Below are 115,343 nucleotides of genomic sequence, written 5' to 3'. Positions count from 1 at the left end.
GCGTAAGAGCATTGATGATATCGAGCGTAGCCTGACGAACGATCGGCTGTCGCAGCAGGCTGAAGCGCTTGAGAACCAGGGGAAATGGGCACAGGCCGCCGAAATCCAACGCCAGCGGCTGGCGCTGGATCCGGGCAGCGTCTGGGTCACCTATCGTCTGGCGAAAGATTTATCCAGCGCGGGCAAACGCAGCGAAGCTGACGCGTTGATGCGTAATCTGGCGCAGCAGAAGCCAAACGATCCGGATCAGGTTTATGCCTGGGCGCTGTACTTCTCTGGTAACGATCAGGATCAGGCCGCGTTGGCCCACCTTAATGCGCTACCGAAAAATCAGTGGAACGACAATATTCGCGAGCTTTCCGAGCGCCTGCAGACCAACCAGGTCATGGAAACGGCGAACCGTCTGCGTGATAGTGGCCAGGAGGCGCAGGCCATTGCGCTACTGAAGCAACAGCCGCCGTCCACGCGCATTGATTCAACCCTGGCAGACTGGGCGCAGCAGCGCGGTGATACGCAAACCGCAATCGATCAGTACAACGCGGTGCTGGCTAAAGAGCCGGACAACGCCGACGCGCGTCTGGGGCTGGCTGAGGTGTATATCGCCGCCGGTGATAAAGCCAGCGCCCGTGAACAGCTGGCTAAACTGCCGCCGATCAAAAGTGATACCTCGCTGAATACGCAGCGCCGCATGGCACTGGCGCAGTCAGCGCTCGGGGATACCGCCAGCGCCGAACAGATTTTCAGTAACATTATCCCGAAAGCGAAATCCCAGCCGCCGTCGATGGACAGCGCGCTGGTGCTGCGTGACGCCGCACGCGTTCAGGCCGCTAACGGCAACCCGCAGCAGGCGCTGGAAAGCTACAAAGACGCGATGGTGTCTTCGGGCATTACCACCACGCGGCCGCAGGATAACGACACCTTTACGCGTCTGACCCGCAACGATGTTAACGACGACTGGCTGAAGCGTGGACTGCGCAGCGATGCCGGGGATCTCTACCGTCAGCAGGATGTGAACGTGACGCTGGAGCACGATTACTGGGGCTCCAGCGGTACCGGCGGGTATTCGGATTTGAAAGCGCACACCACCATGCTGCAGGCAGATGCGCCGCTGGCGGATGGGCGTATGTTCTTCCGCTCCGATTTCGTCAACATGAATGCCGGGAACTTCTCCACCAACGGCGATGGCACCTACGATCCGAACTGGGGGACCTGTACCCTCGGTAAGGACGGTTGTAGCGGTAGCCGCTCGCAGTCGAGCAACGGCGCAAGCGTGGCGGTAGGCTGGCGTAACGCAACCTGGGATATGGACATCGGGACCACGCCTATCGGTTTCGACGTTGTCGATGTGGTGGGTGGCCTTAGCTATAGCAACGATCTCGGGCCGTTCGGTTATACCCTCAACGTCCACCGTCGTCCTATCACCAGCTCGCTGCTGGCGTTCGGCGGGCAGAAAGACAACGACAGCAACGGCCATACCGGCACCACCTGGGGCGGCGTGCGCGCTACCGGTGGGCTGGTCAGCATGAGCTACGACAAAGGCGATGCGAACGGGGTCTGGGCGAACCTGGGCGCCGATACGCTGACCGGTAAGAACGTTGAGGATAACTGGCGTGTGCGCTGGATGGCGGGCTACTACTACAAGGTCATCAACGAAAATAACCGCCGCGTGACCATCGGCCTTAACAACATGCTCTGGCACTACGACAAAGACCTGAGTGGTTATACCCTTGGCCAGGGCGGCTACTACAGCCCGCAGGAGTATGTCTCTTTTGCGGTGCCCGTTCTGTGGCGCGAGCGTACAGAGAACTGGTCCTGGGAACTGGGGGCTTCCGGCTCGTGGTCGCACTCACGGACCAAAACGATGCCGCGCTACCCGCTGCTTAACCTGATACCCAGCGACTGGCAGGCCGATGCGGCAAGCCAGACCAATGACGGCAGCTCAAGTAATGGCTTTGGTTATACCGCCCGTGCGCTGATTGAACGTCGTGTCACCTCTAACTGGTTTATCGGTGCGGCGGTGGATATTCAGCAGGCGAAGGATTATACCCCAAGCCATGCGCTGCTTTACGTGCGTTATTCTGCAGCCGGCTGGCAGGGGGATATGGACATGCCGCCGCGGCCGCTGGTTCCGTACGCGGACTGGTAATCCGGAATAGTCCGTATTTCTGGGGTTTTTCCCATCGGTATCTCTGCTCAATCGAGTATAATCAGCCGACGTTCTGGTAACATTCAGTTACCGGAACGTCGCTATCTTCTGATTTCTTTCCGGCATCTTGTTTCTACGTTCGTCCCAGTGGAGAGTTCTTTTGCGCGTTAGTCGTTCTCTGACAATCAAGCAGATGGCAATGGTATCCGCCGTTGTTATGGTTTTTACGTTTATTTTTTGCTCCATTCTGCTTTTCCACTTCGTGCAACAGAACCGTTACTACACGGCGACGCATCTGGAAACCGTCGCACGCTCGGTGCGTGAACCGCTTTCGGCCGCCATTCTTAAAGGTGATATTCCCGAAGCAGAGAGCATCCTTAAACGTATTCAGCCTGCCGGGATAGTGAGCCGCGCCGACGTGGTGTTGCCCAATCAGTTCCAGGCGCTGCGGATGGGCTTTATCCCCGAGCGTCCGGTGCCAATGATGGTCGCTCGCGTATTTGAGCTGCCGGTACAGATTTCGCTCCCGCTTTACGCCCTTGGACGTCCGGCCAACCCGCAGCCGCTGGCATATCTGGTCCTTCAGGCAGACTCGTGGCAGATGTATCGCTTTGTGATGAGCGCCATCTCTACGTTAGTGACCGCTTACTTACTTTTGTCGCTCATGCTGAGCGTGGCAATCACCTGGTGTATCAATCGGCTGGTGGTGCGCCCGCTGCGCAGCATCGCCCGTGAGCTGGACGATGTGCCGGCTGATGCCCGCCTTGGGCACCAGCTGGCGCTGCCGAACCTGCACCATGATGATGAGATTGGCATGCTGGTGCGCAGCTATAACCGTAACCAGCAGGGGCTGGTGCGTCAGCATGAAGAGATGAACAACCTCTCCACGCGTTTCCCGGTCTCCGAGCTGCCGAATAAGGCCTTCCTGCTGGCGCTGCTTGAGCAGACCGTCGCCAGAAACCAGACCACGGCGCTGATGATTGTGGCCTGTGAAACCCTGCAGGATACCGCTGGCGTGCTCAAAGAGGCGCAGCGCGAAATCTTGTTACTGACGCTGGTGGAAAAACTGAAGTCGGTTATTCCGCCGCGCATGGTGTTAAGCCAGGTCAGCGGCTACGACTTCGCCATTCTCGCTCACGGTGTGAAAGAGCCGTGGCACGCGGTGACATTAGGTCAGCAAGTACTCACTATCATTAATGAGCGATTGCCGCTGCAGGGCATTCAGCTACGTCCAACTGCCAGTATCGGCATTGCCATGTTCCATGGCGAAGTCACGGCGGAACAGCTCTATCGCCGGGCTATCTCCGCGGCCTTCACCGCCCGTCGCAAAGGCAAAAACAAGATAGAGTTCTTCGAACCGGAGCAGATGATTGCCGCTCAGCGCCGCCTGAGCGAAGAAAGTGACCTCATCTCCGCGCTTGAAAACCACAATTTCGCTATCTGGCTGCAGCCGCAGGTGGATACCGCCACGGATAAAGTGTGCAGCGCCGAAGTGCTGCTGCGTCAGAAGCAGCAGGACGGTGAGTGGGAGCTGCCGGCCGATCTCATCGAGCGTATCGAGTCCTGCGGGCTGATGGTAACGGTGGGCTACTGGGTGCTGGAAGAGTCCTGCCGTCTGCTATCGGCGTGGCAAAGCCGGGGTGTGATGATGCCGCTTTCGGTTAATCTGTCGGCGCTACAGCTGCTGCACCATAACATGGTCCCGGACCTGCTGATGCTGCTTGAGCGCTATCGTATTGCGCCGGGTACGCTGGTGCTTGAAGTGACGGAAAGCCGACGCATCGACGATCCGAAAGCCGCGGTGGAGATCCTGCGCCCGCTGCGCGACGCCGGAGTACAGGTGGCGCTCGATGATTTTGGGATGGGTTATGCCGGGCTGCTACAGCTGCAACATATGAAATCGCTGCCGGTCGATATCCTCAAAATCGACAAGCTGTTTATCGACACGCTGCCGGAAGACAGCAGCATGGTCTCGGCTATCATTCATCTGGCGCAAACGCTGGAGCTTGAGATTGTCGCTGAAGGCGTTGAGAACGAAGCGCAGTATCGCTGGCTGAAGAAAGCCGGGGTAGGTGCGGTGCAGGGATTCCTCTTCGCCCGCGCTGTGCCGCCAGATGTTTTTGAACAGGATTATCTTTCTGCGGATACGAAGAATGTAAAATGATACGCGCTGGACACTGCTGTCGCGGTTCAGCTCAAATATTTTAACATTTCTGTTGCAGATGTTACTGGATATATTTCTGTTATGTTTCTTGGGTGTTATTTTAAAGCCGCAGGCGCAACAAAACCTTACATAGCCTGTGGTTTTATTCAAAGGACACCCTATGAAAGCCTCTCTGTTTAAAAGCCTGTACTTCCAGGTCCTGACAGCCATTGCAATCGGTATCTTGCTTGGTCACTACTACCCTGAGTTAGGCGCACAAATGAAACCGCTTGGCGATGCCTTCGTTAAGCTCATCAAAATGGTTATCGCCCCGGTTATCTTCTGTACGGTGGTGACCGGTATCGCTGGCATGGAAAGCATGAAAGCGGTCGGTCGTACCGGTGCGGTGGCGCTGCTCTATTTCGAGGTGGTCAGTACGATTGCACTGATCATCGGTCTGATTATCGTCAACGTGGTACAACCGGGCGCCGGAATGAACGTTGACCCGGCAACCCTCGATGCCAAAGCCGTCGCTATCTACGCTGAACAGGCGAAAGATCAGGGGATTGTTGGCTTCCTGATGGATATTATCCCAGGCAGCGTGATTGGCGCCTTTGCCAGCGGCAACATTCTGCAGGTGCTGCTGTTTGCGGTGATGTTTGGCTTCGCGCTGCACCGTCTTGGCAACAAAGGTCAGCTGATTTTCAACGTCATTGAAAGCTTCTCGCAGGTCATCTTCGGCATCATCAATATGATCATGCGTCTGGCGCCTATTGGCGCTTTCGGGGCCATGGCATTTACCATCGGTAAATATGGCGTCGGCACCCTGGTGCAGCTTGGTCAGCTCATCATCTGCTTCTATATCACCTGTATTCTGTTTGTGGTGGTGGTGCTGGGCTCTATCGCGCGCGCAACCGGCTTTAGCATCTTCAAGTTTATCCGCTACATCAGAGAAGAACTGCTGATCGTGCTCGGGACCTCGTCGTCGGAGTCTGCGCTGCCGCGTATGCTCGATAAGATGGAGAAACTAGGCTGTCGTAAATCGGTGGTTGGGCTGGTTATTCCCACCGGCTACTCGTTTAACCTCGACGGAACCTCGATTTACCTGACGATGGCGGCGGTGTTTATCGCCCAGGCCACTAACAGCCATATGGATATCTTCCATCAAATAACGCTGCTGGTGGTGTTGTTGCTCTCTTCCAAAGGGGCGGCAGGGGTTACCGGTAGCGGCTTCATCGTGCTGGCGGCAACCATTTCTGCGGTAGGTCATCTGCCGGTGGCTGGCCTCGCGCTTATCCTCGGGATCGACCGCTTCATGTCCGAAGCGCGTGCGCTGACCAACCTGGTCGGTAACGGCGTGGCCACCGTGGTCGTCGCCAAGTGGGTGAAAGAGCTGGACCACAAAAAGCTGGATGACACGCTTAACAGACGTGTCTCAGACAGCGATTCACAACAAATTTCTTCTTAATCCCGCCACTTATGCCCGTAGTCTCCTTTGAGGGACTGCGGGCTTACTCGCTTGCCGCCTTCCTGCAACTCGAATTATTTAGGGTATAATGGATGAATTATTTACGCTGACGTGTGACGTTTCGTCTTTTTTACGGTCTAACCGACGTATTTAACTCATTTTTTAGGCTGTCCGCCGCGGCGGATGGCCTTTGTATTCAGGATAGTTCATCAGGGGTTCACATGCAGGGCACGAAAATTCGACTCTTAGCTGGCGGTTTGCTTATCATGGCGTCGGCCGGTTATGTGCAGGCGGAAGCGCTCCAGCCGGATCCAGCCTGGCAACAGGGAACACTGGCGAATGGGTTACGCTGGCAGATGCTGGCAACCCCGCAGCGCCCGAGCGACCGCGTAGAAGTTCGTTTGAATATTAACGTCGGATCGCTGGCCGAGAGCGCACAACAGAGCGGCTACAGCCACTTCATTCCCCGTCTGGCGCTGACGCAAAGCGGCAGCTTAGAAACCATGCAGGCGCGCTCGCTGTGGCAGCAGGGCATTGACCCGTCGCGTCCGATGCCGCCAGCCATCGTCTCTTATGATTACTCTCTTTTTAGCCTCAGCCTGCCAAACAGCCGCAACGATCTACTGAAAGAATCGCTGACCTGGCTTGCCGATGCGAGCGGTAAGCTGAACATCACCCAGGAATCGGTCAATAAAGCGCTGCACGCCGAAGACATGGTGGCGACCTGGCCGGTGAATGCTAAAGAGGGCTGGTGGCGTTATCGCCTGAAGGGCTCCACGATGCTCGGACACGATCCGGCAGAGGCGATGAAAGAGCCTGTAGATATTCAGCAACTGAAGGCGTTCTACGATAAATGGTACACCCCGGACGCAATGACCCTGATTATCGTCGGGAACGTGGAAAGCCGTTCGGTGATTGAACAAATCAACAAGATCTTTGGCGAGCTGAAAGGCAAACGTGAAACGCCGATGCCGGTGCCAACGCTGTCACCGCTGCCGGCGAAGCCGGTCAGCATCATGACCGACGCGGTGCGCCAGGACAGACTCTCTATCATGTGGGACAGCCCGTGGCAGCCCATCCGCGACTCTGCAGCCATGCAGCGCTACTGGCGTGCCGACCTCGCGCGTGAAGCGCTGTACTGGCATGTTCAGCAGTACCTCAACAAAAACAACACCAAAGATATCGGCCTTGGCTTCGACTGCCGGGTGCTGTACCAGCGTGCCCAGTGCTCCATTAACGTTGATTCGCCGAACGACAAGCTCAACGCCAGCCTGACTACTATCGCCCGTGAACTGGCGAAGGTGCGTGACAATGGTCTGCCGGAAGAAGAGTTTAACGCGCTGATTGGACAAAAGAGCCTTGAGCTGCAGAAGCTGTTCGCGACCTACGCGCGTACCGATACCGATATCCTGATGGGCCAGCGGATGCGTGCGCTGCAAAATCAGGTTGTGGATATCGCGCCAGAACAGTATCAGAAACTGCGTCAGGAGTTCTTAAGCACGCTGACGGTGGATATGCTGAATCAGGATCTGCGCCAGCAGCTGTCGCAGGATATGGGACTGGTACTGCTGCAGCCAAAAGGCGAGCCGGAGTACAACATGAAAGACCTGCAGGCGACCTGGGAGCAGCTGATGACACCGACCGCGGCCACAGCTGCACCAGCGGTTACTGAGGATCCTCACGAGGCGACGGATATTCCATCCACCGCCCAGTAAGTTCCAGATAGTGCAAACCCTCTCCCCGTCGGGGAGAGGCGTTATTCCGGCATCGCCTCGCGAGGGATGATGGCCCCGCGATACTGAATCACCGTGCTGGCGGTCAGGTGCCCGCGTTCTGCGGCGGCGGCGGCATCGCCACCGGTCAGGCGAACGGCGAGATAACCGGCGCTGAAGGAATCCCCGGCGGCAGTGGTATCAACAACGCTCTCTTTCGGCAGCTTCACGGCCGCAACGTCGATAATATCTTCACCGGCAATCGCCACCAGGCAGGAGTCTGCCCCGCGTTTTACCACAACTTCGCCAACGCCTGCGGCATGAGTTCGGGCAATGACTTCTGCTACTGGTTTTTCACCCCACAGGGCGTCTTCGTCATCCAGCGTCAGGAAGGCGATGTCGGTACATTCAAGCATTTGCTGATAAACCTGACGGGTCTCCTCGCGGCTTGCCCACAGGCGAGGGCGGTAGTTGTTATCGAAGATAACTTTACCGCCGTTAGCGCGGCACTCGCACAGCAGCGACAGCAGCTTTTCACGACTCGCAGGGCTTAAAATGGCAAGGCTGATGCCGCTTAAGTACAGATAATCAAACGTCGCCAGCTCTTCGCAGATGGCCGCAGACTGGGCGCTCTCCAGCCAGAATTTTGCCGCGGCTTCATTACGCCAGTAGGAGAAGGTACGCTCGCCGGTATCGTCCGTTTCGATGTAGTACAGACCCGGCAGGCGGTTATCCATTCGCTGCACCAGTGCGGTACCGACGTGCTCTTCACGCCAGGCGTCGAGCATCTGCTGACTGAAGCTGTCAGTACCCAGCGCCGTAACGTAATCCACGGTCAGCGCGGCAGCGTCGACCTGACGGGCGATATAGACGGCGGTGTTCAGCGTGTCGCCGCCGAAACCACGGCTGACGTCTGCACCTTTCTCAGACAGCTCAATCATACATTCGCCGATCACGGCAATTTTTTTAGACATAGTCGCGAACCTGAATCTGGATAATGAGCGCTAGTTTGCGCTGTGGGTTTTGCATGGTCAACTATATTAAAACATCGTTCCAATATTTTTTTGAGCTGGCGCGTGTTCCTGTGGGATTGTTCGTCCACAGAATATGAAATCTCCAGGCGTTGAACATAAAGTTCTCACTTCTCCCGCCGATAACCCTGTGACAAGTTCCGACAGTTTCTCACCTTGCAACAGGACAGCTGAGATGAAGTTAAAGCAGGTTATCCAGCAGCTAAGCATTCCGGATGCGGGCATTGCAAGCCTGCAGGAGCGCCGCTATTGGCTGGAGTGTGAGCGTGCTTATACTTACCAGCCCATTTACAGAACCGATGGCCGTCTGATGGCTATCGAGCTACTGACCGTCGTCACCCATCCCGCACATCCCACGCAGCGGGTCGCTCCCGACCGTTATTTTGCGGAAGTCGCCGTCAGGCAGCGCATTGACGTAGTGAAAGAGCAACTGCAGATCCTGGCAGAGAAAAAAGCATTTTTTGCCGCGAATCAGGTTCTGGCGTCGGTAAATGTTGATGGCCCAACCCTGCTGGCGATGCGCCAGGACAAAGCGCTGCTGCAGATGATTGAATCGCTACCGTGGCTGCGCTTTGAGCTGGTCGAGCATATTCGTCTGCCGAAGGATTCCAGTTTTGCCTCGCTGTGCGAGTTTGGCCCGCTGTGGCTTGATGATTTCGGCACCGGGATGGCCAATTTCTCGGCGCTGAGCGAAGTGCGCTACGACTACATCAAAGTGGCTCGTGACCTGTTCATCATGCTGCGCAAAACACCGGAAGGGCGCAATCTTTTCACCCTGCTGTTGCAGCTGATGAATCGCTATTGCCAGGGCGTGATCGTTGAAGGCGTAGAGACGCTGGAAGAGTGGCGCGACGTGCAGAACTCCCCGGCATTTGCCGCACAGGGCTATTTCCTTTCACGCCCGGTGCCAATGGCTTCGCTTGAGAACGTTATGCTTAATTTAGACTGATTTGCCGCAGGTTCTGCTCGCCTCAACTATAGTCAGACAAGGTGAGGCCAGAAAGGAGTGGATCCTGCATGACGAGAACGCGTAAAGCCATTGCCCTGATTTCCGGTGCGATTTTGCTACTCATCGTACTGTTCTGCATCGCCCTTGCGACCTTTGACTGGAACCGGCTGAAGCCCACCATCAATCAGAAAGTGTCTGCCGAATTAAACCGTCCCTTCGCCATTCGCGGCGATTTGGGTGTGGTCTGGGAACGTCAGACGGGGGAAATCGGGTGGCGCAGTTGGGTTCCCTGGCCACATGTGCACGCCGACGACATTATGCTCGGCAACCCGCCGGACCTCCCGCCACTCACAATGGTGCACCTGCCGCGCGTTGAGGCGACCCTCGCGCCATTATCGCTGCTAAGCAAAACGCTGTATCTGCCGTGGATCAAACTGGTTCAGCCCGATGTGCGACTGATTCGACTCTCTGAGAAGCGTAATAACTGGACCTTCCAGCTGGCCCCTGCAGACAACCACGACACCAATGCGCAACCCTCTGCATGGTCATTTCGGCTTGATGAAGTGTTGTTCGATCGTGGCAAGATAACCGTCGACGACAAAGTGACCCGCGCCGACGTGGAGATCCTGGTCGATCCCCTTGGCAAACCGCTACCTTTCAGCGAAGTGACGGGCAGTAAAGAGAAGGGCGATGGCGCGAAAGCCGGCGACTACGTGTTTGGCCTGAAAGCAAAAGGGCGCTACAAGGGCCAGCCGCTCAGCGGTAGCGGTAAAATTGGCGGTATGCTGGCGCTGCGTAGCGACGGTACGCCGTTCCCGTTGCAGATAGATTTCCGCTCCGGTAATACTCAGGTCGCGCTGACCGGCACCGTCAATGACCCGCTGAACCTCGGCGCGATCAATCTGCGGCTCAAGTTTTCTGGCGATTCGCTGGGACAGCTGTATGACCTGACCGGCGTGCTGCTCCCGGAAACCCCACCGTTCGCCACCGATGGCCATCTGGTGGCGAAGCTTGATCCTGAAAAGGGGTCGACCTTCCACTATCGCGACTTTAATGGCCGTATCGGCGACAGCGATATTCACGGCTCGCTGACTTATACCACCGGTAAGCCACGGCCAAAACTGGAAGGCGATCTCGAGTCGCGCCAGCTGCGGCTTGCGGACTTAGGCCCACTCATCGGGGTGAACTCCGGCAAAGGCACGAAGGCGTCTGCGGTGAACAAGGAGCCACAGCCAGCCGGAAGAGTACTGCCGCATGAGCGGTTTGAAACTGATAAGTGGAACGTGATGGATGCTGATGTGCGCTTCAAAGGGCGGCGCATCGAGCACGGCAGCACGCTGCCCATCAGCGATCTCTCAACCCATCTTATTCTCAGCAACGGCGACCTGCGCCTGCAGCCGCTGAAGTTTGGCCTCGCGGGTGGGACGATTTCGTCAAATATTCATCTTGAAGGCGACAAAAAACCGATGCAGGGGCGCGCGGAGATTCAGGCGCGGCGGCTGAAGCTCAAAGAACTGATGCCAGACGTGGAGCTGATGCAAAAAACGCTGGGTGAAATGAACGGTGACGCCACCTTGCGCGGCAACGGCAACTCGGTCGCCGCACTGCTTGGTTCCAGCAACGGTAACCTGAAACTGCTGATGAACGATGGGCTGGTGAGCCGCAACCTGATGGAGATTCTGGGGCTTAACGTCGGTAACTTTATCATCGGGCAGATCTTTGGCGATGACGAAATACGGGTGAACTGCGCGGCGGCAAATCTCGATATCGCCAACGGCATCGCACGACCGCAGATTTTCGCCTTCGACACCGAAAATGCCATCATCAACGTTACCGGCACCGCCAGCTTCGCCAGCGAGCAGCTGGATCTGACTATCGATCCGGAGAGCAAAGGGATCCGCGTGATCACCCTGCGATCGCCGCTGTACGTGCGGGGAAGTTTCAAATATCCACAGGCTGGTGTGAAGGTGGGGCCGCTGATTGCCCGCGGTGCGGTTGCCGCTGCGCTGGCCACGTTGGTTACGCCTGCGGCGGCGCTGCTGGCGCTGATCTCGCCTTCAGAGAGCGACACCAATCAGTGCCAGAGCATTTTGTCGCAGATGAAGAAGTGATTGGGGGGGCACGCAGGCCGGATAAGGTGTATACACCGTATCCGGCACTCGTGATTACAGCGACTGGTGGCGCGTCTCGTGGGTCATCAGCAGCGCAATCAGCGTCAGCACCGCCATCGCCGCCAGATACACGCCAACGTAGAGCAGACCATAAGTCCCCTGCAGCCAGGCGGCGATGTAGGGTGCCACGGAGGCCCCGAGGATAGACGCCACGTTGTAGGAGAACGACGCGCCGGTATAGCGCACTTCGGTCGGGAAAAGCTCCGGCAACAGCGCGCCCATCGGCCCGAAGGTGAGACCCATCAGGCTAAGACCCACCAGCAGGAAGACGAAAATCAGCGCCGGATTGCCCGAGCCCAGCAGCGGCTGGAACAGGAACAGGGCAAACAGGATAATAAGCGTGGTGATGGTGATCATGCTGGCCCGGCGGCCAAATTTATCAGCAAGGACGCCTGCAATCGGCACCATCACGCCAAAACCAATCACCGCCATCATCAGCATCCACAGCACTTCATTACGCGGGAGGCCCAGCCCGTGCGGTACTGCCGCAGTGCTGTAGGTCATTGAATAAACGGTCATGATATAGAACAGCGTATAGGTCGCAAGCATGATGAAGGTGCCGAGAATGGTCACCCGCAGATGTTTGCTGAGCAGCGTACCCAGCGGGACTTTCACCTGTTTTTTCGCTGCTGCCACTTTGGCAAATACCGGGGTCTCATGCAGCGACACGCGCACGTAAAGCCCGATGATGACCAGCACGGCGGAGAAGATAAACGGCACGCGCCAGCCCCAGGTCATGAACTGCTCGTCGGTAAGCAGCCACGAGAGCAGCAGGAAAGTTCCGTTGGCAAAGAAGAAGCCGATCGGCGCGCCCAGCTGCGGGAATGAGCCATACAATGCACGTTTGCGCGGCGGCGCGTTTTCGGTAGCCAGCAGCGCCGCACCACCCCACTCACCACCGAGTCCCAGGCCCTGCCCGAAGCGCGCCAGCGCCAGCAGCATCGGTGCCAGCAGACCAATCGTCTCATAGCTCGGCAGCAGACCGATGACCACCGTTGAAATCCCCATCGTCAGGAGTGAGGCGACCAGGGTTACTTTGCGCCCCACGCGGTCACCGAAGTGGCCGAACAGCGCGGAGCCGATAGGGCGCGCGACGAAGGCGATGGCGAAGGTGGCAAGCGACTGCAGCGTGGCTGCCGCCGGATCACCCTGCGGGAAGAAGATGTGAGGAAACACGATAACCGCGGCGGTGGCGTAAATATAGAAATCGAAGAACTCAATGGCGGTGCCAATGAGTGAAGCAACGACGACTTTATTGCGCGAGTTAACCGGGGCGATGTCGTGTTCGTTATCGAGCGTTGTGGCGGTAGCTTGCATAAATTTTTCTTATTTTTTAGCGAACGAACGGCCATATTACGCACAGCAAAAGCGACATTTCAATCTGTAACAAGGTGGCGATCTGGTCATAAAAACAGCAAAAAGCGGATAATTTTTACGCCTGCGATTTCACTTCTATGAAATGCTTCACATAAATTCAAATCTGGATGATAAAACCAGTTATCGGTTAAATAAAAGTTACAGGCTGGATTTATATGCTGAAATGATGAGTCGGGCTGAAGTTTTCCGTTTCCCCAGCCCGAATGATGCAGTTAGTCGTGGGTTTTCCCCGGCATGCGGCGATCGTCTTTATATTCGGCAGTCGCTATCCACGCCGCACAGAACAGGGTCAGGCGGGCGAAGAAGTAGAAGAAGGCCATCAGACCCAGCACCGAGCCAAAGGCCGCGCCGGAAGGCGATTTCACCAACGCAGGCAGCGTCCAGGTCATGATGATTTTAATCACCTCAAAACCAATTGCCGCAATGAAGGTGCCGCGAATAAGCGCCTTACGGCGCGGGCGGTGGCGTGGCAGGCGCCAGAAAATCCAGAAGAACAGCAAGTAGTTAGCGAAAATAGAGATGGCAAGCCCCACCAGTCGCCACGCGGGTTTCAGCCACTCAATCCCGTCGAGATACAGCGCTGAAATAATCATATGCTGGGCGGCCCCCGATACCGAAGTGATAGAGAGGGTAACAATCAGCGCCACCAGCAACCCGATGAGCGAGATAAAATCGCGGAAGTACTTAACCCAGAGTTTTTCCTGGTCCTGCGGCGTACGCTCCCAGACGTCGCGCGACTGAGCACGGATCGCCTCACGCAGATTTCCCATCCAGTTAATGCCGGAATAGAGCGCAATCAGCAGCCCGACGAGGCCGACGGTGGTGCGCTGCTGTACGGCGGTGTTAATGGTGTTCTTCAGCGTGGAGGCAAGGGTTGGGTCGCTGACGTTCTGCAGAATCTTGTCGAAGATGTCCTGCAAAAGCGTCGGATGCGAGGCGAGAATAAAACCACCGGCGGCAAACGAGACCATCAGAATGGGGATCATCGACAGGAACGAGAAGTAGGTAATTGCCGCACCAAACTGATTACCAAGGCGGTCGTTAAAGCGTTCGGCGGCACGCAACAGGTGAGCTATCACCGGCTGGCGCTGAACTTTTCCGGCAATTCCGGTGACTTTTTTCAGCGTCATCATATTGTTATTCCTTACTTTGTACATCAGACACAGAGTATAGCCTGTTAGCTTTACCCTTTGTCGACATACTCCTTCATCACCTCGGTCAGCCACTCCATAAACAGATGTACCCGGCGGGAGAGGTTGCGGCGGTGAGGATAAATAATAGAAACTGGCAGCGGCGCGGCGCGGTACTGCGGCAGGATCTCGACCAGCGTGCCGTTACGCAGCGCATCGCGTACCCCGATGCGCGGCACCTGAATAATCCCCACTCCGGCGAGGCAGGCGGCCTGATAGGTTTCGGTGCTGTTCACCGTCAGTACGCCGCCGGTGTTGATCCACTGCGTCGCGCCGTTGATGAGCACTTCAAATCCCGGCGGGCGAACGCCGATATTCACCGCGTAATGCACTAAGGCGTGGCCGGTGAGATCGTCGAGGGTTTCCGGATAACCAAATCGTTCCAGATACTGCGGGCTGGCGCAGTTAATCACCGAAAGTTTCCCCAGCGGGCGGGCGATAAGGCCGGAGTCTTTCAGGGTGCCGACGCGCACTACGCAGTCGAAGCCTTCGCGAATGACGTCGACCAGCCGATCGCTGCTGCTGAGTTCAAGCTCAATCCCGGGATATTGCTGCAGGAAGGCTGGCAGGCGGGGGATCACCAGATTCTTTGCTACCCCAACCGGCATATCCACGCGCAGCCTGCCGCTGATGCTGGTTGGATCGTGCTGGAACATGCCGTCCAGCTCCTCAAGGTTACTGAGCAGGTCCTTTGCCCGTTCGTAATACACCATGCCGTCCTGCGTCAGCTGCACCCGGCGGGTGGTGCGGTGCAGCAGTCGTACTCCAAGCTGGTTTTCCAGCGCCTGGATCTGGCGCGATACGCTACCTTTAGGAAGGCCCAGGGTATCGGCGGCGCGGGAAAAGCTCTCAAGTTCTGCCACGCGCAGAAACAATTGCATTGCGTGAATTTTATCCATCGCCAGCCCTGATTATTGATGTATTTGAAACAGTGATACGTAAATTACTACATTTATTGTTTTATTCGCACCTAATAAGCTCTTTCTCATTGTACTTTATTGCAGAGACGAGGTTTCTTATGACTGAACGTATTGCATTAGTGACGGGTGGCAGCCGGGGACTAGGGAAAAACGCGGTGCTGAAGCTGGCAGCGAAAGGAATTCATATTATTTTCACCTGGCACAGCAACGCCCAGGCCGCCCAGGAAGTGGTACGCGATATTGAGCGTAATGGCGTGAAAGCGGTGGCATTAGCGCTGAATGTCGCGGATACCGCCAGCTTCGACGGCTTCGCTCAGGAAGTGAAACAGCAGTTGAAGCATACCTGGGGACGTGACACCTTTGATTATTTAGTGAACAACGCCGGGATCGGCATTAATGCACCCTTCGCCGAAACCACCGAAGCGCAGTTTGATGAGCTGCTGGGTATTCAGTTCAAGGGGCCGTTCTTCCTGACCCAGCGTCTGCTGCCCTTGCTGAACGACGGGGGGCGTATCCTCAATGTTTCGTCCGGACTTGCCCGCTTTGCGCTGCCGGGTTACGCCGCCTATGCGGCGATGAAAGGTGCGATGGAGGTGCTGACGCGCTACCAGGCAAAAGAGCTGGGCGCGCGTAAGATTTCGGTCAATATCATTGCCCCCGGGGCGATTGAAACCGACTTTGGCGGCGGGCAGGTACGTGATAACGAACAGGTGAATCATTTTATTGCCTCCCAGACCGCGCTTGGTCGCGTTGGGCTGCCGGACGACATTGGCGACGCGATTGCGGCACTGCTCAGCGACGAGCTCGGCTGGATGAACGCCCAGCGCATTGAGGTCTCCGGTGGTATGTTCCTCTAAATCTCGCGAACTGGCCTTCATATGAAGGCCAGTCTCACCGTTTTTTCCTCGTTTTTCCTTCCTGCTTCATATCGCGATCACGGTTAGCCGGCATAATCTGGTATAACCTGTAAGTATCCAGAATTTAAAAGAAAACTTAACTAAAACTGGCTCCTTTTTTGTCGTACGGTAAGGGAATGGATGATGCAAACAGCCTCGCATCAAATGGTCGAACAATTTGAACACAGCCTGACGATTACCCGCCTTGCGTCGGCTGACATCCTCCAGTTGCTGAAGATCCACGTGGCGGAGGGCAAAGATCCGCGCTGGTTCCTGCAACAGCTTGAACAGGCCAGGCTGAACCTTGGCGGTTGGGCCCAGGTAGCGAAACGCCTGAACCTCAACGACGGCGAATTGAGTGAGTTCACGTTGCGCCTTCGTCATCTGCAGCAGCGGGTGCCGGAGTATGAGCGCGGGCAGAATGTGAATGAAAACCAGCATATTGCTGCGCTACGTTTTCTGGCAACTCTGGAAATGCTGCGCGAGAAACAGCCGCTGCTGACGTATGACACCCGCCTTAATGAAGACAGCGATGAGCAACAGCAGCAGGCGCAGCGGCAGCTCAGGGCACTGGAGTGCACCATGAAAGCGCTGGTGGCGCAGGCATGGCCTGATGCGCTGGGGCTGAACAACCATCTCAAGCTCCAGTTTGGTGCTGACAAAGTGCGACGCTGGCTGGCCGAAAGCCAGTCCGGCGATATTCTGAGCGGTATGCCGTTCAGCGAGCTTGCACTGCTGCTTATTGATAAAAAAGAGTTCTCCCGCCATTACGCCACCCTGTTTAATGCAGGCTCCTCGCTCACCTATATGGTGGATCCGCGTATCACCCTGCAGACGTTCCTGGAGCACTGTCGCCAGCTACATAACACGCTCGCCAATGGCGGACGGCTAACGCCCGCGGGCATGGCGCTGCTCTCGGCCTACGGTCAGCAAATCAGTGCTCCGGTACAGCGGGCCTTTGAGCAGGGACGCGCGCGGGTGAACCCGGCCAGTTTCCTGACGGTGGACAACGACGAGCTGGCGCAATACTGGCAGCAGGCAACGGAAGATCCGTCGCCGCTGCGTGACAATATCGAGCAGCCGCGCCGCCAGCCGAAACGCACCCCTGAGCAGCGAGATCAGCTGATCTCAAGCCTGCTGTGGGGCGTGGTTGGCGCGGTAGTACTGGTGATGATGGGCGTGGCGGTATGGCTATTCAGCACGCTGCCCGATGCGCCGCCGCCGGAGCGGGTGCAGGTCGCCGAGGCGCCTGCCGCGCCGGAACGCGATGCACCGTCGCCGCGTGAGAAGCTCAGCCAGATGGGCGTGACCTGGGATCCGCTGAGTCTGCGAGCCGCCATCGACCGCAACGACGGCAAAGTCACCCAGCTTTTTTTACAAGGGGGCATGAACTGGCAGCTGGCGTGGACCGAACAGGCGCTGGCGGCCAACAGCGAAACGGTGCTGGGCCTGCTGCTTAACTACAGCCTGCAAATGGATGAACCCAAACCCTGCCGCCGTTTTATCACCACCATGAGCCATGCGCTTTCCAGCGGTGAAGCCATGACCTCGCTGCGTAAAAGCTATCTGCAGCGTTTCTGTACTTCGCCGGTAGTGGTGGAGCATCAGCAACACTCCCTGGAGCAGGCTCAGCAGCGCTATCAGGCGGAACCGAATGCGCAGAATAAGAAATGGCTGCGCATTCAGCAGGATATCGGGGCGGCGCTGCGTTAATCCGCTGACTTCGGCTCGCCGTATAAACCAATCAGCCGCCTGACGACGCCGTTGGTCCAGCCGAAGCCATCCTGCAGAGGATACTCACCACCGCCGCCCTCGCGCGGCGTGTTGGTGGCAATGTGGTATTTTTCGACTATTTTGTGCTGCGTCTGGTAGACCTGATTCACGGTTTGCAGCCAGCTCACGGCAATCTCGTCGGCGAGGGCGTCGTGACCGTACATTTTGAAACCCTGCACCGCCATCCACTGCAGCGGCGCCCAGCCGTTTGGCGCATCCCACTGCTCTCCGCTTTCGTATTCGGTCGCCAGGATCCCCCCCGGCGTCAGCAGCCGGGCACGTACCGCATCGGCGAGGCTGTCTGCCTGCTCATGTGAAGCCATACCGACGTACAATGCGGCAATACTGGCGGCTGAGAAGAGCGCCATCTCCTCGCGGCGCCAGTCGTAATCGCGAAAACAGCCTGCCTCATCGTCCCACAAATAGCGCGTCACCGCCGCCCGGCGCTGGCTGGCCTTCTGGCGGAACAGGGTTTCGCTCTGCCGGTCACCGTTGAGGGCGGAGATATTGGCAATCGTGTTTTCCAGTTTGAACAGAAAGGCATTCAAATCGATGGGAATAAACTGGGTAGTGCGGATGCTGGCAAGCCGGGTGATATCCCGTAGCCAGCGGGAGGAGTAATCCCAGCCCGAGGCCGCTCCGGCGCGCAGATCGCGATACACCTCGTTAGGTGGCCGCCCGGAATGGCGGGCAGTCTCCACATCCTCGCGCCAGGACTCATCGCGTGGGGTATCGCGATCGTCCCAGTAGCGGTTAAGCAGGGAACCGTCGGGCAGGCGTACCACGTGGCGGTATGCCTGGTTGGGGATAAGTGATTCGGCGCCGTCCATCCAGAAGCTGTATTCAAGCTTCAGATGCTCAAGATAGCGCCGCGCACCGCGTACGCCATCCTCTTCAAAAAGCTCCACCATCAGGGCAAACACCGGTGGCTGCGAGCGGCTCAGGTAGTAGGTGCGGTTGCCATTAGGAATATGACCGTAGCGCTCAATCATCCACGCGAAGTTATCCGCCATGCATTTCAGCAGGTCCTCGCGTCCGCTTTCTGCCAGCCCCAGCATGGTGAAATAGGAATCCCAGTAGTAGGCTTCGCCAAAGCGCCCGCCCGGAACGATATAGGATTGTGGCAGTGCCAGCAGCGACGACCATGCAATGTGGTCCTGCGGTTCGCGGGTCAGCACCGGCCACAGGTTATCGATATGTTCTTTCAGCGAATTATTCGGGTCGGTCAGATACTCGTTGGCATGGGTTTCCGGTAGCCAGAAGTGGTTTTCCACGAACTGCTGCAGGTTAAAGTTGGGGTGCCGTTTGATTTTGCGATAGCGGATGAGAATATCAAGCGGATCCATTTTTGGCGCGCAGTCAGGGAAGGTTTTGCTGTCGGGGAACAGCTGTGACGACTGTACGTGCTCGAACAGCTCAAGGTAGCGATCGGCGGGTGTCAGGGCGTCCGAAGCGGGAAGCCCTTCAATAGTTTCCGGCTCCGGCTCGGCCTCGATCATCTCTTCCAGTTTTAGTTCATAAGGGTCGGCCTCGTAGCGGACCTCCACCTCAATGGAAATGGGCTCGACGTCTTCGCTGCGTATATTCTGTCGGGACATCACGATTCAGACCTCCGCGCTATCGTTGTCACAAAAATGAGCATCCTTTAAGCGTAGACACTCGCTTCGGTGTTGCGCAGAACAGACTAATGATTCGCGGAAATTCAGAACATTCGGCGGTAAAACACCTGGCGGCTCCGCAGAGGCTGGTTTATTTCGCGGTGCGATATTCTCAGTTCTCATTACCTCAACTACGATCATTTCAATATCGCCGTTCCGCTTTATCCTCGCTTTTTTCTGTTAATACAATTGGTAAACAGGAAAGACTATGCCCGTGAGAATGCGCTGGTCCCAGAGATGTTGTAAACGGTGCGGCATGGTACTGCTGCTGTGTGGCGTCATCGGTCTGCTGGTGTTTGTTGTGGGCTGCCACACCATGGTGGGAGGGTTGGCGCAGAAGGTCTATCCGGATCTGGCCCAGCCTGAAGAGACCGAGGCTCCGGTGACGTTCACCACCTATCCCTCCTCTTCTGCGACGGAGGCCATTCTGGGCGGTCAGGCGGCGGGGTCGAATTGCTCCATTCCTTCTCTTGCGGACAAACTTGCCTTCAAGCACAGCGCAGGAAGTTCTGATATTTCGCTGCGCTTTCGCCAGGCCTGCGTGATGCATGACCTCTGCTATCGCCATGGTTATGCCACCTACGGTTATACCCAGGCGGACTGCGATACCCAGTTGCAGCAGTCGGCGTTTCGCCTGTGCCGCCAGTTGAATAACCAGAAAGGGGGTCCGCTGACGGATGTGCGGACGATGTATCAGGGCTGCGAAAAAGAGGCGAAAGCGGTGCTGCTGGGCGTTTCGCTGGGAGGCGCTGGCTCGTACCATGACCGCAGCCGCTCAATCTATTTTGAATACGACCCCATGCCGGTCAGGGCGAACGACTACGTGGTTGGGCGGGCGATACCGGAGGGGATCGTTGCTTCTCCGAATGATGACTACGGGGTACGTGCTTTTCATTTCAATCGCAATCTTGTGAGGATGCGGCAGCTGGCGACAAACAGACGACCCTCGTCAGAATATGTCCCGATCCCAGACGCCAGACTTGCGACTCCGCCGGTGCTAACCGGTATGGCCGATGATGACAGTAAACTCCCGACTTCTCCAGGTTCGCTGGTGGCGCTCGCTCGCGACGGGTTTGGTGACACCAGCGTCGAACTGGTGCGTTTTGGCTGGAGATCCGGTACCGATCGCTCAGCGTTTACCCTGACGCCCTGTTCCGGAGATTGTGGCTCTGGTACTGACGCCTCGGTGAATAAACTGGCCATCGTGGAAGGAAAACCGGTGATGGTATCGTTGACGCATCGTGGAACGACGGGGGAAAAGAAAGACATCGTAGCGACCAAAATCGTTCAGAAGGCGTTGTTGAATCCTAAGATGACGATGACCGACTACCCGCTCAACGGCCCGGCGGTAAGTATTCGTAATTCCTACCGTTTCCTGTCCCATGACATGCTACTGGAGAAAGATGCCACGGGGCAGGCGACCTGGGCGTGGGTATTTGCTCGCGGAGTACCGCTAAACAAAAATGGAACCTTTGGCGATGATGACAGCGGCGATAACTATCAAAACTACGTTACCGTCGCTCGTCAGCGGTTGGGGAATAATCATAGCGAGGACATACAGCGATTTGCGTTAAATGTAAAAGAGACCGATGAACCGCTTTCGCTGGTGCGCACCGACAACGCGGGGCACAGCGTGCTGATGGCAATGGCGTGGTCTGAGGCAGACCTTAAGCGGGTGGAGAGCGATAAACCGGCGAAGCAGCCGCCAATACTGAAGCTCTGGCGCCGAAACGCGGCAGCACCGCAGCCAGAAACGCGAGCGCTACCCGTACAGATGACGGCAGACACGACGATGCTGACCCCGCTGATTGTTCGCCTGAGCAGCCAGTCGTCGCCGCTGATTGTCATTCCTCAGGTGCAAAATAACCGCTGGCAGCATGTTGAAACCCAGGAGCAGGCTAACGATGATGTGCTGAAAATAGACTTCACCGTCGCGACGATCAGAACAGGTGCATCGCTTAATTTCTCCCCGCCTGTTCTGCTGCATTGTGCGCTGAGCCTGAATTCGCAGCTGCAGTCTGATAGCGCTTCTGTCTTACGCGATCGTACCTACCGTATCCTCTATGGCTACAAGAAAGAGGATATACCCGCAGAGACCATCAGCGCCCTTAAATCCGATCTGGCACAGCGCTGGCGAATGAGTCAGGTGATTGCTTCTGAAAGGGTGGTGGTGACAGATAAACAAAAAGGGACCACCGCACCTGTGCTGGCGTTAACGGTGGTTTTTCACGGCTTTCCAGGGATGTCATTCCAGGTGCTGCTGACCCCCGAGGGTGACACGCTGAAGTATGATAAAACCAGCAACACCCCCGAGTTCCTCAGCTACTGCTATCAGGATAAAACGTAATGCATTACTGCTTTGCCGCCTGTTTCATATGATTCGCCATCTGCGACTCGTGGGCAAACGCCTGGCCGTTTTTGCTGAATGAATGGGCGACGGCTGCCTGTTCGTGCTCGTTCATCTGTGAGAAGGGTTCAGCGATCGTTTTCTGCGTGGCTTGATCGTGGCTGGCAGCGTTAGCGGTGCCGGCGATGAAAGCGGAAGCGAGCGTAAAAGCGAGAATGGTTTTTTTCATAAGGTGATGCTCCAGTGGTTAATAACGACTTACTGGAGCCAATGATAAAAGCCCGGCAGGGTCTGCAGCGTGACGCCATCATGACGATGATGTCATTATTCCCCACGCCCCGGCAGCGCCAGGGTGAAACGGGTGGAGAGGCTGTCAGAGGCGACGTTCACGCTGCCGTGGTGGGCGGTCATAATGGATTTCACAATCGCCAGACCAATACCACTGCCCTCGCTTTTACGCTGGCGGGAAGGGTCTACGCGGTAGAAACGATCGAACAGGCGCGGCAGATGTTCTTTAGCGATAGGCGTACCCGGGTTCTCGACCACGATTTTCACCTGCGTACCGACCTCTTTTACGTATACGCACACCGTTTGCCCACGCGGCGTGTAGCGAATGGCGTTGGATACCAGATTGCTCACCGCCCGCCGCAGCATACCGGCGTCACCATTCACGTAGCACTCGCGGCCTTCCAGGTGCAACGCCACCTCGTTCTCTTCCGCCCAGGCTTCAAAGTAATCAAAGACTTTGCGGACTTCTTCGTTGAGGTTCAGCTCCCGCTTCTCGGGCACCAGCAGATTGTTGTCGGCCTGAGCCAGGAACAGCATATCGCTGACCATTTTCGACAGCCGGGAAAACTCTTCGAGATTGGAATAGAGCACATCTTCGAGCTCTTTCTGGCTGCGCGGCGCGCTGAGGGCAATCTCGGTTTGCGTCACCAGGTTGGTGATAGGGGTGCGAATTTCATGGGCAATATCGGAGGAGAAGTTGGACTGGCGGGTAAAGACATCCTCCATCCGGCTAATCATCTGATTAAACGACATCACCAGCCGCTCGAGCTCAATCGGCACATCGTGCGGGTTCAGGCGCACGTCGAGATTTTTAAAGGTGATGTTCTGGATGCGTCGGCTGACGCTACGAATCGGTTTATGTCCCTGGAACACCGCCAGCAGAACGATGAGAATGATGATGATGCTGATGGCTGAAGCGGTGAGTAACAGGTTCTTTTTCAGATCATTGAGATAGTGCAGGTGAAAATCGATAGAAAGCGCCATCAGCAGGCAGTACGCAGGCCCGCCGTCGGCGGCTTTACCCACCGGCAGCATGATCACCCGCCAGGAGTTGCTGCTGACTTCCCCGTTGTGATGCATAATTTTCTGCGGCGCGGGATCTTTCCACACCATCACCCCACCTTTGCGCATAGCGTCGGCATCCGGGGCGGTTGCCAGAATATGACTCAGGTCCGGCCCGCCGGGGGTGTGAAACACCTCTTTATGCTCGCCATCTTCAAGATAAATAAAGACGTTGTCGTAGCCCGCCATGATCTTCTTGATGGTATCGAGGCGACTGGACTCCGGCTCATCGGTGTTTTTCAGAACGTTATCGAGCGCGGCGCTAAGCTGCTTTAAATCGATAATATCGCGTTCGGCGAAGTGGGTTTTCACCGACTCTATCATCACCGAAGCGAAGACGAAGAAGGCGGCAATGGTGGCAAGACTGATGAAAAAGGTCAGGCGCGTCGCCAACGAAAAGGGGCGGCGGGGCTGATTAGTCTCCATCCGGCACCTCAAGCACGTAGCCGACGCCACGTACGGTTTGCAGCAGCTTCGGCTCAAAATCGTTATCGATCTTGCCGCGCAGACGCTTTACCGCCACGTCGATAACGTTGGTGTCGCTGTCGAAATTCATATCCCACACCTGCGAGGCGATCAGCGAGCGCGGCAGCACTTCTCCCTGGTGGCGGAGGAAAAACTCCAGCAGGGTAAACTCTTTGCTGGTCAGGGTAATGCGGGTGCCGCTGCGGGTGACCCGGCGGCTCACCAGATCGAGGGTGAGATCGGCTACCTGGAACTGGCTCTCGGCAATCACCGGGGTGCCGCGACGCAGCAGGGTGCGCACCCGGGCCAGCAGTTCGGCAAAGGCGAAGGGTTTTACCAGGTAATCGTCAGCGCCAAGCTCCAGCCCCTTTACGCGCTGCTCAATGGTGCCAAGCGCGGTTAGCAGCAGGATCGGCATGCTTTTTTTCGCCGCACGCAGCATTCTGACAATGTCCCAGCCGTTGACGTCGGGCAGCATGATGTCGAGGATGATGAGGTCATATTCGGCGGTCATCGCCTGGTGATAGCCGTTCAGACCATTGTCTGTCAGATCCACCACAAAACCTGCTTCAGTGAGCCCTTTTGCGAGATATTCGCCGGTTTTCACCTCATCTTCGACTACCAGAATTTTCATCTGCGCCTCCTCATTGTCAGGCCTTCAATTCTAATTAAGCCCGCTAACAGCGCAATCGCTTATTGGTTAAATGACAACTTTGTCATTTTCCTGTCACCCGAGAAACAGGCACGGCTGGTTAAGGTACAGGGCATATTAATTCCTTTTTTCCGTCTTAGCGCCTATGCCATTAGGCTATTTTATTTGCCATTTTGGCCCTGGGCAGTGCTCACAATCCTCACGTACTACGTGTACGCTCCGGTTGTTCCGCGCTGTCCGTGTCCAAACTGGCTGCAACAATTACGCCTAATGGCATAGGCTTTTACCGGACGAAAATTATTATGCCGAATCTGAAGCTTGCCCCTCTCAGCGCTGTGTTTTTACTGACCGGATGCCTCTCGCTGGCGCCGGACTATCAGCGCCCGAATTTACCGGTTCCCCAACAGTTTTCTCTGAGCCAGAACAAAATGGTGCCGGCGACGTCGGGCTACCAGGACACCGGCTGGCGGACGTTTTTTGTCGATCCGCAGGTGAAAATGCTCATCGGTAAGGCGCTTTTGACCAACCGTGACCTGCAAATGGCGACGCTCAAGGTGCAGGAGGCGCGGGCGCAGTACAACGTGACCGATGCCGATCGCTATCCGCAGCTGAACGCCGAAACCAGCGGTACCTGGAGCGGCAAGTTAAAAGGGGATACCTCCACCTCGAAGGAGTATGACGCCGGGCTGAACCTGAGCTTTGATCTCGATTTCTTTGGCCGCCTGAAAAACATGAGCGAATCGGACCGGCAGAAATTCTTTGCCAGCGAAGAGGCGCGCCGCGCGGTGCATATCCTGCTGGTTTCTAACGTCTCGCAAAGCTATTTCAACCAGCGCCTCGCCGCCAGTCAGCTCGCCATTGCTCAAGAGACGCTGGCGAACTACCAGCGCTCCTATGCGTTTGTTGAAAAGCAGCTGCTGACCGGCAGCACGACCGTGCTGGCACTGGAGCAGGCTCGCGGGGTGATTGAAAGTACCCGCAGCGATATTGCGAAGCGGGAAGGTGAGCTGGCGCAGGCCAACAATGCGCTGCAGCTGCTGCTTGGCACCTATGAAACGCTGCCAAACGATGCGGTGCGCAGCGATGGCGATATCGCAAGCGTCACGCTACCGCCTGCGCTGCCCTCGCAAATTCTGCTCCAGCGCCCGGACATTATGGAAGCGGAGCACGGCCTGATGGCAGCAAATGCTGATATCGGCGCGGCCCGGGCGGCGTTTTTCCCCTCTATTACCCTGACCAGTTCGCTCTCCAGCAGCAGTACCGATCTTTCGAGTCTGTTCAGCACTGGTAGCGGGATGTGGAATTTTATTCCTAAGGTCGAGCTGCCGATTTTCAACGCCGGACGGAATCAGAGCAATTTAGATTTAGCAGAGATCCGCCAGCAGCAGTCGGTGGTGACCTACGAGCAAAAAATTCAGACCGCGTTTAAAGAAGTGGCCGATGCGCTGGCGCTGCGCAGCAGCATTGCCGACCAGATTAGCGCCCAGCAGCGTTACCTCACGTCGTTACAAATCACCCTGCAGCGTGCGCAGGCGCTCTATCAGCACGGAGCTGTCAGCTATATCGAAGTCCTCGATGCCGAACGTTCGCTGTTTTCTACCCGACAAACCCTGCTCGACCTCAACTACGCCCGCCAGGTGAACGAAATCAAATTGTTCACCGCACTGGGCGGCGGTTGGGTTGAGTAACTCATTGCAATTACAGGAGTCACCATGATGAAAAACATCGCAACAGCCGCCCTTTTTTCCCTGTTATCCCTCGGTGCCTTCAGCGCCCAGGCCAATGAGCAGCAGGGGGAGATGATGCACGACATGCCCGGCATGCAGCAGGAGCAGGTGATTAGCGGCATTGGCGTAGTGAAAGGTATCGACCTTGCCGAAAAGAAAATGACTATCGCCCATGAAGCGATCCCGGCGGTGAACTGGCCGCCGATGACCATGCGCTTCACCATCACTGACCCGAAAACCCAGCCCGGCGACATTAAGGTGGGCGACAAAGTAGCTTTTGATTTTGTTCAGCAGGGAAGCCTCTCTCTGCTGCGGGGTATCCGTATCAGCCAGTAAAGCCTATCCCATTAGGCTATTTTATTTGCCAGTTTGCCCCTGGGCAGTGCTCAGACAAAACTCGTCGAGTTTTTAACGCCCTTCAGGGCGGCCCGAAGGGTGAGCGTAGCGAATAATCCTCACGTACTACGTGTACGTTCCGGTTCTTCCGCGCTGTCCGTGGTCAAACTGCCTGCACCAATTACGCCTACTGGGATAGGCTTAATCATTGGGAAAAAATATGGCGTCTTTCACTCTCAAAAATTCGGCTCTTATCGTTGGCGCAATGCTGGTAGGGGGCGTCGTGGCGGTCGGGGGGTATCGTTATTTCACCCCAGCCGAAGCTTCGACGGATACGGCGAAACCGGCCGGGGAGAACGCGCGTAAAGTGCTGTTCTGGTACGACCCGATGTACCCCAATACCCGCTTTGACAAGCCGGGGAAATCGCCGTTTATGGATATGGACCTGGTGCCGAAGTATGCCGATGACAGCGCCGGTGGAGAGTCTGCTCCCGGCGTGCGCATCGACCCGACGCAAACCCAGAACCTCGGCGTCAAAACCGAGGCGGTAAGCCGCGGCGAACTGAAATGGTCCCAGACTTTCCCGGCAAACGTCAGCTTTAACGAGTACCAGTTTGTGATTGTGCAGGCGCGTGCCGATGGTTTTATCAATAAGGTCTATCCGCTGACGGTGGGCGATAAGGTGAAGAAAGGCACGCCGCTTATCGATCTCACCATTCCGGACTGGGTTGAAGCGCAGAGCGAATATCTGCTGCTGCAGGAAACCGGCGGGACGGCGACGCAGGTTGAGGGGATCCTTGAACGTCTGCGGCTGGCGGGTATGCCGGAAGAGGACATCCAGCGGATGAAATCAACGCGCAAAATCCAGACCCGCTTCACCCTCAAGGCGCCTATCGACGGGGTGATCACCGCGTTCGATCTGCGTACCGGCATGAACGTCGCGAAGGACAACGTGGTTGCCAAAATTCAGGGGATGGATCCGGTATGGATAAGCGCGGCGGTGCCGGAATCTATCGCCTGGCTGATTAAAGATGCCTCGCAGCTCGGCGTTAGCGTTCCGGCCTGGCCGGGGAAAAAACTAGCCCTCGGGAAATGGCAGGTGCTGCCAAGTGCTGATGCGGCAACCCGCACTCTGCAGGTTCGCGTACAGGTGGCGAACCCGGATGAATCCCTGAAGCCCGGGATGAACGCGTGGCTGAGCCTTAACGCCAGCAGCGAACCGATGTTGCTTATCCCGTCGAAGGCGCTGATTGATACCGGCAGCGAGCAGCGAGTCATTACCGTGGATGCGAACGGGCGCTTCGTGCCGAAAGCCGTCTCTGTGTTCCAGGAATCCCAGGGCCTGACGGCAATCAGTCACGGCCTTGCTGAGGGAGAGAAAGTGGTCTCCAGCGGCCTGTTCCTGATTGATTCTGAAGCCAATATCTCCGGCGCGCTGGACAGAATGCGCCAGCAGGAGAAAGCGGCCCCAACGGCGCACGCGCACTGAGGCGACGACGATGATTGAATGGATTATTCGCCGCTCGGTGGCCAACCGTTTTCTGGTGCTGATAGGCGCGCTGTTCTTGAGCGTCTGGGGTACCTGGACCATTGTGAATACCCCGGTTGATGCCCTGCCGGATCTCTCGGATGTGCAGGTGATTATCAAAACCAGCTATCCGGGTCAGGCTCCGCAAATTGTTGAAAACCAGGTCACTTACCCTATCACCACCACCATGCTGTCGGTGCCGGGCGCGAAAACCGTGCGCGGATTTTCCCAGTTTGGTGATTCCTATGTGTACGTGATTTTTGAAGACGGTACCGACCTGTACTGGGCGCGTTCTCGTGTGCTGGAGTACCTCAATCAGGTGCAGAGCAAGCTGCCGGCGGGCGTCAGCGCTGAGATGGGGCCAGACGCCACCGGCGTGGGTTGGATTTTCGAATATGCGCTGGTCGATAAAAGCGGTAAGCACGACCTGGCGGAGCTGCGTTCGTTGCAGGACTGGTTCTTAAAATATGAGCTGAAAACTATCCCGAACGTGGCGGAAGTTGCCTCGGTGGGTGGGGTCGTGAAAGAGTACCAGGTGGTGATAGATCCCAAGCGTCTCACCCAGTACGGCATTACCCTTGCAGAGGTGAAATCTGCGCTTAATGCCTCAAACCAGGAGGCCGGTGGTTCCTCCGTTGAGCTTTCCGAGGCGGAGTATATGGTGCGCGGCAGCGGCTATCTGCAAACCCTCGACGACTTTAACAACATTGTGCTGAAAACCGAAGCCAACGGCGTACCGGTGTATCTGCGCAACGTCGCCCGCGTGCAGCTGGGCCCGGAGATGCGCCGGGGGATCGCGGAGCTCAATGGCGAAGGTGAAGTGGCGGGCGGGGTGGTTATCCTGCGCTCCGGAAAAAACGCGCGCGAAGTCATTTCGGCGGTAAAAGCCAAACTCGACACCCTGAAAGGCAGCCTGCCGCAAGGGGTGGAAGTGGTCACCACCTATGACCGCAGCCAGCTGATTGACCGGGCGATAGATAACCTCAGCTACAAACTGCTGGAAGAATTTATCGTGGTGGCGCTGGTCTGTGCGCTGTTTCTCTGGCACGTGCGCTCGGCGCTGGTGGCGATTATCTCGCTGCCGCTCGGGCTCTGTTTCGCCTTTATCGTGATGCATTTTCAGGGGCTTAACGCCAACATTATGTCCCTTGGCGGTATTGCGATTGCCGTGGGGGCGATGGTCGATGCCGCCATTGTAATGATAGAGAACGCTCACAAGCGGATCGAAGAGTGGGAGCATCAGCACCCGGATGAAAAGCTGGATAACAACACCCGCTGGCAGGTCATTACCCAGGCCTCGGTAGAAGTCGGTCCGGCGTTGTTTATCAGTCTGCTGATTATCACGCTGTCGTTTATTCCGATCTTCACCCTCGAGGGGCAGGAAGGGCGGCTGTTTGGCCCGCTGGCCTTCACCAAAACCTGGTCGATGGCGGGGGCGGCGCTGCTGGCGATCGTGGTGATCCCTATTCTGATGGGCTACTGGATCCGTGGCAAAATTCCGCCGGAAAACCGCAATCCGCTCAACCGCTTCCTGATCCGTATTTATCATCCACTGCTGCTGAAAGTGCTGCACTGGCCGAAAACCACTCTGCTGGTAGCGGCGCTGTCGATTCTGACCATCGCCTGGCCGGTAAGCAAGGTCGGCGGCGAGTTTCTCCCGCAGATTAACGAGGGCGATCTGCTGTATATGCCTTCGACGCTGCCGGGAATTTCCGCGGCGCAGGCGGCGGATATGCTGCAGAAAACCGACAAGCTGATTATGACGGTGCCGGAAGTGGCGCGGGTGTTCGGTAAAACCGGTAAAGCAGAAACGGCGACCGATTCGGCGCCGCTGGAGATGGTGGAAACCACTATCCAGCTCAAGCCGCAGAACCAGTGGCGACCGGGCATGACGATGGACAAAATCATCGCCGAGCTCGACAAAACCGTGCGCCTGCCGGGGCTGGCGAACCTGTGGGTGCCGCCCATCCGTAACCGTATCGACATGCTCTCGACCGGGATCAAAAGCCCCATCGGTATTAAAGTTATCGGCACCAATCTGGCGGATATCGACAACATCGCTGAGCAGATTGAAGGGGTGGCAAGAACCGTACCGGGCGTGGCCTCGGCGCTTGCCGAACGTCTGATCGGTGGACGCTATCTGAATATCGATATCAGCCGCGAGAAGGCGGCGCGCTACGGCATGACGGTGGGCGACGTGCAGCTGTTCATCACCTCCGCCATCGGTGGGGCGATGGTTGGCGAAACGGTAGAAGGCATTGAACGCTACCCTATCAATATTCGCTATCCGCAAAGCTATCGCGACAGTCCACAGGCGCTGCGCCAACTGCCGATCCTGACGCCGATGAAGCAGCAGATAACGCTGGGTGACGTGGCGGAGATTAAGGTGGTGACCGGTCCGTCGATGCTGAAAACCGAAAGTGCGCGCCCGACCAGCTGGATTTACATCGACTCCCGCGATCGCGACATGGTCTCGGTGGTGAACGACCTGAAAACGGCGATTGCTGAGAAGGTACAGATGAAGCCAGGTACCAGCGTCGCGTTCTCCGGTCAGTTTGAACTGCTGGAGCGGGCTAACCAGAAGCTGAAACTGATGGTGCCGATGACGCTGATGATTATCTTCGTCCTGCTGTATCTGGCGTTCCGCCGGGTGGGTGAGGCGCTGCTTATCATCACCAGCGTCCCCTTTGCCCTGGTGGGCGGGATCTGGTTCCTCTACTGGATGGGGTTCCACCTGTCGGTGGCGACCGGTACCGGTTTTATCGCCCTGGCGGGGGTGGCGGCGGAGTTTGGCGTGGTGATGCTGATGTATTTACGTCATGCCATTGAAGCCGAGCCGTCCCTGGAAAACCCGCAGACCTTCAGCGTTGAAAAGCTTGATGAAGCGCTGTACCACGGTGCGGTGCTGCGTGTACGACCAAAGGCGATGACCGTGGCGGTGATTATCGCCGGTCTGCTGCCGATCCTGCTGGGTACCGGCGCGGGTTCAGAAGTGATGAGCCGCATTGCCGCACCGATGATTGGCGGGATGATCACCGCGCCGCTGCTGTCGCTGTTTATCATTCCGGCGGCCTATAAGCTGATGTGGTTGTACCGCCACCGCCAGGCAAAACAGGTCGTTACTGCGCCAGAGCATTAACCCGCCTGCGGTATTCGCCCGGCGAGCAGCCAAACTCCCGGGCGAAGGCCTTATGGAAGGAGGATTCGCTGGCGTAACCCGCCGCTTCGGCGATGCTCGCTACCGCCGCCCGCTCGCGAGCCAGCGACTGGGCGGCCATTTGTAAACGCAACGCTGCCAGCACCGCCAGCGGTGTGGTACCGGAGACTTCCCGGAACAGCCGCGCAAAGCTGGCGCGCGACATGTGCACCTCCTGCGCGAGGCTTTCCACCGTCCAGGGCAACGCCGGTGACGCCAGCATCGTTTGTATCACTTTCCCAAGACGCGGGTGCAGCAGCAGGTTCAGCAGGTGTTGCTGTTGCGTATGCCGCAGCCAGTCCCGCAGCGCCAGCGTCATCATGGTGGCGCACTGCTGGCTGCAAAGTGCGGAAAGACCGGGCAAACCGCTTAGCGCATCATCCTGTAACAGAGCAATGGCGCTCAGCAACCAGTGGAACGGCGGACTATTGTGCTGCGGTGCCAGCATCAGCACTTCCGGTAATGCTGTCAAAAAATAGCGGGCCGACGTTGGAAAACGCAGGCTGCCGCAGACGATGTGGGTATCAATATCTCCCTGCTGGCGCAGGCGGTGTGCTGAGTTGTGCGGCAAAAAAATTACCGTTGCCGGGTGCAGCGCCAGGGCGTCGCCGGAGGGCATATCGAGCCATGCTGCCCCCTGCGTCACGGTGTGCCAGCGAACCACCGAAAGCTCACCCGCCGCATGCGGTAAATGCCAGTCGCCGTTTAGCAGGCAATTCTTATCAATCGACCCCTGCGGGGCATTAAGCATGATCAGGTGGCTGAGTGCATCCATAAAAGATTCCAGAGCAGTATTGTGCGTTCAGTTTACCTCATAGTGTCATTAATAGAGCCAATCTGAAAACTCCCTCTATGTCATGGTGAGACGATAAGACAGAAAATGAAGTGTTGCGGATAACAACGGGTGTACGATTTCGACCCATACTTAAGCCCATGACAGAAGCCGAACACTGACGGGCGGAGAACGAACATGAATCACTATCAGGCAATCATTATTGGTTTTGGTAAAGCGGGTAAAACCCTGGCGGCGACGCTGGCAAAAGCAGGCTGGAAGGTGGCGATGATTGAACAGTCGGACACCATGTATGGCGGTACCTGTATCAACATCGGCTGTATTCCTACCAAAACGCTGGTGCACGACGCTGAAGAACAGCGCGATTTCGCCAGCGCGATGCAGCGCAAATCGGCGGTGGTCGGTTTCCTGCGCGATAAAAACTTCCACAACCTGGCCGATCTCGACAACGTGGATGTGATTAACGGTCGGGCGGAGTTTGTTGATGCGCATACCGTGAGGGTCGTGCAGGCGCACGACGAGCAGGAGCTGTATGGCGAGAAGATTTTTATCAATACCGGCGCCCGGTCGGTGTTCCCGAATATTCCCGGTCTGAAAACCACTCCGGGCGTGTTCGACAGCACCGGCCTGCTGAACCTGACCGGGCTGCCAGCGCGGCTGGGGATCCTTGGCGGCGGTTATATCGGCGTTGAGTTTGCCGCCATGTTTGCCCGCTTTGGTAGCAAAGTGACTATTTTTGAAGCTGCAGGAGAGTTCCTGTCGCGCGAAGACCGCGATATCGCGGGAGCCGTTGCGACCATTCTGAAAGATGAAGGCGTGGAGCTTATCCTTAACGCTCAGGTTTCGGCGGTATCGTCTGCCGATGGCGCCGTCGTGCTGCATACCGCAGAGGGCGAACGCACGGCGGATGCGCTGCTGGTGGCCTCCGGGCGTAAACCGGCGACCGAATCGCTGCAGCTGCAAAAGGCCGGCGTTGAGGTGAACGAGCGTGGCGCCATCGTGGTGAACCGCTACCTGCGCACCTCGGCGGAAAACATCTGGGCAATGGGGGATGTGACCGGCGGGCTGCAGTTCACCTATATGTCGCTCGACGACTATCGCATTGTCCGTGACAACCTGCTGGGCGAAGGTTTACGCCACACCGGGGATCGGCAGAACGTGCCGTACTCGGTCTTCATGACGCCGCCGCTTTCCCGCATCGGGATGAGCGAAGCGCAGGCGCGTGCCAGCGGGGCGGAGATTCAGGTGGTGACGATGCCGGTGGCGGCTATCCCACGCGCCAGGGTTATCAACGATACTCGCGGCGTCCTGAAAGCTATCGTGGACAGCAATACCCGGAAAATTCTTGGCGTGACGCTGCTGTGCGCCGAGTCGCATGAAATGATTAATATCGTGAAAACGGTGATGGACGCGGGGCTCCCGTACACGGTGCTACGTGACCAGATCTTCACTCACCCGACGATGAGTGAATCGCTGAATGACCTGTTTACCCTCATAAAATAACGATAGTTTGCATTTTGTCACTTTTGCCCTGCCCGTGCAGGGCTTTTTTATGCGCTAACGCGGGTCGTTATAACGAATAAGGCGTGCCCGCTGAACCTCAATTTTCCCCGCCTCGCTCAGCGTTTTGACCGCAATATGAATTGCCGATCGGGATATCTGCACCCGCTTGAGAATAAACGAATAAATAGACACCGTTTTTCTGACTTCCGGCGGCATTTCCCAGATATAACGCAGATGCTTATCCACCACCTCGGTGGTATTTGGTGTCGCAATGCGGCTGTCGCGCAAAAACGAGTTATACATATGGCGGGCAATAACGATGAACAGTAATTTCCACAGGTTCTTTTCATCAAATAGCGCCAGCGCATCTTCGGTATTGATTATCCAGAACTCACACGGCGCATTGCAGCGCATATAATGGGTCTGCTCCTCAATTAACATCATCGGGAGTCCCAGAATAGACGGCGCTTCAATATCCACGTTCAGAATATCGTCGCACTCACGATACAGCGACACGCTGCCGGAGACAAAAAAGGCAACGCTGTTCAGCTTTTTGAGCCCCAGGCGATCGTGTTTTTTAAACTGATAAAAGCGGGAATGGGGAGAGGCCATAATGGCATCTCCGATGGTCAGCACGGCCTGTTCAACGGTCATTGAACTCATGGGATTCTCCGGTGCGCCGATATATTCTCAGAAAATAGTTCACAAAAACGAATAAGGCCAGCAGATGTGCTGGCCTTTGGTCACGCGGGAAATAACCCTTAGCGCATGGTCACAAACTCTTCTGCCGCCGTCGGGTGAATCGCCACGGTGTTGTCGAAGTCTTTCTTGGTAGCGCCCATCTTCAGTGCCACCGCAAAGCCCTGCAGGATCTCGTCCATGCCGAAGCCAATGCCGTGGATACCGACGATTTTCTCTTCCGGGCCAACGCAAACCAGCTTCATCCGGCACGGCTGACGGTGAGAGGTGACGGCGGTGTACATGGCGGTGAAGGAGGATTTGTATACCTTCACGGCGTCATCGCCATACTGCTCACGCGCCTGCGGTTCGCTCAGGCCGATGGTGCCAATCGGCGGATGGCTGAAGACCACGGTCGGGATGTTGCTGTAGTCCAGATGCTCTTCCGGCTTGTTGTTAAACAGACGCTCGGAGAGGCGACGACCTGCGGCAACGGCGACCGGCGTCAGTTCAACGGCACCGGTGTTATCGCCCACGGCGTAGATACCCGGTACGCTGGTGTTCTGGAACTTATCAACGACGATATAGCCTTTATCGTTGGTTTTCACTCCGGTAGCGGCCAGGTTGATGTTGTCGTTCGCAGGTTCACGGCCGATCGCCCAGATGAGACTATCAACGGTCTGGCTGCGGCCATCTTCAAGCTCAAGCGTCAGGCTGCCGTCGGCGTTCTTAACCACCGCTTTCGGGATCGCGTGGGTGTGAAGCGTCGGGCCTTCAGCGGCCATGACTTCCACCAGCGTTTCGATAATCATCGGGTCGAACGAGCGCAGCGGCGCGTGTTTACGCACGAACAGGTGCGTTTCAGCGCCCAGGCCGTTAATCACGCCCGCCAGTTCAACGGCGATGTACCCTGCACCCACCACCGCAACGCGTTTCGGCAGCGCCGGCAGCGCGAAGAAACCGTCGGAATCAATACCGTATTCCACGCCCGGAATGTTCGGGTGGCTCGGACGACCGCCGGTGGCAATCAGGATATGGTCAGCGGTCAGGGTTTCACCGTTCACTTCGATGGTTTTAGCATCGATAAAGCGGGCGAAGCCTTTGATGACATCAACCTTGTTCTTACCCAGCACGTTGTCATAAGAGGTGTGGATACGGTCGATATAGGCGCTACGGCTGCTGACCAGTTTGTTCCAGTCAAAGTGATTAATGGTGGTATCGAAGCCGTAATCCGGGCCATACATATGAATAGCTTCGCGGATCTGCGCAGCGTGCCACATCACTTTCTTCGGCACACAGCCGACGTTGACGCAGGTGCCGCCCAGCTCTTTGGCTTCAATCAGCGCGCATTTCTGACCGTACATTGCTGCACGGTTGATTGAGGCAATGCCGCCGCTGCCGCCGCCAATGGCGATGTAATCATAATGCTTAGTCATACCATTTTTCCTTAATCGTTGATTGCCGCGATTGTAGCGCGTGACTTAAAAGGTTCCACCTATGACTGCGATTACTCAGGCACGACCCAGTTGACCAGAGTGTGCCCGGTGCCTGCCGGTACCAGGGTGCGGTGCAGCCACGGCAGGACGTTGTTCATCTGTTGTTCGAGCTTCCACGGTGGGTTGATAACAATCATCCCGGAGGCAGTCATACCGCGCTGGTCGCTGTCCGGACGTACCGCCAGCTCAATCTGCAGAATTTTACGAATACCGGTGGCTTCGAGCTCTTTCAGCATGCGCTTAATCTGCGCGCGCATCACCACCGGATACCACAGGGCGTAGGTGCCGGTCGCAAAGCGCTTGTAGCCTTCGCTGATGCCGGTGACCACGGCCTGATAGTCGGTTTTAATTTCGTACGGTGGATCGATGAGGATAAGCCCACGGCGCGACACCGGCGGCAGCTTAGCTTTCAGCTGCTGATAGCCATCGGCTTTCTGTACGCGCGCCCGTTCGTCTTTCTGGAACTCAGAGCGCAGCAGCGGGAAGTCGCTTGGGTGCAGCTCGGTGAGCTGCAGGCTGTCCTGCTCGCGCAACAGCTGGCGGGCGATAAGCGGAGAGCCCGGGTAGTAGCGCAGCTGGCCGCTACGGTTGAAGTGCTGCACCACGCCGATGTACGGCTCGAGCTCTGTCGGCAGGTCATCCTGCTGCCAGACGCGGGCGATACCTTCAAGGTATTCACCGGTGCGTTCTGCATGCTCGCCGCTCAGCTGATAGCGTCCGGCGCCTGCGTGGGTGTCGAGATAGAGGAACGGTTTCTCTTTCTCTTTCAGCGCTTCGATGATCAGGCTCTGAACGGTATGTTTAAGGACGTCGGCGTGGTTGCCGGCGTGGAAGCTGTGACGATAACTGAGCATGGATTAAGGCGTTCCGGTGAACTGAATAAAAAGTGATGCCACAGTATACCGAAAAGTCGCGCTGGCCGCGAAAAGGCTTTGCCCGACATTGAAATCCTCTACACTTAACCCCATACCAGAACGTATCTGCAAAGCGCGGGATCGCGCGCTTCATTTCTACATTTTACAGGACAGCGCTTATGACCAACCCTTTATTGACGCCTTTCGCTTTGCCGCCGTTTTCCCGCATTCTGCCTGAGTATGTCGTTCCTGCGGTGACCAAAGCGCTGGAAGATTGCCGTGCAGCGGTTGAAGGCGTGGTTGCGCACGGCGCACCGTACACCTGGGATAATCTGTGCCAGCCGCTGGCGGAAACCGACGATCGTCTCAGCCGTATTTTCTCGCCGGTGAGCCACCTTAACTCGGTGAAAAACAGTCCTGAGCTGCGTGAAGCCTATGAACAAACCCTGCCGCTGCTCTCTGAGTACAGCACCTGGGTAGGCCAGCACGAAGGGCTGTACAACGCGTATCGCGACCTGCGCGATGGCGAACACTATGCCGCACTGGATACCGCGAAGAAAAAAGCGGTGGATAACGCACTGCGCGACTTTGAGCTGTCCGGCATCGGTCTGCCGAAAGAGAAGCAGAAGCGCTATGGCGAAATCGCTGCCCGCTTGTCAGAGCTTGGCAACCAGTACAGCAACAACGTGCTTGATGCCACCATGGGCTGGAACAAGCTGATTACCGATGAAAGCGAACTGGCCGGGATGCCGGAAAGCGCGCTGGCGGCCGCTAAGGCGCAGGCGGAAGCCAAAGAGCAGGAAGGTTATCTGCTGACGCTGGATATCCCAAGCTACCTGCCGGTGATGACCTACTGCGACAACCAGGCGCTTCGCGAAGAGATGTATCGCGCCTACAGCACCCGCGCCTCTGACCAGGGGCCGAACGCGGGCAAGTGGGACAACAGCCCGGTGATGGAAGAAATTCTCGCCCTGCGCCATGAGCTGGCTCAGCTGCTGGGCTTTGAAAGCTACGCCTTTAAATCTCTCGCCACCAAGATGGCCGAGAATCCACAGCAGGTGCTCGACTTCCTGACCGATCTGGCGAAACGCGCCCGTCCGCAGGGAGAAAAAGAGCTGGCTCAGCTGCGCGCCTACGCGAAAGCGGAGTTCGGCGTTGATGACCTGCAGCCGTGGGATATCGCTTACTACAGCGAAAAACAGAAACAGCATCTGTACAGCATCAGCGACGAGCAGCTGCGTCCGTACTTCCCGGAAAACAAAGCGGTTAACGGCCTGTTTGAAGTGGTGAAGCGCATTTACGGCATCACCGCCAAAGAGCGTACCGACGTTGACGTATGGCATCCGGAAGTGCGCTTCTTCGAGCTGTATGATGAAAACAACGAGCTGCGCGGTAGTTTCTACCTTGACCTGTACGCGCGTGAACATAAACGCGGCGGGGCGTGGATGGACGACTGCGTGGGCCAGATGCGTAAACTCGACGGCACGCTGCAAAAACCGGTGGCCTACCTGACCTGTAACTTCAACCGCCCGGTGAACGGCAAACCGGCGCTGTTTACTCACGACGAAGTGATCACCCTGTTCCATGAGTTCGGCCACGGTCTGCACCACATGCTGACCCGCATCGATACCGCCGGGGTTTCCGGTATCAGCGGGGTGCCGTGGGATGCGGTCGAACTGCCGAGCCAGTTTATGGAAAACTGGTGCTGGGAGCCGGAAGCGCTGGCGTTTATCTCCGGCCACTTCGAAACCGGCGAGCCGCTGCCGAAAGAGCTGCTGGATAAAATGCTGGCGGCGAAAAACTACCAGGCGGCGCTGTTCATCCTGCGCCAGCTGGAGTTTGGTCTGTTCGACTTCCGTCTGCATGCCGAATTCAACCCGCAGCAGGGGGCGAAAATCCTCGAGACGCTGGCCGAAATCAAGAAACAGGTTGCCGTGGTGCCGGGGCCGTCGTGGGGCCGTTTCCCACATGCTTTCAGTCACATCTTTGCCGGTGGCTACGCCGCGGGCTACTACAGCTATCTGTGGGCCGACGTGCTGGCGGCGGATGCGTTCTCCCGCTTCGAAGAAGAGGGCATCTTCAACCGCGAAACCGGGCTGTCGTTCCTCGACAACATCCTGTCACGCGGCGGCTCTGAAGAGCCGATGACGCTGTTCAAACGCTTCCGTGGCCGCGAACCGCAGCTCGACGCGATGCTTGAGCATTACGGCATCAAAGGTTAAGCGTGACGTGAAGATCTGCTTAATTGATGAAACAGGCGCCGGAGACGGCGCCTTATCTGTTCTTGCGGCCCGTTGGGGTCTGGAACACGATGCCGATAACCTGATGGCGCTGGTGTTAACGTCCGAACATCTCGAACTGCGCAAGCGTGACGAGCCTAAGCTCGGCGGTATTTACGTCGATTTTGTTGGCGGCGCGATGGCGCACCGGCGCAAGTTTGGCGGTGGGCGAGGCGAAGCGGTCGCGAAAGCGGTGGGCGTGAAAGGTGATTACCTGCCGGAGGTGGTGGATGCTACCGCAGGCCTCGGGCGCGATGCGTTCGTGCTGGCGTCCGTCGGGTGCCGCGTGCGGATGCTGGAGCGTAACCCGGTGGTGGCGGCGCTGCTCGACGATGGCCTGGCGCGCGGCTACGCCGACCCGGAGATTGGCGGCTGGCTGCAGGAGCGCCTGCAGCTGATCCACGCCTCCAGCCTGACGGCGCTGACCGATATTACCCCGCGCCCGCAGGTGGTGTATCTCGACCCGATGTTCCCGCATAAGCAGAAAAGCGCGCTGGTGAAAAAAGAGATGCGGGTGTTTCAGTCGCTGGTGGGGCCGGATCTCGACGCCGATGGTCTGCTGGCGCCGGCACGGCAGTTGGCCATCAAACGGGTGGTGGTAAAACGTCCTGACTATGCGCCACCGCTGGCGAACGTAGCAACAACCAATGCGGTGACCACCAAAGGCCACCGGTTTGATATTTATGCGGGGAGCGGCGCGGACTGACCCCGTCGCCCTTCACATTAACTCAACCCTCTCCCCGTCGGGGAGAGGGTACTGACTGCACTTACGCCTGTTCTGACGGCGTATTAATCATCTTGTTCAGCCACGGCACCAGGATGGCCATCACCACGGTCACCGCCAGCGTCACCAGACCAATTTTACTGAACACGTTGGTATAGATTGGCAGCGTCTGCAGCGGATCGGTAATGTTCTCCGGCACGGCGGTAAAGGTCGCAACATAGCCCCCCAGCAGGAAGGCGGCGGCCTGCGTCAGGAACCACATCCCCAGAATAAAGCCCATCAGACGTTGCGGTACCAGGGCGGCAACCATCGCCAGCCCCAGGGCGCTAATCAGCAGCTCACCCAGGCTCTGGAACAGATACACCAGCACGATAAACCACGGTGAGGTTAACCCCTGCGGATCGGCAAACCACAGGCCAGCCGCGGCGGCGGTGAGGAAGCCGAGCGAGCAGAGGAACATGCCGAGGGTGAATTTCATCGGCATGGTCAGGTCTTTGCCACGGCTCCCGAGGCGGGTGTAGATAGCGGCAAGCACCGGGCTCGCGACCACCACCCAGAACGGGTTCAGCGCCTGGAAGCTCACCGGGTTGATGGCAAAACCGAGGATCTCATGGTGTACGTTGTTAATCGCAAAGAAGTTCAGCGACGTTGGCATCTGCGCATACAGGATGTAAAACAGCACCGCTTCAATCATCAGAATGAAGGCGACGATCATCTTGTTGCGGCCGGTTTTGTCGAGGCGGAACGCTTCACGGAAGAAGAAAATCGTCACCACGATGGAGAGGAATATCAGCACCATGTTGGCGACTTTGACGTTGTGCATCAGCCAGGCGCAGACATACACCATCACGACCGTACCGACTAGCACCAGCAGCAGGTTTTTCATTTTCAGCGGCTGGTGGTCCGGTTCGGAGCCAATCTCTTTCACCATCCCACGGCAGGCGAAGTACACCAGCAGTGCGACAATCAGCCCGGCGCCGCACAGGTTGTAGGTCACCGCATAGCCATACTTATCGGCAATCACCGGTGCCAGCGACAGCGACAGCAGCGAGCCGATGTTGATAGACATGTAGAACAGGGTGAAGGCGCCGTCGAGACGGGCGTCCTTCGGCGGATAACATTTGGAGAGCAGGCTCGCCGGGTTGGCCTTGAACAGCCCATTACCGACCGCGATGGTACCGAGGGCGATAAAAATCAGGTCAGGCTTCATCAGCGACATACCGGTCATGAAATAACCGATGGCGAGCACGATAGCCCCAAGCACCAGCGTGCGTTTGGTGCCCAGCAGGTGGTCACCCACGTAGCCACCGATAGAGATGAGGCCATACACCAGTGCGGCGAAGGCGCCGAAGGTGATAAATGCCTGCTCCTGCGAAAAGCCTAATTGCTTAACGAAGAAGACCGCCAGGATCCCTTGTACGCCGTAGTAGCCAAACCGTTCCCATAGCTCGACAAAGAAGATCATAAAGAACGGACGTGGCTGCTGCATTAATCCCATGGAGGGAGCTTTGTTCATGTTCTATCGTCCTTATTAACCAACCCAAAAAAAGTATGTACGTGCGAATAAAAATTCGCGAAGTTTATGCACATTGAAACACAATGCTGTTATATATCGCGAGCGTAGGGTATTCGATTGGCTGAAAAGGAAACAATCGGCGGATCACACTACTAATCTTTTGTTCATCAAAAGATTGTATAAATTATTGTGGGATTCAGAAAAGAAAAACGCCCGCATAAGCGGGCGTCTGGTGTGCTGGAAGGAGTACGAGCGTTACTCGTCTTCTTCGTCACGCAGCGGAACGATCAGCATGTCAACGTGGACGGTGTTGATGAGCTGGCGCGCGGAAGACATCAGCTTGCTCCAGAAGTCCTGATGGTGACCACATACCACCAGATCCATGTCGTATTTCTTAATGGCATCAACCAGCACCTGGCCGAGATCGCCGCTACCGCTCAGGGTTTCCGTAATCGGATAACCGGCGTTGGTAGACAGTTCGCTCAGCGCGTGGTGAGTTTCTTCAGAAATGCGTTTCTGCATGTCGCCAAGATTAACGTCAATCAGGCCAGTGTAGAGATCGGAGTAATTAACATCTACATGAATCAGGGACACTTTCGCATTATAGGGACGAGCCATCGAAACGGCTTTATCAACCAGCACCTTGCTTTCCGGTGACAGGTCTACCGCGATAAGAATATGTTTGTAAGCCATAGTGTTACTCCTTCCTTAAGTTTGTTAATGACCAAGTGTAGTTGTTACCCAACCTTAAAACGACCAACAAGTTACGTCAATGTGACCTGTTCACGATTTCTTCACCCTTAAGTGAAACAAATTTTTCCGTTCTCTGTATTGATAACGATTAACCTTGTGGCAAAAAATTTAACGGATCTCCTACACTATTAAATGAGGCGAACGGCGGAAAAATTGTGATACCGATCGGCTTTTGTCATTTTTTTGCACTGAACTGAGTTGGGTATTGGGTGCGATAGTCCTGGAGCGCGTGCTCCGGGTAGGTCGCCGGGGAGGATGTATGATCAGCACTGTTGCGCTGTTTTGGGCCCTGTGTATTGTGTGTGTAGTGAATATGGCGCGATATTTTTCGTCTTTACGCGCGCTGTTAGTGGTTCTGCGTGGTTGCGACCCTTTGCTCTATCAGTATGTGGATGGTGGGGGCTTTTTTACCTCCCATGGACAGCCCAGCAAGCAGATGCGTCTGGTGTGGTACATCTATGCCCAGCGTTATCGCGATCATCATGATGATGAATTTATTCGCCGCTGCGAGCGTTTACGCCGCCAGTTCATTTTGACCAGCGCGCTGTGTGGCCTGGTGGTGGTGAGTCTGCTGGGGTTAGTGATATGGCACTAAAAAAAAGGCGGGTCAGTTTCCTGGCCCGCCTTTTCTTCATTTCTTCGCTTAGATAATCTTCAGCGCAATCCAGTACAGACCGCCCGACAGAATAATCGAGGCCGGCAGGGTGAACACCCACGCCATCAGAATGTTGGTCACCGTTTTACGCTGCAGACCGCCACCGTCGACGATCATCGTCCCCGCCACGGAGGAGGAGAGGACGTGAGTGGTGGATACCGGCATCCCGGTATAGCTGGCAAGACCGATAGACACCGCAGCCGTCATCTGAGCAGACATGCCCTGAGCGTAGGTCATGCCTTTCTTACCAATCTTCTCACCGATAGTGGTCGCGACGCGGCGCCAGCCGATCATCGTACCAATACCCAGCGCTAATGCCACCGCCATGATAATCCAGACCGGTGCGTACTCGATGGTGTTCAGCATATCGGTTTTCAGCTTCTTCAGCAGACGCTGATCGTCAGAGCTCACTTCCGGCAGCTTCGCCACTTTATCGGTGGTATCGGAGATGCACAGCATGATGCGGCGCAGCTGACCGCGCTGCTCAACGGAGAGCTTGTCGTAGCTTTCGATATTCGCCAGCATACCTTTCGCGCGGTTCAGTGCGTTGATGGTATTCGCCGGGTGGCAGTGGAACTCAGCCGGTTGCGTCGCGCCAGCTTCTGGCGCTGGGAGCAGCTGATCAACACCACCGATAGCTTTTTTCAAAAGCTCCGGGCGCTGTTCGAAGTACTGTTCGACGTTATTGACCGCGTCACGGGTACGGGTGATTTCGTAGCCGGAAGCGTTCATGTTAACCACGAACCCTGCCGGAGCGACACCAATCAATACCAGCATCACCAGGCCAATGCCTTTCTGACCGTCGTTTGCGCCGTGGGAGAATGCCACGCCGATAGCCGACAGGATCAGAGCAATCCGGGTCCAGAATGGCGGCTTTTTCTTTCCGTCTTTCTTCTCACGTTCTGCAGGCGTCAGGTGGATACGAGCACGTTTTTTCGTACCGTTCCAGTAGCGACGCAGCAGGAAGATCAGTCCACCTGCAAACACCAGGCCGACAATCGGAGATAAAATCAGGGAGCCGAAGATATTGATGACTTTTGGAATGTTCAGCGCATCCACCACGGAGGTACCGGTCATCATCGCGTTGGTTAAACCAATACCGATGATAGCGCCGATAAGCGTGTGGGAGCTTGACGCCGGCAGGCCGAAATACCAGGTTCCGAGGTTCCAGATAATCGCCGCCAGCAGCATGGAGAACACCATGGCCAGACCATGAGCAGAGCCCATGTTCAACAGGAGATCGGTCGGCAGCATATGCACAATCGCATAAGCCACGCTTAATCCACCCAGCAGTACACCAAAGAAGTTAAAAATCGCAGCCATCGCAACCGCAACCTGCGATCGCATTGCGCGAGTATAAATCACCGTCGCCACTGCGTTTGCGGTGTCGTGGAAGCCGTTAATGGCTTCGTAGAACAATACAAAACCCAGTGCAAGCAACAGTAAAAGCCCGGTATGAAGATCCAGGCCAGCAAACAAATGTAGCATAGACGTTACGCCATCTTGGGGACATGAACGCGCCGCATTATCAGGGACATTAGCGGCATGGGCAAAGTGAAATATAGACTTTTTTTGATTTCCTTTCAGTTTCGGAAAATGCCCTCCAGGAATTATCCTATAAATTTCAATATACTACTTGTTAATGCGAGTTTTTACGCTGGTGCGACCAGCGCATAATCTTTACAATTCCCGACATTCAAAACGTGAGGATTGTTGTGTGGAAAGGTTTGATGCCATTGTCGTAGGCGCCGGAGCGGCGGGGATGTTTTGCGCAGCACAGGCCGGGCAGGCCGGTCGCCGCGTGCTGTTGCTGGATAATGGTAAGAAGCCAGGCCGCAAGATTTTGATGTCTGGCGGCGGTCGCTGCAACTTCACCAATATGTACGTCGAACCGGCGGCATATCTCAGCCAGAATCCCCATTTTTGTAAATCGGCGCTGGCGCGCTACACCCAGTGGGACTTTATCGACCTGGTGGGCAAATACGGTATCGCATGGCATGAGAAGACCCTCGGCCAGCTGTTTTGCGATGATTCCGCCGAACAGATTGTGGCGATGCTGGTCTCTGAGTGTGAGAAAGGCAACGTGACCACCCGCCTGCGCACCGAGATCCTGAGCGTTGAGCGCGACGACGAGGGTTTTACGCTGCAGCTGAATGGTGAAACGGTGGCGGCAACGTCGCTGGTGATTGCCAGCGGCGGTCTGTCGATGCCGGGGCTTGGTGCATCGCCGTTCGGTTATAAGGTGGCGGAGCAGTTCGGCCTGAAGGTGCTGCCAACGCGCGCGGGCCTCGTACCCTTCACCCTGCATAAACCGCTCCTCGAGCAGCTGCAGGTGCTCTCCGGCGTGTCGGTGCCATCGGTTATTACCGCCGAAGACGGTACGGTGTTCCGCGAAAATCTGCTCTTTACCCACCGTGGGCTGTCCGGCCCGGCGGTGCTGCAGATTTCCAGCTACTGGCAGTCCGGTGAGTTTGTCAGCATCAACCTGCTGCCGGAATGCAGTCTTGATGAGTTCCTCAACGAGCAGCGCGCCGCGCACCCGAATCAAAGCCTGAAAAATACGCTGGCGATGCAGCTGCCGAAACGGCTGGTGGAGTGCCTGCAGCAGCTCGGGCAAATCCCGGACGTGACGCTGAAACAGCTCAATCTGCGCGACCAGCAGCAGCTGGTTGAAACGCTGACCGCCTGGCGCGTGCAGCCTAACGGTACCGAAGGCTATCGCACCGCCGAGGTCACCTTAGGCGGTGTCGACACTCATGAACTCTCTTCCCGGACGATGGAAGCGAAGAAGGTACCGGGCCTGTACTTCATCGGCGAAGTGATGGACGTCACCGGCTGGCTAGGGGGTTATAACTTCCAGTGGGCCTGGGCTTCCGCCTGGGCGTGCGCGCAGGCGCTGTAATAAAAGTTAATGTCATTTTTGCGAGGCGGATTCCGGGAAAGTAGTTTACCGCCTCTTGTTGCTCCTCATGAATCGCCGTATCTTCTTGCCACGCCTGCAAAATCAGGCGTCGGGATTGACCTCCTGGTATAGTTACAGGCGACATGGGGTACTATGTCGTGCGCACGGTCACACCTCTATGGCAGGCCGGGCGGGGGCGTCGTAAGACGCGCCGGTTTCCTGTAACGCCGGTAAGGTCAACCTCGTCTGGTTCTGCCACCCGCGAGATTGACCTCTCCGGTGGCAGAAATTAACACTGCTTACAGGAGGCTGCCATCATGGCGACAACCCCAACCTTTGATCACACCTTATTGACCGCGCCCTTTTCTTACCGCACCGATTTCACCGAGCTGGCAGACTGCTGCGAACGTTTCGCGTCTACGCTGGTGGAGTGCGATGACCCTACTGAAAAACTGGCGCTGTACGGGCGGCTTTCCGCCTGCCTTGCGCTGTTGCAGCCCACGCTTAATGAGCCGGTGCCCCCGCATCTGGTGGCGCAGCTCACGGCAGATGATTTACCTGCCCGTTTACCTGCGTTTGCGCCGGAAAGCGATGAACTTGGCGCGTATTGCCAGTCATTAACCCGGCTGTTGGTGAGCCAGGTATTACCGCCGGAAATGGCGAGAGTGCTGGAAGGATTATTGTGCAGTCTGGTGGTTTTTTATGCCGAGAAGCTCAATGCACCACGCTGGCTGCATACCGCGCAGGGGCGGGTGCTGATTGACGACCTGATTCACTGATGCTGCGGGACCGCAGGCTCCCCCTCACCCCAGCCCTCTCCCTCAAGGGAGAGGGGGTGTGTGCCTTAGTGCGTCGCCTGGCCCACCAGGCCGCCGGTGCCTGCACCGACTGCGGCACCTTTCAGTACGCTGTTGCCGGTCATCGCGGCGGCTCCGGCACCGACGACGGCACCGACTGCACCCGCTTTACGCGCGGCTTTGCCGGTATCACCGCTTTTCATCATGGCGCCTGCGCCACCGCCAACTACCGCGCCACCCACCGTAGATTTCACGCTCTTCCCGGTCATAGCACCTACGGTGGCACCGACAATGGCACCGGTCCCGGATTTATCGATAGCCATCCCGGAGGCGGAGAACATCAGAGCGGTGAGTACCAACGTGGTTTTCATCAATTTCATAACAGATCCTTTGTGGTGAGAACGTTCACGGGGATTTTGCCAGCAGAATTCGGCCCGGTATTAGGCCGTTGATGCCAAAATTTTGCGGTCTCCCCTGGCAGAATCTGCGCTTTTCTTAATGTTGGTCAATGTTTAACTAATTGAATATAAAGAATTACTAATTTTTTATACCCCGGCGCACACTTTTCTTAATCTTGTCCTAACCTTACGCTGATATTTTTCTAAAATTGTTTGATGTAATGTAGCAATTCGTGCGATTACATTGATTTCATTTTTATTTTGTTTAACTCGCCAGGCGCAGGATGGTCTGTTTAGTCAAACCGGAAACGCTCAGATTCTTAACAGGTAAGGAATAATGATGAGTGACTTTTTGCCGTTCTCGCGTCCCTCAATGGGTGACGCGGAATTTGCCGCGCTGAAAGAAGTGCTGCAGTCCGGTTGGATTACCACCGGGCCGAAAAATCAGGCGCTGGAAGAGGCATTTTGCACACTGACGGGTAACCGTCATGCTATCGCGGTGAGTTCCGCAACGGGCGGGATGCATGTCACCCTGATGGCGCTGGATATCGGTCCTGGCGATGAGGTGATCACCCCTTCCCAGACCTGGGTATCAACGCTCAATATGATTGTCCTGCTGGGGGCTACCCCGGTGATGATCGACGTTGACCGCGACAATCTGATGGTCACGCCAGAAGCCATCGAGGCTGCCATCACCCCGCGCACTAAAGCGATTATCCCGGTTCACTACGCGGGCGCTCCGGCGGATATCGACGGTATTCGTGCGGTCGCCGAGCGTCATGGCATTCCGATGATTGAAGACGCGGCTCATGCGGCAGGCACCTACTATAAAGGTCGTCACGTCGGCTGGCAGGGCACGGCGATTTTCTCCTTCCACGCTATCAAGAATATGACCTGCGCCGAAGGTGGCCTTATCGTCACCGACGATGAAAAACTGGCGAACCGCATTCGTAGCCTGAAGTTCCACGGCCTGGGTGTCGACGCCTATGACCGTCAGACTCACGGTCGTGCGCCGCAGGCGGAGGTGATTTCTCCGGGCTTTAAATACAACCTGGCGGATATCAACGCCGCGCTGGCGCTGGTGCAGTTAGACAAACTGAAACAGGCCAATCAGCGCCGGCACGACATTGCTCAGCGTTACCTGACCGAACTGGCCGATACGCCGTTCCAGCCGCTGGCGGTCCCCGAGTGGTCGCATGTCCACGCCTGGCATCTGTTTATTATCCGCGTGGATGAGACCCGCTGTGGCCTGACCCGCGATGCCTTAATGGAGCAACTGAAAGCCCAGGGCATTGGCACCGGTCTGCACTTCCGCGCCGCTCACACGCAAAAGTATTACCGCGAACGTTTCCCGGATCTTTCTTTACCGAATACCGAATGGAATAGCGCCCGTATTTGTTCTTTACCTTTATTCCCGGACATGACTCATGACGACTCAACCCGCGTCATTGCCGCACTCCATCAGCTTGCAGGGCATTGATATGTTTACTTATCCGCCAGTTAAAAAAGTGTCGGTGGTTATCCCCGTCTATAACGAGCAGGAAAGTCTGCCGGAGCTTATCCGTCGTACCGATACCGCCTGTGCCACGCTTGGCCGCGACTATGAGATCCTGCTGGTCGATGACGGCAGCAGCGACGATTCTGCCCAGATGCTGGTAGAAGCCGCGGAAGTGGAAGGTAGCCACGTGGTGGCCGTTCTGTTGAACCGTAACTACGGCCAGCACTCCGCCATTATGGCGGGCTTCAGCCACGTGACCGGTGACCTTATCATCACCCTGGATGCTGACCTGCAGAACCCACCGGAAGAGATCCCGCGCCTGGTGGAAAAAGCCGATGAAGGCTACGACGTGGTTGGCACCGTGCGCCAGAACCGTCAGGACTCGGTGTTCCGTAAGTCCGCGTCGAAGATGATCAACCGCCTTATCCAGCGTACCACCGGTAAAGCGATGGGCGACTACGGCTGTATGCTGCGTGCCTATCGCCGCCACATTATCGATGCGATGCTGAACTGCCACGAGCGCAGTACTTTTATTCCGATTCTGGCGAACACTTTCGCCCGCCGCGCTGTCGAAATCCCGGTACTGCACGCTGAGCGTGAGTTCGGTGACTCCAAGTACAGCTTCATGCGGTTGATTAACCTGATGTATGACCTGGTAACCTGCCTCACCACAACCCCGCTGCGTATGTTAAGCGTGGTGGGAAGCGTGATTGCGGTTGTCGGTTTTGCCTTCTCCATTCTGCTGATTGTACTGCGTCTGGCCCTGGGGCCGGAGTGGTCCGGAGACGGTGTGTTCATGCTGTTTGCGATTTTATTCATGTTTATAGGTGCCCAGTTCGTAGGCATGGGCCTGCTGGGTGAGTACATCGGACGTATTTACAACGATGTACGTGCTCGTCCACGTTATTTTATTCAACGCGTCGTCCGTCAGGGCGAGACGGTATCTCAAGAGGAAGATCGTTCATGAAAGCAGTAGTATTCGCTTATCACGATATGGGTTGTGCTGGCGTTCAGTCGCTGCTGGAAGCCGGGTATGACATTACGGCTATTTTTACTCACCCGGACAACGCTAACGAAAATCATTTTTTCGGTTCCGTAGCACGCCTGGCCGCTGAGCAGGGGATCCCGGTTTATGCGCCAGACGACGTTAACCACCCGCTGTGGATCGAACGTATCCGCGAGATGGCCCCGGATGTTATTTTCTCGTTCTACTACCGCAACCTGCTGTGCAACGACATCATCTCTATCGCGCGCGCCGGTGCCTTTAACCTGCACGGCTCTCTGCTGCCGAAATACCGTGGCCGCGCGCCGCTGAACTGGGTGCTGGTGAACGGTGAGAAAGAAACCGGCGTTACTCTGCACCGCATGGTAGATCGCGCCGACGCGGGCAACATCATCGCTCAGCGTACCGTGGCTATCGACGATGCCGATGCCGCAATGAGCCTGCACTACAAACTGCGTGATACCGCGCAGGCGCTGCTGCGTGATGCGCTGCCGGCCATCAGCAAAGGTGACTTCAAAGAAACCGCACAGGACGAAAGCAAAGCCACCTACGTTGGTCGTCGTACTCCGGAAGACGGTCGTCTCGACTGGGATCGTCCGGCCGCTGAGTTGCACAACCTGGTGCGCGCGGTGTCCGATCCGTGGCCGGGTGCGTTCGGCTACGTGGGCGCGAACAAATTCATCGTCTGGAAATCCCGTCTGCACAACGACAACCAGGGCGCGAAGCCGGGTACCGTGCTGTCCGTGACTCCGCTGACCATCGCCTGCCAGCAGGGTGCGCTGGAAGTGGTTACCGGCCAGAGCGAGCAGGGCGTTTACATGCAGGGTACGCAGCTGGCACAGGCTCTGGGCCTGGTTCCGCGTGCGATCATCAGCAGCAAACCGGTTGTGGCGATTAAGCGCCGTACTCGCGTGCTGATCCTCGGCGTGAACGGCTTCATCGGTAACCACCTGACCGAACGCCTGCTGAAAGACGACAACTTCGAAATCTTCGGCCTGGATATCGGTTCTGATGCCATCAGCCGTTTCCTCGACAACCCACGCTTCCACTTCGTGGAAGGCGACATCAGCATTCACTCTGAGTGGATCGAGTACCACATTAAGAAATGTGACGTGGTGCTGCCGCTGGTCGCTATCGCAACGCCTATCGAGTACACCCGTAACCCGCTGCGCGTGTTCGAGCTGGACTTCGAAGAGAACCTGAAGATCATCCGCGACTGCGTGAAATACGACAAGCGCATCATCTTCCCGTCTACCTCTGAAGTGTACGGTATGTGTACCGACGCGAACTTTGACGAAGACAACTCTAACCTGGTCGTGGGTCCTATCAACAAACAGCGCTGGATCTACTCGGTTTCCAAGCAGCTGCTGGACCGCGTGATTTGGGCTTACGGCGATAAGAACAACCTTAAGTTCACCCTGTTCCGTCCGTTCAACTGGATGGGCCCGCGTCTGGACAGCCTCAACGCCGCGCGTATCGGTAGCTCCCGTGCTATCACTCAGCTGATCCTGAACCTGGTTGAAGGTTCTCCGATCAAGCTCATTGAAGGCGGTAGCCAGAAGCGTTGCTTCACCGACATCAGCGACGGTATCGAAGCGCTGTTCCGCATCATCGAAAACAAAGATGGCCGTTGCGATGGGCAGATCATCAACATCGGTAACCCGGACAACGAAGCGAGCATCAAGGAGCTGGCCGAAATGCTGCTGGCCTGCTTCGAACGTCACCCGCTGCGCGACCGCTTCCCGCCGTTTGCTGGCTTCCGCGATGTGGAAAGCAGCAACTACTACGGTAAAGGCTATCAGGACGTTGAGCACCGTAAGCCAAGCATCCGCAACGCGAAACGCTGCCTGAACTGGGAGCCGACCGTGGACATGGAGAAAACCGTCGAAGAGACGCTGGACTTCTTCCTGCGCACCGTTGAGCTGTCGGACGACTCAGCATCATGAGAAAAGTCGGCTTACGCATCGACGTGGACACCTTTCGCGGTACTCGCGAAGGGGTTCCTTGCTTGCTGGAGACGCTGAAGAAGCATGACGTCCGTGCAAGCATTTTCTTCAGCGTTGGGCCGGACAATATGGGGCGCCACCTGTGGCGCCTGATGAAACCGAAGTTTCTGTGGAAGATGCTGCGCTCGCGCGCAGCATCGCTGTACGGCTGGGATATTCTCCTGGCCGGTACCGCCTGGCCTGGCCGTCTTATCGGCGCCGGGAACGAAGCGATTATTCGCGAGGCGGCGCAGGAACATGAGATTGGGCTTCATGCCTGGGATCATCACGGCTGGCAAATGTGGGCCGGCGTCTGGGAGCAGCAGCGACTGACGCAGGAGATTGAACGTGGACTGCAGGCGCTGGAAGCGATTACCGGCTCACCGGTGACCTGTTCCGCCGTGGCGGGATGGCGTGCCGATCAGCGGGTCGTCAAAGCCAAAGAGTCGTTCGGTTTCCTCTACAACAGCGACTGTCGCGGTACGCGACCGTTTCGCCCCGAGCTCAGCAACGGTGAATTTGGCACAGTGCAAATTCCGGTGACGTTGCCGACGTGGGATGAAGTGGTAGGCAGTGCCGTCAGCGCAGAAGATTTCAATCGTTATCTCCTTGACCAGATCCATCAGGACAAGGGCGTACCGGTATACACCATCCATGCCGAAGTGGAAGGCGGGATTGGTGCGGCGCAGTTTGCCGACCTCCTCGTTCAGGCTGAACGAGAAGGGATCACTTTCTGCCCACTCAGCCAACTGCTGCCGGACGACTTTAGTACGTTGCCGGTGGGTAAAGTGGTGCGTGGGGAAATCGCTGGCCGGGAAGGCTGGCTTGGGCGTGAACAATTATTGGGTTCCGGTTTATGAAATCACTTCGTTATGGCGTGCCGCTGATTATTCTCTACGCGCTGTACTACCTGATTCCCCTCAATTTCCGTCTGCTCTGGCAGCCGGATGAAACCCGTTATGCCGAGATCAGCCGTGAAATGCTGGCCTCCGGTGACTGGATTGTGCCCCATTTCCTTGGGCTGCGTTACTTTGAAAAACCGATAGCTGGGTACTGGATTAACAGCATTGGTCAGTGGCTGTTTGGCCACGACAACTTTGCGGTGCGCTTTGGCTCCGTGTTTGCGGTTACCATGACTGCGGTGATGGTGGCGTGGCTGTCGTGGAAGCTGTGGCGCGATAAACGCACCACCGTGCTCTCCGTGGTCATCTTCCTGACGGCGTTCCTGGTTTATGGTATTGGCACCTATGCGGTGCTGGATCCGATGATTGCCATGTGGCTGATGCTGGCCCTGTGCAGCTTCTGGGGAGCCTCACAGTCCACCACGCGTGGCGGTAAGATTGGCGGTTACGTGCTGCTGGGCATTGCCTGCGGTATGGGCGTCATGACCAAAGGCTTCCTCGCGCTGGCGGTGCCGGTCATCGGGGTTCTGCCGTGGGTGATTGTGCAGAAACGCTGGCGTGAAGTGCTTATCTACGGCTGGCTGGCGGTTGTGGTATGTGTCCTGACCGTACTGCCGTGGGGGCTGGCGATTGCTCAGCGTGAGCCGGACTTCTGGCGCTACTTCTTCTGGGTTGAGCATATTCAGCGTTTTGCGCAGAGTGACGCTCAGCACAAGGCCCCGTTCTGGTACTACATTCCGTTTATGATTGCCGGTAGCCTGCCGTGGCTTGGCCTGCTGCCAGGTGCGCTCAAGCGCGGCTGGCGTGACAGCGAAGGTCTGCGTCCGGAGTTTTATCTGCTGGGTTGGGTGGTGATGCCGCTGCTGTTCTTCAGCATCGCGAAAGGCAAGCTGCCGACCTACATCCTGCCGTGTTTCGCCCCGTTGGCCATCCTGATGGCGCGTTATGCGCTGGATATTGCCGCCCGTGGCGGACGTGCGCTGCGCATTAACGGTCTTATCAACATTGCCTTTGGCGTTATCGGCCTGATTGCGGTGCTGGTGGTGTCGCCATGGGGGATGCTGAAGCATCCGGTATGGACCACTATCGAGCTCTACAAATGCCTGCTGGCGGCGATTGCCTTCGGCGTCTGGGCGGTGATGGGCTGGGTGGCGGTGAAAGACGGCGTGAAGCGCTGGGCGCTGGCGGCTTGTTGTCCGTTAGGGCTGGCGCTGCTGGTGGGCTTTGCTATCCCGGATAAGGTGATTGATGGCAAACAGCCGCAGTTCCTGATTGATATCGTTAACGAGTCGCTGACCCCAAGCCGCTACGTGCTGACCAACGAAGTTGGGATTGCCGCCGGTCTTGCCTGGGAGCTGAAGCGTAACGATATCACCATGTTCGGCCAGCGCGGCGAACTGGAGTACGGCCTGGCGTATCCGGATGCGAAAGAGCGTTTTGTTCGCACCGACGATTTCAACGCCTGGCTGGAACAGCATCGTCAGGAAGGCCCAATCTCTCTGGTGCTTAAGCTGCAGCGAGATGAAACCATTGCAGATTTACCCCTGCCGAAACCTGACAGCGTGTATGTGATGGGCCGGATGGCGTTTATCCAGTACCTGCCACAATGACCGCCTGGCTGTGTCTGGCGATTGCCAGTCTGTTGAGCTGCTTTGGGCAGCTCTGTCAGAAACAAGCTACGCGCCCGGCGAAAGCCGGGCAGCGTGGAAAGCACATTCTGTTATGGCTGGGGCTGGCACTGCTGGCGCTCGGTTTCAGTATGCTGCTGTGGCTGCTGGTGCTGCAGCGTATCCCGGTAGGGATTGCCTATCCGATGCTGAGTCTGAATTTCGTCTGGGTAACGCTTGCCGCACGTCTTATCTGGCGTGAGCCGGTTGCCGGACGCCACTGGGCAGGCGTTGCGCTCATCATTATCGGTATTGCGATTCTCGGGAGCTCTTTCTGATGGGCGTTATCTGGGCATTAATGAGCGTACTGTTGGTCAGCACGGCGCAGCTGCTGTTGCGCCACGCGATGTTGCAGCTGCCTCCCGCTACTTCTCTGCTTCCTTTGTTGAACCACCTGCTCCATTTCGCGCCGGGTACCTTCGGCCTGCTCGCCGGTTTGTTGTGCTACATGCTGTCGATGGTGTGCTGGTACTTCGCGCTGCATCGCCTGGCGCTCTCCCGGGCCTATGCGTTGCTGAGCCTGAGCTACATTCTGGTGTGGGCCGCCGCCATTATGCTGCCCGGCTGGCATGAGCCTTTTACCTGGCAGGCGCTGTTTGGTGTGCTGGTGATTGTCGTGGGAGTGATGGTGATTTTTATGCCGACCAAAAACCGCCATTCTGAGAACGAAGAATAAAAAAATGGCCTCCGGTGCTGCCACCGGAGGCCATTTTCTTTCGCGAAACCGTTATTTGATTTCGAGCGTATTAATGATGCTTTCTGCGGCAGTCTGCGCCTGCTGCTGGTTGTCTGCTGGCAGAGTGACCTGCAGGGTCAGCAGTTTGTTATCCAGCTTGCCCAGCACCACGGAAGAGTAAGCCGTCTGGCCTTTCGCGGAGATGATGGTATCAAGCTGCTGCAGCTGATGGCCTTTCACATCCAGGGTTTTGTTGGTCACGACCTGCAGCTGCGGGTCACGGCTGCGCTGCTGATCTTCCAGACGTTTTGCCAGCACCGTTAAATCTTCGGTCGTGTCATCACCCACAATAACGATAACCGCTTTCTGACCGGTAGCGTCAGAGTACACGTGCATGTTGTTTGCCTGGGTACCAAGCTTACCGCTCTGATCGGTCATATCCGCTGGCAGCGTGAAGCTGAGCTTACCGTCAAGCAGGTTGACCGGCTGGCCTTTAGCGTTGCTCTCGGCGGACGCACCCTGAACAGGCGTTTTGCTATCGCTATTGTCACAGGCTGCAAGTCCCATCACCAGCAGGCCAATACCGACATATTTAACCAGATTGCGCATTGACTTCTTCCTTTCGATAAACGGCCATGAACGGCACATCGGCCTATCTTATCACAACCGTTTCGTCGAGCCTTTAACCTGGTTGAAATGTCGGGTTTTCAGATTTATCTGCGAGTTTTTTCAACAGCATATTCAGCAATACGCCGTACATCGGCAGGAAGAAGACCAGGCTGATAAGCACCTTGAAGGCGTAATCCACGAGGGCGATTTCCACCCAGTGGGTCGCCATGAACGGGTCGGTGCTGCGCCAGAAGGCGATAAAGAAGAAGGCCAGCGTATCGCTGACGTTACCAAACAGCGTGGAGGCGGTTGGCGCCAGCCACCAGCGGCGGTTCTGTCGCAGGCGGTTAAAGACGTGGACGTCGAGGATTTGACCCAGGGCATATGCCATAAAGCTTGCTGCCGCGATGCGTGCAACAAACAGGTTGAAGCTGCCGAGGGCGGCAAAGCCCTGCCACTCGCCCATAAAGAACAGCGACGAGATGATATAGGAAGCAATCAACGCGGGAGCCATCACGGCGAAAATAATACGTCGTGCCAGCGGTGCGCCAAAAATTCGCACGGTCAGGTCGGTGGCGAGAAAGATAAACGGAAAGCTGAACGCACCCCAGGTGGTATGGAATCCAAACACCGAGACCGGCAGCTGGACCAGGTAGTTACTGGAGATGATCACCAGAAGGTGAAATAGCGATAGCCAGACGAGCGCGCTCTTGCGCTGCGCGAGGGTAAAAGTTTTCATGTTGTGGCCTTTTTTTATCGAACCGAGCCCTTTTTGCGCTGGTTCTGAACGGTTGGGGTGAGGGAACCCAATAAAACGGCCGCATGATACTGCGTTCTGCGCGCAATGCAATGGCTAATTTTCACGCAATCGTTAACCTGGTTTGCTTTGTGACGGGTGCGGCGTAAACTACTGCCGTTTTTAGATGAATGAGATGACCATGAGCGATCTGTTTTCAAGCCCAGACCACACCCTTGATGCCCAGGGCCTCCGCTGCCCGGAGCCGGTGATGATGGTGCGTAAAACCGTACGTAACATGCAAACCGGTGAAACGCTGCTGATTATTGCCGACGATCCGGCGACCACCCGTGATATTCCGGGGTTCTGCCGTTTTATGGAGCATGAACTGGTGGCGGCGCAGACCGAAACCTTACCGTATCGCTATCTGCTGCGAAAAGGTCACTGATTTTCCCTCTCCCGGGCGGGAGAGGGAAGATGTTTTACTTCTTACGTAACAGTCGCAGGGCGTTTGCTGTTACCAGCACCGTTGCCCCCGTATCTGCCAGCACCGCCAGCCACAGTCCGGTTATCCCCAGAAGCGTCGTCACCAGGAATACCCCTTTCAGACCCAGCGCGATAGTAATGTTCTGGCGAATATTGGCGTGGGTGGCGCGGGCGAGACTTATCATTTGCGCAAGGCCGGTCAGACGGTTGTGAGTCAGCGCCGCATCGGCGGTCTCCAGCGCAACGTCGGTGCCGCTGCCCATCGCAATCCCAATTGTGGATGCCTTCATCGCTGGCGCATCGTTGATGCCATCACCGACCATCGCCAGCGGTGCGCGGGCGTTGAGCGCCGTCACTTCGCTGACCTTATCGGCAGGCAGCAGACCTGCGCGGAAATCGAGCCCCAGTTCACCGGCAATGGCGGCCGCAGCGCGCGGGTTGTCGCCGGTAAGGATAACGCCCTGTACACCCAGCTGATGCAGCGCATCCACCGCTTCACGCGCATCTTCGCGCAGCGTATCGCGCATCGCCAGCACCCCGAGCAGCGCGCTGTCGCGGGAAACCAGCACCACCGTCTGCCCGGCGCTTTCCATCTGCTGAATGTTCTCTTCGTATTCCCCGGCCGGGAACTTACCGGCGGCGCAGATAAGCACTCGCTGACCATCAACTTCAGCTTCAATCCCGGAGCCTGCCAGCGTCCGCTGGGAGGTGGCGACTGGCAGCGTCAGCTGACGCTCTGCGGCTTCGTTGATAATCGCCTGTGCCAGCGGGTGGCTGGATCCCTGTTCCACCGCGGCAGCCAGCGCCAGCAGTGAATCTTCAGAGACATTACCGACGGTGATGATTTCCGTAACCCGTGGTTTACCCACCGTCAGGGTGCCGGTTTTATCGAACGCGACATGGCGTACCTGGCCGAGCTGCTCCAGCGCCGCGCCGCCTTTAATCAACGCCCCGCGGCGTGCCGCTGCCGCAAGGCCAGAGGTGATCGCCGCCGGGGTCGAGATAACCAGCGCACACGGGCAGCCAATCAGCAGCAGGGTTAAGCCTTTGTAGATCCACGGCATCCAGGCGGCGGCGAAGAACAGCGGTGGCACGACGGCGACCAGCAGCGCGACGACCATGATGGCGGGCGTGTAGATGCGACTGAAACGGTCGATGAAGCGCTCGATAGGCGCGCGTTTGTCTTCAGCCTCTTCAATCAGACGCAGAATGCGGTCGATGGCGCTGTCGCCTGGTTCTGAAATCACTTCCAGGGTTATCAGGCGATCGACGCTGGTGGCACCGGCGGCGACGGTATCGCCCACCGAGCGCTCTACGGGTACCGACTCACCGGTTAAGGCGCTTTCGTCAAAACTTGCAAACGGTGACAGCAGTTTACCGTCGGCAGGCAGACGTCCACCGGCGGCGACCTCAATCACATCGCCCGGGCGCAGCGCGCTTTGTGGCACGGTTTCACGCTCGCCGTCGCGCAGACGAATGGCGGTTTCTGGCTTCAGCGCCATCAGTGCGCTGACTCCCTGACGTGCACGACTGGCTGCCCAGCCTTCAAGGCGTTCCCCGATCAAGAACAGCAGCAGCACCATCGCTGCTTCCGCGGTAGCGCCGATAAACAGGGCGCCGATAGCCGCCACGCTCATCAGGGTTTCGATAGCGAACCAGCTGCCGCTTTTCATCAACCGCAGCGCCTGACGAGCAATCGGGAACAGGCCAACCAGGGTGGTGGCAACGAACGCAAGGCTCCCCAGCGGGTGGTTGAACTGCTCCAGCCCCCAGCTCAGCGCCATCATAATAATCAGGGTGATAAGCGGCAGGTTCGCGCGAAAGCGGGAAGGTGCCGGCGCCTGCGGGGCGTTTTCATCGCGCAGTGAATAGCCCGCGGCGGTCACCGCCTTTTCTACCTGTCCGCGCACGTCGCGTTCGGCATCGACCAGCAGTTTTTCAGTCGCAAATAGCACCTGAACCTGGTTTACGCCGCTGACCTGACGTACGGCGGTTTCGACTTTACGCGCACAGGCGGCGCAGTCCATACCGTTGACGACCCAGCTGTAGCGGGTGCCGGTGGCGCTGGCGATTTCAGCGGTTTCACTGGCACAGCCGGAGTCGCAGCAGCACTCGTCTGCCTTCTCTACGGCAGGGGTGAGCTTGAATGAAGAGAACTTTGGTATTTTTTGGCCATTAGCTTCTGGAATCGACATGGCTGCCTCCGGTTAACGATAACTTTCTCATTAACCGGAAGCATACACTCTGGAGTCGACTCCAGAGTCAAGCGCAGATTATAAATACAGTGAACGGACGATCAGGAAGTGCCCGGCGAAGTAGCAGGCAGAGGAGATAGCGTTGTCCGCGCGGAAGCGGCGGCGGTAGTGGCTGACCATCCAGACGATGTTGCCAGTCAGCAGCAGGGCGGCGCCGAGGAACCCCGACAGCGCGGTGCTGGTTGGACGCAGGAACCACTGCTCACCGGCGAGCCAGACCATCACCAGCGTCATGCCGATAAAGGTCAGGACAGGCATCCGCAGCTCTTCCAGGCGGCTCCAGATAACCGCAATCAGCAGCGCGCCAATCACCAGCAACACCAGCGGCAGTGGCCAGAAGAAGGAGAGCGTCATTTGCGTTGCGAAGTAAATGGTGTACAGCAGATGCGACAGAAAGAACGCCCCCACGGCGTAGAGGATGCGCTGGCGCGGCAGCAGCGTAAGCGCATCGCCAATCATCGACGCGCACAGGCCCGCAATCACCAGATAGCTGATGGAATTAAAAATAGGTGCCTGCAGCGCCAGCAGAAGCAGCAGGATAATCGTGACGGGTTTGAACACCCAGCGTTGCCAGACCGGGCCGCGATATGATGCATCGACATACAGCCAGGCGGAGAAGCAGACAGCAATAAACGACCAAAGCATAGTAAGTCCCTGTCTCTGTTATGGTTGAGTAAGCAGGTTGCTTACGCGTCAGGTTCCAGTGTAGTGCTGAGAGCACCGGGATGACAATGCAAGCCTTACCGCGTTATGCTGATTTCCGCCGATTCTGACAGGACTGATGGATGAACAAGATGCCGCTTTTTTTCGTCGTCGTGGTCGCGATTATCGTGATTGCCGCCTCGTACCGTTACGTGCAACAGCGCCGTGAAAAAATGGATAACGACGCCGCCCCGCTGATGCAAAAACGGGTGGCGGTAAGCAACAAACGTGAAAAACTGCTCGATGACCGTCGTTCGCGCCAGCAAATTGTCGCCCCTGCCGGGAGCAGCATGCGCTATGACGTCAGCTTTAAACCGGAGAACGGCGGGCTGGAGATGTCGTTTCGTCTGGATGAGAAGCAGTACAACCAGTTGACCGTGGGTGATAAAGGCACGTTGAGCTACAAAGGGACGCGGTTCGTGGATTTTGTGGCGGATAAATAACGCGAATGCGCCGGGCGGAGCGCCCGGCAGCGGCATTACTTCTTCGGCGTTATTTTCTTCTGCCACACCAGCAGTTCAAAGACTCCGAACAGGAAGATGCGAATTTTCTCCGCCGTGGTCATCTGCGGGCCGTCTTTCGGCAGCGTGGTTTTCAGCAGCGCCATCTGCATGCCGTGCATCAGCACCATAAATACCAGCGCCACGTTAACAAAGATATTGAGTGGACGCGGGTATGGCTGAATAAGGTTCCACACCAGGAAGGCCCAGACGAACAGCATCAACACCCGTCCAATATTAATCAGCATCGTTTTCTCCTTGCGTGTCGCGATGGTACAGGCGGTACGCCACCTGTCCGGCCACTTTCTCGCGGTGTAGCGTCCAGCTAGCGGGCACGACAGGAAGGCCGTTTTCCACTTCGCTTTCAACGTAAATCATCGCCTCGTCGGCGAGCCAGCCGTTGCGCTCCAGTAAGTCTAGCGTCTCTTCCAGCATGCCTTTACGGAACGGTGGGTCGATAAACACCACGTCGTGCGGGGTGCCGGACTCTGCCAGAAACGCCAGGGTGTTGGTGTTGACGACACGGGCGTTGCCAGCTTTCAGCGTGGCGAGATTTTTCTGCAGCTGTTGCGCGACGTGGCGCTCCATCTCCAGCAGCGTTGCGCTCGCGGCGTAGCGGGAAAGGGCTTCAAGCCCCAGCGCGCCGCTGCCGGAGAAGCAATCGAGACAACGGGCGTCAACCATATAGGGTGCCAGCCAGTTAAACAGGGTTTCGCGCACCCGGTCGGTGGTCGGGCGCAGGCCCGGGCTGTCCGGGACCGGTAATTTCCGTCCGCGCCATTGGCCGCCGATGATACGGATCTGGCCGCTGCCCGCGTGATTAGATTTCTTCATTTTTTACTCAGGTGACTTTCTCTCCCTGCTATTCTAGCGATGAGCGGCGGTCTACGAAACCTTATTCAGCAGGCGGTGATGCGCGTTAAGTTAAGTGATAGACTACGGCGCTAATTTACTAATTTTTTCAGCCCCCTGTTTGCGATAAGGCGGCTGTGCCATAAATAACAGCGAGGAGTGTGGTCGCCAATGGCAAAAGAGAAGAAACGTGGCCTGTTTTCCTGGCTGGGATTTGGTCAAAAAGAGCAGGCACCAGAGCCGGAAGCTGAACAGCAGGTAAACGAACAGCCGGTTGCGGCAGAAGAACATAAAGAAGAAGCGCCTGCTGAAGCGGTAGCGGAAACGGTTGTTGAACCCGTCGTTGAATCAGCTGTTGAACCTGAAGCGGAAACGCCAGCGCACAGCAAAGCTGAGATCGACGCTTTTGCGGAAGAGATTGTCGACGTCACCGAAGAGGTGATTGAGCACGAAAAACCGCAGCCGGTCGAAGCGCCTGTTGTAGAAACGGCCGCCGTGGAAAAAACGGTTGTCGAAGAAGCGATTGTCGAAGAAGCGATTGTCGAAGAAGCGATTGTCGAAGAAGCGGCTGTTGAAGTCGTTGCACAACCAGAGCCAGAAGTGCCCGAAGAGCCTGAAATCAGCGACGAAGAGCTCGAAGCCCAGGCGCTGGCCGCCGTTGAAACCCCTGAAGAAGCGGTGATAGCCGAAGCGGAAGAAGAACCTGTTCCAGAGGAAGAGGTTGAGCCAGAAGCTGAAGCGGCCCCGCAGCAGGAGCAGGAAAAACCGACCAAAGAAGGTTTCTTCGCGCGCCTGAAACGCAGCCTGGTGAAGACCAAAGAGAACCTCGGTTCCGGATTTATCAGTCTGTTCCGTGGGAAAAAAATCGACGATGATCTCTTTGAAGAGCTGGAAGAACAGCTGCTGATTGCCGACGTTGGCGTCGACACTACGCGCAAAATTATCGCTAATCTGACCGAAGGGGCCAGCCGCAAACAGCTTCGCGATGCCGAAGCGCTGTACGGCCTGCTGAAAGAAGAGATGGGCGAAATTCTCGCAAAAGTGGATGAACCGCTTAATATTGAAGGCAAAACCCCATTTGTTATTCTGATGGTCGGGGTGAACGGTGTGGGTAAAACCACCACCATCGGTAAGCTGGCGCGCCAGTTCGAGCAGCAGGGTAAATCGGTGATGCTGGCGGCGGGTGATACCTTCCGTGCGGCGGCGGTTGAGCAGCTGCAGGTGTGGGGCCAGCGCAATAATATTCCGGTGGTGGCGCAGCATACCGGGGCGGATTCCGCATCGGTGATTTTTGATGCCATCCAGGCGGCAAAAGCCCGTAACATCGACGTGCTGATTGCCGATACCGCAGGGCGTTTGCAGAACAAATCGCACCTGATGGAAGAGCTGAAGAAAATTGTCCGGGTGATGAAAAAGCTGGACGTTGACGCGCCGCATGAGGTGATGTTGACGATTGACGCCAGCACCGGGCAGAACGCCATTAGCCAGGCGAAACTGTTTGATGAAGCGGTGGGCTTAACCGGTATCACGCTCACCAAGCTTGATGGCACCGCCAAGGGCGGGGTGATCTTCTCGGTAGCGGATCAGTTCAACATCCCGATTCGTTATATCGGCGTGGGTGAGCGCATCGAGGACTTACGTCCGTTTAATGCGGGCGATTTTATAGAGGCACTTTTTGCCCGAGAGGATTAACAATGATTCGCTTTGAACATGTCAGCAAGGCCTATCTCGGTGGGAGACAAGCGCTGCAGGGAGTGACCTTCCATATGCAGCCAGGCGAGATGGCGTTCCTGACCGGCCACTCTGGCGCCGGGAAAAGTACTCTGCTCAAGCTTATCTGCGGGATCGAGCGTCCGAGCGCCGGAAAAATTCTGTTCAGCGGGCATGACATCAGCCGCCTGAAAAACCGTGAGGTGCCGTTTTTACGGCGCCAGATCGGCATGATCTTCCAGGATCACCATCTGCTGATGGACCGGACCGTCTATGACAACGTGGCTATCCCGCTGATTATCGCCGGCGCCAGCGGAGATGACATTCGTCGTCGCGTGTCGGCGGCGCTGGATAAGGTCGGGCTACTCGACAAAGCGAAAAACTTCCCGATCCAGCTGTCCGGCGGTGAACAGCAGCGTGTGGGCATTGCCCGTGCGGTGGTGAACAAACCCGCGGTACTGCTGGCGGATGAACCGACCGGTAACCTGGACGAGGCGCTGTCTGAAGGCATTCTGCGCCTGTTCGAAGAATTTAACCGCGTTGGGGTCACGGTGCTGATGGCAACCCACGACCTGGGGCTTATCTCCAGTCGCTCCTACCGCATGATGACCCTGAGTGACGGCCATTTGCATGGAGGCCACGGTGAATAAACGTGAGGCAATGAACCAGATCCGCCAGTTCGGCAATCGCTTCGATCGCCTGCGCAAATCGGCGGGCGGCTCCGGCGACGGCAACCGTAATGCGCCGAAGCGTGCGAAGCCGGCGCCAAAGCCCAACTCTCGTAAAACCAACGTGTTTAACGAGCAGGTGCGCTACGCCTGGCAGGGCGCGCTGCAGGATCTGAAAAGTAAACCTTTAGCCACTTTCCTGACGGTAATGGTTATCGCCATTTCCCTGACGCTGCCAAGCGTCTGCTACATGGTCTACAAGAACGTAAACAGCGCGTCGGCACAGTATTACCCCTCGCCGCAGATAACGGTTTACCTGCAGAAAACTCTCGACGATGACGCGGCGGCGAAGGTGGTCGGTCAGCTGCAGGCGGAACAGGGCGTTGAGAAGGTGAACTACCTGTCCCGCGAAGAAGCGCTGGGTGAGTTCCGCAACTGGTCCGGCTTCGGCGGGGCGCTGGATATGCTGGAAGAGAACCCGCTGCCCGCCGTGGCGGTGGTGATCCCGAAACTGGATTTCCAGAATACCGATTCGCTCAACACCCTCCGTGACCGCGTGTCGCGCATTCAGGGCGTTGATGAAGTGCGTATGGACGACAGCTGGTTCGCGCGTCTGGCGTCGCTGACCGGGCTCGTAGGGCGCGTCTCAGCAATGATTGGTGTACTGATGGTAGCGGCCGTGTTCCTGGTTATCGGCAACAGCGTGCGTCTGAGTATCTTCGCCCGCCGCGATACCATTAACGTGCAGAAGCTGATTGGTGCCACCGACGGCTTTATCCTGCGTCCGTTCCTCTATGGCGGTGCGCTGCTCGGCTTCTCCGGCGCGTTCCTGTCGCTGATTTTGTCAGAAATTCTGGTTATGCGACTTTCTTCGGCGGTGACTGAGGTCGCGAAGGTATTCGGAACCCAGTTTGAACTCAGTGGCTTATCGTTCGACGAGTGCCTGCTGCTGCTGCTGGTCAGCGCCATGATCGGCTGGATAGCCGCGTGGCTTGCCACAGTGCAACATTTACGCCACTTTACGCCGGACTAATACCCGACCGACAAAAGTCTGATATACTCTCTCCCTGCTGCAATGAGTTCCTGTCCGCAGGGAGAGAGTTTGCAAACCCATCCGCTTTTCCTGCCTTCAAGTGTTCATAGTGATGTCACATTTTGTGCGTAATTTATTCACAGCGTTGCATTGAACTTGTGGATAAAATCACTGTCTGATAAAAATGTGAATGATATTCTCGTTGCTCAAATGTTCTGGCATGTTTGTTGCCTCTTAGAGGGACGGCGGGACCAGGATACAAAGAATTGAGAGGATTTGAATGACCAAAGAAATGCAAACTTTAGCTTTAGCCCCCGTTGGTAATCTGGAATCTTATATCCGGGCTGCAAACGCATGGCCGATGTTGTCGGCTGATGAAGAGCGGGCGCTTGCTGAAAAGCTGCATTACCAGGGCGATCTGGAAGCAGCTAAGACGCTGATCCTGTCTCACCTGCGCTTTGTTGTTCACGTTGCTCGTAATTACTCGGGCTACGGCCTGCCGCAGGCGGACCTGATCCAGGAAGGTAACATCGGTCTGATGAAGGCCGTCCGTCGATTCAATCCGGAAGTGGGTGTCCGTCTGGTTTCCTTCGCGGTGCACTGGATCAAAGCTGAAATTCACGAGTACGTGCTGCGCAACTGGCGCATCGTGAAAGTCGCGACCACCAAGGCACAGCGTAAGCTGTTCTTTAATCTGCGTAAAACCAAGCAGCGTCTGGGCTGGTTTAACCAGGATGAAGTCGATATGGTGGCACGTGAGCTGGGCGTTACCAGCAAAGATGTGCTCGAGATGGAGTCGCGCATGGCGGCGCAGGACATGACCTTTGATATGTCCTCGGACGACGAGTCCGACAGCCAGCCGATGGCACCGGTGCTCTATCTGCAGGATAAATCGTCTAACTTTGCCGACAGCATTGAAGATGATAACTGGGAAGAGCAGGCGGCGAATAAGCTGACCGACGCGATGCAGGGCCTGGACGAGCGTAGCCAGGACATCATCCGCGCCCGCTGGCTGGACGAAGACAACAAGTCCACGCTGCAGGAGCTGGCCGACCGCTACGGCGTTTCCGCTGAACGTGTACGTCAGCTGGAAAAGAACGCGATGAAAAAACTGCGCGCCGCTATCGAAGCGTAACGCAGAACGTCACCCTCTCTTTCGGGAGGGTCGAAAAAAGGACATCATTTATTGATGTCCTTTTTTGTTATACAGCCCAGCAATACCTTAAACGCGGCTTCCATCTCTTCTTCTTTCATCGCCGCAAAGCCCATCAGCAGCCCCCGCTGCGGTTTATCGCCCATGTAATAGCGCGAAAGGGGGCGCACCAGAACCCCTTTTTCGTTCGCGTTTCTGGCAATGGCGATATCGTCGTGATGGTCCTCGAGCTTCAGGACCAGGTGCAACCCCGCGTTGTCATTAAATTCGCTCAGAGCGGCTTTCCCCAGATACTGGGTGATCAGCGTGGTTAATCGCTGACGACGACGCGCGTACAGCAGACGCATTCGGCGGATGTGGGCGGTGTAGTGCCCTTCGCGAATAAACTGCGCCAGCGCGGCCTGGTCGAGCAAACGCCCGCTGCGATAGAGCTCTGCGTGGGCGGTTTTTAGCGTTTGTGCCAGCGCCTGCGGCAGCACGACGTAGCCCAGCCGCAGCCCCGGCCACATGGTTTTGCTGAAGGTGCCGGTGTAAATCACCGGTGCATCGTCAATCAACCCCTGCAATGCCGGGATCGGCTGCCCGGAGAAGCGGAACTCACTGTCGTAATCATCCTCCACTATCCAGCCGCCGGTCTGGCGGGCGATTGCCAGCAGCCGCCTGCGCCGCTCCATGCTCATTACGCAGCCGAGCGGGTACTGGTGTGAGGGTGTGACAAAGATAAGGCGCGGCGGTGTGTGTATTTCTTCCGGTGGATCCATACCGCTCAGATCAACATCGATCGGCTGTAGCGCTACGCCGTTCATCTGCAGCACGTTGCGAATGCCCCAGTAGGCAGGCTCCTCAATCCATGCGGTATCGCCGGGGTTACACAGCATGCGTGAGACGAGGTCGATAGCCTGGTGGATCCCTTCGGTTATCAGAATTTGTTCCGGCGTGCAGCGCACGGAGCGGGCCACGCGTAAATATTCCATGAGTGCCTGCTGCAGGTCGCAGCTCCCGCCAAACGGGCTGTAGGAGAACTGCATCGCCTGCGGCTTGCGGCTGACCCGGTTGTGGATTTTGCGCAGCAGCGCATGGGGAAACTCGCCGACATCCGGTACCCCTGGCAGAAAAGCGCCCCACTGGCGCGGGCTGGCGCTGCTGTGTGCCAGCAACGCTTCGCCGCGATGGGAAAGTGAAATAGCACGCACATCGTGGCGGGTTTCGCTCGCCGTTTCTGCGGTGAATAGCAGGCTGTCCGGTACCGTGCGGGCAACAAACGTCCCGCTGCCCGAGCGCGACACGATATAGCCTTCCGCCAGCAGCTGTTCGTAGACGGTAAGCACGGTGTTGCGGGAGTGTCGAAGCTGGGTGGCGAGATCGCGCGAGGGGGGTAAACGGCTCTGCGGCGGCAGGCTGCCGTCGAGGATAGACAGGCGTATCGCGTTATAGAGACGCTTATGCAGTTTACCTTCGGGTTGCTCGTCCAGACGCAGCTGCAGGAGATCGCACACTAAAGAACGCAATTGGATCCCTCAAGTAATCAAAACTGGTACTCGATTATAGAACCACTCACGAGGTAAAACCGTGACATTGTTTCAAAGTTGTTAATGCAAACCGAATCAATGATGGGGAAGGCCTGATGAATAACAATGAACTGAATCAACGCCGCCTGCAGGCGACGCCTCGTGGAATTGGTGTGATGTGCGGCTTCTATGCCGAGAAAGCCGAGAACGCCACCCTGTGGGATACCGACGGCAACGAAGTTATCGACTTCGCCGCCGGCATCGCCGTGCTGAACACCGGCCACCGTCACCCGAAAGTGGTGGCTGCGGTAGAAAAACAGCTGCAGGCATTTACCCACACTGCGTACCAGATTGTTCCTTACGAAAGCTATGTTTCACTGGCTGAGCGTATTAATGCGCTGGTGCCGGTGAACGGCCCGGCGAAAACAGCCTTCTTCACTACCGGTGCAGAAGCGGTAGAAAACGCGGTGAAAATCGCCCGCGCCTGGACCAAACGCCCGGGACTGATTACCTTTGGCGGTGCCTTCCACGGCCGTACCTTTATGACCATGGCGCTGACCGGCAAAGTGGCGCCGTACAAAATCGGCTTTGGCCCGTTCCCGGGTTCTGTGTTCCACGGCCTGTACCCGAATGCGGCGCACGGTGTCAGCACCGCAGACGCGCTGAAGAGCCTGGACCGCATTTTCAAATATGATATTGCCGCAGACCAGGTCGCGGCGATTATTCTCGAGCCTGTGCAGGGCGAGGGTGGTTTCAACGTCGCGCCGGAAGATTTCATGGTGGGCCTGCGTAAGCTGTGCGATACCCACGGTATTCTGCTGATTGCCGACGAAGTGCAGACCGGTTTTGCCCGTACCGGCAAAGTGTTTGCGATGGAGCATTACAGCGTGAAGCCAGACCTGATGACCATGGCGAAGAGTCTGGCAGGCGGGATGCCGCTGTCGGCGGTTGCCGGTCGCGCTGAAGTGATGGATGCACCAGCTCCGGGCGGACTGGGCGGTACCTATGCCGGTAACCCACTGGCGGTGGCGTCTGCACATGCGGTGCTGGACGTGATTGCCGAAGAAGACCTGTGCGCCCGCGCCGGTAAGCTGGGTCATCACCTGGTTGAAGTGCTGAACAACGCGAAAGCGGATTGCCCGTACATCGCCGATGTTCGTGCTCAGGGCTCGATGGTGGCGGTAGAGTTCAACGACCCGCAGAGCGGCCAGCCGTCGCCGGAGTTCACCAAACAGGTACAGGAAAAAGCACTGAAAGAAGGCCTGCTGCTGCTGAGCTGCGGCGTGTATGGCAACGTCATTCGTTTCCTCTACCCGCTGACCATTCCGGAAACCCAGTTCCGCAAAGCGCTGGATATCATCTCCCGCTCGCTGACTCGATAAACCTCCAGGCCGCTACTTCGTAGCGGCTTTTTTTTCGTCACTTCTTCGTTACAAATCCGTCAAAATTCTCGTTCCAATTTGCAAAAAATGGGTTATGTTTTAGCAGAGTATGCTGCAAAAGCGCGGGCGGTAGACCAAAAATTGAAATAAAGCGCTAAAAAACAACATCACAACAAATGCAATCACCATAACAATGGGGAATCTCAGGATGAATATGAAGGGTAAAGCGTTGCTGGCAGGATGTATCGCGTTGGCATTCAGCCAGATGGCGCTGGCGGAAGATATTAAAGTGGCGGTGGTCGGGGCAATGTCTGGCCCGGTAGCACAGTATGGCGACCAGGAATTCACCGGCGCCGAGCAGGCGGTAGCGGATATTAACGCTAAAGGCGGTATCAAGGGCAATAAGCTGGTTATCAGCAAATACGACGATGCCTGCGACCCGAAACAAGCGGTGGCGGTAGCCAACAAAGTGGTCAATGACGGGGTAAAATACGTTATTGGTCACCTGTGCTCCTCCTCTACTCAGCCAGCGTCCGATATTTATGAAGATGAAGGCATCCTGATGATCACCCCGGCGGCAACGGCACCGGAGCTGACCGCACGCGGCTACAAGCTGACGCTGCGTACTACCGGTCTTGACTCTGACCAGGGCCCGACTGCGGCGAAATATATTCTGAACACCGTGAAGCCAAAGCGTATCGCGATTGTTCACGACAAACAGCAGTATGGTGAAGGTCTGGCGCGTTCCGTGCAGGATGCGCTGAAGAAAGGTAACGCCAACGTGGTGTTCTTTGATGGGATCACCGCCGGTGAGAAAGACTTCTCAACGCTGGTGGCGCGCCTGAAGAAAGAGAATATCGACTTTGTCTACTACGGCGGTTATCACCCGGAAATGGGCCAGATCCTGCGTCAGGCCCGTGCGGCTGGCCTGAAAACTCAGTTCATGGGGCCGGAAGGGGTAGCGAACGTGTCGCTGTCTAACATCGCCGGTGATTCTGCAGAAGGCCTGCTGGTTACCAAGCCGAAGAACTACGATCAGGTTCCGGCGAACAAACCGATTGTGGACGCTATCAAAGCCAAGAAACAGGATCCGAGCGGTGCTTTCGTCTGGACCACCTACGCCGCGCTGCAATCTCTGGCGGCTGGTCTGAACCAGTCTGAAGATCCGGCGAAGATTGCCGACTGGCTGAAGGCGAACAGCGTTGAAACCGTGATGGGCCCGCTGTCCTGGGATCAGAAAGGCGATCTGAAGGGCTTTGAGTTCGGCGTGTTCACCTGGCATGCTAACGGTACGGCGACCGACGCCAAATAATTTTCCCGGCGTCTTTCGCGCTGCAGTTGCGTTGGCAGCGTTATTCAACCCCGGTCACTTACTTATGTAAGCTCCCGGGGATTTCATAACTTGCCGCCTTTCTGCAACACGAAATTCTTGGGAAAAGGCAGCAGAGAATGTAGGCCGGGTAAGGTATCGCCGCCACCCGGCTTTTTTTTTAGTGCTTCTCCCACCCATTCTGCTGCGCCCTGAAGTCCAGCGCCTGCATGAAGGCGGCCATCACCGCGCGGTCTTCTACTCCGACATCGGCAATCCACCAGCTGGTGATATCCGGGTTACTGCTCATCACCTCTTCAACCAGATATTGCCCAACGCCACGGCGGCGGGTCACTTCGCGTACGCGCAGTGAATCCAGTGCGCCTTCGGTACCGCGCAGCGTCACCCGGACGGCTGCCAGCAGCCTTTCGTTAAAGCGCGCGGCGTAGATTCGATGATTTTCATCAACCGTTAACGAGGCCGCCGAATACTCCGGCCAGATTTTGCCAAGATCGATAAGGTCCTGCTCGCTAAAGGCGTGAAGGCGGACGATGGTCAGTTTCATTCAAAAGCATTCCTGTCATTTCGAAGTAGAAAGTGTACTCAATTTCACATTCCTGAGGGTTCTGTTTTTTTGTCATTCATCAGGCGATAAATTTTTTCTGTGAACCTGGTGTAGTTTTATCCATTAGGGAATGAAAAATAGCCAGCATTTTAGCCTGATCACTAGTGAATTATTCGGTCTTATGTGCCGTTATATTATGCTGAAATCTGGATTTCATCTGTTTATTTCTCGATTATTTCAGAATATTATCTTTCCATAATCGACTGAAAAATAGAGATTTTGATCTGATTTTTCGCGAAATATAACTCTAAATCATTAAAGAAACTGGTAAAAATAGCATTGTTCAATAAAAGTACAGAATGCTTTTTAACCAATTCAGGACAAAACAATAAAGCACATCACGAACGGGGTTTGAAATGATGAAACGGAACGCGAAGACGTTGATCGCGGGGATCGTTGCACTGACGATGTCGCACACCGCTATGGCGGAAGACATCAAGGTGGCGGTCGTGGGCGCGATGTCTGGCCCGGTTGCCCAGTGGGGCGACATGGAATTTAACGGTGCACGCCAGGCTATCAAAGATATCAACGCCAAAGGCGGTATCAAGGGCGACAAACTGGTTGGGGTCGAATACGACGACGCCTGCGACCCGAAACAGGCCGTCGCGGTGGCGAACAAAATCGTCAACGACGGCATTCAGTATGTGATTGGTCACCTTTGCTCCTCCTCCACTCAGCCAGCGTCCGATATTTATGAAGACGAAGGCATTCTGATGATAACGCCGGGGGCTACCAACCCGGAGCTGACCCAGCGTGGCTACCAGTACATCATGCGTACCGCGGGCCTCGACTCTTCCCAGGGGCCGACCGCCGCGAAGTACATCCTCGAGAAAGTGAAGCCGCAGCGCATCGCAATCATTCATGACAAGCAGCAGTACGGTGAAGGCCTGGCGCGCTCCGTGCAGGACGGGCTGAAGCAGGGTGGTGCGAACGTCGTGTTCTTCGACAGTATCACCGCCGGGGATAAAGACTTTTCCGCGCTGATTGCTCGTCTGAAGAAAGAGAACATCGACTTCGTCTACTTCGGCGGTTACTACCCGGAGATGGGCCAGATGCTGCGCCAGGCGCGTTCCGTCGGTCTGAAAACCCAGTTCATGGGCCCGGAAGGCGTCGGCAATACCTCGCTGTCTAATATCGCTGGTAATGCGGCGGAGGGCATGCTGGTCACTATGCCGAAACGCTATGACCAGGATCCGGCAAACAAGGCCATTGTTGATGCGCTGAAGGCCGACAAAAAAGATCCGAGCGGCCCGTACGTGTGGATCACCTATGCCGCCGTGCAGTCGCTGGCGACCTCACTCGAGCGCACCGGCAGTAAAACCCCGCTCGATTTAATTAAAGATTTGAAAGCTCACGGTGCCAATACCGTGATTGGGCCGCTGAACTGGGATGAGAAAGGCGATCTGAAGGGATTTGAATTTGGTGTCTTCCAGTGGCACGCCGATGGGTCATCCTCGGTCGCCAAATAATTATCCCACCGCCCGGACCACCGGGCGGGTTTAAGAAGGTTACGTTATGTCCGAGCAGTTTCTCTATTTTTTGCAGCAGATGTTTAACGGCGTGACGCTGGGAAGCACCTACGCGCTGATCGCCATCGGCTACACCATGGTTTACGGCATTATCGGCATGATTAACTTCGCCCACGGCGAGGTCTACATGATCGGTAGCTATGTCTCCTTTATGATCATTGCTGCACTGATGATGCTCGGTATCGACACCAGCTGGCTGCTGGTGGCCGCCGGTTTTGTCGGGGCGATTATTATCGCCAGCGCCTACGGCTGGAGTATTGAACGGGTGGCCTATCGCCCGGTGCGTAATTCCAAGCGCCTGATTGCCCTTATTTCGGCAATCGGTATGTCCATCTTCCTGCAAAACTACGTCAGCCTGACGGAAGGCTCGCGCGATGTGGCGCTACCAAGCCTGTTCAACGGCCAGTGGATTATCGGCAGCAGCGAGAGCTTCTCCGCGTCTATCACCACCATGCAGCTGGTGATCTGGATTGTCACCTTCGTCGCCATGCTGGCACTGACGCTGTTTATCCGCTATTCGCGCATGGGCCGCGCCTGTCGTGCCTGTGCGGAAGACCTGAAAATGGCGAGCCTGCTCGGCATTAACACCGACCGCGTGATTGCTCTGACGTTCGTCATTGGTGCCGCGATGGCCGCGGTGGCGGGCGTGCTGCTCGGTCAGTTCTACGGCGTGATCAACCCCTACATCGGTTTTATGGCGGGGATGAAAGCCTTTACCGCGGCGGTGCTTGGCGGTATCGGTAGTATTCCTGGCGCCATGATTGGTGGGCTTATCCTCGGCGTGGCGGAAGCGCTCTCTTCGGCGTATCTCAGTACGGAATATAAAGACGTGGTCTCCTTCGCGCTGCTGATCGTGGTGCTGTTGGTGATGCCTACCGGCATTCTGGGTCGTCCGGAGGTAGAGAAAGTATGAAACCGATGCATTTTGCGATGGCGTTGCTTTCCGCCGCCATGTTCTTCGTGCTGGCCGGCGTATTCATGGGCGTACAGTTAGAGCTTGATGGCACCAAACTTGTGGTAGACAAAGCCGCCGACATCCGCTGGCAGTGGATTTTCATCGGTACGGCGGTGGTCTTTTTCTTCCAGATGCTGCGCCCGCTGTTCCAGAAAGCGGTGAAGGGCGTCTGTGGGCCGAAGTTTATTCTGCCGGCAATTGACGGCTCTACCGGCAAACAAAAGCTGTTCCTGGTTGCTCTGCTGGTGATTGCGGTGGCGTGGCCGTTTATGGTTTCGCGCGGTACCGTTGATATCGCCACCCTGACGATGATCTACATTATCCTCGGCCTGGGGCTAAACGTGGTGGTCGGGCTTTCTGGCCTGCTGGTGCTGGGCTACGGTGGTTTCTATGCCATCGGCGCGTACACCTTTGCGCTGCTCAACCACTATTACGGGCTGGGCTTCTGGACCTGCCTGCCGTTGGCAGGGCTGGTTTCAGCGGCGGCCGGTTTCCTGCTCGGTTTCCCGGTGCTGCGCCTGCGTGGTGACTATCTGGCGATTGTGACGCTGGGCTTCGGCGAAATCGTCCGTATCCTGCTGCTGAACAATACCGAAGTGACCGGCGGTCCGAACGGCATCAGCCAGATCCCGAAACCGACCTTCTTCGGCCTTGAGTTCAGCCGCAGCGCCCGTGAAGGCGGCTGGGACACCTTCAGCAATTTCTTTGGCGTGAAATACGACCCGTCGGACCGGGTGATTTTCCTCTACCTGGTTGCGCTGCTGCTGGTCGTGCTGAGTCTCTTCGTGATTAACCGCCTGCTGCGTATGCCGCTTGGCCGCGCGTGGGAAGCGCTGCGTGAAGATGAAATCGCCTGCCGCTCGCTGGGCTTAAGCCCAACGCGCATTAAGCTGACGGCGTTCACTATCAGCGCCGCGTTTGCCGGTTTCGCCGGAACGCTGTTTGCCGCGCGCCAGGGCTTTGTCAGCCCGGAATCCTTCACCTTCGCTGAATCTGCCTTCGTGCTGGCGATTGTGGTGCTGGGCGGTATGGGCTCGCAGTTCGCGGTGATCCTCGCGGCGATTCTGCTGGTGGTATCGCGTGAGCTGATGCGTGACTTCAATGAATACAGCATGCTGATGCTGGGTGGTTTGATGGTGCTGATGATGATCTGGCGTCCGCAGGGGCTGTTGCCGATGACCCGTGTGCAGCTGAAGCTGAAAAACGGGAAAGCCAAAGGAGAGCAGGCATGAGTCAGCCTATTTTATCCGTTAACGGTCTGATGATGCGCTTTGGCGGCCTGCTGGCGGTCAACAACGTCTCACTGGAGCTTAAGGCGCAGGAAATCGTCTCGCTGATTGGCCCAAACGGCGCGGGCAAAACCACCGTGTTTAACTGCCTGACCGGGTTCTACAAACCGACCGGCGGCAGCATTATGCTGCGCGACCAGCATCTCGAAGGGCTGCCGGGTCAGCAGATTGCCCGCATGGGCGTTGTGCGTACCTTCCAGCACGTGCGCCTGTTCCGCGAAATGACGGTGATTGAGAATCTGCTGGTGGCGCAACATCAGCAGCTCAAGAGCGGTGTCTTCTCCGGCCTGCTGAAAACCCCGGCGTTTCGCCGTGCGCAAAGCGAAGCCCTCGATCGCGCTGCCACCTGGCTTGAGCGTATTGGCCTGCTGGAGCACGCTAACCGTCAGGCGAGCAACCTCGCCTATGGCGATCAGCGCCGCCTTGAGATTGCCCGCTGCATGGTAACGCAGCCAGAAATCCTGATGCTCGACGAACCGGCCGCCGGTCTTAACCCGAAAGAGACCAAAGAGCTGGATGAGCTTATCGTTGAGCTTCGTAGCCATCACAACACCACCATTCTGCTGATTGAGCACGACATGAAGCTGGTGATGGGGATCTCCGATCGCATCTACGTGGTGAATCAGGGCACCCCGCTGGCTAACGGTACTCCAGAGGAAATTCGTCATAACCCGGACGTGATCCGCGCTTATTTAGGTGAAGCATAAGATGGAAAAAGTCATGTTGTCCTTTGACGGCGTCAGCGCTCACTACGGTAAGATTCAGGCGCTGCACAACGTCAGCCTGCATATCAATCAGGGCGAAATCGTCACTCTTATCGGCGCCAACGGCGCCGGGAAAACCACGCTGCTCGGTACGCTTTGCGGCGACCCGCGAGCCACCAGCGGGAAAATCGTCTTCGACGGTAAAGACATTACCGACTGGCAGACGGCGAAAATCATGCGTGAGGCGGTGGCGATTGTCCCTGAAGGGCGTCGCGTGTTCTCGCGGATGACGGTCGAAGAGAACCTGGCGATGGGCGGATTTTTTGCCGATCGCGAGCAGTATCATGAACGCATTAAGTGGGTGTATGAGCTGTTCCCGCGTCTGCACGAACGCCGTATTCAACGGGCGGGCACTATGTCCGGTGGGGAGCAGCAGATGCTGGCGATTGGCCGTGCATTGATGAGCCAGCCGCGCCTGCTGCTGCTTGATGAGCCGTCGCTGGGGCTGGCACCGATCATCATCCAGCAGATTTTCGACACCATCGAACAACTGCGTAAGCAAGGGATGACGATTTTCCTCGTTGAGCAGAACGCCAACCAGGCGCTGAAGCTCGCTGACCGTGGCTACGTGCTGGAGAATGGTCACGTGGTGCTGGAAGACACCGGTGATGCGTTGCTGGCGAACGAAGCGGTGCGGAGCGCTTATTTAGGCGGATAAATTTTTTACCAGCCCTCTTCCTGTGGGAGAGGGCTGGAGACCGCACCCGGCATTTTTAACAACTCCCTTCACATTACCATCATCCCTCTGACGTATTGTTGTCATGATTCTGTAAACAAACAGTTATTTTTCTGTCATTCGAGCATGTCATGTTACCTCGCGAGCATAAAACGCGTGATTTCGCGCATCCGGCACAACAAGAGAGATAACCGAATGACATCGTTACGACACACAGCTTTAGGACTGGCACTGAGCCTGGCATTTGCTGGTCAGGCGCTGGCGGCAACCACCATTCCATTCTGGCATTCTATGGAGGGCGAGCTCGGGAAAGAGGTCGACTCCCTGGCGCAACGTTTCAACCAGGAAAATCCGGATTACAAAATTGTGCCGGTTTATAAAGGCAACTACGAGCAGAGCCTGAGCGCAGGTATCGCTGCCTTCCGTACCGGTAACGCCCCGGCGCTGCTGCAGGTGTACGAAGTGGGCACTGCAACCATGATGGCGTCGAAAGCCATCAAGCCGGTGTACGAAGTCTTCAGCGACGCCAACATCAAATTTGACGAGTCGCAGTTTGTCCCGACCGTTGCCGGTTACTACACCGACTCCAAAACCGGGCACCTGCTGTCCCAGCCGTTCAACAGCTCCACCCCGGTGCTGTACTACAACAAAGATGCCTTCAGGAAAGCCGGTTTAGATCCGGAGCAGCCGCCGAAAACCTGGCAGGATCTGGCGGCTTATACCGAGAAGCTGAAAGCGGCAGGGATGAAGTGCGGCTACGCCAGCGGCTGGCAGGGCTGGATCCAGATTGAAAACTTCAGCGCCTGGAATGGGCTGCCGGTAGCAACCAAAAATAACGGTTTTGACGGTACCGACGCGGTGCTGGAGTTCAACAAGCCGGAGCAGGTGAAGCATATCGCACTGCTGGAGGCGATGAACAAGAAGGGCGATTTCAGCTACTTCGGTCGTAAAGACGAATCGACCGAGAAGTTCTACAACGGCGACTGCGCCATTACCACCGCTTCCTCAGGTTCGCTGGCGGACATTCGTCAGTACGCCAAATTCAACTACGGTGTGGGCATGATGCCCTACGATGCTGACGTGAAGGGTGCGCCGCAGAACGCCATCATCGGCGGTGCCAGCCTGTGGGTGATGCAGGGGAAAGACAAAGCTACCTATAACGGTGTCGCGAAGTTCCTCGAATTCCTGGCGAAACCGGAAATTGCCGCTGAATGGCACCAGAAAACCGGCTACCTGCCTATCACTAAAGCCGCTTATGACCTGACCCGTCAGCAGGGCTTCTACGATAAAAACCCGGGTGCGGATATCGCGACCCGTCAGATGCTGAACAAGCCGCCGTTGCCGTTCACCAAAGGTCTGCGTCTGGGCAATATGCCGCAGATCCGTACCGTGGTGGATGAAGAGCTGGAAAGCGTCTGGACCGGGAAGAAAACCCCTCAGCAGGCGCTGGATGCGGCGGTTGAACGCGGTAATCAGCTGCTGCGGCGTTTCGAGCAGTCGACTAAATCGTAATCATTGGCTGACCCCTCACCCTAACCCTCTCCCCATAGGGGAGAGGGAACTGTTCAGAGCCGTCTTTCTCCCTCGCCCCTTTGGGGAGAGGGCCGGGGTGAGGGGAAACTAACTCAGAGTTTAACTATGTCATCATCCCGTCCGGTGTTTCGCTCCCGCTGGCTGCCTTACCTGCTGGTAGCGCCGCAGCTGCTTATCACCGTCATTTTCTTTATCTGGCCTGCGGGCGAGGCGCTGTGGTACTCGCTGCAAAGCGTCGATCCGTTTGGGCTTTCCAGCCAGTTTGTCGGCCTGGATAACTTCATTGCGCTGTTCCATGATAGCTACTACCTGGACTCGTTCTGGACGACCATCAAATTCAGCGCCATGGTGACCATCAGCGGTCTGCTGGTTTCGCTATTCTTCGCCGCGCTGGTGGATTACGTGGTGCGCGGCAGCCGTTTGTACCAGACGCTGATGCTGCTGCCTTACGCGGTGGCACCTGCCGTAGCGGCGGTGCTGTGGATCTTCCTCTTTAATCCGGGGCGCGGGCTGATTACCCATGCGCTGGCGGGGATCGGTTACGACTGGAACCACGCGCAGAACAGCGGTCAGGCGATGTTCCTCGTGGTGTTTGCTTCGGTATGGAAGCAGATTAGTTACAACTTCCTGTTTTTCTTTGCTGCGCTGCAGTCTATCCCACGTTCTTTAGTCGAAGCCGCGGCGATCGACGGCGCGGGCCCGGTGCGTCGTTTCTTCAAACTCGCGCTACCGCTGATAGCACCGGTGAGCTTCTTCCTGCTGGTGGTCAACCTGGTGTACGCCTTCTTCGATACCTTCCCGGTGATTGATGCGGCGACGGCGGGCGGCCCGGTGCAGGCTACGACCACCCTCATCTACAAAATCTACCGTGAAGGCTTTGCCGGCCTCGACCTTTCCGCCTCTGCGGCGCAGTCGGTGGTGTTGATGCTGCTGGTGATTGTCCTGACGGTGGTGCAGTTCCGCTATGTTGAAAGTAAGGTGCGTTATCAATGATTGAGCATCGTCGCGGGCTGACTATCTTCAGCCACAGCATGTTAATCCTCGGCATCGCGGTGATTTTGTTCCCGCTGTACGTCGCCTTTGTGGCGGCGACCCTCGACAATCGTGCGGTGTTCGAAACCCCCATGACGCTTATTCCCGGCGGTCACTTGCTGGAGAACATGGCAACCATCTGGACCCAGGGCGTGGGGGCTAACAGCGCGCCGTTCTGGCGCATGATGTTGAACAGCTTTGTGATGGCGTTTGGCATTACGGTGGGCAAAATTGCCGTGTCGATGCTTTCGGCGTTTGCCATCGTCTGGTTCCGTTTCCCGCTGCGTAACCTGTTCTTCTGGATGATTTTTATCACCCTGATGCTGCCGGTGGAAGTGCGAATTTTCCCGACGGTTGAGGTGATTGCGAATCTGAAGATGCTCGACAGCTACACCGGCCTGACGCTGCCGCTGATGGCGTCGGCGACCGCCACGTTCCTGTTCCGCCAGTTCTTTATGACCTTGCCGGATGAGCTGATAGAAGCGGCGCGTATCGACGGCGCCTCGCCGATGCGTTTCTTCCGCGATATCGTCCTGCCGCTGTCGAAAACCAACCTTGCAGCGCTGTTCGTTATCACCTTTATCTATGGCTGGAACCAGTACCTGTGGCCGCTGCTGATCGTGCAGGACGTCAATCTCGGCACCGCTGTTGCGGGTATTAAAGGGATGATCGCCACCGGCGAAGGCACCACGCAGTGGAATCAGGTGATGGCGGCGATGCTGCTCACGCTGATCCCTCCCGTTGTTATTGTATTAGCCATGCAGCGCGCGTTCGTGCGTGGTTTAGTGGACAGTGAGAAATAAGATGGCTGGTTTAAAATTACAGGCAGTAAGCAAAAGCTGGGACGGCGGTAAGACACAGGTCATCCAACCGCTGACGGTGGACGTGGCCGACGGTGAGTTTATCGTGATGGTCGGGCCTTCCGGCTGTGGAAAATCGACCCTGCTGCGCATGGTGGCCGGGCTTGAACGGGTGACCAGCGGCGACATCTGGATTGACCGCCAGCGCGTGACCGAAATGGAGCCGAAGGATCGCGGCATTGCGATGGTGTTCCAGAACTACGCCCTGTACCCGCACATGAGCGTGGAAGAGAACATGGCGTGGGGGTTAAAAATTCGCGGCATGGGCAAAGAGCATATCGCCAGCCGTGTGCAGGAAGCGGCGCGCATTCTGGAGCTGGATGGCCTGCTGAAGCGCCGTCCGCGCGAGCTCTCCGGCGGACAGCGCCAGCGTGTGGCGATGGGGCGCGCCATTGTGCGTGACCCGGCGGTGTTTCTGTTTGATGAACCGCTGTCAAACCTCGATGCCAAGCTGCGGGTGCAGATGCGCCTCGAGCTGCAGCAACTGCACCGCCGTCTCAACACCACCTCGTTGTACGTGACTCACGACCAGGTAGAAGCGATGACGCTCGCCCAGCGGGTGATGGTGATGAACAAGGGCATTGCCGAGCAGATTGGCACACCGGTTGAGGTGTACGAGAAACCGGCCTCGCGCTTTGTGGCAAGCTTTATCGGCAGCCCGGCGATGAACCTGCTGGACGGGCGTATCAGCACCGGCGGCACCCATTTTGAGCTCGAAAGCGGTATGGCGCTGCCAATAAACTGGCAGTTCCGCGGCTATGCCGGGCGCAGGATGACGCTGGGTATCCGCCCGGAACATATTGGGGTAAGCTCGCAGACGGGGGGCGGTATCCCGCTGGTGCTGGATACGCTGGAAATTTTGGGTGCCGATAACCTGGCGCACGGGCGTTGGGGAGCGCAGAAGCTGGTGGTCAGATTGCCGCATCAGCAGCGCCCTCAGGCGGGCAGCACGCTGTGGCTGTACCTGCCGGAGAATCATCTGCATCTGTTTGATGGAGAAACAGGATTACGCGTATGAGCCACTGGCCTTATCCTCATATCGTCGCCCACCGTGGCGGCGGTAAGCTCGCCCCGGAGAACACCCTGGCGGCGATTGATGTGGGTGCGCAGCACGGGCACACCATGATTGAATTCGATGCCAAGCTGTCGCAGGACGGTGAAATCTTCCTGCTGCATGACGACACCCTTGAGCGCACCAGCAACGCCTGGGGTGTAGCGGGTGAACTGCCGTGGCAGACACTGGCGAAAGTGGATGCCGGGAGCTGGTTCAACGGCTCCTTCAAAGGTGAACCGTTACCGCGGCTCTCAGAAGTGGCCGACCGCTGCCGTGAGCACGGCATGATGGCCAATATTGAAATTAAACCGACCACCGGCCTTGGGCCATTAACCGGCAAGGTTGTGGCGCTGGCGGCGCGCGAGCTGTGGCGCGGGATGACCGCACCGCTGCTCTCGTCGTTTGAAATTGATGCGCTGGAAGCGGCGCAGGCGGCGGTACCCGAGCTGCCGCGCGGGCTGCTTTTAGATGAGTGGCGTGACGACTGGCAGGCGCTGACGACGCGTCTTGGCTGCGTGTCGATTCACCTCAACCATCGTTTGCTGGATGAGGCGCGTGTACGGCTGCTGAAAGACGCGGGATTGCGAATTCTGGTGTACACCGTGAACAAACCCCAGCGGGCGGCCGAGCTGCTGCGCTGGGGTGTGGACTGTATCTGTACCGATGCGATTGACGTCATCGGGCCGGATTTCCAGCCTTAAGGCGTGCTGTTGTTCAGCATGTCACCATTCTGACGCGGCGGTAGCATGTGCTGCTGACCGCTGTTCTGCGATCCACCGTTGAGCATCCCGCCGTTGGTGTTCGGCAGCGTCTGATTACCCTGCAGGGCACGCTGGCTATTGTTATTCAGCTGGTTCTGCAGATTCTGTTGTTGCATCTGATTCTGCGTCTTCACCTGCTGGTTTAACATCCCTTTCTGCTGCTGTTGCTGAATGTACATATCATTCTGCATACGCTGCGTGCTTGGGTTCTGGAAGCCCGGCTGGTTCGGATTATTGGTGAGGTTCAGTGGCTGTGCAAGAGCAGCAAAAGGGAGCAATGCTGCTATCAGTAATAATCGTTTCATTCTCGTCTCCTCCTTCTGAGGCTTATCTTAAGTTTACCTCGATTCCGCCATAACGATGATTTTTTAGGAGTTCTGAACCAGGCTTAAGCGGGAGCATAAACCCTGATACCTGGAGATAATAACAATGATTAAACCTGCTTTTTTGCGTTGGATGGCGGTCGCTGCCTTACTGGCGGGCAGCACGTTTGCGGCGGCGGCACCCCCTCCGCCCCCGGTTTCTTATGGCGTTGAAGAAGATGTTTTCCACCCGGTACGTTCGCAGCATGGAATGGTGGCCTCGGTGGATGCGCTGGCGACGAACGTCGGCGTGGAGATCCTCAGGCAGGGCGGTAACGCCGTTGATGCCGCCGTTGCCGTCGGCTATGCGCTGGCGGTCACGCATCCGCAGGCCGGGAACCTCGGCGGTGGCGGTTTTATGATGCTGCGCACCAAAGACGGTAAAACAACGGCGATTGATTTCCGCGAGATGGCACCGGCTCAGGCCTCGCGGGATATGTTCCTCGATGGCCAGGGCAACCCGGACAGCAAAAAATCCCTCACTTCGCATCTGGCTTCCGGCACCCCGGGCACGGTTGCTGGCTTCTCGCTGGCGCTGGAGAAATACGGCACGCTACCGCTCAATAAGGTGATCCGCCCGGCCATCAAGCTCGCGGAAGAGGGTTTTGTGGTGAATGATGCGCTGGCAGACGATCTCAAGGTCTACGGCAGTGAAGTGATCCCGCAGCATGAAAACAGCAAAGCTATTTTCTGGAAAGACGGCGAACCGCTGAAAAAGGGCGACCGGCTGGTGCAGAAGAACCTTGGCAAAAGCCTGGAGCTTATCGCCGAGCACGGTCCCGACGCTTTCTATCAAGGGGCCATCGCCGATCAGATAGCCGAAGAGATGCACAAAAACGGCGGACTTATCAGCAAAGCTGATCTTGCAGATTATAAGGCCGTTGAGCGCACGCCGATAAGCGGAGACTATCGCGGATACCAGGTGTTCTCCATGCCACCACCGTCCTCTGGCGGTATTCACATCGTACAGATCCTGAATATCCTCGAGAACTTCGACCTGCATAAATACGGTTTCGGCAGCGCCGACGCGATGCAGATTATGGCGGAGGCCGAGAAGCATGCCTATGCCGACCGTTCTGAGTATCTGGGGGACCCGGATTTCGTGAAGGTGCCGTGGCAGGCGTTGACCAGCAAAGCCTACGCTAAATCGATTGCCGACCAGATTGATGTGAATAAAGCGAAACCATCGAGCGAAATTCGCCCCGGCAAGCTGGCGCCGTACGAAAGCAATCAGACCACCCACTTCTCGGTGGTCGATAAAGACGGTAACGCGGTAGCGGTGACCTATACGCTCAACACCACCTTCGGTACCGGGATTGTGGCGGGTAACTCCGGTATTCTGCTGAACAACGAAATGGATGACTTTTCGGCGAAGCCAGGCGTGCCGAACGTCTACGGGCTGGTCGGCGGTGATGCCAACGCGGTAGGGCCGAAAAAGCGCCCACTTTCGTCGATGTCGCCGACAATCGTGGTCAAAGATGGCAAAACCTGGCTGGTGACCGGTAGTCCTGGCGGCAGCCGCATCATTACTACCGTGCTGCAAATGGTGGTGAACAGCATTGATTTTGGGATGAACGTCGCCGAAGCGACCAATGCCCCGCGTTTCCACCATCAGTGGCTGCCGGATGAGCTGCGCGTTGAGAAGGGCTTTAGCCCGGACACGCTGAAAATGCTGGAGCAGAAGGGGCAGAAAGTGGCGTTGAAAGAGGCGATGGGTAGCACCCAGAGCATTATGGTCGGCCCGGACGGCACGTTGTACGGTGCCTCGGACCCGCGCTCGCCGGGGGATTTAACGGCGGGATATTAAGGTAGCAACCCCTCTCCCTACAGGGGAGAGGGGCAAAGCATTACTTCATCCGCGCCATGAAATAGGCATCAACATATTCACCGTTACGCAGCGCGTACTTCTTACCGGTACCTTCAATCTCGAAGCCAAATTTCTGGTACACCGCCACCGCAGGGACGTTGTCGACAAAGACCGTCAGCTCAATGCGATCAACCCGCAGCCAGTTGTCGCACATGTCGATCATCGCACGCATCATGGCGCTTGCCACACCGCGGTTCTGCCACCGTGCATCAACGCAGATACCGAAATCAGCGACGTGGCTGCGGCGCGGGCGCGGGCTCACCTCAATACCAAGGTGCCCGACGACCACATCATCAATACAGGCAACAAGCTGTTTGACGCCCGGTTTGTCGCCTAGCCGGTCATGCCACATCTGCTCAGAAGGATGAGGAACCTGTAGCGTGTTGTGATACACCTCCGGCTGGGCGTGGATCTGACGAATCGCGTCGTAATCTTTCGGTTCAGCGTGGCGTATCACTATCTCGCTCATTCCTAATCTCCTCATAGTTAATATCCTCTTTACAGTCGCTGAGAATAAAAAATGCGTCAACGCCTAAATTTTGCAAAAATCAGTAGACAAGCGAGAATGATAATGATTATTATTACTGTGCGTTCAGGAACACCCCTGTGGGAAACCTGAAAGCACGACATTGCTCACATTGCTTCCAGTATTACTTTTATAGCCAGCCGGGTGCTGGCTTTTTTTTTATCCTTATCTTGCGCTAAGGTATGCTGAGTTACCTTCATAAAGGACAGCATCATGACCTTGCACTGCGCATTCATCGGGTTTGGTAAGAGCACCACCCGTTACCATCTTCCCTATGTGCTTAACCGTAAAGACAGCTGGCATGTGGCGCACATTTACCGCCGCAGCGCGAAGCCGGAAGAGCAGCAACCGCAGTATCAACACATCCACTTCACCAGCTCACTCAACGATGTTTTTGACGATCCAAAGGTCAAACTGGTTATCGTCTGTACCCATGCAGACAGCCACTTCGAGTACGCCCGCCGCGCGCTGGAAGCCGGGAAAAACGTGCTGGTAGAGAAACCCTTTACGCCTTCGCTGACGGAAGCCAGGGTGCTGTTTGAACTGGCGAAAAGCAAAGGGCTCACGGTGACGCCGTATCAGAACCGTCGCTTCGACTCCTGCTTCCTCACCGCCAAAAAGGCGATTGAAAGCGGTAAATTGGGTGAAATCGTCGAAGTTGAAAGCCATTTTGATTACTACCGCCCGGTGGCAGAAACCAAACCTGGCCTGCCGCAGGATGGTGCGTTTTACGGTCTTGGCGTACATACCATGGACCAGATTATCTCTCTGTTCGGCCGCCCGGACCACGTGGCGTATGACATTCGCAGCCTGCGTAACCACGCAAACCCGGACGATACCTTCGAAGCGCAGCTGTTCTATGGCAACCTGAAGGCGATTGTGAAAACCAGCCACCTGGTGAAAATCGACTACCCGAAATTTATCGTCCACGGTACTAAAGGTTCATTTATCAAGTACGGTATCGACCAGCAGGAAACCAGCCTGAAGGCCAACATCATGCCGGGCGAACCGGGCTTTGCGGCGGATGACTCCACCGGCCTGCTGGAGTATGTGAACGACGACGGCGTGACGGTGAAAGAAGTGCTGAAACCGGAAACCGGCGACTATGGCCGCGTGTACGACGCGCTGTATCAGACCCTCGCCAACGGTCAGCCGAATTACGTCAAGGAATCTGAAGTTCTCACCAACCTTGAGATCCTCGAGCGCGGCTTTGAACAGCCCTCTCCGGCGACGATATCCCTCGCCCGATAAGCCTGAATGACTCCTCTGGCTTTGTTCATATTTTTTGAACAGAGGAGTCAATTTTCACCCACTATGATCCCGGCCTGATGTGGTCCACACTTATCCCATCGAAACGAACATGGGGTGAACACAATGATCTTCTTACGCAAAGCAAACGACCGTGGCCACGCGAACCATGGCTGGCTGGATTCCTGGCATACCTTCTCTTTTGCGAACTATTACGACCCGAATTTTATGGGTTTCTCCGCGCTGCGGGTGATTAACGACGACGTGATTGATGCCGGGCAGGGGTTTGGTACCCACCCGCATAAAGATATGGAAATCCTGACCTACGTGCTGGAAGGCGCGGTAGAGCATCAGGACAGCATGGGGAACAAAGAGCAGGTGCCTGCGGGTGAATTCCAGATCATGAGTGCCGGTACCGGCGTTCGTCACTCTGAGTACAACCCGAGCAAAACTGAGCGACTGCGCCTCTACCAAATCTGGATCATTCCAGAAGAAACCGGCATCACGCCGCGTTACGAGCAGCGCCGCTTTGATGCTCTGCAGGGCAAACAGCTGGTACTGTCTCCGGATGCCCGCGATGGCTCGCTGAAAGTGTACCAGGATATGGAACTGTACCGCTGGGCGCTGGCGAAAGATGAGCAGTCTGTGCATCAGATTGCCGCAGACCGCCGCGTGTGGATCCAGGTAGTGAAAGGTAGCGTGACTATCAACGGCACCAAAGCGACGACCAGCGATGGCCTGGCCATCTGGGACGAGCAGGCGATTTCGGTTCATGCCGAAGAAGGTAGCGAAATTCTGCTGTTTGACCTGCCGCCGGTATAAATAAAATCTCAACCTTCCCCTTTCTCAGGGGAAGGTTGAGTCATCTCCGTGATAAACTGAGGGAATGTTTCTCAAGCGATTTCTCTCAGGACGATGAAAAAGAAAAGACCCGTACTTCAGGATGTAGCCGATCGCGTCGGTGTGACCAAAATGACGGTCAGCCGTTTCTTGCGTAACCCGGAGCAGGTTTCCGTGGCGCTGCGCGGCAAAATTGCGGCGGTCCTCGATGAGCTGGGTTATATCCCCAACCGCGCGCCTGACATTCTGTCGAATGCCACCAGCCGGGCGGTGGGAGTCCTGTTACCCTCCCTGACCAACCAGGTTTTCGCTGAAGTGTTGCGCGGTATCGAAAGCGTGACCGATGCACACGGCTATCAGACCATGCTTGCCCACTACGGCTATAAACCGGAGATGGAAGAGGAGCGCCTGGAATCCATGCTGTCGTGGAATATCGACGGCCTCATCCTCACCGAACGCACCCACACGGCGCGTACGCTCAAGATGATTGAGGTAGCCGGTATCCCGGTGGTTGAGCTGATGGACAGCCAATCGCCGTGCCTCGACATCGCCGTCGGCTTCGACAACTTTGAAGCAGCCCGCCAGATGACCGCCGCGATTATTGGCCGTGGTCACCGTCATATTGCCTATCTCGGCGCGCGTCTTGATGAACGTACTATCATCAAGCAGAAGGGCTACGAGCAGGCGATGAACGAAGCCGGATTAATGCCGTACAGCGTGATGATGGAGCAGTCGTCTTCGTATTCATCGGGGATTGAGCTGATGCGCCAGGCGCGTCGTGAATATCCGCAGCTGGACGGGATCTTCTGTACCAACGATGACCTTGCGGTAGGCGCTGCGTTTGAGTGCCAGCGAATGGGGCTCAAAATCCCTGATGATATGGCGATTGCCGGTTTCCACGGCCACGATATCGGGCAGGTGATGGAGCCGCGTCTGGCGAGCGTCCTGACCCCGCGTGAGCGTATGGGACAGATTGGCGCAGAGCGCCTGCTGGCGCGCATTCGTGGTGAAGCAGTGACGCCGAAGATGTTAGATTTAGGTTTCACGTTGTCACCGGGCGGATCTATTTAGCGCGACAACTTTGATGTAGCTCACACTTATTAATTTCCCGCACGAATGGAGATTGCTTCTCTGCAAGCCGGGGAAGACAATGTTACCGATAACTGTTACCCGTAACAATGTGATTAACTGTGCTGTGGGAGCTATACAATGAGCACGACTAACCATGATCACCACGTTTACGTCCTGATGGGCGTATCCGGCAGTGGCAAATCCGCTGTCGCAAGCGAAGTGGCGCATCAACTGAATGCCGCGTTTCTTGATGGCGACTTTCTCCATCCGCGCAGCAACATTGTCAAAATGGCTTCCGGCGAGCCGCTGAACGACGACGATCGTAAACCCTGGCTGCAGGCGCTGAACGACGCCGCTTTTGCCATGCAGCGCACCAACAAAGTGTCGCTGATTGTCTGCTCGGCGCTGAAAAAAACCTATCGCGACATCCTGCGCGATGGCAACCCTAACCTCTCTTTCATCTACCTGAAAGGCGATTTCGATCTCATTGAAAGCCGTCTGAAGGCCCGCAAAGGTCACTTCTTCAAAACCCAGATGCTGGTAACGCAGTTTGAAACCCTGCAGGAGCCGGATGCGAAGGAAAGTGATGTGCTGATCGTGGATATCGATCAACCGCTGGACGGCGTTGTCGCCAGCACCATTGAGGTGATCAACAAAGGCCGTAAATAGTGAGTACGTTAACGCTGGTGTTAACAGCAGTCGGTTCAGTTCTGCTGCTGCTGTTTTTGGTCATGAAGGCGCGTATGCACGCCTTTGTGGCATTGATGGTGGTTTCTATTGGCGCGGGTCTGTTTTCGGGAATGCCTCTCGATAAAATCGCCGCCACGATGGAAAAAGGGATGGGCGGTACGCTGGGCTTCCTGGCTATCGTCGTGGCGCTTGGCGCCATGTTTGGCAAAATTCTTCATGAGACCGGGGCGGTCGACCAGATTGCCATCAAAATGCTGAAGTCGTTCGGCCACAGCCGGGCGCACTATGCGATTGGTCTTGCCGGGTTAATCTGCGCCTTGCCGCTGTTCTTTGAAGTGGCGATTGTACTGCTGATTAGCGTCGCCTTCTCCATGGCGCGCCATACCGGCACCAACCTGGTGAAGCTGGTTATCCCGCTGTTTGCCGGGGTAGCGGCAGCTGCCGCGTTCCTGCTACCGGGGCCTGCGCCGATGCTGTTGGCTTCCCAGATGCACGCCGACTTTGGCTGGATGATCCTGATTGGCCTGTGTGCGGCGATTCCGGGGATGATTATTGCCGGACCGCTGTGGGGCAATTTCATCAGCCGCTACGTTGAGCTGCACATTCCGGACGATATCAGCGAGCCGCACCTGGGCGAAGGTAAAATGCCTTCCTTTGGCTTCAGCCTGGCGCTTATCCTGCTGCCGCTGGTGCTGGTTGGCTTGAAAACTATCGCAGCGCGCTTCGTGCCGGTGGGATCTTCTGCCTACGAATGGTTCGAGTTTATCGGCCATCCGTTCACGGCGATCCTCGTGGCCTGTCTGGTGGCGATTTACGGCCTGGCGATGCGTCAGGGAATGCCGAAAGACAAAGTGATGGAAATTTGCGGTCATGCGCTGCAGCCTGCGGGTATCATTCTGCTGGTGATCGGGGCTGGTGGCGTGTTCAAACAGGTGCTGGTTGACTCCGGCGTTGGTCCGGCGCTCGGTGAAGCCCTGACCGGCATGGGCCTGCCGATTGCGCTTACCTGCTTCGTGCTGGCGGCGGCCGTGCGCATCATCCAGGGATCCGCGACCGTTGCCTGTCTGACGGCGGTAGGGCTGGTGATGCCGGTGATTGAACAGCTGAACTTCAGCGGCGCGCAGATGGCGGCACTCTCTATCTGTATCGCAGGTGGTTCTATCGTGGTGAGCCACGTGAACGACGCCGGTTTCTGGCTGTTTGGTAAATTTACCGGCGCCACCGAAGCGCAAACGCTGAAAACCTGGACCATGATGGAAACCATCCTCGGCACCACCGGTGCCATCATCGGGATGATTGCTTTCCAGCTCCTGAGCTAAAACCCAGGCCCGGCGGGACCTCTCGTCGGGCCAGTTCTCGTATTACCCCTCATAAAAACCGCTCAGCCGAGAATAAAATCCATAATCTCGATCAACAAAGCGGCTGCGGAAAATGTTCCCTCCGTCACCTTTTTGCCCCGATAATCCCGTTGAATTAGCGCCTTTTCTGATGAGAGAACGATCATTGATTAATTTCACTTGCGACTTTGGCTGCTTTTTGTAATGTGAGGGATATCCCAGTTTCAACTGGCTCGCACAACAGCACACACCTCTGCAGGAAAAACGCTATGAAAAACGTTGGTTTTATCGGCTGGCGCGGTATGGTCGGCTCTGTTCTCATGCAACGCATGGTAGAAGAGCGCGATTTCGACGCCATTCGCCCGGTCTTTTTCTCCACCTCCCAGCTGGGACAGGCGGCACCGACATTCGGTAACGCAACCGGTGGAACACTTCAGGACGCTTACTCTCTGGAAGCACTGAAGGCACTCGACATTATCGTCACGTGCCAGGGCGGCGATTACACCAACGAGATTTACCCGAAGCTGCGTGAAAACGGCTGGCAGGGCTACTGGATTGACGCCGCCTCTTCACTGCGAATGAAAGATGACGCCATCATCATTCTCGATCCGGTGAACCAGCAGGTCATCACCGACGGGCTGAACAACGGCGTGAAAACCTTCGTGGGCGGCAACTGTACCGTCAGCCTGATGCTGATGTCGCTCGGCGGCCTGTTTGCCAACGATCTGGTGGACTGGGTCTCTGTTGCCACCTATCAGGCCGCCTCCGGCGGCGGTGCGCGCCATATGCGTGAACTGCTGACCCAGATGGGGCAACTGCATCACCACGTGGCGGATGAGCTGGCGAACCCGGCTTCGGCCATCCTCGATATCGAGCGTAAAGTCACCAGCCTGACCCGTAGCGGCGAGCTGGCGGTTGATAACTTCGGCGTACCGCTGGCGGGTAGCCTGATCCCGTGGATCGACAAACAGCTCGACAACGGCCAGAGCCGCGAAGAGTGGAAAGGGCAGGCGGAAACCAACAAGATCCTCAACACCGCGAACGTCATTCCGGTCGATGGCCTGTGCGTCCGTGTTGGCGCTCTGCGCTGCCACAGCCAGGCGTTTACCATCAAACTGAAAAAAGATGTTTCTATCCCGACCATCGAAGAACTGCTGGCCGCGCATAACCCGTGGGCAAAAGTGGTGCCGAACGATCGTGATATCACCATGCGCGAACTGACCCCGGCGGCGGTAACCGGCACGCTCACCACGCCGGTCGGTCGTCTGCGTAAACTGAATATGGGGCCGGAGTTCCTCTCCGCCTTTACCGTTGGCGACCAGCTGTTGTGGGGCGCCGCAGAGCCATTACGCCGCATGCTCCGGCAGTTGGCGTAACATTTGCTAAACAACTATGGGGTGCGCTGACACCCCTTTTTTTGCGTAATACAAGGAGTAAGCGCAGATGTTTTATTTTTTTACCAGGAGTCAATAAAGCGTTGGCTATGCTTTAAGCAGGGGTACTGAGCAGGAACCTTGCCTGAAGGTAGGACGGAGCAGAGAGGATGCACGATGTGCTGCGCCGTTCGGGTCAAAAATGTCGCCACCGGTCTGGAAACAGGCGACACACATAAAACAGGATGAGCACCATGTCTTTCCTTATCGATAGAGACGTGATTAACGCGCTAATTGCCGGTCATTTTGCGGATCCTTTTTCCGTGCTCGGCATGCACTGCACCGACGCCGGGCTTGAGGTCCGCGCACTGCTACCCGACGCCACCGAAGTCTGGGTTATCGAAAGCAAAACCGGACGTAAAGTTGGCACACTGGAATGCCTCGACGCCCGCGGTTTTTTTAGCGGTATCATGCCGCGACGTAAAAATCCCTTCCGCTATCAACTCGCCGTGAACTGGCATGGCCAGCAAAATCTTATCGACGATCCGTATCGCTTCGGCCCGCTGTTGCAGGACGTGGACGCCTGGCTTTTGTCGGAAGGTACCCACCTGCGCCCTTACGAAACGCTGGGCGCGCACGCGGACACCATGGATGGCGTTACGGGAACGCGTTTCTCGGTATGGGCCCCGAACGCCCATCGTGTTTCAGTGGTTGGGCAGTTTAACTACTGGGACGGCCGCCGCCACCCGATGCGGCTGCGCAAAGAATCCGGTATCTGGGAGCTGTTTGTCCCCGGTGCACACAACGGCCAGCTGTATAAATTTGAGATGATCGACGCGCACGGCAAGCTGCGCATCAAAGCGGACCCGTATGCCTTCGAGGCACAGATGCGCCCGGAAACGGCATCGCTTATCTGCGGCCTGCCGGAAAAAATTGAGCAAAGCGAGGAGCGCAAGCAGGCCAACCGCTTTGATGCTCCGATCTCCATCTACGAGGTGCACCTGGGCTCCTGGCGCCGTCATACCGATAACAACTTCTGGCTGAGCTACCGTGAGCTTGCCGATCAGCTCATCCCTTACGTGAAGTGGATGGGCTTTACCCACCTTGAACTGCTGCCGGTCAACGAGCATCCGTTCGACGGCAGCTGGGGCTATCAGCCTACCGGGCTGTATGCGCCAACGCGCCGCTTCGGCACCCGCGACGATTTCCGCTATTTCATCAACGCCGCCCACGCCGCCGGGCTTAACGTGATCCTCGACTGGGTTCCGGGCCATTTCCCTTCCGATGATTTTGGCCTCGCGAAATTCGACGGTACCGAGCTGTACGAGCATAGCGATCCGCGCGAAGGCTATCATCAGGACTGGAACACGCTTATCTATAACTACGGTCGGCGAGAGGTGCAGAACTATCTGGTGGGTAACGCCCTGTACTGGATAGAGCGTTTTGGCATTGATGCGCTGCGGGTGGATGCGGTGGCGTCGATGATTTATCGCGACTACAGCCGTAAATCCGGCGAATGGATCCCCAATGAGCACGGTGGACGCGAGAACCTCGAAGCTATTGAGTTTCTGCGCAGCACCAACCGTATTCTCGGTGAGCAGGTGCCGGGTGCGGTGAGTATGGCGGAAGAGTCGACCGATTTCTCGGGCGTCTCCCGGCCATCCGATATGGGCGGTCTGGGTTTCTGGTACAAGTGGAACCTCGGCTGGATGCATGACACGCTCGACTACATGAAGCTCGACCCGGTTCACCGTCAGTACCATCACGACAAGCTCACCTTCGGCATGCTCTACAACTACACCGAAAACTTTGTTCTGCCGCTCTCTCACGATGAAGTGGTACACGGCAAAAAATCGATTCTTGACCGCATGCCGGGCGATGCCTGGCAGAAGTTCGCCAACCTGCGGGCCTACTATGGCTGGCAGTTTGCGTTCCCGGGTAAGAAGCTGCTGTTTATGGGCAATGAGTTTGCCCAGGGCCGCGAGTGGAATCATGACGCCAGCCTCGACTGGCACCTGCTGGAGGGCGGGGACAACTGGCACCACGGCGTACAGCGTCTGGTACGCGATCTTAACCACCGTTATCGCCACCATAAAGCACTGCACGAGCTGGATTTCGAGCCTTACGGTTTTGAATGGCTGGTGGTGGACGATGCCGAACGCTCGGTGCTGGTATTTGTGCGTCGTGATAAGCAGGGTAACGAAGTTATTGTCGCCAGCAACTTTACCCCGGTACCGCGCTACGGCTATCGCTTTGGCATCAACCAGCCGGGGCGCTGGCGCGAGGAGCTGAACACCGACTCGATGCACTACCACGGCAGCAACGCCGGTAACGGTGGCGTGGTAGCGAGTGAACCGGTGGAAAGCCATGGCCGCGCCCACTCTCTGTGCCTGACCTTACCGCCGCTGTCCACTATCTGGTTGGTTCGGGAGGGCGAATGATCCTTCTTACACCAGGAAAACCTACACCGCTCGGCGCAAGCTATGACGGACACGGCGTGAACTTCACGCTGTTTTCAGCCCATGCGCAGCGGGTGGAACTCTGTGTGTTTGATGATAACGGTAACGAAATGCGCCAGCTGCTGCCGTCGCGCAGCGGCGATGTCTGGCATGGCTATCTGGCAGAGGCGCGCCCGGGTTTACGCTACGGCTATCGCGTTTACGGCGCGTGGGATCCGGCGCAGGGGCATCGTTTCAACCCGGCAAAACTGTTGCTCGATCCGTGCGCGCACCGCGTTGAAGGCGTGCTTGTGGATTCCCCGTTACTGCATGGTGGTATTCATGAGCCGGATCTCCAGGACAGCGCCAGCGTTGCGCCGCGTTCGGTGGTGGTCGATCTGCATTATGACTGGCATGACGACACACCGCTGCGTACGCCGTGGGGACAAACGGTCATCTACGAAACCCACGTGAAGGGGCTGACGTACCTGCATCCTGAGCTGCCGGCGGAGATCCGCGGTACCTGGAAAGCGCTTGGACATCCGGTGATAGTGAAATACCTGCTTGATCTCGGTATCACCGCGCTTGAGCTGATGCCGGTGGCGCATTTTACCAGCGAAGCGCGCCTGCAGCGGCTGGGGTTAAGCAACTACTGGGGCTATAACCCGCTGGCTATCTCCGCCCTCGATCCCCGCTATGCCACTTCCCCTGATACCGCTCTGGTGGAGTTTCGCGATGCGGTTAAAGCGCTGCATCGGGCCGGTATCGAGGTCATTCTCGACGTGGTGCTTAACCACAGTGCGGAAATCGATCTTGAGGGGCCGACCTTCTCCCTGCGCGGAATTGATAACCGTAGCTATTATTGGATAAGGGAAGACGGCGATTACCAGAACTGGACCGGCTGCGGCAACACGATCAATCTCAGCGCGTCCGGGGGCGTGGAATATGCCCTGGCCTGCCTGCGCTTCTGGGTGCAGGAGTGCCACGTTGATGGTTTTCGTTTCGACCTGGCCTCGGTGATGGGGCGCACGCCGGAGTTTCGCCAGGATGCGCCGCTGTTTACGGCTATCCGCAACGATCCGCTGTTGTCGGAGGTGAAGCTCATTGCTGAACCCTGGGATATTGGGCCTGGCGGCTATCAGGTGGGGAATTTCCCGCCGCCTTTTGCCGAGTGGAATGACCATTTCCGCGACGCGATGCGTCGTTTCTGGCTGCAGCAGGATCTTTCGCTCGGGGAGTTTGCCTCGCGCTTTGCCGCCTCAAGCGACGTGTTTCAGCGCAACGATCGAGCGCCGTCGGCGTCGGTTAACCTGGTGACAGCGCACGACGGATTTACCCTGCGCGACTGCGTTTGTTTCAATCAGAAACACAATGAGGCCAACGGCGAAGAGAATCGCGATGGCACTAACAATAACCATAGTTTCAATCATGGTATAGAAGGGATAGACGGCACACTGGAAGTGACGGAACGGCGACGAGACAGCGTTCATGCTCTGCTGACCACGCTGCTGCTGTCGCAGGGGACGCCGATGCTGTTGGCCGGTGACGAACACGGACACAGCCAGCACGGTAATAACAACGCCTATTGCCAGGATAACGCCCTGACCTGGCTCGACTGGCAGCAGGCGAACCACGGTTTGACCACGTTTACGGCGGCGCTTATCCACCTGCGTCAACGGATCCCGGCACTTACCTTGGATCGCTGGTGGCAGGAGGGTGATGGCAATGTGCGCTGGCTGAATCAGTACGCACAACCGCTTTCTACTGATGAGTGGCAATCCGGTATTAAACGTATGCAAATTCTGCTTTCTGACCGCTGGCTTATCGCCATCAACAGTACGCAGGAAGTTGCCGACATCGTTTTACCCGCGGGGGAGTGGCACGCCGTTCCTCCATTTGCCGGTAAGGATAATCCAGTCATCCTGACTGTCTGGCATGGGCCCGCGCACGGAGTGTGCGTATTTGAAAGGTCATAAGATCTGACGAGCATAAAAGGAGTTAATCATGGTTAGGCTAGAAAAAAACGATCCGTTGATGCTGGTGCGTCAGCTGCCCATTAAAACCGTTGCACTTATCCTTGCTGGCGGGCGCGGTACCCGACTGAAAGATTTGACCATTACCCGCGCGAAACCTGCCGTCCACTTTGGCGGTAAGTTCCGTATTATCGATTTTGCACTTTCTAACTGTATTAACTCCGGCATTCGTCGTATCGGGGTCATCACGCAGTACCAATCCCACACGCTGGTGCAGCATATCCAGCGCGGCTGGTCGTTCTTTAGCGAAGAGATGAACGAGTTTGTTGATCTGCTGCCTGCGCAGCAGCGCGTTCATGGGGAGAACTGGTATCGCGGCACCGCCGATGCTGTCACTCAGAACCTCGACATCATTCGCCGCTACAAAGCGGAATACATCGTGATTCTCGCAGGCGATCATATCTACAAGCAGGACTACTCGCGCATGCTTATCGATCATGTCGAAAAAGGGGCACGATGCACCGTTGCCTGCATGCCGGTGCCCGTTGAAGAGGCAAACGCCTTCGGCGTAATGGCAGTAGACGAGCACGATAAAATTATCGATTTCGTAGAAAAACCGGCGAATCCGCCGACCATGCCGGGAGACGCCAGCAAGTCACTTGCCAGCATGGGTATCTATGTCTTTGATGCAGATTACCTTTATGAGCTGCTGGAAAAGGATGACCAGAACGAAAACTCCAGCCACGATTTCGGTAAAGACATCATTCCGAAAATCACCGAGGCTGGCATGGCTTATGCACATCCTTTCCCGCTGTCCTGCGTACAGTCTGACCCCGACGCCGAGCCCTACTGGCGTGATGTGGGAACGCTGGAAGCGTACTGGAAAGCGAACCTCGATCTCGCGTCGGTCACGCCTGAGCTTGATATGTATGACCAGGACTGGCCTATCCGCACGCACATGGAATCGCTACCGCCAGCGAAGTTTGTGCAGGACCGCTCCGGTAGCCACGGGATGACGCTGAACTCGCTGGTGTCCGGTGGTTGCATCATTTCGGGATCGGTCGTGGTGCAGTCGGTGCTGTTCCCGCGTGTGCGGGTAAATTCATTCTGTAACATTGATTCGGCAGTCTTGTTACCAGACGTCTGGGTGGGGCGTTCATGCCGCCTGCGTCGCTGTGTAATTGACCGCGCCTGTGTCATTCCGGAAGGCATGGTCATTGGAGAGAACGCGGAAGAAGATGCCCGTCGCTTCTACCGCTCTGAGGAAGGCATCGTGCTGGTGACGCGCGATATGCTGCGCAAACTGCAGCACAAACAGGAGCGATAATGCAGGTTCTACACGTTTGTTCAGAGTTGTTCCCGCTGCTGAAAACCGGCGGGCTGGCAGATGTTCTGGGCGCATTACCGGCGGCGCAAATTGCCGATGGAGTGGATACCCGCGTGCTGTTGCCTGCATTTCCGGATATCCGACGTGGGATCCCGGATGCTCAGGTCGTGACGCGTCGCGATACCTTCGCCGGACGTATCACGCTGCTGTTTGGGCACTACAACGGCGTGGGGATCTACCTGATTGATGCCCCCCATCTGTACGAACGCCCGGGGAGCCCGTATCACGACACCAACCTCAATGCGTACACCGACAACGTGCTGCGCTTTGCGCTACTGGGTTGGGTTGGGTGCGAAATGGCCTGCGGGCTGGATCCGTTCTGGCGTCCTGATATCGTCCATGCCCACGACTGGCATGCCGGGCTTGCGCCCGCGTATCTCGCGGCGCGCGGCCACCCGGCGAAATCGGTGTTCACAGTGCATAACCTGGCCTATCAGGGACAGTTTTATGCCCATCACATGAATGACATCCAGCTGCCATGGGCGTTTTATAACATGCACGGGCTGGAGTTTAATGGCCAGATCTCCTTCCTCAAAGCCGGGTTGTACTACGCCGACCACATTACGGCGGTGAGCCCGACCTACGCGCGGGAGATAACTGAACCTGAATTTGCCTACGGGATGGAAGGGCTGCTGCGTCAGCGTCATCAGGAAGGGCGTCTTTCGGGCATTCTCAACGGGGTGGATGACACCATCTGGAACCCGGAAACCGACCTGCTGCTGAACTCGTGTTACACCCGGGATAGGCTGGAAGAGAAGGCCGAAAACAAACGGCAGTTGCAAATCGCCATGGGGCTTAAGGTTGACGATAAGGTGCCGCTGTTTGCGGTGGTTAGCCGTCTCACCAGTCAGAAAGGGCTGGATCTGGTGCTTGAAGCGCTGCCGGGGCTGCTGGAGCAGGGCGGGCAACTGGCGCTGCTGGGCGCGGGCGATCCGGTACTGCAGGAAGGATTTCTTGCGGCGGCGGCAGAGCATCCGGGCCAGGTGGGGGTACAGATTGGCTATCACGAAGCCTTCTCGCACCGCATCATGGGCGGCGCAGATATTATCCTTGTACCGAGCCGCTTCGAACCCTGCGGTCTGACGCAACTGTATGGCCTTAAATACGGCACGCTGCCGCTGGTGCGCCGCACCGGTGGGCTGGCGGATACCGTCTCTGATTGTTCGCTGGAAAACCTCGCCGATGGCGTCGCCAGCGGTTTTGTCTTTGAAGACAGCAACGCATGGTCGTTATTAAGAGCGGTGCGTCGTGCTTTCGTGCTCTGGTCGCGCCCGTCGCTGTGGCGTTATGTCCAGCGTCAGGCAATGAGCATGGACTTTAGTTGGCAGGTTGCGGCGCATGCTTACCGTGAACTGTATCAGCGCCTGATGTAATCACAGGAATCAAAGCTATGAATGAATCATTTAGCTATGCATCACCGACACTCAGCGTTGAGGCCCTGAAGCACTCAATTGCCTACAAGCTGATGTTTACCATCGGTAAAGATCCGGTGATTGCTAACAAGCATGAGTGGCTCAACGCCACCTTATTCGCCGTGCGCGACCGTCTGGTAGAGCGCTGGCTGCGCTCCAATCGTGCCCAGCTGTCGCAGGAAACGCGCCAGGTGTACTACCTGTCGATGGAGTTTCTGATTGGCCGCACCCTGTCCAATGCGCTGTTATCGCTTGGCATTTATGACGATGTAAAAAACGCCCTGGAAGGCATGGGGCTGGATCTCGAAGAGCTGATTGACGAAGAGAACGACCCAGGCCTTGGCAACGGCGGCCTTGGGCGACTCGCGGCCTGCTTCCTTGATTCGCTGGCGACCCTTGCTCTACCGGGACGAGGTTACGGCATTCGTTATGATTACGGCATGTTCAAACAGAACATCGTCGACGGGCGGCAAAAAGAGTCCCCGGATTACTGGCTGGAATACGGTAACCCCTGGGAGTTCAAGCGTCACAATACCCGCTACAAGGTACGCTTCGGCGGTCGTATTCAGCAGGAAGGTAAGAAAACGCGCTGGATTGAAACCGAAGAAATCCTGGCCGTGGCCTATGACCAGATTATTCCCGGCTACGATACCGATGCCACGAACACGCTGCGCCTGTGGAATGCCCAGGCGAGTAGCGAAATCAACCTGGGTAAATTCAATCAGGGGGATTACTTCGCGGCGGTGGAAGATAAAAACCACTCCGAGAACGTATCGCGCGTGCTCTATCCGGATGACTCGACCTATTCCGGGCGTGAGCTGCGTCTGCGTCAGGAGTACTTCCTGGTGTCCGCGACCATTCAGGATATCCTGAGCCGTCACTACCAGTTGCACAAAACCTATGCCAACCTGGCGGATAAAATTGCCATTCACCTCAACGACACGCACCCGGTGCTGTCGATTCCTGAGCTGATGCGCCTGCTGATCGACGAGCATAAGTTCAGCTGGGATGAGGCCTTTGAGGTGACCTGCCAGGTCTTCTCGTACACCAACCACACGCTGATGAGCGAAGCGCTGGAAACCTGGCCGCTGGATATGCTCGGCAAGATCCTGCCACGCCATCTGCAGATTATTTTCGAGATTAACGACTACTTCCTGAAAACCCTGCAGGAGCAGTATCCCAATGATACCGGTCTGCTGAACCGTGCTTCGCTGATTGACGAATCTAACGGTCGCCGGGTGCGGATGGCCTGGCTTGCGGTGGTGGTGAGCCACAAGGTCAACGGGGTGTCGGAACTGCACTCTAACCTGATGGTGCAGTCGCTGTTTGCCGACTTTGCCCGCATCTTCCCGATGCGCTTTACCAACGTGACCAACGGCGTGACGCCGCGCCGCTGGCTGGCGCTGGCGAATCCGCCGCTCTCCGAAGTGCTGGATGAAAACATTGGTCGCACCTGGCGCACCGATTTAAGCCAGCTCAGTGAACTTGAGCAACACGTCGATTTCCCGACGGTGAATAAAGCGGTTCGTGATGCCAAGCTGTTGAACAAAAAGCGTTTGTCGGTCTATCTTGCGATGCATCTCAATGTGGTCGCCAACCCGAAAGCGCTGTTCGATGTGCAAATTAAACGTATTCATGAATACAAACGCCAGCTGATGAACGTGCTGCACGTGATCACGCGCTATAACCGTATCAAAGCCGATCCTGGTGCCGACTGGGTGCCACGTGTGAATATCTTTGCCGGTAAAGCGGCCTCGGCCTATTACATGGCGAAGCACATCATTCATCTTATCAATGACGTAGCGAAGGTGGTGAATAACGACCCGCAGGTTGGCGATAAGCTGAAGATCGTGTTTATTCCGAACTACAGCGTGAGCCTCGCGCAGCTCATCATTCCGGCCGCCGATCTCTCTGAGCAGATTTCGCTCGCCGGGACAGAGGCCTCCGGGACCAGCAACATGAAGTTTGGCCTGAACGGTGCGCTGACTATCGGTACCCTCGATGGGGCTAACGTCGAGATGCTGGAGCACGTCGGTGCGGACAATATCTTTATCTTTGGCAACACGGCGGAAGAAGTTGAGGAACTGCGCAAGCAGGGCTATCAGCCGCGTGAGTACTATGAGCAGGATGAAGAGCTGCGTCAGGTGCTGACACAGATTGCTACCGGTCTGTTTAACCCCGAGGAGCCGAATCGCTATCGTGACCTGGTGGATTCGCTGATTAACTTTGGCGACCACTATCAGGTGCTGGCGGATTATCGTAGCTACGTGGATTGTCAGGATCGCGTGGATGAGCTGTATCGCCAGCCGGAGGAGTGGACGACGACGACGATGCGTAATATCGCCGGGATGGGTTATTTCTCGTCAGACAGAACCATTCAGGAGTATGCGAAGCACATCTGGCATATCGATCCGGTGCGGTTGTAAAAAAATGCCCGGTGGCGATCCTGCTCGCTCACCGGGCGTTCGTTATATCATGATGCCAGCGACAATTTACCCTTTCCCACCTGCTGGGTCAGCCACTGGGCGACGCGGGACTGCTGTTCTGCGTTCAGCCACATGCCGAGTTTAGTACGACGCCACAGCGCATCGTCCATACGGCGAACCCATTCGTGTTCAACCAGATAACGCAGCTCGGCCTCATACAGTTCGTGGCCGAAATCCTCGCCTAAATCTTCAATGGAGCTGGCGTTACCCAGTACCCATTCGCTGTTGCTGCCGTAGGTGCGGGCATAGTGACGTGCCAGCGATTCGCTGATGAACGGGTAACGACGACGCAGCTTCGCCGCGTAATCATCGCGATCGCCGTCGATCTCCCCACCCGGCAGTACTGCCGTTTTAGTCCACGCCGGGCCGATACCTTTATAGTAAGGCGTCAGTTTTTCCAGCGCGTGCTCCGCGAGTTTACGGTAGGTGGTGAGCTTGCCGCCGAATACCGACAGCAGCGGCGCCTGGCCGTTGTCATCGTGAATATCCAGGGTGTAATCACGGGTGATGGCCTGCGGTGAATCCGATTCGTCATCGCACAACGGACGCACGCCGGAGTATGTCCAGACGATATCGTTGCGGGCGAGCTGTTTCTTAAAGTGAGCGTTGTACACCTTCAACAGGTAGTTGATCTCGCTTTCATCGATCTCAACGTTTTTCGGGTCACCCTTGTACTCAACATCGGTAGTCCCGATGATGGAGAACTCATCCATCCACGGGATCACGAACACAATGCGTTTATCTTCGTTCTGCAGGATGTAGGCCTGTTTTTGCGTATGCACGCGCGGCACCACAATGTGGCTGCCTTTGATCAGGCGGATCCCATACGGTGACGGCAGATGCATGCCATCATCAAAGAACTGTTTCACCCACGGGCCGGTGGCGTTAACCAGGCCGCGTGCCTGCCAGGTGTATTTCTTGCCGGTATCGATATCTTCGGCTTCGACTACCCACATACCGTTTTCGCGTTTTGCAGACGTTGCGCGGGTGCGGGTCATGACTTCACCGCCCTTACGCGTCACCATCTGCGCATTGGCGAGTACCAGGCGGGCATCGTCAACCCAGCAGTCGGAATATTCGAATCCGCGCACGATTTCCGGCTTCAGTACGGACTCTGCGCCAAAACGCAAACCGTTAGAGCTCGGCAGGCTGGTGCGTTTGCCGAGGTGATCGTACAGGAAAAGACCAGTGCGAATCATCCACGCCGGGCGCAGGTGCGGGCGGTGTGGCAGACGAAAACGCATCGGGAACGCGATGTGCGGGGCCATTTTCAGCAGCACTTCACGCTCGGCCAGCGCCTCGCTCACCAGGCGGAATTCGTAGTGTTCAAGGTAACGCAGACCACCGTGGATCAGTTTAGAGCTGGCGCTCGACGTTGCGCAGGCTAAATCCTGGGCTTCCAGCATCAGCACGGACAAACCACGCCCTGCGGCATCCGCCGCGATGCCGGCACCGTTGATGCCTCCACCTATCACAATCAGATCTTTGGTTTCCATGCTGCTACCTCGTGGACTTTCGTTATAGCTCAAAAATGTTCGATATCGCTCATCATAGCAAACGATCGCGCTTTTGGTAACATCAAAAAAACAATTTGGAGTGATGTGTATAACAAATTAGTATTTCTCTGCCGTTTTGCTGTAATGCAGACGGTAGAATCTGTCTATCCGTAATAAATGAAGAGAACCCCATGGATCAGTTTGAATGTATTAACGTAGAAGAAGCCCATCAGAAGCTGCAGCAGGGCACGGCGGTGATGGTCGATATTCGCGACCCGCAGAGCTATGCCATGGGCCATACCCCGCAGGCGTTTCACCTGACGAACGACACGCTGGGCGCGTTTATGCGTGATAACGATTTTGAGACCCCGGTGATGGTGATGTGCTATCACGGCAACAGCAGCAAAGGTGCTGCTCAGTATCTGCTGCAGCAGGGCTATGACGCGGTATACAGCGTCGACGGTGGATTCGATGCCTGGCACCGCCACTTTCCTTCGGAAGTGGCACACGGTGCCTGAGAAGGTATATACCCGTCATACTTCAAGCTGCAGATGCGCTGGCTTTCCTCACTCACCCCAGTCACTTACTTGAGTAAGCTCCTGGGGATTTGCTGCGTCGCCGCCTTCCTGCAACTCGAATTATTTAGGGTATACTGTCCCCTTTTGTGTGGAATAAGCGACCTTCCGTATGTTGATGATCACCTCTTTTACTAACCCGCGCGTTGCCCAGGCGTTTGTGGACTATATGGCAACGCAGGGTATTATTTTGACTATTCAGCAACATACGCAGAGTGATGTCTGGCTGGCAGATGAAAGTCAGGCGGACAGAGTCCACAAAGAGCTGGCGTTGTTTCTGGAAAACCCGGCCGATCCGCGCTATCTGGCGGCAAGCTGGGAATCCGGGCACACCAACAGCGGTCTGCAATATCGTCGTTTCCCGTTTCTCGCCACCCTGAAGGGCAATGCCGGGCCGTTTACGCTGCTCATCGCCGCGCTGTGTATTGTGGTGTTTATCATCATGAATATTGTCGGCGATCAGCCAGTGATGCTGCTGCTGGCGTGGCCTTACGATCCATCGCTTAAGTTTGAACTGTGGCGCTACTTCACCCACGCCTTCATGCATTTCTCGCTAATGCATATCCTCTTCAACCTGCTATGGTGGTGGTACCTTGGCGGAGCCGTGGAAAAGCGCCTGGGCAGCGGCAAGCTGATTGTCATTACGGTAATTAGCGCACTGTTGAGCGGCTTTATTCAGCACAAATTCGGTGGCCCGTGGTTCGGTGGACTTTCCGGCGTGGTGTACGCGCTGATGGGCTACGTCTGGCTGCGCGGTGAGCGCGATCCAGAGAGCGGTGTGCACCTGCAGCGCGGGCTTATTCTCTTCTCGCTCGTCTGGCTGGTGGCCGGGTGGTTTGATCTTTTCGGCATGTCGATTGCGAACGGTGCGCACGTCGCCGGGTTGGTGGTGGGCCTCGCGATGGCGTTTGCTGATACGCAGAATGTGCGAAAACGAACATAATTTTTCAGGGATAATCCATGAAGCAGACACAACGTCATGACGCGATCATCGAGCTGGTAAAAAAACAGGGTTACGTCAGCACCGAAGAGTTAGTGGAGCAGTTTGCCGTCAGTCCGCAGACGATCCGTCGCGATTTAAACGATCTCGCCGATCAGAAGATGATTCTGCGCCATCACGGCGGTGCCGCGCTGCCTTCAAGCTCGGTGAACACCTCGTGGCACGATCGTAAAGCCACGCAGACCGCCGAGAAAGAGCGTATCGCCCGCAAAGTGGCGAGCGATATTCCCAACGGTGCGACGTTGTTTATTGATATCGGCACCACGCCGGAAGCCGTGGCGCATGCGCTGCTCGACCACAGCGATCTGCGGATTGTGACCAACAACCTGAACGTGGCGAATACGCTGATGCAGAAAGATGATTTCCGCATCATCCTCGCGGGCGGTGAACTGCGCAGCCGCGACGGCGGGATCATCGGCGAAGCCACTCTCGACTTCATCTCTCAGTTCCGCCTCGACTACGGCATTCTCGGCATCAGCGGTATCGACACCGACGGTTCATTGCTGGAGTTTGATTATCATGAAGTCCGCACCAAGCGCGCGATCATTGAGAACTCGCGTCACGTGATGCTGGTGGTGGATCACTCAAAGTTTGGTCGTAACGCGATGGTGAACATGGGCAGCATCAGTATGGTGAACGCGGTATACACCGACACCATGCCGCCTTCTGGCGTGCTGCAGGTGATTGCGGATAATAAAATTCAGCTGGAGCTGTGCTGAGGAAAGGAATTACACCCCGTACCCCATCATCTTCAACAGCTTTTGCGCGTGCTGCACCGCGTCCTGCCGGTGCGCCACGCCAAGCTTCTGATACAGATTGCGAATGTGCGTTTTAATCGTCGTCGCCGCCACGTCGAGCTCACCGGCAATCTGCTCATTGCTGTAGCCAGAATAGATTAATCCCAGTACCTGCCATTCACGCTGGGTCAGCGGACTCGTGCGGATAAGCTCTGGTACCTGCGGGTGGTTGAGCAGGCGCTCAACAAACCCTTCGTCGAAGTGGGCGAACTTGTGGCGGTGATGCTGGTTGATATCACGCAGAATACGCTGGGCGCGGTGCTGCTCAAGTTCAGGCAATGTGTTGAGCTGGATAAGCTGGCGCAGCTGCTGCGCCATCGCTTCCCCTTCAATCACAAAGTGGCTGATGAACCCGGTGCGGTTAGCGAGCGTCAGCGCTTCCATCAATACGCGCTGGGCGTCAGCTTTGCGTCCGGCCAGCCAGTAGAGCTGGTTTAACAGCAGCAGGTTGCGGTTGAGATCGCTCATCAGGCGCAGCGTGCGCGCGTTTTCGTTTAATTCTTCAAGCACCATCTCTGCCGGGTCATACTCGCCCAGCAGGATCTGCGCCCTGGCAATGTTGCGCCACTGGCTTTGCAGGAAATGGTTGTTGGCAAACGCCGGTTTCGGGGTATGGCGCAGCCAGTGGGTAGCGGACTTTTTATCGTTGGTCATCTGCCAGTAGATAACCCGCACCTTATCGGCGTTAGAGACCCAGTCGCTGTGGTACTGACCGTTGCCGAGCAGGTTCTCCAGACGGTTCAGATGGCTGCGGGCGTTATCGAGATTGCCGCGCGCGAGCGAGGACTGCACCAGCAGTGCCAGACACTGTAGCTGCTGCTGAGGCTGGTAGGCCGCCAGCACGTTCATCCCGCTGCGGGCCACGGATTCAGATTCATCGAGCCGTGCCCATGCCCACAGCAGCTGCGCACGGATGCGTAGCAGGAACTCATGCATTGGTAGCTGTTCGAGGTGCTGATCGCGGATAAGCTGGAACGCTTTCTCCTGGGATTCCCAGGCCGCCTGTAAAAAGCCCTGCGCAAACAGAATTTCACTCTGCTGGATGAGGCTCCATAGCGCATAGTGCCAGACCTCATAGCGGCGGGCCATCTGCTCGGTCTGCTGCATGACCGCCAGCGATTTACTCAACTGGCCCTTGCAGTGCAGGACTTCACCATGCACCGATGTCGCGACGATACGGCTGTAGTAGCTGCCGAGCGGCAGTGCTTCCAGTGCGACCATCGCCAGGCGTTCCGCTTCTTCCTGATCGCCATCGTTGATAGCGACCTGAGCGCGCAGCGCGTTAAAGTCGGCATGCAGAATGTCATCTATTTCGACCTTCATCTCCTGCTCGGCGCGGGCCAGCAGGTTGTTGACTTCGCTATAGCGGTGCTGGCTCTGCATCAGCCAGGCCTGCAGCAGCACCAGGCGTGGGTTCTCCAGCAGGCTTTCCCACGGCAGGGCGGCCAGAGATTCTTCAAGCAGCGACAGCTCACTGTGGTTGAACAAACCCCAGGCATGGTTCAGGAGAATATCGCGCAGCATGGTGGCATCACCTGCCGCGAGCGCATGGTGGATGGCTTCGGTCGGGAAACCCTGTGCCATCCAGCTTTCGGCGGCGGCGCGGTGGATATCCGGCAGCTCGGTGGCAAGCTCCCACTGGCAGCGCTGGCGCAGGAAGTTGCCAAACAACGGGTGATAGCAGAACCACTCGCCGGAGTCGTCCATACGCTGGAGGAACAACCCCTGGCGCTCAATCTCCTCGAGGCGCATCTGGCCGTTCTCTTCGCCGGTGACGCGGACGATCAGCGCATCGTTCATCGAGCGCAGCACGGCGCTTTTCAGCAGGAAGTGGCGGGTGGCGGTATCGACGTTATCCAGCACCTCGTCCACCAGATAGTCAGACAGATGGCTGGCGTTAATCCCCGCCAGGCGGCGCGCCGAGTCGTGGGCGGCGCTGTTATTTTGTCGGGCAGAAAGGGCAATCAGCTGTAGTGCGGTTGCCCATCCGGCAACGTCATCACACAGGCGACTGGTCTCTGCCGCTTCAATGGGGGAGGTGAGCCGGCAATCGAAAAACTGTTTGGCTTCATGGTGGGTAAAGGCGAGCTGCTGGCTGCCGATTTCCAGCAGCTGATCCCGAACCCGCAGGTTAGCGATGCCGAGCTGCGGCAGGTTGCGCGACAGCACCACCAGCGTCATGTTCTCTGGCTGATGGCGCAGGAAAAAGCGCATCGCATCGTGGATAACCGGGTTAGCAATCAGATGGTAATCGTCAATGACGAGGAATAACGGTCGGTCCCACTCCGCCAGTTCAATAAACAGCTGGGCAAACAGTGAGGTCAGGCTCGCGTACTGGCGCTTTTGCACCATCATTTCGCTGGCAGGACAGCGTCCACCGGTTGCTTGCTGAACGGCGGCAATTAAATAGCTCGCGAAGCGCTCCTGCTGGTTATCCCCCTCATCTAATGAGAACCAGCCAATGTCACGTTTACCCGCGGCCCACTGCGAAACGAGCGTCGTTTTACCGTAGCCCGCCGGGCTTGTGACCAGCGCAAGACGATAGTTGTTCGCGCCGGAAAGTTTCGCCAACAGCCGCTCCCGCACTACCGTGTGGTCAAGGCGAACCGGACGACTTAGTTTTGACGGAATTAACATAGTTAGCACTTCACTGTGACGTAAATAAGAAGGGGATTTTTTTTGCGCTTCGTAATTAATGGCTACACGTTCGGACATTGCAGAATATATTGCAAGTTATGTCTGAGTTTGATGTTTGTGAATTTGCTGTGTGTCACAAATCTTAAACAGATTTGAAAAAAGTCACTGAAACCGGTAACAGTGCTTGCTGCGCCTGGGTTAAGCGGGCGGTCGAGACGCGAATGTGCAGAGTATTTAATCTCCTGTGTTTTATTCCGGGTATCGGGTAAAGACATAACAAACGCAGGGGAAATAAGTCATGTATCGTAGTGATTAACTGGAATGTATTATTTTATATAAGTAACCATTCCTCTGGTCATCTATTTTCCGACAAAACGGCATTTCATTTTTCTGACGTATTACGCGATTATCTTCAGAAGCTTCATCGGCACTTTTCATTGCGAAAAGTCAGCCTGTAAACCGAACAGATTTGCGATCTCCGGCTAACGTTAGAGTGGCAGCGGTCACACTTTTTGCTCATCCCTGCTACTCCTCCCTGTCTAATCCCTGCCGGGATGAGGACGCTCTCACGGGAGCCGGGCACACTAGTGCCAATGTATCTTACAAGGACCAGGATTCAGTTATGTCTCAGCCTTCCTTCAATCAAGCTCAATTTCAGGCTGCTCTGACCCGTCAGTGGCAGCGTTTTGGTTTACAGGCCGCCAGCGAAATGACCCGGCATCAGTGGTGGCAGGCGGTCAGCGGCGCTCTGGCGGAGCTGCTGGCAGCGCAGCCGGTGGCGAAACCCGTAAAAGGGCAGCGCCACGTAAACTACATTTCGATGGAGTTTCTCATCGGTCGCCTGACCGGCAACAATCTGCTCAACATGGGCTGGTATCAGGGCGTTAGCGACGAACTCCGCGCGTTCGACATCAACCTCAGCGACCTGCTGGAAGAAGAGACCGACCCGGGGTTGGGCAACGGAGGCCTGGGGCGTCTGGCAGCCTGCTTCCTGGACTCGATGGCAACCGTCGGGCAGTCCGCGACCGGCTACGGCCTGAACTACCAGTATGGCCTGTTCCGTCAGTCCTTTGTCGAAGGTCACCAGATGGAAGCGCCTGACGACTGGCATCGGGGCAGCTACCCGTGGTTCCGCCACAATGCGGCGCAGGATGTTCAGGTGGGTATCGGCGGTAAAGTGGTGAAGGGCCACTGGAAACCTGAATTTATCCTGACGGGAGAAGCCTGGGATCTGCCGGTGCTGGGCTATCGTAACGGCATCGCACAGCCGCTGCGCCTGTGGCAGGCTAAACACGCGCATCCGTTTGACCTGACTAAATTTAACGACGGGGATTTCCTGCGCGCCGAGAAGCAGGGCATTGAGGCGGAAAAACTGACCAAAGTGCTCTACCCGAACGACAACCATCAGGCCGGGAAGAAGCTGCGCCTGATGCAGCAGTACTTCCAGTGTGCCTGTTCGGTTGCCGATATTCTGCGTCGTCATCACCTGGCGGGCCGCAAGCTGAGCGAGCTGGCTCAGTTTGAGGTGATTCAGCTGAACGATACGCACCCAACGATTGCCATCCCGGAGATGCTGCGCGTGCTGCTGGACGAGCATCAGCTAAGCTGGGACGACGCGTGGGCTATCACCAGTAAAACCTTCGCCTACACCAACCACACCCTGATGCCGGAAGCACTGGAGTGCTGGGATGAAAAACTGGTGAAAGCACTGCTGCCGCGTCATATGCAGATTATCAACGATATCAACTATCGCTTTAAAGCGCTGGTCGAGAAGACCTGGCCTGGCAACAAAGCGGTATGGGCAAAACTGGCGGTCGTACACGATAAACAGGTGCGCATGGCGAATTTGTGCGTGGTGGGCGGTTTTGCGGTCAACGGTGTGGCGGCGTTGCACTCGGATCTGGTGGTGAAGGACCTGTTCCCGGAATATCACCAGTTGTGGCCAAACAAGTTCCACAACGTCACTAACGGCATCACACCACGCCGCTGGATCAAACAGTGCAACCCGGAACTGGCTTCGCTGCTGGATAAAACGCTGAAAAAAGAGTGGGCTAACCATCTCGATGTGCTGATTGGGCTGGAGAAATACGCCGATGATGCAAAATTCCGTAAGCAGTACCGCGAGATTAAGCAGGCAAACAAAGTACGGCTGGCCGAGTTCGTGAAGCTGCGTACCGGAATTGAGATCAACCCGCAGGCGATTTTTGACGTGCAGATCAAACGTCTGCACGAGTACAAACGTCAGCACCTGAATCTGTTGCACATTCTGGCGCTGTACAAAGAGATTCGTGAGAACCCGAAAGCCGATCGTGTGCCGCGCGTGTTCCTGTTCGGCGCGAAGGCGGCTCCGGGTTACTACCTGGCGAAGAATATTATTTATGCCATCAACAAAGTGGCAGAAACCATCAACAATGACCCGAAAGTGGGCGATAAGTTGAAAGTGGTGTTCCTGCCGGATTACTGCGTATCGGCGGCAGAAATGCTGATCCCGGCGGCGGATGTCTCAGAGCAGATCTCCACGGCGGGTAAAGAAGCCTCCGGCACCGGTAACATGAAGCTGGCGCTGAACGGCGCGCTGACGGTCGGTACCCTCGACGGCGCGAACGTGGAGATCGCCGAGCAGGTAGGTGAAGAGAATATCTTTATCTTTGGCCACACGGTGGAAGAGGTGAAAGCGCTGAAGGCGAAGGGCTACGATCCGCTGAAATGGCGTAAGAAAGACAAGCTGCTGGACGCGGTGCTGAAGGAGCTTGAAAGCGGTATTTACTGCGACGGTGACAAGCACGCCTTCGACCAGATGCTGCACAGTATGGGCAAACAGGGCGGCGACCCGTACCTGGTGCTGGCCGATTTTGAAGCCTACGTTGAAGCGCAAAAACAGGTGGATGTGCTCTACCGTGACCAGGAAGCCTGGACGCGTGCTGCCATCCTCAACACCGCGCGCTGCGGTATGTTCAGCTCCGATCGCTCGATTCGTGATTATCAGCAACGCATCTGGCAGGCAAAACGCTAAGGACAGGCCTATGGAGAATAAACGCCTTGATAATGCCGCGCTGGCGGCGGGTATCAGCCCCAGCTATATCAATGCGCATGGTAAACCGCAGTCTATCGGCGCCGAGACCAAACGGCGCCTGCTCGACGCAATGCACCACACGACTGCCGCGTCTGCGGCAGTCACCCCGGTGCCTCGTGTGCAGGTTTTTACCCATGGTAAAAAAGCGACGCTGCCCGTTTCCGGGAGCGGTGAGTATGACTGGCTGTTGACCACCGAAGAGGGAAAACAGTATCAGGGGCGGGCGGTGAGCGGAAAACCGCTGGCGCTGCCCGCGCGCCTGCCGGAGGGGTATCACACCCTGACGCTGCTGCAGGATGACAGCCGCTGGCACTGCCGGGTGATTATCGCCCCGGAGCGCTGCTATGAACCCGAAGCGCTGAAAACCGGTAAGAAACTGTGGGGCACCTGCGTGCAGCTCTACACCCTGCGCTCGGAACAAAACTGGGGGATTGGCGATTTCGGTGACTTGCAAAAGATGTTGCCGGAAATTGCCCGTCGCGGCGGGTCGTTTATCGGCCTGAACCCGATTCATGCCCTGTACCCGGCGAACCCGGAGAGCGCGAGCCCGTACAGCCCTTCCTCCCGCCGTTGGCTGAACGTCGTTTATATCGATGTTTCTGCCGTGGAGGATTTCAGGCAGAGCAAAGCGGCGCAGGCGTGGTGGAAGCAGCCGGCGACGCAGAAGAAGCTGAAGGCCGCGCGGGAAACGTCATGGGTGGATTACACCGCGGTGACTGAGCTTAAAATGACCGCGCTGCGCCTGGCGTGGGCGACCTTTTCTTTGCGTGATGACGAACAGATGGCCGCGTTCCGTCAGTTTGTTGGGCGCGAGGGGGAAAGCCTGTACTGGCAGGCGGCTTTCGATGCGCTGCACGCCGCTCAGGTGAAAGCGGATCCGCTGCGCTGGGGCTGGCCTGCCTGGCCGGAAAACCTGCGCGACACGCAAAGCCCGGCGGTGAAGCACTTCTGCCAGCAGCATGCTGATGAAGTGGATTTCTATCTGTGGCTGCAGTGGCTGGCTTATTGTCAGTTTGCCGCCTGCTGGGCGCAATGCCAGCAGCATGATATGCCGGTGGGCTTATATCGTGACCTGGCGGTAGGGGTGGCAGAAGGCGGCTCCGAGACCTGGTGCGATCGCGAGCTGTACTGCCTGAAAGCGTCCGTGGGTGCTCCGCCGGATATCCTTGGGCCGCTGGGGCAAAACTGGGGCCTGCCGCCGATGGATCCGCACATCATCGAAGCGCGGGCCTATGAGCCGTTTATTGAGCTTCTGCGGGCAAACATGCAGAACTGTGGTGCGCTACGCATCGATCACGTGATGTCGGTGCTGCGTCTGTGGTGGATCCCATACGGTGAAACTGCCGATCACGGGGCCTACGTGCAGTATCCGGTAGACAGTCTGCTGTCGATCCTTGCGCTGGAGAGTAAGCGTCATCGGTGCATGGTGATAGGCGAAGATCTTGGCACCGTGCCGGTCGAAATCGTCGGCAAATTGCGCAAGAGCGGCGTCTATTCCTACAAGGTGCTGTATTTCGAAAGCGACCATGAAAAGCGTTTCCGTGCGCCGAAGGGCTACCCGGAGCAGTCGATGGCAGTGGCGACCACCCACGACCTGCCGACGCTTCGCGGTTATTGGGAAAGCGGGGATCTGACGCTGGGCAAAGCGCTGGGGTTATATCCTGATGAAGTTATTCTGCGTGGTCTGTACCAGGACCGGGAGCGGGCAAAGCAGGGGCTGCTGAATGCGCTTCATCAATACGGCTGTCTGCCGCAGCGTGCCGGACACAAGGCTTCGCTGATGGCGATGACGCCGACGCTTAATCGCGGGATGCAGCGTTACATTGCCGACAGCAACAGCGCGCTGCTGGGACTGCAGCCGGAGGACTGGTTAGATATGGCGGAGCCGGTCAATATCCCCGGAACCAGCGATCAGTACAAAAACTGGCGGCGCAAGCTTTCGACCACCCTGGAGGCAATGTTTGCCGATGAACAGGTGAACAAGCTGATTAAGGATTTGGATAAGCGCAGAAAGGCGTTAACGAAGAAGCGTTGATGGCGTCGGGAACTGAAAGCAAGCCGGGTAAGCGCAACCGCTACCCGGCTTTTTTACATCAGATGGCCATATTCAGAAGCAGACATCCAACCAGACCGCAGACGGAGATAATAGTCTCCAGCATTGACCAGGACTTGATGGTCTCGCCGATGGTCAGGTTGAAGTACTCTTTGAACAGCCAGAAGCCTGGATCGTTCACGTGAGAGAAAATAACGCTACCAGAACCTACCGCGATAACCATCAGCTCCGGGCTCACGCCGGTGGTGGCAATCAGCGGGGCTACGATACCCCCTGCGGTAATTGCCGCGACGGTAGCAGAGCCCAGCGCGATACGCAGCACTGCCGCGATAGACCACGCCATCAGGATCGGGGAGATGTTGCTTTCGTGCATCATGGAGGCGATGTATTTATCCACGCCGCTGTCGACCAGCACCTGCTTGAACGCACCACCACCGCCGATAATCAGCAGCATCATGGCAATGATTTTGATGGATGAGGTCAGCGTTTCGTTAATCTGATCCATGGAGCGACCGCGGTTCAGACCGAAGGTGAAGAGCGCAATCAGTACCGCAATCAGGGTTGCCATCACCGGGTCACCGAGGAATTCGGCAACGGACAGAAACGCGTGACCTTTCGGCAATACCATCTCTGCGACAGCACGCATCGCCATCAGCACGACCGGCACCAGAGAGGTCCAGACGCTGACGCCAAAACTCGGCATTTCTGCTTCGGTGAAGGTTTTCGCGCTGTACAGACCTTCCGGGATTGGCTTATCGATGCCTTTCAGGCAGCGGGCAAACACTGGGCCGGCGAGGATAACGGTCGGGATCGCCAGGATGGTACCGAACAGCAGCGTTTTACCCATGTCGGCGTGGAAGATGGTGGCGATAGCGGTCGGGCCCGGGTGCGGCGGCAGGAAGCCGTGGGTGACGGACAGCGCCGCAGCCATCGGTACGCCCACAAACAGCAGAGGAATGTTCGCCGCAGCCGCAATGGTGAACACCAGCGGTAGCATCAGTACAAAGCCCACTTCGTAGAACAGCGCGAAGCCGACGGTGAAACCGGTCAGGACTACGGCCCACTGAATGTGTTTTTTACCAAACTTGTCGATAAGCGTGGTGGCAATTCGCTGGGCACCGCCGCAGTCTGCCAGCATTTTGCCGAGCATCGCGCCGAAGCCCATGATCAGCGCGAGGCTGCCGAGCGTTCCGCCAACGCCTGCCTTGATGGAGCTAATAACTTTCACCAACGGCATGCCTTGCATCAGGCCGACGGCAAGCGCCACCAGCACCAGTGCGATAAATCCGTTCATCTTGAAACGGATCATCAGCAGCAATAATAAAGCGACCCCGATAGCTACGATAACTAATGGCATGATTTACCTGGCCTTTAATTTGTTATGGGTAACGTCATTGTTTCGATGACAACTTCCAATTGCCCCATGATGGGAACAGAGTTCTTCCGGCACTGAGTCAGATCCCTTTCTATCCTTTCAAGAATAGCTGGCTAATTTTTTTACAACAGTGCTTGATGCGGATGATACGGGTAACATGACGGGGTTGAGAATATCCCCAGCGATCAAAATGTGAATTCTGAGAGGCAGGTCATGTTATGGGGGAAGGGCACAGAAAAACCTGCCCGGTAATTGAGACATTACCGGGCAAATCGGGAGCGGGGGTAGGGCTTAGTAGTAGGAGTGCTCGCCGCGCTGGTGTTCGGTCAGGTCGCGAACGCCTTTCAGCTCCGGGAATTCGTTCAGCAGCTGCTTTTCGATCCCTTCTTTCAGCGTGACGTCGACCATGGAGCAACCGTTACAGCCGCCGCCAAACTGCAGAATTGCGTAGCCTTCGTCGGTGATTTCCATCAGGGAAACACGACCGCCGTGACCGGCTAACTGCGGGTTGATCTGCGACTGCAGCATGTACTCGACGCGTTCCATCAGCGGTGCGTCGTCGGAAACCTTACGCATTTTGGCGTTAGGGGCTTTCAGCGTCAGCTGTGAACCCAGCTGGTCTGTGACGAAATCAATTTCAGCATCTTCAAGATACGGCGCGCTCAGCTCGTCGACATATGCGGTCAGCAGATCAAATTTGAGGGCAGTGTCACTGGCTTCCACCGCATCCGGCGGGCAGTAAGATACGCCGCATTCAGCGTTAGGAGTGCCGGGATTAATCACAAATACGCGGATTTGTGTCCCTTCTTCCTGATTTGCCAGCAGTTTAGCAAAGTGCGCTTGTGCAGCATCGGAAATACGGATCATAGCGTTGGCCTAATAGTTGACTAATTTACCAGGATAATAATACGCCCCTCTGCAGGGGTCTACAAGGTACGACACAGGCACCATACCTCAACCTTCGCTGCGCCGTTTCGCAAAAGCAGGCGGGAAATCTCAGCGACAGTGCTGCCGGTTGTGACGACATCGTCCACCACAACGATATGGAGACCCCGCACGTCGAATTCAAGGTGAAAGGCATTCTTCAGGTTGTATTTGCGTAACCGCGCCGAAAGATGGTGCTGCACCGGTGTTGCCCGCGTCCGACGTAGTGCTCGCGCATACCACTGACAACCCAGCCAGCGTGAGAGCGCGGCGGCGAGTAAGTCGCTCTGGTTAAAACCGCGTCGCCACTGGCGTTTTTGCCACAGAGGAACGCTGATAATACCATCAGGCTGGCTGCCCTTAGCGTTTAACATCGCGCGCCACAGCAGCAGACGCGCGAGCGCATTTGCCAGTTCAGGCTTGCCGGAGGATTTGAACTGTTGAACCAGCTGGCTGAGCGGTGCGATGTAGTCGTTGACGGCCACCAGTTGCTGCCACGGAGGCGGTTTCTGCAGGCAGCGACCGCAGGGGAGCGTGGTGCTGGCTGAGGGAAGTCCGCATCGCGGGCAAAGCGGGTGCGGATACAGGAGCATACGGGCACAGCGTGAGCAGAATCCCCAGTGGGCGAGGGCAAGCGGTAATCGGCATAGCCAGCACAAGCTGTGGGCTGTTAGCATAGTTCACCTCGGCATATGTGAGTGAGAACAATAACTGATGAAAGAGATCTGGTGGCACACCGAAGGGGAAGGAAATTGCCATCTTGTGCTGCTGCACGGATGGGGACTGAATGCGCAGGTTTGGGATTGCATTACGCCGGAATTGCGCTCGCATTTCACCCTACACCTGGTCGATTTGCCCGGCTTTGGCCGCAGCAGCGGTTTTTCGGCGATGAGCCTGAGCGACATGGCGCAATGGGTACTGGCGCAGGCGCCGGAGAAAGCCATCTGGCTCGGCTGGAGTTTAGGTGGGCTGGTAGCAAGTCAGGTGGCGTTAACGCATCCTGAGCGGGTTCAGGCGCTGGTGACGGTGGCCTCTTCGCCGTGCTTTAGCGCACAGGGCGACTGGCCGGGAATTAAGCCCGAGGTGTTGAGCGGTTTTCAGCAGCAGCTGAGTCTTGATTTTCAGCGCACGGTAGAGCGCTTTCTGGCGCTGCAAACGATGGGAACAGAAAATGCCAGACAGGATGCGCGCAAGCTAAAAAGTGCGGTGCTGGCGCTGCCAATGCCGACAGAAGCGGTGTTGAATGGTGGTCTGGAAATCCTCAAAACGGTGGACCTGCGCGAACCGCTCAGTGGGTTGAAAATGCCCTTCCTGCGCCTCTATGGCCGCCTCGATGGCCTGGTGCCGCGCAAGATTATTCCACTGCTGGATGCGCAGTGGCCCGCCAGCCAATCGGTGGTCTTTGATAAGGCCGCGCATGCGCCGTTTATCTCCCACCCTGAGGCGTTCTGTGACGTATTACTGGATTTAAAACAAAACGTTGTCGGGAAAATTTAAGTACTGGAAAAAGTACAATTTTGCAGCAATACTCTTCATTGGTCGTTGTAAAGACTCGGTAGATGATAGCCGGACGGGCGACCACTAAAATAACAAACCATATGGAGAGTAAAGGCTATGAAATTTGTTACAGGCATTGTTGCAACTCTGGTTATTGGGTCGCTGTCTTTTGGTGCTTTCGCGGCAAAAGAGATTGAGAAAGACAAGCTTCCGGAAATGATCAAAAGCGAGAAACTGGTGAAAGTGGGCACTATCACCACTTCTGACACCACTGCGCCGATGGATGCGAAACGTGAGCTGTCCAAAAAAGCAGATGAGAAAGGTGGTCAGTACTATGTGATCATTGCCGCGGACAAAGGTGACAAATACGTTCACGCCAACGCTGATGTGTACAAGAAGCAATAATTACAAGAAGCGGGCCATCTGGCCCGCTTTTTCACGACGGTAGTTCCCACCATTCCCGCAGGCAGGCTTTGCCTTCCGGACAGCTTTTACAACTCCCCGATAAACACCCGTCAGGATCCTCCTGAATGCGCCGGGCTTTGCCCATCGCTTCCAGGCGGCTGAGCATGGCATCGATCATCGGCTGCGGGGTATTCAGGCGGGCGCTGAGCTGCTTAGCTTCCATACGTCCCTGTAATGCCAGCATGTCGCGAATTTCAATTAACGATGCCATAAATGCTCCTTAGTGACAGCTGCCTTCCGGGCTCTGACAACAGCTGTTGACCGTTTTGCGGGTCGCCAGCAGGTTGACGTCCACCCGGCTGCGGGCACGCCGCAGTCCGCCAATCACCACCACGTTAAACAGAAT

General features: G+C 56.6%; 96 protein-coding genes (2 of these 96 running past the window's edge). 63 read left to right on the top strand and 33 right to left on the bottom strand.

The features are described from left to right. The 4 genes from bcsC to C7387_RS18820 all read left to right on the top strand — a co-directional run. On the top strand, positions 1-2,146 hold the 3' portion of the coding sequence (bcsC, locus tag C7387_RS18835; protein ID WP_120817266.1) for a cellulose synthase complex outer membrane protein BcsC. It extends 1,172 nt beyond the left edge of the window; the window shows 2,146 of its 3,318 coding nt (coding positions 1,173-3,318); its start codon lies off the left edge, out of view; it ends in the stop codon at positions 2,144-2,146. 160 nt (positions 2,147-2,306) lie between these two features. Beyond that, positions 2,307-4,310: a biofilm formation regulator HmsP gene (gene hmsP, locus C7387_RS18830; protein WP_211326895.1), complete on the top strand. Its 2,004-nt coding sequence runs from the start codon at positions 2,307-2,309 to the stop codon at positions 4,308-4,310. Positions 4,311-4,470: 160 nt separating this feature from the next. Next, positions 4,471-5,757: a dicarboxylate/amino acid:cation symporter gene (locus tag C7387_RS18825; RefSeq protein WP_006817669.1), complete on the top strand. Its 1,287-nt coding sequence runs from the start codon at positions 4,471-4,473 to the stop codon at positions 5,755-5,757. A gap of 221 nt (positions 5,758-5,978) precedes the next feature. Continuing rightward, the gene (locus C7387_RS18820) at positions 5,979-7,472 is read left to right on the top strand and encodes a M16 family metallopeptidase (RefSeq protein WP_006817668.1); all 1,494 of its coding nucleotides are present in this window, start codon (positions 5,979-5,981) and stop codon (positions 7,470-7,472) included. A gap of 41 nt (positions 7,473-7,513) precedes the next feature. Here C7387_RS18820 and kdgK read toward each other — a convergent pair whose 3' ends face one another. Continuing rightward, positions 7,514-8,443, bottom strand: a complete 930-nt coding sequence (gene kdgK / locus C7387_RS18815; RefSeq protein WP_134436887.1) for a 2-dehydro-3-deoxygluconokinase — start codon at positions 8,441-8,443, stop codon at positions 7,514-7,516. A 232-nt stretch (positions 8,444-8,675) separates the two neighbouring features. On the opposite strand from kdgK, the gene pdeH reads away from it, so the two are divergent. Together pdeH and C7387_RS18805 are read left to right on the top strand one after the other, a co-directional pair. Further along, the gene (gene pdeH, locus C7387_RS18810; protein WP_006817666.1) at positions 8,676-9,449 is read left to right on the top strand and encodes a cyclic-guanylate-specific phosphodiesterase; all 774 of its coding nucleotides are present in this window, start codon (positions 8,676-8,678) and stop codon (positions 9,447-9,449) included. 68 nt (positions 9,450-9,517) lie between these two features. Then, complete coding sequence (locus C7387_RS18805) at positions 9,518-11,560, top strand: AsmA family protein (protein WP_120817264.1); 2,043 nt, start codon at positions 9,518-9,520, stop codon at positions 11,558-11,560. A 54-nt stretch (positions 11,561-11,614) separates the two neighbouring features. Here the strand turns inward: C7387_RS18805 and C7387_RS18800 are convergent, their stop codons facing one another. From C7387_RS18800 to C7387_RS18790, 3 genes are all read right to left on the bottom strand, one after another. Then, positions 11,615-12,937 carry an MFS transporter gene (locus C7387_RS18800; protein WP_006817664.1) on the bottom strand — a complete coding sequence of 441 codons (1,323 nt, stop codon included), beginning with the start codon at positions 12,935-12,937 and terminating at the stop codon, positions 11,615-11,617. Positions 12,938-13,209: 272 nt separating this feature from the next. Then, positions 13,210-14,154, bottom strand: a complete 945-nt coding sequence (yhjD, locus tag C7387_RS18795; protein ID WP_006817662.1) for an inner membrane protein YhjD — start codon at positions 14,152-14,154, stop codon at positions 13,210-13,212. Positions 14,155-14,180: 26 nt separating this feature from the next. Then, the gene (locus tag C7387_RS18790; protein WP_120817263.1) at positions 14,181-15,086 is read right to left on the bottom strand and encodes a LysR family transcriptional regulator; all 906 of its coding nucleotides are present in this window, start codon (positions 15,084-15,086) and stop codon (positions 14,181-14,183) included. Between the two features lie 119 nt (positions 15,087-15,205). Between C7387_RS18790 and C7387_RS18785 the strand changes: the two genes are divergently transcribed. Beyond that, entirely contained in the window at positions 15,206-15,964 is a 759-nt protein-coding gene (locus C7387_RS18785) for an SDR family NAD(P)-dependent oxidoreductase (protein ID WP_006817660.1), read from the top strand. A gap of 180 nt (positions 15,965-16,144) precedes the next feature. Next, on the top strand, positions 16,145-17,716 hold the full coding sequence (locus C7387_RS18780; RefSeq protein ID WP_120817262.1) for an STY4199 family HEPN domain-containing protein: 1,572 nt from the start codon (positions 16,145-16,147) through the stop codon (positions 17,714-17,716). Here C7387_RS18780 and C7387_RS18775 read toward each other — a convergent pair. Then, positions 17,713-19,374, bottom strand: a complete 1,662-nt coding sequence (locus C7387_RS18775; protein WP_120817261.1) for an alpha,alpha-trehalase — start codon at positions 19,372-19,374, stop codon at positions 17,713-17,715. The two genes, C7387_RS18780 and C7387_RS18775, sit on opposite strands and share 4 nt — an antisense overlap. A 316-nt stretch (positions 19,375-19,690) precedes the next feature. On the opposite strand from C7387_RS18775, the gene C7387_RS18770 reads away from it, so the two are divergent. Further along, positions 19,691-21,781: a hypothetical protein gene (locus C7387_RS18770; protein WP_120817260.1), complete on the top strand. Its 2,091-nt coding sequence runs from the start codon at positions 19,691-19,693 to the stop codon at positions 21,779-21,781. Between the two features lie 4 nt (positions 21,782-21,785). On the opposite strand, the gene C7387_RS18765 is transcribed toward C7387_RS18770, so the two are convergent. From C7387_RS18765 to C7387_RS18755, 3 genes are all read right to left on the bottom strand, one after another. Then, positions 21,786-22,010: a hypothetical protein gene (locus tag C7387_RS18765; protein ID WP_120817259.1), complete on the bottom strand. Its 225-nt coding sequence runs from the start codon at positions 22,008-22,010 to the stop codon at positions 21,786-21,788. A 95-nt stretch (positions 22,011-22,105) separates the two neighbouring features. Beyond that, positions 22,106-23,557: a Cu(+)/Ag(+) sensor histidine kinase gene (locus C7387_RS18760; RefSeq protein WP_038253753.1), complete on the bottom strand. Its 1,452-nt coding sequence runs from the start codon at positions 23,555-23,557 to the stop codon at positions 22,106-22,108. Then, complete coding sequence (locus tag C7387_RS18755; protein ID WP_006817652.1) at positions 23,547-24,230, bottom strand: copper/silver response regulator transcription factor; 684 nt, start codon at positions 24,228-24,230, stop codon at positions 23,547-23,549. Before C7387_RS18755 ends, C7387_RS18760 begins: the two co-directional genes overlap by 11 nt. Before the next feature lie 320 nt (positions 24,231-24,550). Between C7387_RS18755 and C7387_RS18750 the strand changes: the two genes are divergently transcribed. From C7387_RS18750 to C7387_RS18735, 4 genes are all read left to right on the top strand, one after another. Further along, complete coding sequence (locus C7387_RS18750) at positions 24,551-25,936, top strand: efflux transporter outer membrane subunit (protein ID WP_120817258.1); 1,386 nt, start codon at positions 24,551-24,553, stop codon at positions 25,934-25,936. Positions 25,937-25,963: 27 nt separating this feature from the next. Further along, positions 25,964-26,311: a cation efflux system protein CusF gene (cusF, locus tag C7387_RS18745; RefSeq protein WP_120817335.1), complete on the top strand. Its 348-nt coding sequence runs from the start codon at positions 25,964-25,966 to the stop codon at positions 26,309-26,311. 220 nt (positions 26,312-26,531) lie between these two features. Beyond that, the gene (locus C7387_RS18740) at positions 26,532-27,800 is read left to right on the top strand and encodes an efflux RND transporter periplasmic adaptor subunit (protein ID WP_006817649.1); all 1,269 of its coding nucleotides are present in this window, start codon (positions 26,532-26,534) and stop codon (positions 27,798-27,800) included. Positions 27,801-27,810: 10 nt separating this feature from the next. Continuing rightward, positions 27,811-30,978: a CusA/CzcA family heavy metal efflux RND transporter gene (locus C7387_RS18735; protein WP_038253759.1), complete on the top strand. Its 3,168-nt coding sequence runs from the start codon at positions 27,811-27,813 to the stop codon at positions 30,976-30,978. On the opposite strand, the gene rclR is transcribed toward C7387_RS18735, so the two are convergent. Beyond that, on the bottom strand, positions 30,959-31,810 hold the full coding sequence (gene rclR / locus C7387_RS18730; protein ID WP_120817257.1) for a reactive chlorine-specific transcriptional regulator RclR: 852 nt from the start codon (positions 31,808-31,810) through the stop codon (positions 30,959-30,961). The two genes, C7387_RS18735 and rclR, sit on opposite strands and share 20 nt — an antisense overlap. Positions 31,811-32,005: 195 nt before the next feature. On the opposite strand from rclR, the gene rclA reads away from it, so the two are divergent. Beyond that, positions 32,006-33,331: a reactive chlorine resistance oxidoreductase RclA gene (rclA, locus tag C7387_RS18725; protein WP_120817256.1), complete on the top strand. Its 1,326-nt coding sequence runs from the start codon at positions 32,006-32,008 to the stop codon at positions 33,329-33,331. Positions 33,332-33,385: 54 nt separating this feature from the next. On the opposite strand, the gene C7387_RS18720 is transcribed toward rclA, so the two are convergent. From C7387_RS18720 to C7387_RS18710, 3 genes are all read right to left on the bottom strand, one after another. Further along, positions 33,386-33,994, bottom strand: a complete 609-nt coding sequence (locus C7387_RS18720; RefSeq protein ID WP_038253767.1) for a helix-turn-helix domain-containing protein — start codon at positions 33,992-33,994, stop codon at positions 33,386-33,388. 98 nt (positions 33,995-34,092) lie between these two features. Further along, positions 34,093-35,445 carry a glutathione-disulfide reductase gene (gene gorA / locus C7387_RS18715; RefSeq protein WP_006817644.1) on the bottom strand — a complete coding sequence of 451 codons (1,353 nt, stop codon included), beginning with the start codon at positions 35,443-35,445 and terminating at the stop codon, positions 34,093-34,095. A 71-nt stretch (positions 35,446-35,516) separates the two neighbouring features. Beyond that, positions 35,517-36,359, bottom strand: coding sequence for a 23S rRNA (adenine(2030)-N(6))-methyltransferase RlmJ (locus C7387_RS18710; RefSeq protein WP_038253770.1), 843 nt, complete (start codon positions 36,357-36,359; stop codon positions 35,517-35,519). Between the two features lie 179 nt (positions 36,360-36,538). Here C7387_RS18710 and prlC point away from each other — a divergent pair, with 179 nt between their 5' ends. Both prlC and rsmJ read left to right on the top strand, forming a co-directional pair. Further along, positions 36,539-38,581 (top strand): oligopeptidase A, encoded by a 2,043-nt coding sequence (prlC, locus tag C7387_RS18705; RefSeq protein WP_120817255.1) that lies wholly within the window; start codon positions 36,539-36,541, stop codon positions 38,579-38,581. A gap of 7 nt (positions 38,582-38,588) precedes the next feature. Beyond that, positions 38,589-39,344 (top strand): 16S rRNA (guanine(1516)-N(2))-methyltransferase RsmJ, encoded by a 756-nt coding sequence (gene rsmJ / locus C7387_RS18700; RefSeq protein WP_120817254.1) that lies wholly within the window; start codon positions 38,589-38,591, stop codon positions 39,342-39,344. A 61-nt stretch (positions 39,345-39,405) separates the two neighbouring features. Here rsmJ and dtpB read toward each other — a convergent pair whose 3' ends face one another. Together dtpB and uspA are read right to left on the bottom strand one after the other, a co-directional pair. Further along, a complete protein-coding gene (gene dtpB / locus C7387_RS18695) occupies positions 39,406-40,878 on the bottom strand; it encodes a dipeptide/tripeptide permease DtpB (RefSeq protein ID WP_006817640.1) in 1,473 nt (490 codons plus the stop codon). 255 nt (positions 40,879-41,133) lie between these two features. Then, positions 41,134-41,571: a universal stress protein UspA gene (gene uspA / locus C7387_RS18690; protein ID WP_003861223.1), complete on the bottom strand. Its 438-nt coding sequence runs from the start codon at positions 41,569-41,571 to the stop codon at positions 41,134-41,136. 319 nt (positions 41,572-41,890) lie between these two features. On the opposite strand from uspA, the gene uspB reads away from it, so the two are divergent. Next, positions 41,891-42,226 (top strand): universal stress protein UspB, encoded by a 336-nt coding sequence (uspB, locus tag C7387_RS18685; RefSeq protein WP_038253780.1) that lies wholly within the window; start codon positions 41,891-41,893, stop codon positions 42,224-42,226. A 48-nt stretch (positions 42,227-42,274) separates the two neighbouring features. Here the strand turns inward: uspB and pitA are convergent, their stop codons facing one another. Beyond that, positions 42,275-43,774 carry an inorganic phosphate transporter PitA gene (gene pitA, locus C7387_RS18680; protein WP_120817253.1) on the bottom strand — a complete coding sequence of 500 codons (1,500 nt, stop codon included), beginning with the start codon at positions 43,772-43,774 and terminating at the stop codon, positions 42,275-42,277. Between the two features lie 229 nt (positions 43,775-44,003). Between pitA and C7387_RS18675 the strand changes: the two genes are divergently transcribed. Together C7387_RS18675 and C7387_RS18670 are read left to right on the top strand one after the other, a co-directional pair. Continuing rightward, positions 44,004-45,188 carry a BaiN/RdsA family NAD(P)/FAD-dependent oxidoreductase gene (locus C7387_RS18675; protein ID WP_120817252.1) on the top strand — a complete coding sequence of 395 codons (1,185 nt, stop codon included), beginning with the start codon at positions 44,004-44,006 and terminating at the stop codon, positions 45,186-45,188. Between the two features lie 317 nt (positions 45,189-45,505). Beyond that, the gene (locus C7387_RS18670; protein WP_120817251.1) at positions 45,506-45,967 is read left to right on the top strand and encodes a hypothetical protein; all 462 of its coding nucleotides are present in this window, start codon (positions 45,506-45,508) and stop codon (positions 45,965-45,967) included. Between the two features lie 65 nt (positions 45,968-46,032). Here C7387_RS18670 and C7387_RS18665 read toward each other — a convergent pair whose 3' ends face one another. Continuing rightward, on the bottom strand, positions 46,033-46,365 hold the full coding sequence (locus tag C7387_RS18665; protein ID WP_006817634.1) for a hypothetical protein: 333 nt from the start codon (positions 46,363-46,365) through the stop codon (positions 46,033-46,035). Between the two features lie 358 nt (positions 46,366-46,723). Between C7387_RS18665 and arnB the strand changes: the two genes are divergently transcribed. From arnB to arnF, 7 genes are read left to right on the top strand one after another with little or no spacing between them, the layout of a single operon-like run. Further along, entirely contained in the window at positions 46,724-47,863 is a 1,140-nt protein-coding gene (gene arnB, locus C7387_RS18660; RefSeq protein WP_038253786.1) for a UDP-4-amino-4-deoxy-L-arabinose aminotransferase, read from the top strand. A gap of 1 nt (position 47,864) precedes the next feature. Next, entirely contained in the window at positions 47,865-48,848 is a 984-nt protein-coding gene (arnC, locus tag C7387_RS18655; protein WP_006817632.1) for an undecaprenyl-phosphate 4-deoxy-4-formamido-L-arabinose transferase, read from the top strand. Beyond that, positions 48,845-50,830 carry a bifunctional UDP-4-amino-4-deoxy-L-arabinose formyltransferase/UDP-glucuronic acid oxidase ArnA gene (arnA, locus tag C7387_RS18650; protein ID WP_006817631.1) on the top strand — a complete coding sequence of 662 codons (1,986 nt, stop codon included), beginning with the start codon at positions 48,845-48,847 and terminating at the stop codon, positions 50,828-50,830. Before arnC ends, arnA begins: the two co-directional genes overlap by 4 nt. After that, a complete protein-coding gene (gene arnD, locus C7387_RS18645) occupies positions 50,827-51,729 on the top strand; it encodes a 4-deoxy-4-formamido-L-arabinose-phosphoundecaprenol deformylase (RefSeq protein WP_006817630.1) in 903 nt (300 codons plus the stop codon). The genes arnA and arnD overlap by 4 nt, the downstream gene beginning before the upstream one ends. After that, positions 51,726-53,381, top strand: coding sequence for a lipid IV(A) 4-amino-4-deoxy-L-arabinosyltransferase (arnT, locus tag C7387_RS18640; protein ID WP_006817629.1), 1,656 nt, complete (start codon positions 51,726-51,728; stop codon positions 53,379-53,381). Before arnD ends, arnT begins: the two co-directional genes overlap by 4 nt. Continuing rightward, positions 53,378-53,716 (top strand): 4-amino-4-deoxy-L-arabinose-phosphoundecaprenol flippase subunit ArnE, encoded by a 339-nt coding sequence (gene arnE, locus C7387_RS18635; RefSeq protein WP_006817628.1) that lies wholly within the window; start codon positions 53,378-53,380, stop codon positions 53,714-53,716. The genes arnT and arnE overlap by 4 nt, the downstream gene beginning before the upstream one ends. Further along, complete coding sequence (gene arnF, locus C7387_RS18630) at positions 53,716-54,114, top strand: 4-amino-4-deoxy-L-arabinose-phosphoundecaprenol flippase subunit ArnF (protein ID WP_006817627.1); 399 nt, start codon at positions 53,716-53,718, stop codon at positions 54,112-54,114. Before arnE ends, arnF begins: the two co-directional genes overlap by 1 nt. 51 nt (positions 54,115-54,165) lie before the next feature. Here arnF and C7387_RS18625 read toward each other — a convergent pair whose 3' ends face one another. Continuing rightward, positions 54,166-54,723, bottom strand: a complete 558-nt coding sequence (locus C7387_RS18625) for a DcrB family lipoprotein (RefSeq protein WP_006817626.1) — start codon at positions 54,721-54,723, stop codon at positions 54,166-54,168. Between the two features lie 73 nt (positions 54,724-54,796). Further along, positions 54,797-55,462 carry a 7-cyano-7-deazaguanine/7-aminomethyl-7-deazaguanine transporter gene (locus C7387_RS18620; RefSeq protein ID WP_120817250.1) on the bottom strand — a complete coding sequence of 222 codons (666 nt, stop codon included), beginning with the start codon at positions 55,460-55,462 and terminating at the stop codon, positions 54,797-54,799. 199 nt (positions 55,463-55,661) lie between these two features. Here C7387_RS18620 and tusA point away from each other — a divergent pair, with 199 nt between their 5' ends. Beyond that, positions 55,662-55,907: a sulfurtransferase TusA gene (gene tusA, locus C7387_RS18615; RefSeq protein ID WP_038253791.1), complete on the top strand. Its 246-nt coding sequence runs from the start codon at positions 55,662-55,664 to the stop codon at positions 55,905-55,907. A 34-nt stretch (positions 55,908-55,941) separates the two neighbouring features. Here tusA and zntA read toward each other — a convergent pair whose 3' ends face one another. Further along, a complete protein-coding gene (gene zntA / locus C7387_RS18610; protein ID WP_120817249.1) occupies positions 55,942-58,140 on the bottom strand; it encodes a Zn(II)/Cd(II)/Pb(II) translocating P-type ATPase ZntA in 2,199 nt (732 codons plus the stop codon). Between the two features lie 78 nt (positions 58,141-58,218). Then, positions 58,219-58,845 carry a lysoplasmalogenase gene (locus tag C7387_RS18605; RefSeq protein WP_038253795.1) on the bottom strand — a complete coding sequence of 209 codons (627 nt, stop codon included), beginning with the start codon at positions 58,843-58,845 and terminating at the stop codon, positions 58,219-58,221. A gap of 140 nt (positions 58,846-58,985) precedes the next feature. On the opposite strand from C7387_RS18605, the gene C7387_RS18600 reads away from it, so the two are divergent. Further along, positions 58,986-59,345 (top strand): DUF2500 domain-containing protein, encoded by a 360-nt coding sequence (locus C7387_RS18600; RefSeq protein ID WP_006817621.1) that lies wholly within the window; start codon positions 58,986-58,988, stop codon positions 59,343-59,345. Between the two features lie 35 nt (positions 59,346-59,380). On the opposite strand, the gene C7387_RS18595 is transcribed toward C7387_RS18600, so the two are convergent. Both C7387_RS18595 and rsmD read right to left on the bottom strand, forming a co-directional pair. Then, complete coding sequence (locus tag C7387_RS18595; protein ID WP_006817620.1) at positions 59,381-59,650, bottom strand: DUF1145 family protein; 270 nt, start codon at positions 59,648-59,650, stop codon at positions 59,381-59,383. Then, on the bottom strand, positions 59,640-60,236 hold the full coding sequence (gene rsmD / locus C7387_RS18590) for a 16S rRNA (guanine(966)-N(2))-methyltransferase (protein ID WP_120817248.1): 597 nt from the start codon (positions 60,234-60,236) through the stop codon (positions 59,640-59,642). Before rsmD ends, C7387_RS18595 begins: the two co-directional genes overlap by 11 nt. A 189-nt stretch (positions 60,237-60,425) precedes the next feature. On the opposite strand from rsmD, the gene ftsY reads away from it, so the two are divergent. From ftsY to rpoH, 4 genes are all read left to right on the top strand, one after another. Next, positions 60,426-61,946, top strand: a complete 1,521-nt coding sequence (gene ftsY, locus C7387_RS18585; RefSeq protein WP_120817247.1) for a signal recognition particle-docking protein FtsY — start codon at positions 60,426-60,428, stop codon at positions 61,944-61,946. Positions 61,947-61,948: 2 nt separating this feature from the next. Then, positions 61,949-62,614 carry a cell division ATP-binding protein FtsE gene (ftsE, locus tag C7387_RS18580; protein ID WP_006817617.1) on the top strand — a complete coding sequence of 222 codons (666 nt, stop codon included), beginning with the start codon at positions 61,949-61,951 and terminating at the stop codon, positions 62,612-62,614. After that, positions 62,607-63,665 (top strand): permease-like cell division protein FtsX, encoded by a 1,059-nt coding sequence (gene ftsX, locus C7387_RS18575; protein ID WP_038253800.1) that lies wholly within the window; start codon positions 62,607-62,609, stop codon positions 63,663-63,665. Before ftsE ends, ftsX begins: the two co-directional genes overlap by 8 nt. 280 nt (positions 63,666-63,945) lie before the next feature. After that, positions 63,946-64,800, top strand: a complete 855-nt coding sequence (gene rpoH, locus C7387_RS18570; RefSeq protein WP_006817615.1) for an RNA polymerase sigma factor RpoH — start codon at positions 63,946-63,948, stop codon at positions 64,798-64,800. Between the two features lie 44 nt (positions 64,801-64,844). Here the strand turns inward: rpoH and pdxR are convergent, their stop codons facing one another. Next, positions 64,845-66,326: a MocR-like pyridoxine biosynthesis transcription factor PdxR gene (gene pdxR, locus C7387_RS18565; protein ID WP_120817246.1), complete on the bottom strand. Its 1,482-nt coding sequence runs from the start codon at positions 66,324-66,326 to the stop codon at positions 64,845-64,847. Positions 66,327-66,442: 116 nt separating this feature from the next. Between pdxR and C7387_RS18560 the strand changes: the two genes are divergently transcribed. Continuing rightward, positions 66,443-67,708: a 4-aminobutyrate--2-oxoglutarate transaminase gene (locus C7387_RS18560; protein WP_006817613.1), complete on the top strand. Its 1,266-nt coding sequence runs from the start codon at positions 66,443-66,445 to the stop codon at positions 67,706-67,708. Between the two features lie 208 nt (positions 67,709-67,916). Beyond that, on the top strand, positions 67,917-69,020 hold the full coding sequence (gene livJ / locus C7387_RS18555; protein WP_146748703.1) for a branched chain amino acid ABC transporter substrate-binding protein LivJ: 1,104 nt from the start codon (positions 67,917-67,919) through the stop codon (positions 69,018-69,020). Positions 69,021-69,198: 178 nt separating this feature from the next. On the opposite strand, the gene panM is transcribed toward livJ, so the two are convergent. After that, on the bottom strand, positions 69,199-69,582 hold the full coding sequence (gene panM, locus C7387_RS18550; protein ID WP_006817611.1) for an aspartate 1-decarboxylase autocleavage activator PanM: 384 nt from the start codon (positions 69,580-69,582) through the stop codon (positions 69,199-69,201). A gap of 419 nt (positions 69,583-70,001) precedes the next feature. Here panM and livK point away from each other — a divergent pair, with 419 nt between their 5' ends. The 10 genes from livK to ugpQ all read left to right on the top strand — a co-directional run bounded on the left by livK (position 70,002) and on the right by ugpQ (position 80,035). Beyond that, positions 70,002-71,111 (top strand): high-affinity branched-chain amino acid ABC transporter substrate-binding protein LivK, encoded by a 1,110-nt coding sequence (gene livK / locus C7387_RS18545; RefSeq protein WP_038253835.1) that lies wholly within the window; start codon positions 70,002-70,004, stop codon positions 71,109-71,111. Between the two features lie 46 nt (positions 71,112-71,157). Then, positions 71,158-72,084 (top strand): high-affinity branched-chain amino acid ABC transporter permease LivH, encoded by a 927-nt coding sequence (gene livH / locus C7387_RS18540; RefSeq protein ID WP_006817606.1) that lies wholly within the window; start codon positions 71,158-71,160, stop codon positions 72,082-72,084. Then, positions 72,081-73,358: a branched chain amino acid ABC transporter permease LivM gene (gene livM / locus C7387_RS18535; RefSeq protein ID WP_006817605.1), complete on the top strand. Its 1,278-nt coding sequence runs from the start codon at positions 72,081-72,083 to the stop codon at positions 73,356-73,358. Before livH ends, livM begins: the two co-directional genes overlap by 4 nt. Next, entirely contained in the window at positions 73,355-74,122 is a 768-nt protein-coding gene (livG, locus tag C7387_RS18530) for a high-affinity branched-chain amino acid ABC transporter ATP-binding protein LivG (protein ID WP_006817604.1), read from the top strand. The genes livM and livG overlap by 4 nt, the downstream gene beginning before the upstream one ends. A gap of 1 nt (position 74,123) precedes the next feature. Beyond that, positions 74,124-74,837: a high-affinity branched-chain amino acid ABC transporter ATP-binding protein LivF gene (livF, locus tag C7387_RS18525; RefSeq protein WP_006817603.1), complete on the top strand. Its 714-nt coding sequence runs from the start codon at positions 74,124-74,126 to the stop codon at positions 74,835-74,837. A 213-nt stretch (positions 74,838-75,050) separates the two neighbouring features. After that, positions 75,051-76,367, top strand: coding sequence for a sn-glycerol-3-phosphate ABC transporter substrate-binding protein UgpB (ugpB, locus tag C7387_RS18520; protein ID WP_038253807.1), 1,317 nt, complete (start codon positions 75,051-75,053; stop codon positions 76,365-76,367). Between the two features lie 126 nt (positions 76,368-76,493). Then, positions 76,494-77,381, top strand: coding sequence for a sn-glycerol-3-phosphate ABC transporter permease UgpA (gene ugpA, locus C7387_RS18515; protein WP_038253857.1), 888 nt, complete (start codon positions 76,494-76,496; stop codon positions 77,379-77,381). Then, entirely contained in the window at positions 77,378-78,223 is an 846-nt protein-coding gene (gene ugpE, locus C7387_RS18510; RefSeq protein WP_006817600.1) for a sn-glycerol-3-phosphate ABC transporter permease UgpE, read from the top strand. Before ugpA ends, ugpE begins: the two co-directional genes overlap by 4 nt. A 1-nt stretch (position 78,224) precedes the next feature. Further along, positions 78,225-79,298, top strand: coding sequence for a sn-glycerol-3-phosphate import ATP-binding protein UgpC (locus tag C7387_RS18505; RefSeq protein ID WP_120817245.1), 1,074 nt, complete (start codon positions 78,225-78,227; stop codon positions 79,296-79,298). Then, positions 79,295-80,035 carry a glycerophosphodiester phosphodiesterase gene (gene ugpQ, locus C7387_RS18500; protein WP_038253860.1) on the top strand — a complete coding sequence of 247 codons (741 nt, stop codon included), beginning with the start codon at positions 79,295-79,297 and terminating at the stop codon, positions 80,033-80,035. Before C7387_RS18505 ends, ugpQ begins: the two co-directional genes overlap by 4 nt. Here the strand turns inward: ugpQ and C7387_RS18495 are convergent. Next, a complete protein-coding gene (locus C7387_RS18495; RefSeq protein WP_006817597.1) occupies positions 80,032-80,400 on the bottom strand; it encodes a DUF2756 family protein in 369 nt (122 codons plus the stop codon). The two genes, ugpQ and C7387_RS18495, sit on opposite strands and share 4 nt — an antisense overlap. A 124-nt stretch (positions 80,401-80,524) precedes the next feature. Between C7387_RS18495 and ggt the strand changes: the two genes are divergently transcribed. Next, complete coding sequence (ggt, locus tag C7387_RS18490; protein ID WP_006817596.1) at positions 80,525-82,264, top strand: gamma-glutamyltransferase; 1,740 nt, start codon at positions 80,525-80,527, stop codon at positions 82,262-82,264. A 40-nt stretch (positions 82,265-82,304) separates the two neighbouring features. Here the strand turns inward: ggt and yhhY are convergent, their stop codons facing one another. Then, on the bottom strand, positions 82,305-82,793 hold the full coding sequence (gene yhhY / locus C7387_RS18485) for an N-acetyltransferase (protein ID WP_120817244.1): 489 nt from the start codon (positions 82,791-82,793) through the stop codon (positions 82,305-82,307). Positions 82,794-83,063: 270 nt separating this feature from the next. Here yhhY and C7387_RS18480 point away from each other — a divergent pair, with 270 nt between their 5' ends. The 11 genes from C7387_RS18480 (at position 83,064) to glgP (ending at position 99,045) form a co-directional block, all read left to right on the top strand. After that, positions 83,064-84,101, top strand: a complete 1,038-nt coding sequence (locus C7387_RS18480; RefSeq protein ID WP_006817594.1) for an oxidoreductase — start codon at positions 83,064-83,066, stop codon at positions 84,099-84,101. 123 nt (positions 84,102-84,224) lie between these two features. After that, complete coding sequence (locus tag C7387_RS18475; protein WP_006817593.1) at positions 84,225-84,920, top strand: pirin family protein; 696 nt, start codon at positions 84,225-84,227, stop codon at positions 84,918-84,920. Between the two features lie 93 nt (positions 84,921-85,013). Continuing rightward, positions 85,014-86,009 (top strand): gluconate operon transcriptional repressor GntR, encoded by a 996-nt coding sequence (gntR, locus tag C7387_RS18470; protein WP_006817592.1) that lies wholly within the window; start codon positions 85,014-85,016, stop codon positions 86,007-86,009. 138 nt (positions 86,010-86,147) lie between these two features. After that, positions 86,148-86,678, top strand: coding sequence for a gluconokinase (gene gntK / locus C7387_RS18465; protein WP_006817591.1), 531 nt, complete (start codon positions 86,148-86,150; stop codon positions 86,676-86,678). Continuing rightward, complete coding sequence (gene gntU / locus C7387_RS18460) at positions 86,678-88,018, top strand: gluconate transporter (RefSeq protein ID WP_006817590.1); 1,341 nt, start codon at positions 86,678-86,680, stop codon at positions 88,016-88,018. The genes gntK and gntU overlap by 1 nt, the downstream gene beginning before the upstream one ends. A 287-nt stretch (positions 88,019-88,305) precedes the next feature. After that, complete coding sequence (asd, locus tag C7387_RS18450) at positions 88,306-89,412, top strand: aspartate-semialdehyde dehydrogenase (protein ID WP_120817243.1); 1,107 nt, start codon at positions 88,306-88,308, stop codon at positions 89,410-89,412. Between the two features lie 251 nt (positions 89,413-89,663). Further along, positions 89,664-91,850, top strand: a complete 2,187-nt coding sequence (gene glgB, locus C7387_RS18445) for a 1,4-alpha-glucan branching enzyme (RefSeq protein ID WP_040903001.1) — start codon at positions 89,664-89,666, stop codon at positions 91,848-91,850. Next, positions 91,847-93,823 (top strand): glycogen debranching protein GlgX, encoded by a 1,977-nt coding sequence (glgX, locus tag C7387_RS18440; RefSeq protein ID WP_120817242.1) that lies wholly within the window; start codon positions 91,847-91,849, stop codon positions 93,821-93,823. Before glgB ends, glgX begins: the two co-directional genes overlap by 4 nt. A 28-nt stretch (positions 93,824-93,851) precedes the next feature. Continuing rightward, entirely contained in the window at positions 93,852-95,147 is a 1,296-nt protein-coding gene (glgC, locus tag C7387_RS18435; RefSeq protein WP_006817585.1) for a glucose-1-phosphate adenylyltransferase, read from the top strand. Beyond that, on the top strand, positions 95,147-96,580 hold the full coding sequence (gene glgA / locus C7387_RS18430; RefSeq protein ID WP_006817584.1) for a glycogen synthase GlgA: 1,434 nt from the start codon (positions 95,147-95,149) through the stop codon (positions 96,578-96,580). The genes glgC and glgA overlap by 1 nt, the downstream gene beginning before the upstream one ends. Positions 96,581-96,597: 17 nt before the next feature. Further along, the gene (gene glgP, locus C7387_RS18425; RefSeq protein ID WP_006817583.1) at positions 96,598-99,045 is read left to right on the top strand and encodes a glycogen phosphorylase; all 2,448 of its coding nucleotides are present in this window, start codon (positions 96,598-96,600) and stop codon (positions 99,043-99,045) included. Positions 99,046-99,092: 47 nt separating this feature from the next. On the opposite strand, the gene glpD is transcribed toward glgP, so the two are convergent. Then, positions 99,093-100,601 (bottom strand): glycerol-3-phosphate dehydrogenase, encoded by a 1,509-nt coding sequence (glpD, locus tag C7387_RS18420; RefSeq protein WP_006817582.1) that lies wholly within the window; start codon positions 100,599-100,601, stop codon positions 99,093-99,095. Positions 100,602-100,792: 191 nt separating this feature from the next. Between glpD and glpE the strand changes: the two genes are divergently transcribed. The 3 genes from glpE (at position 100,793) to C7387_RS18405 (ending at position 102,895) form a co-directional block, all read left to right on the top strand. Further along, positions 100,793-101,119 (top strand): thiosulfate sulfurtransferase GlpE, encoded by a 327-nt coding sequence (gene glpE / locus C7387_RS18415; protein WP_120817241.1) that lies wholly within the window; start codon positions 100,793-100,795, stop codon positions 101,117-101,119. Positions 101,120-101,288: 169 nt separating this feature from the next. Then, positions 101,289-102,119 carry a rhomboid family intramembrane serine protease GlpG gene (gene glpG, locus C7387_RS18410; RefSeq protein WP_120817240.1) on the top strand — a complete coding sequence of 277 codons (831 nt, stop codon included), beginning with the start codon at positions 101,289-101,291 and terminating at the stop codon, positions 102,117-102,119. Between the two features lie 17 nt (positions 102,120-102,136). Continuing rightward, on the top strand, positions 102,137-102,895 hold the full coding sequence (locus C7387_RS18405; RefSeq protein WP_006817579.1) for a DeoR/GlpR family transcriptional regulator: 759 nt from the start codon (positions 102,137-102,139) through the stop codon (positions 102,893-102,895). A 9-nt stretch (positions 102,896-102,904) separates the two neighbouring features. Here C7387_RS18405 and malT read toward each other — a convergent pair whose 3' ends face one another. Further along, complete coding sequence (gene malT, locus C7387_RS18400; RefSeq protein ID WP_120817334.1) at positions 102,905-105,610, bottom strand: HTH-type transcriptional regulator MalT; 2,706 nt, start codon at positions 105,608-105,610, stop codon at positions 102,905-102,907. Between the two features lie 622 nt (positions 105,611-106,232). Between malT and malP the strand changes: the two genes are divergently transcribed. Both malP and malQ read left to right on the top strand, forming a co-directional pair. Further along, complete coding sequence (gene malP, locus C7387_RS18395; protein WP_120817239.1) at positions 106,233-108,623, top strand: maltodextrin phosphorylase; 2,391 nt, start codon at positions 106,233-106,235, stop codon at positions 108,621-108,623. 10 nt (positions 108,624-108,633) lie between these two features. After that, on the top strand, positions 108,634-110,718 hold the full coding sequence (malQ, locus tag C7387_RS18390; RefSeq protein WP_120817238.1) for a 4-alpha-glucanotransferase: 2,085 nt from the start codon (positions 108,634-108,636) through the stop codon (positions 110,716-110,718). A gap of 58 nt (positions 110,719-110,776) precedes the next feature. Here the strand turns inward: malQ and gntT are convergent, their stop codons facing one another. From gntT to gntX, 3 genes are all read right to left on the bottom strand, one after another. Further along, positions 110,777-112,093, bottom strand: a complete 1,317-nt coding sequence (gntT, locus tag C7387_RS18385; RefSeq protein WP_006817573.1) for a gluconate transporter — start codon at positions 112,091-112,093, stop codon at positions 110,777-110,779. A 309-nt stretch (positions 112,094-112,402) separates the two neighbouring features. Then, the gene (gene nfuA / locus C7387_RS18380) at positions 112,403-112,978 is read right to left on the bottom strand and encodes a Fe-S biogenesis protein NfuA (protein ID WP_006817572.1); all 576 of its coding nucleotides are present in this window, start codon (positions 112,976-112,978) and stop codon (positions 112,403-112,405) included. Between the two features lie 59 nt (positions 112,979-113,037). After that, entirely contained in the window at positions 113,038-113,712 is a 675-nt protein-coding gene (gene gntX / locus C7387_RS18375; protein ID WP_038253877.1) for a DNA utilization protein GntX, read from the bottom strand. A 37-nt stretch (positions 113,713-113,749) separates the two neighbouring features. Between gntX and bioH the strand changes: the two genes are divergently transcribed. After that, positions 113,750-114,532 (top strand): pimeloyl-ACP methyl ester esterase BioH, encoded by a 783-nt coding sequence (gene bioH / locus C7387_RS18370; RefSeq protein ID WP_038253879.1) that lies wholly within the window; start codon positions 113,750-113,752, stop codon positions 114,530-114,532. A gap of 117 nt (positions 114,533-114,649) precedes the next feature. Beyond that, positions 114,650-114,937, top strand: coding sequence for a YdgH/BhsA/McbA-like domain containing protein (locus tag C7387_RS18365; RefSeq protein ID WP_006817569.1), 288 nt, complete (start codon positions 114,650-114,652; stop codon positions 114,935-114,937). 31 nt (positions 114,938-114,968) lie between these two features. Here C7387_RS18365 and feoC read toward each other — a convergent pair whose 3' ends face one another. Together feoC and feoB are read right to left on the bottom strand one after the other, a co-directional pair. Continuing rightward, positions 114,969-115,208 (bottom strand): [Fe-S]-dependent transcriptional repressor FeoC, encoded by a 240-nt coding sequence (gene feoC, locus C7387_RS18360; protein WP_006817568.1) that lies wholly within the window; start codon positions 115,206-115,208, stop codon positions 114,969-114,971. A gap of 9 nt (positions 115,209-115,217) precedes the next feature. Further along, a protein-coding gene (gene feoB / locus C7387_RS18355) for a Fe(2+) transporter permease subunit FeoB (RefSeq protein WP_038253885.1) crosses the window boundary here: on the bottom strand, positions 115,218-115,343 show its final stretch. Its footprint extends 2,193 nt past the window's final position; the window shows 126 of its 2,319 coding nt (coding positions 2,194-2,319); its start codon lies beyond the right edge, outside the window; it ends in the stop codon at positions 115,218-115,220.

The sequence above is a fragment of the Yokenella regensburgei genome, assembly GCF_003634235.1.
Classification (GTDB): domain Bacteria; phylum Pseudomonadota; class Gammaproteobacteria; order Enterobacterales; family Enterobacteriaceae; genus Yokenella; species Yokenella regensburgei.
This window is presented reverse-complemented; position numbering and strand designations above follow the sequence as displayed.

Coding starts and splice junctions, on each gene's coding strand:
- C7387_RS18825 (WP_006817669.1), top strand. CDS start 4,471: ATGAAAGCCTCTCTGTTTAAAAGCCTGTACTTCCAGGTCCTGACAGCC.
- C7387_RS18820 (WP_006817668.1), top strand. CDS start 5,979: ATGCAGGGCACGAAAATTCGACTCTTAGCTGGCGGTTTGCTTATCATG.
- kdgK (WP_134436887.1), bottom strand. CDS start 8,443: ATGTCTAAAAAAATTGCCGTGATCGGCGAATGTATGATTGAGCTGTCT.
- pdeH (WP_006817666.1), top strand. CDS start 8,676: ATGAAGTTAAAGCAGGTTATCCAGCAGCTAAGCATTCCGGATGCGGGC.
- C7387_RS18805 (WP_120817264.1), top strand. CDS start 9,518: ATGACGAGAACGCGTAAAGCCATTGCCCTGATTTCCGGTGCGATTTTG.
- C7387_RS18800 (WP_006817664.1), bottom strand. CDS start 12,937: ATGCAAGCTACCGCCACAACGCTCGATAACGAACACGACATCGCCCCG.
- yhjD (WP_006817662.1), bottom strand. CDS start 14,154: ATGTACAAAGTAAGGAATAACAATATGATGACGCTGAAAAAAGTCACC.
- C7387_RS18790 (WP_120817263.1), bottom strand. CDS start 15,086: ATGGATAAAATTCACGCAATGCAATTGTTTCTGCGCGTGGCAGAACTT.
- C7387_RS18785 (WP_006817660.1), top strand. CDS start 15,206: ATGACTGAACGTATTGCATTAGTGACGGGTGGCAGCCGGGGACTAGGG.
- C7387_RS18780 (WP_120817262.1), top strand. CDS start 16,145: ATGATGCAAACAGCCTCGCATCAAATGGTCGAACAATTTGAACACAGC.
- C7387_RS18775 (WP_120817261.1), bottom strand. CDS start 19,374: ATGTCCCGACAGAATATACGCAGCGAAGACGTCGAGCCCATTTCCATT.
- C7387_RS18770 (WP_120817260.1), top strand. CDS start 19,691: ATGGTACTGCTGCTGTGTGGCGTCATCGGTCTGCTGGTGTTTGTTGTG.
- C7387_RS18765 (WP_120817259.1), bottom strand. CDS start 22,010: ATGAAAAAAACCATTCTCGCTTTTACGCTCGCTTCCGCTTTCATCGCC.
- C7387_RS18760 (WP_038253753.1), bottom strand. CDS start 23,557: ATGGAGACTAATCAGCCCCGCCGCCCCTTTTCGTTGGCGACGCGCCTG.
- C7387_RS18755 (WP_006817652.1), bottom strand. CDS start 24,230: ATGAAAATTCTGGTAGTCGAAGATGAGGTGAAAACCGGCGAATATCTC.
- C7387_RS18750 (WP_120817258.1), top strand. CDS start 24,551: ATGCCGAATCTGAAGCTTGCCCCTCTCAGCGCTGTGTTTTTACTGACC.
- cusF (WP_120817335.1), top strand. CDS start 25,964: ATGAAAAACATCGCAACAGCCGCCCTTTTTTCCCTGTTATCCCTCGGT.
- C7387_RS18740 (WP_006817649.1), top strand. CDS start 26,532: ATGGCGTCTTTCACTCTCAAAAATTCGGCTCTTATCGTTGGCGCAATG.
- C7387_RS18735 (WP_038253759.1), top strand. CDS start 27,811: ATGATTGAATGGATTATTCGCCGCTCGGTGGCCAACCGTTTTCTGGTG.
- rclR (WP_120817257.1), bottom strand. CDS start 31,810: ATGGATGCACTCAGCCACCTGATCATGCTTAATGCCCCGCAGGGGTCG.
- rclA (WP_120817256.1), top strand. CDS start 32,006: ATGAATCACTATCAGGCAATCATTATTGGTTTTGGTAAAGCGGGTAAA.
- C7387_RS18720 (WP_038253767.1), bottom strand. CDS start 33,994: ATGAGTTCAATGACCGTTGAACAGGCCGTGCTGACCATCGGAGATGCC.
- gorA (WP_006817644.1), bottom strand. CDS start 35,445: ATGACTAAGCATTATGATTACATCGCCATTGGCGGCGGCAGCGGCGGC.
- C7387_RS18710 (WP_038253770.1), bottom strand. CDS start 36,359: ATGCTCAGTTATCGTCACAGCTTCCACGCCGGCAACCACGCCGACGTC.
- prlC (WP_120817255.1), top strand. CDS start 36,539: ATGACCAACCCTTTATTGACGCCTTTCGCTTTGCCGCCGTTTTCCCGC.
- dtpB (WP_006817640.1), bottom strand. CDS start 40,878: ATGAACAAAGCTCCCTCCATGGGATTAATGCAGCAGCCACGTCCGTTC.
- uspA (WP_003861223.1), bottom strand. CDS start 41,571: ATGGCTTACAAACATATTCTTATCGCGGTAGACCTGTCACCGGAAAGC.
- uspB (WP_038253780.1), top strand. CDS start 41,891: ATGATCAGCACTGTTGCGCTGTTTTGGGCCCTGTGTATTGTGTGTGTA.
- pitA (WP_120817253.1), bottom strand. CDS start 43,774: ATGCTACATTTGTTTGCTGGCCTGGATCTTCATACCGGGCTTTTACTG.
- C7387_RS18670 (WP_120817251.1), top strand. CDS start 45,506: ATGGCGACAACCCCAACCTTTGATCACACCTTATTGACCGCGCCCTTT.
- C7387_RS18665 (WP_006817634.1), bottom strand. CDS start 46,365: ATGAAATTGATGAAAACCACGTTGGTACTCACCGCTCTGATGTTCTCC.
- arnB (WP_038253786.1), top strand. CDS start 46,724: ATGAGTGACTTTTTGCCGTTCTCGCGTCCCTCAATGGGTGACGCGGAA.
- arnC (WP_006817632.1), top strand. CDS start 47,865: ATGTTTACTTATCCGCCAGTTAAAAAAGTGTCGGTGGTTATCCCCGTC.
- arnA (WP_006817631.1), top strand. CDS start 48,845: ATGAAAGCAGTAGTATTCGCTTATCACGATATGGGTTGTGCTGGCGTT.
- arnD (WP_006817630.1), top strand. CDS start 50,827: ATGAGAAAAGTCGGCTTACGCATCGACGTGGACACCTTTCGCGGTACT.
- arnT (WP_006817629.1), top strand. CDS start 51,726: ATGAAATCACTTCGTTATGGCGTGCCGCTGATTATTCTCTACGCGCTG.
- arnE (WP_006817628.1), top strand. CDS start 53,378: ATGACCGCCTGGCTGTGTCTGGCGATTGCCAGTCTGTTGAGCTGCTTT.
- arnF (WP_006817627.1), top strand. CDS start 53,716: ATGGGCGTTATCTGGGCATTAATGAGCGTACTGTTGGTCAGCACGGCG.
- C7387_RS18625 (WP_006817626.1), bottom strand. CDS start 54,723: ATGCGCAATCTGGTTAAATATGTCGGTATTGGCCTGCTGGTGATGGGA.
- C7387_RS18620 (WP_120817250.1), bottom strand. CDS start 55,462: ATGAAAACTTTTACCCTCGCGCAGCGCAAGAGCGCGCTCGTCTGGCTA.
- tusA (WP_038253791.1), top strand. CDS start 55,662: ATGAGCGATCTGTTTTCAAGCCCAGACCACACCCTTGATGCCCAGGGC.
- zntA (WP_120817249.1), bottom strand. CDS start 58,140: ATGTCGATTCCAGAAGCTAATGGCCAAAAAATACCAAAGTTCTCTTCA.
- C7387_RS18605 (WP_038253795.1), bottom strand. CDS start 58,845: ATGCTTTGGTCGTTTATTGCTGTCTGCTTCTCCGCCTGGCTGTATGTC.
- C7387_RS18600 (WP_006817621.1), top strand. CDS start 58,986: ATGAACAAGATGCCGCTTTTTTTCGTCGTCGTGGTCGCGATTATCGTG.
- C7387_RS18595 (WP_006817620.1), bottom strand. CDS start 59,650: ATGCTGATTAATATTGGACGGGTGTTGATGCTGTTCGTCTGGGCCTTC.
- rsmD (WP_120817248.1), bottom strand. CDS start 60,236: ATGAAGAAATCTAATCACGCGGGCAGCGGCCAGATCCGTATCATCGGC.
- ftsY (WP_120817247.1), top strand. CDS start 60,426: ATGGCAAAAGAGAAGAAACGTGGCCTGTTTTCCTGGCTGGGATTTGGT.
- ftsE (WP_006817617.1), top strand. CDS start 61,949: ATGATTCGCTTTGAACATGTCAGCAAGGCCTATCTCGGTGGGAGACAA.
- rpoH (WP_006817615.1), top strand. CDS start 63,946: ATGACCAAAGAAATGCAAACTTTAGCTTTAGCCCCCGTTGGTAATCTG.
- C7387_RS18560 (WP_006817613.1), top strand. CDS start 66,443: ATGAATAACAATGAACTGAATCAACGCCGCCTGCAGGCGACGCCTCGT.
- livJ (WP_146748703.1), top strand. CDS start 67,917: ATGAATATGAAGGGTAAAGCGTTGCTGGCAGGATGTATCGCGTTGGCA.
- panM (WP_006817611.1), bottom strand. CDS start 69,582: ATGAAACTGACCATCGTCCGCCTTCACGCCTTTAGCGAGCAGGACCTT.
- livK (WP_038253835.1), top strand. CDS start 70,002: ATGAAACGGAACGCGAAGACGTTGATCGCGGGGATCGTTGCACTGACG.
- livH (WP_006817606.1), top strand. CDS start 71,158: ATGTCCGAGCAGTTTCTCTATTTTTTGCAGCAGATGTTTAACGGCGTG.
- livM (WP_006817605.1), top strand. CDS start 72,081: ATGAAACCGATGCATTTTGCGATGGCGTTGCTTTCCGCCGCCATGTTC.
- livG (WP_006817604.1), top strand. CDS start 73,355: ATGAGTCAGCCTATTTTATCCGTTAACGGTCTGATGATGCGCTTTGGC.
- livF (WP_006817603.1), top strand. CDS start 74,124: ATGGAAAAAGTCATGTTGTCCTTTGACGGCGTCAGCGCTCACTACGGT.
- ugpB (WP_038253807.1), top strand. CDS start 75,051: ATGACATCGTTACGACACACAGCTTTAGGACTGGCACTGAGCCTGGCA.
- ugpA (WP_038253857.1), top strand. CDS start 76,494: ATGTCATCATCCCGTCCGGTGTTTCGCTCCCGCTGGCTGCCTTACCTG.
- ugpE (WP_006817600.1), top strand. CDS start 77,378: ATGATTGAGCATCGTCGCGGGCTGACTATCTTCAGCCACAGCATGTTA.
- C7387_RS18505 (WP_120817245.1), top strand. CDS start 78,225: ATGGCTGGTTTAAAATTACAGGCAGTAAGCAAAAGCTGGGACGGCGGT.
- ugpQ (WP_038253860.1), top strand. CDS start 79,295: ATGAGCCACTGGCCTTATCCTCATATCGTCGCCCACCGTGGCGGCGGT.
- C7387_RS18495 (WP_006817597.1), bottom strand. CDS start 80,400: ATGAAACGATTATTACTGATAGCAGCATTGCTCCCTTTTGCTGCTCTT.
- ggt (WP_006817596.1), top strand. CDS start 80,525: ATGATTAAACCTGCTTTTTTGCGTTGGATGGCGGTCGCTGCCTTACTG.
- yhhY (WP_120817244.1), bottom strand. CDS start 82,793: ATGAGCGAGATAGTGATACGCCACGCTGAACCGAAAGATTACGACGCG.
- C7387_RS18480 (WP_006817594.1), top strand. CDS start 83,064: ATGACCTTGCACTGCGCATTCATCGGGTTTGGTAAGAGCACCACCCGT.
- C7387_RS18475 (WP_006817593.1), top strand. CDS start 84,225: ATGATCTTCTTACGCAAAGCAAACGACCGTGGCCACGCGAACCATGGC.
- gntR (WP_006817592.1), top strand. CDS start 85,014: ATGAAAAAGAAAAGACCCGTACTTCAGGATGTAGCCGATCGCGTCGGT.
- gntK (WP_006817591.1), top strand. CDS start 86,148: ATGAGCACGACTAACCATGATCACCACGTTTACGTCCTGATGGGCGTA.
- asd (WP_120817243.1), top strand. CDS start 88,306: ATGAAAAACGTTGGTTTTATCGGCTGGCGCGGTATGGTCGGCTCTGTT.
- glgB (WP_040903001.1), top strand. CDS start 89,664: ATGTCTTTCCTTATCGATAGAGACGTGATTAACGCGCTAATTGCCGGT.
- glgX (WP_120817242.1), top strand. CDS start 91,847: ATGATCCTTCTTACACCAGGAAAACCTACACCGCTCGGCGCAAGCTAT.
- glgC (WP_006817585.1), top strand. CDS start 93,852: ATGGTTAGGCTAGAAAAAAACGATCCGTTGATGCTGGTGCGTCAGCTG.
- glgA (WP_006817584.1), top strand. CDS start 95,147: ATGCAGGTTCTACACGTTTGTTCAGAGTTGTTCCCGCTGCTGAAAACC.
- glgP (WP_006817583.1), top strand. CDS start 96,598: ATGAATGAATCATTTAGCTATGCATCACCGACACTCAGCGTTGAGGCC.
- glpD (WP_006817582.1), bottom strand. CDS start 100,601: ATGGAAACCAAAGATCTGATTGTGATAGGTGGAGGCATCAACGGTGCC.
- glpE (WP_120817241.1), top strand. CDS start 100,793: ATGGATCAGTTTGAATGTATTAACGTAGAAGAAGCCCATCAGAAGCTG.
- glpG (WP_120817240.1), top strand. CDS start 101,289: ATGTTGATGATCACCTCTTTTACTAACCCGCGCGTTGCCCAGGCGTTT.
- C7387_RS18405 (WP_006817579.1), top strand. CDS start 102,137: ATGAAGCAGACACAACGTCATGACGCGATCATCGAGCTGGTAAAAAAA.
- malT (WP_120817334.1), bottom strand. CDS start 105,610: ATGTTAATTCCGTCAAAACTAAGTCGTCCGGTTCGCCTTGACCACACG.
- malP (WP_120817239.1), top strand. CDS start 106,233: ATGTCTCAGCCTTCCTTCAATCAAGCTCAATTTCAGGCTGCTCTGACC.
- malQ (WP_120817238.1), top strand. CDS start 108,634: ATGGAGAATAAACGCCTTGATAATGCCGCGCTGGCGGCGGGTATCAGC.
- gntT (WP_006817573.1), bottom strand. CDS start 112,093: ATGCCATTAGTTATCGTAGCTATCGGGGTCGCTTTATTATTGCTGCTG.
- nfuA (WP_006817572.1), bottom strand. CDS start 112,978: ATGATCCGTATTTCCGATGCTGCACAAGCGCACTTTGCTAAACTGCTG.
- gntX (WP_038253877.1), bottom strand. CDS start 113,712: ATGCTAACAGCCCACAGCTTGTGCTGGCTATGCCGATTACCGCTTGCC.
- bioH (WP_038253879.1), top strand. CDS start 113,750: ATGAAAGAGATCTGGTGGCACACCGAAGGGGAAGGAAATTGCCATCTT.
- C7387_RS18365 (WP_006817569.1), top strand. CDS start 114,650: ATGAAATTTGTTACAGGCATTGTTGCAACTCTGGTTATTGGGTCGCTG.
- feoC (WP_006817568.1), bottom strand. CDS start 115,208: ATGGCATCGTTAATTGAAATTCGCGACATGCTGGCATTACAGGGACGT.